Genomic DNA, 109,759 nt, shown 5'->3' with positions numbered 1-109,759 from the left:
TTGTGTATAAGAGACAGCCCATGTGGGAGGCTTTCAATTTGACACTTACTTAAGAGTAACTTTACGTCTTAACTAAGTACTTCCCTTACTGTGGAAGTTTTACATCAGATAGGTCTTCGCCTGCACCAATAGCTTTCATTTCGCCAGCTACGATTTCAGCTAGTGGGCCTAGGATAACCTGTAGGTTGTTTTCACCTAGTTTAACCACACCTTTAGCACCAAGTTTCTTAAGAACAACTTCATCTGCAACAGAGCGGTCTTTAAGAGTTAGACGTAGACGAGTGATACAAGCGTCGATTGAAGTTAGGTTGTCGTGACCACCTAGAGCTTTCAGGTATTGACGTGCAAGGTCGCCCTTTGGTGCGTCGCCAGCAGGAGCTGCAACAGCTTCGTCATCATCTTCACGACCTGGCGATTTCAAGTTGAAAGCGCGGATTGCGAAAGAGAAAGTGAAGAAGTATAGAGCACCGAAGCCAAGACCGATTAGTAGTAGTACGAATGGTTTAGTTGCTAGACCCCAGTTCAATACGAAGTCGATAAGACCAGCAGAGAAACCGAAACCGTGCAGAGTACCAAACATGTTAGCAACTACTAGAGACAAACCTGTAAATACAGCGTGCATTGCGTATAGAGCAGGAGCTAGGAATACGAACATGAATTCTAGCGGCTCTGTGATACCTGTTAGGAATGAACAGAATGCAACTGAGAATAGTGCGCCACCAACTTGGCTACGTTTTTCAGCAGGAGCAGCTAGGTACATTGCAAGTGCAGCACCTGGTAGACCGAACATCATTACTGGGAAGAAACCGTTCATGAATACGCCAGCGCCTTTATCGCCGCCGAAGAAACGGTGTAGGTCGCCAGATTTAACTGTTTCAGTTACTTCTTTAACAGTTGCAACAATTTCTGGGTTAACTGAGTTAGCAAATTCAAATGTGTACTCTTGACCAACAACTAAAGTTTTAGCTAGAGCAGGGTCAACACAAAGTTGAGAGAAGCCTTCTGCAGCAACTACGATCTCTTGACAAGAGCCCATACCGAACCAGAAGTACGAGTTCAGTACATGGTGTAGACCTACTGGGATAAGTGCACGGTTAAGAGTACCGTAAACAAATTGACCGATAGCGCCAGACGTTGAAACTGCGTGAGCAAGTGCATCTAGACCAGATTGAACAGCAGGCCATACAACACCAAAGATTGCGCCAGCAACTAGAGCAAATAGACCAGCCATAATAGGAACTAGACGTTTGCCAGAGAAGAATGCTAGCCACTCTGGAAGACGAGTCGCGTGGAATGCATTGTAAGAGTGACCTGCGATGATACCTGCAAAGATACCGCCGAAGAATGACATATTTACACTAGCATCGATGTTTGTTGCGGTTGCTGTCAGAACAAAGTAAGCAACTGCACCAGCAAGACCTGCTGCGCCGTTACCGTCTTTAGAAAGACCAATAGCTATACCCAAACCAAACAATAATGGTAGTTGACTGAAGATTGCGTTACCAGCAGATGCCATGAATGCGATATCGAGTAAGTCTGGTTGACCCAGACGTAGCAGCAATGCCGCAATCGGAAGCGTTGCGATTGGTAGCATTAACGCCTTACCAAGCTTCTGCGCATATCCTAGAATATTCACCAGTTGTTTCCCCCTATAGGATTTTTTAGAATTCGTTTGAGAAACTTATTTTAGTCGCTCAATTTAGTCCTATTCAGTGTATTCAATTAATTTTGCTCCGCAAATTAAAACCTTACCATTTGTGATCCTAATCACCAGTTTTTACCAAATCCAGAGGTTTTTGCTAGCGAGATCATAAAACTTATTTTATCATTCAAAAAAATGAACATTTATGGATAAAATCCAAATCTAATCATTAGGCAAAAAGATGGTAACTCCGGGCTTATAGAGCACCGTGAATAATCATTATTGATGGACCTAAATGTATAATAAAAATCAATTGTTCATATGTTTTTCAACAACTTAAATCGCTTCTCATTTTGAAGCCGTTTGCCCATAAAAGATAAATCGTTACGTAAATGATGCTCGCAAACTAAGTCCGCATTTAGGTAACGAACGAATTTAAAAGATCTCACGAAATAAGGATTAGCTGACTATGTACGCGCTAAGTAACTGTAAAATTTACACTGGTAGTGATGTTCTAACCGATCATGCTGTTGTAATCGAAAACGAACTGATCAAAAAAGTCTGTCCTATCTCTGAATTGCCAGAAGGAATCGAGCTTCGCGACCTAGACGGAGCAAACCTAAGCCCAGGTTTCATTGACCTACAACTGAATGGTTGTGGCGGTGTAATGCTTAACGATGAGATCACTGCAGAAACCATGCAGATCATGCACAAAGCAAACCTGAAATCTGGCTGTACTAGCTTCCTACCAACGCTTATCACCTCTTCAGACGAAGATATGCGTGCGGTTATTACGGCAGCTCGTGAATACCATAACCAGTACCAAAACCAATCTTTAGGTCTGCACCTTGAAGGCCCTTACCTAAACGTTGTGAAAAAAGGCATCCATAGCGTCGATCACATTCGTAAATCTGACAACGAAATGATTGAGCTTATCTGTGAGAACCGTGACCTTGTTGCAAAAGTAACATTGGCTCCAGAGCTTAACGACCCTGAACACATCGAACGCCTGCACAAAGCTGGCGTTGTCGTTTCTATCGGCCACACCAACGCAACTTACGCAGAAGCGCGTCAAGGTTTCGAATCTGGTATCACGTTCGCCACTCACCTGTTCAATGCAATGACGCCGATGGTTGGTCGTGAGCCTGGCGTTGTTGGCGCGATTTACGATACTCCTGAGGTTTACGCTGGCATTATTGCCGACGGCTTCCACGTTGATTACGCAAACATCAGAATTGCGCATAAAATCAAGGGAGAAAAGTTGGTATTAGTGACGGATGCCACAGCTCCTGCAGGTGCTGACATGGAATACTTTATTTTTGTCGGTAAGAAAGTATATTACCGTGATGGTAAGTGTGTTGATGAAAACGGCACACTGGGCGGCTCAGCTCTGACTATGATTGAAGCAGTTCAGAATACAGTTGAGCACGCTGGTATCGCTTTAGACGAAGCTCTTCGCATGGCTACGCTATACCCAGCTACGGCTATCGGTGTAGAAAGCAAGCTAGGTCGAATCAAAAAAGGCATGGTTGCAAACCTAGCTGTATTTGACCGAGACTTTAACGTTAAAGCGACTGTTGTTAACGGACAATACGAGCACAATTAAGTATGAATGGCGGACAAATAGGTAACGTAGACTTAGTTAAACAACTAAACAGTGCGGCGGTATACCGACTTATAGACCAACAGGGGCCTATCAGTCGTATACAAGTGGCTGATGTAAGCCAACTCGCACCGGCAAGTGTTACAAAAATTACCCGCCAACTTTTAGAGCGCGGCCTAATTAAAGAGGTTGCGCAGCAAGCGTCTACTGGCGGTAGACGCGCTATCTCCCTAACCACAGAAGTAGAGCCTTTTCATTCTGTTGCTGTGCGTTTGGGTCGAGACTACATTCAAATAAGCCTGCATGACCTTGGTGGTCGTGAATTGGCTTTCCAACAGCAAGACCTGAATTATTCAGACCAATCAGACCTTACCCAAGGCTTGGTCAATAACCTCAAAGCTTTCATTGCTGAGCATCAACCAAAGATCGATCAACTGATTGCTATTGGTGTCACGCTTCCAGGCTTGGTTAACCCAACGACCGGTGTTGTTGAGTACATGCCGAATACCGACATCGATAACCTCGCATTAAGCGACATTATTCGCGATACATTCCATGTTGCTTGTTTTGTTGGTAACGATGTTCGTGGAATGGCGCTTGCTGAGCACTACTTCGGTGCAAGTAAAGATAGCCAAGATTCTATTTTGGTCAGTGTTCACCGTGGTACAGGTGCAGGTATTATCGTTAATGGTCAGGTTTTCCTAGGTCATAACCGTAATGTGGGTGAAATTGGTCATATCCAAATTGATCCGCTAGGCGAGCAATGCCAATGTGGTAACTTCGGCTGTCTTGAAACAGTAGCGGCAAACCCAGCTATCGTTGAACGCGTGCAGAAGCTGATTAAACAAGGCTATGAGTCTTCTTTAACAGAGCTTGAGCATATTACGATTCAAGACGTTTGTGACCACGCGATTAATGGTGATGAGCTAGCCAAGCAAAGCTTAGTTCGAGTAGGAAACCAGTTAGGTAAGGCTATCGCGATGACGATTAACTTATTTAACCCTCAAAAAGTTATCATTGCTGGTGATATTACCAAGGCACAAGAGATTGTTTTTCCTGCAATTAAGCGCAATGTAGAGAATCAGTCGTTAACGACTTTCCATAGCGGCCTGCCTATTGTAGCATCACAGATCGATAAACATCCTACGATGGGAGCTTTTGCTATGATTAAGCGCGCCATGCTTAACGGCGTGTTACTGCAGAAGCTTCTCGAAGACTAGAGAAAACAATTCTGATTTTCCGCGGGCCGTGTTTGTATAAACACGGCCCGTTTTTTTAAGCTAGGGAACTACAACAACAAGTTATGGAACTTATATTAATATCCACTGCGTTTATCGCAGGATTTATTGCTTTAAAGTGTCACCTTCCCCCATTAGTTGGTTTTTTGGTTGCAGGCTTTGGGCTTTTTGCCTTTGGCTTTGAAACCAATGACACCATCATTACTTTAGCTGACCTTGGTGTCACGCTGCTTCTATTTACTATCGGCTTAAAGCTCGATATCAAAACCCTACTCTCTAAAGAGATCTGGGCTGGCGCGACAATCCACAACCTTTTGTCCACTCTGTTTTTCGCCGTCGCCCTGTTTGGCTTTAAGTTCTTAGGTATTTCATCGCTAGCTGCCATGTCGGTAGAACAGATCGTTCTGCTCGGTTTTGCTCTTTCATTCTCTAGTACTGTATTTGCGGTTAAGACTCTGCAAGAGAAAGGCGAAATGAATGCGACCTACGGAACGTTAGCGATTGGTATATTGGTCATGCAGGATATCTTCGCCGTAGTATTCTTAACGGCTTCTACGGGCAAAATACCTGAGTGGTATGCAATTGCTCTGTTTGCCCTACCCTTATTACGCCCACTGTTCTACAAAGTGCTCGATTGGGTTGGTCACGGTGAGATGCTGGTTCTTTCCGGCATCTTCTTCGCATTAGTCGTCGGTGCTGGTTTATTCCATTTGGTTGGTGTGAAACCAGATTTGGGGGCTCTTGTTCTAGGTATGTTACTTGCTGGTCACCCAAAAGCCTCAGAATTATCAAAGTCGCTGTTTAACCTTAAAGAACTTTTCCTTGTCTGTTTCTTCTTGAATATTGGTCTGTCAGAGCAACCAACCATTCAAGGCTTTATGCTCGCAATCTTGTTCTTGCTGATGCTGCCAGTGAAAGGTGTTCTCTACTTCTTGGTACTCAACCGCTTCAAGTTCCGTGTTCGAACGTCTCTACTTGCCTCGCTATCACTGTTTAACTATAGCGAGTTTGGCCTCATCGTTGGTGGTCTCGCCTTCAAGATGGGTTGGATGTCGGGTGATATCTTAGTTGCCGTTGCCATTGCAGTTTCACTGTCTTTTCTAATCGCTGCTCCTTTAAACCGAGCTGGTCATAAGCTTTATCAGCAGTCAGGTAAATGGCTAAAAGAGCATGCGTCAGAAAAGCTTCACCGACGTGATAAGCGAATTGACCCTGGTCGTGCCCAAGTGCTTATTCTAGGTATGGGCCGAATTGGTACCGGTGCTTATGACGAATTACGTACTCGCTATGGCAAGGTCAGCCTAGGTGTAGAAGTGCGTGAAGAAGCCGCGCACAACCACAGAAGCCAAGGCAGAAACGTGATTTCTGGCGACGCGACTGACCCAGATTTTTGGGAGCGAATTCTAGATACAGCAAACGTAAAGCTGGTGATTTTGGCAATGCCTCACCACCAAGGTAATCAAACCGCTTTAGAACAATTAAAGTCACGTAACTTTAAAGGCCAAATTGCGGCTATTGCTGAATATCCCGATCAACTCGAAACACTGAAAGAGAATGGCGTTGATGCGGCATTTAACATTTACAGCGAGGCTGGTAGTGGTTTTGCTCGCCACGTTTGCGAACAGTTAAATCCAAATATCAATAAAATCTAGTATTAGACAGTGTTCAACTAAACCTCTCAAAACTGCCTATTTATCGCACTTTTGAGAGGTTTTTGTTTAAAAAACCAACCGCAATTAAACATCACACACCAAAAGCACATAAAAATTAGATAATTTCTAACAGAACACCCTTTATATTATTTTTTTGCTCACATCCGGTTGCTTTTTTTAGCCAGAATGGCAAATTGAATGCAGTTGATTTGGAAATTATTTAAAAGGAAGTTCTATGTGTTCAGTATTTGGCATTCTCGACATTAAAAGTGATGCCGCAGCACTTCGCCCTATTGCTTTAGAAATGTCTAAGAAGCTTCGTCACCGTGGTCCAGACTGGTCTGGTATCTATGCTGGTGAAAAAGCAATCCTTGCTCATGAACGTCTTGCTATTGTTGGCTTGAACAGTGGTGCTCAACCACTATACAGTCAAGACAAAAAGCACATTCTTGCAGTAAACGGTGAAATTTATAACCACAAAGAACTTCGTGCACGCTATGAAGATAAGTACCAGTTCCAGACTGATTCTGACTGTGAAGTTATCCTAGCGCTATACCAAGAGATGGGTGCAGACCTTCTAGAAGAGCTTAACGGTATTTTCGCATTCGTTTTATACGACGAAGAGAAAGACGAGTACCTAGTGGGCCGCGACCATATTGGTATCATCCCGCTTTACCAAGGTTACGATGAGCACGGCAACTACTACGTGGCTTCAGAGATGAAAGCATTGGTTGAAGTATGTAAGACGATCAGTGAATTCCCTCCAGGTAGCTTCTACTCTTCGAAAGATGCTGAACCTCAACGCTACTACATCCGCGATTGGAACGAGTACGCTGCGGTACAAGGCAACAGCACAAGCAAAGAAGAACTGACTGAAGCGCTAGAAGCAGCCGTTAAACGTCAACTAATGACTGACGTTCCTTACGGTGTACTTCTATCTGGTGGCCTGGATTCATCAATTACTTCAGCAGTTGCAAAACGCTTTGCGGCAATGCGTATCGAAGATGATGAGCAATCTGAAGCTTGGTGGCCACAACTGCACTCGTTCGCTGTTGGTCTTGAAGGCGCACCAGACCTTATCGCTGCTCGTGAAGTTGCGGACAAGATCGGAACTGTGCACCATGAGATGACTTACACTATTCAGGAAGGCCTAGACGCAATCCGTGACGTTATCTACCATATCGAAACTTACGATGTAACGACGATTCGTGCATCAACGCCAATGTACTTGCTGGCTCGTAAGATCAAAGCGATGGGCATCAAGATGGTACTTTCAGGTGAAGGTGCTGATGAAATCTTTGGTGGTTACCTGTACTTCCATAAAGCGCCAAACGCGAAAGAGTTCCACGAAGAGACAGTACGTAAACTGCTTGCTCTAAGCATGTTCGACTGTGCTCGTGCAAACAAATCGCTAGCGGCATGGGGTGTTGAAGGCCGTGTACCATTCTTGGATAAAGAGTTCATCGATGTCGCAATGCGTCTGAACCCTGAAGATAAGATGTGCGGTAACGGTAAGATGGAGAAACACATCCTGCGTGAGTGTTTTGAAGACTACCTACCAGATTCAATCGCATGGCGTCAAAAAGAGCAGTTCTCTGATGGTGTTGGCTACGATTGGATTGATACATTGAAAGCAACGGCTGAAGCAAAAGTAACGGATCAACAAATGGAAGCTGCTAAGTTCCGTTTCCCTTACAACACGCCAACAACCAAAGAAGGTTATGCTTACCGTGAAATCTTTGAGGAGCTATTCCCTCTAGAATCTGCGGCAGAGTGTGTACCTGGTGGTCCTTCAGTTGCTTGTTCATCAGCGAAAGCGATTGAGTGGGATGAGTCATTCAAAAACTGTGTCGACCCATCAGGCCGTGCAGTACAAGCCGTTCACAACGATGCTTACAACGCTTAGAGCGTTTTGAACAAATCCTAAAGACTAAAAAAGGCGCATTATGCGCCTTTTGTTTTAAGCCTATTTTTATTACTGCAGTTATGCGCGAGCTTGTAGTGCTTCGTTCTCAATACTGATTGGAACGACTTGGCTGATCATTTTCACCAGCATAATCGATCGAGCCTCACCGTCTTTCTGATCGAAAATAGCTTCAACCCCAGCAAATTGGCCACTCTGAATCTTAACTACCTGTCCAGATTCAAACTCAACACAACAATCTTCCACTTCGTTACTGCAGCACTTCTCAAACTCTTTAAGTTCAAACACCAAGTCTCCTTGGACCTCGTGCGGCAGTGAACCGAACTTAATAAAGTCCACAACGCCACGTGTTGAACGAACGGTCGTGAAGCTAGGACCTTGCTCATAGTCGAAGCGAACAAAGATGTAAGACGGAAACAGCGGTTCTTTGACCTGCTTTTCTTTCCCTCTCACCACCTTTTCGACTTCTATTTGAGGGTAAAAGCACTCTACCCCCTGATTCTCTAAGTGCTGCTGAGCGCGTTTTTGATCACCACGCTTACAGTAAAGCAAATACCAACGTTTCATTTGACTAGCCATTTTATATTTTTAGATATTTTACCACATGCCTAAAACGGTTAAATCACCATTAATAAAATGAATCGTTGCTAACGAAAAATAATGCGTAGCAGACCAATTTATCAACAAAAAGTTATAGGTGTCGGAGTGGTTAAGCATTGTACAGAGATCATTTAGAGATCAAAAGACTCATTGTTGTAAGCATATGTATGCCCCACCTAATGCGCATGCCACTCCCTTAAAACTCAAAATGATACACCAGAGCAATATATCTAAAGATTTTAATTCAACACAACTTTAATGAAGGTTATTAACCAACCAACTCAAATCTGGAAAATTAGTTTGCAGCACATCTAAAATGGGCAACATTAAAAATAAAGATATTTAATATCAACATCTTAGTTAAACCAAGTTGTCGTGACCATAAAATAAGTCTATTGCAGACTTTTATCCCACTGTGTATACATGAATGACTATAAAATCTTTTAATACCTAAAATTAGTAAAACTTATGCCAAGCAACCACAACATCTTTGGCCACCCTAGAGGCCTATTTCTACTTTTTAGCACAGAGCTATGGGAACGTTTCTCTTACTATGCGATGCGTGCCATCCTTGTCTTATTTTTGACTGACACTACCCTCAACGGTGGACTGGGTTGGTCAACGAAAGACGCACTCGATCTCTACGGTATTTACACCGGCTTAGTCTACATCACACCATTAATTGGTGGCTGGATTGCCGATAACTACCTAGGTCAGCGTAAATCAATTATGATTGGCGGTGTATTGATGGCACTTGGCCAATTTACAATGGCTCTACCTAACGGCTTCATCGGTTTAGACCAAGTGAACGCGCTGTACCTTGGTTTAGCACTGCTAATCAGTGGTAACGGTATGTTTAAGCCGAACATCTCAACCATGGTTGGCGATCTGTACCAAGAAGGCGATAACCGCCGTGACGGTGCTTTCACCATTTTCTACATGGGCATCAACTTAGGTGCGCTGCTTGGTGGCTTAATTTCAGGTGCTGCTGTCGATTCATTCGGTTGGAAAGCAGGTTTCCTAGCCGCTGGTATTGGTATGGTTATTAGCTTGATCATGCAAGTGACAATGGCTCAGTCTTGGTTGGGCAACATCGGTTCTGTACCTGCTGCTGCAAGAGCGAAAGCACTAAACAAATCTAAAGAAAAAGCGCCACTGACCAAAGAAGAGTTCGACAGACTAAAAGTGATTCTTATCATGGGTCTGTTCGTGATTGTTTTCTGGGCGGGCTTTGAACAAGCTGGCGGCCTAATGAACATCTACACTCAACAATATACTGACCGTATGATTGGTGGCTTTGAAGTTCCTGCTGCGTGGTTCCAATCTTTGAACCCATTCTTCATCATTACACTTGCTCCAATCATTGCTGCGTTCTGGGTGAAACTGGGTAAGCGTGAACCCAACTCTCCTGTTAAGTTTGCAATGGCATTGTTCTTCTTAGCACTGGGCTTTGTGTGCATGATGGGCGCGGTAATGGAGCAAGGCGGTGACCTAACCGTGAAAACATCAATGCTATGGCTAGTCGGTGCTTTCTTCTTCCATACCCTTGGTGAGCTTTGTCTATCGCCTATTGGCCTGTCGTTGGTCACTAAGTTAGCTCCGCTTCGCCTAGCATCATTGATGATGGGTGCATGGTTTGGCTTCAATGCGGTGGCAAACTACGTGGCAGGCCTGGTCGGTTCTCACGTTGGTGAGCTTGGTGCTATGTCAATCTTCAGTGGTATTGCTATCACAGCAACGGTGAGTGCCATATTACTGCTGCTTTGTGCTGGTAAGCTTGTATCATGGATGCATGGTGTAGAAACCAACATGACGCTTGAAGCAGAACCAAAAGCAGAAACTTCGGTCGCTTAATAGCTAGATCGATTTCAAGAAGAAACATCAAGATCAAAAAGGGCTGCTCAATGAGCAGCCCTTTTGTTATCTATTCAATCGCCATATCAGTTAGCGATGAAGCGCCACTAGTTCAGCCATCATGTCGATGTGTGAGTCTCTGTCGTTCAGACACATAATGTAGCTAAAGTCCGAACCACCAGCGTCAATGAACGTCTCTTTACACTGGTCTGAAATCTCTTCCAACGTTTCCAAACAGTCAACCGAAAAGGCAGGTGCCATGATGTCGATCTTCTTGATGCCTTTACTCGGCAGTGACTCAAGTGTCTCGTCAGTGTATGGCTTCAACCACTCTTCTCGACCAAATCGCGATTGGTATGTCATGGTGATATCGTCCGCTAACAAACCTAACTCTGCCGCAAGCAGCTTTGTTGTCGCTTCACAATGCTGAGGGTAGATATCGCCTTCATCAGCCAGTCGCTTCGGAATACCGTGGAAAGAACACACTAAATGATCGGCTCTGCCATTTTTATCCCAATGACTGCGGACGCTTTCAGCCAATGCTTTTGCATAGCTTGGGTGCGCGTAGTAGTCGCGAATAAAGCGATAGCTCGGGATAACTGGCATCTGCTTAAAGGCTTTGGTCAAACCATCAGAAACCGCTGCTGTGGTTGTGCCAGAGTACTGCGGATACAGAGGCAGTACGATGATGTCCTCAACGCCCTGCTCCATCAGTTGCTCAACACCAGTCTTTAGGCTTGGGTTGCCATAGGTCATACCCAGTGCAACAGGCATCTCTAGTTTTTTCTGGAGCTTTTCAGCTTGTCTTTGAGAGTACACAAGCAGTGGTGAGCCCTCATCCATCCAGACAGACTGATACAGCTTAGCAACTTTAGGCGAGCGAATCGGTAAAATCACGCCATGTAATATAGGACACCAAAGCCAACGCGTTAGGTTTACAACTCGCTTGTCGTGTAAGAATTCACTCAAAAATCGACGAACGCCAGCGGGGGTCGCCGCATCTGGCGTTCCTAAGTTCACCAGTAAAACGCCCTGCTTTTTATTATTTTCCATAGATACCTGAGACCAATATGTGATTTTCTGGAAAGTAATATACTAATCTGCATAAGTTTAAGATCATTGCGCCTCAATGAAAGTCTGAATAATCATTCTTCATATGAGATACACAACATCCACTCTCAATTGCTAGCCACTGCCGTCGGGTCTGAACCGTTCTGAATCATGTGCAATCAAGTTATATAGATTGGTATCGTACTAAAAATTGAAACAAAAAAAGCGACCCTTAAGGTCGCTTCCAATATATCAAATTCTAAAACTGGCTGTTAGCCAATTATGCTAGTGCTTTCTCAAGTTCTGCACTAACTTCAGCAACTTGCTTAGTACCGTCAAACTTAAGGTACTGAGTGTTACCTGCTTCAGCTTCTTTACCGTAGTAAGAGATTAGCGGAGCTGTTTGATCGTGGTATACACCTAGACGTGCACGAACTGTTTCTTCTTTGTCGTCATCACGTACCACTAGGTCTTCACCCGTTACGTCATCTTTACCTTCTTCTTTAGGCGGATTGTACACAGTGTGGTATGTACGACCAGAAGGAAGGTGAGCACGACGACCAGCCATACGCTCAACAATCACATCGTCAGCTACGTCAAATTCAACAACGTAATCAACAGCGATGCCCATTTCTTTTAGGCCATCAGCTTGTGGGATTGTGCGTGGGAAACCGTCTAGTAGGAAACCTTTCTCACAGTCATCTTGAGCGATACGCTCTTTGATAAGACCAAGGATAATTTCATCAGAAACTAGCTGACCAGCGTCGATTACTGATTTTGCTTGCTTACCAAGCTCAGTACCCGCTTTGATAGCAGCACGTAGCATGTCACCAGTTGAAATTTGAGGGATACCAAATTTGTTCATGATGAAGTTAGCTTGAGTACCTTTACCCGCGCCAGGAGCACCTAGAAGAATGATGCGCATGTTTAATCCTCTTATAAAATTATGATTTATACCGAAGCTCACTATCCCTCCATTCTTGCTCATTTTTAGGATGAACAGAAAGCGTTAAGTAACCATTGAGGCTAAGCAAAACTGTGAACAGAAGCAAAACGGTAAGTTTCGGTATAACGTTTAAAAATCATACAACTGGAGATAGTCGCTTCTTAGCCCCAGCTGATTAGGTCGAGCATTCTATCACATTAATATTCAATTTGGCTGAATTTACGACTAAAGAATGCATCGACAACATTTGTTATGACGATAACGGTGACGTTGACCACGTTAGGTCAATTTTCAACGACGTTCATAAAAAAAAGCCCGCATTTGCGAGCTTTTTATTGTAATTGTTGGCTTAACCTAAAGTCGAAAGACTAACGCTTTGTTAGTAGCTCGTTGATTGCACCCAAGAATTGTGACGGATCTTCCATTGAGCCCTTTTCAGCCAGCATCGCTTGACCAAGTAGCAACTCAACCCAACGACCAAACGCTTGCTCGTCTGCTTCGTCAGCCATCTGTTTAACCAGTGCGTGCTCAGGGTTAATCTCGAAGATGTACTTCACTTCCGGTGCCGCTTGACCCGCAGCTTCAAGAAGCTTCGCCATTTGCGTGCCCATTTCGAAGTCGTCAGTCACAACAACCGCAGGTGTTGTTGCTAGCTTGAAGGTCGTACGAACTTCTTTAACACGACCACCTAGGTAAGATTGAGTGCGCTCTACAACAGATTTGAACTCTTCTTCTGTCTCTTTTTGCTTCTCTTTCTCTTCTTCACCTTCAAACTTGCTTAGGTCTAAGCCTGCTTTAGTGATCGATTGGAACTGTTTACCGTCGAAGTCAGTCAGGTAGTTCATTACGTACTCATCAATACGATCGTACATTAGAACCACTTCAATACCTTTAGCTTTGAACTGCTCCAAGTGTGGGCTGTTCTTAGCGGCAGCGTAGCTATCTGCTGTCAGGTAGTAAATCTTATCTTGGCCTTCTTTCATGCGCTCAACGTAAGATTCTAGGCTGATGGTTTGTTCAGCAGAATCCACTTCCGTTGACGAGAAACGAAGTAGACCAGCGATCTTCTCTTTGTTCGCCATATCTTCAGCCGGGCCTTCTTTCAATACTAGGCCGAACTCTTTCCAAAACTCTAGGTACTTATCATTGTCATTCTTCGCCATGCGCTCAAGCATAGTCAGTACACGCTTGGTACATGCGCCACGAAGAGACTGAGTTACCTTGTTGTCTTGCAGGATTTCACGAGACACGTTCAATGGCAGATCGTTTGAGTCAATCAAGCCACGAACGAAACGCATGTAAGATGGCATGAACTGCTCTGCGTCATCCATGATGAATACACGCTGCACGTAAAGTTTCAAGCCACTCTTGTGGTCACGGTTCATCATGTCCCAAGGTGCTTTCGCTGGGATGTAAAGCAGGCTTGTGTAATCGTTCTTACCTTCAACCTTGTTGTGGCTCCAGGTTAGTGGATCAGCAAAGTCGTGAGATACGTGTTTGTAAAACTCTTGGTACTCTTCTTTCTCGATATCAGACTTGTTACGAGTCCAAAGTGCTTGCGCCTTGTTGATCTGTTCCCAATGTTTCTCTTCGGTGTCTTTACCTTCGTCATCTTTCACTGCTGTGAAGATAGAAACAGGAATGCCGATGTGGTCAGAATATTTACCAATCACTTCACGCAGACGCCACTCATTTAAGAACTCTTTACCGTCTTCACGCATGTGCAGAACGATGTCAGTACCACGAGACTCTTTAGTGATGTCTTCGATTGTGTAATCGCCTTCACCTGCAGAGTGCCACTGAACAGCTTCATTGTTCGGCAGGCCAGCTGCACGTGTGCGAACCGTTACCGCGTCTGCGACGATGAATGCAGAATAGAAACCCACACCAAATTGACCAATCAGTTGAGAGTCTTTGCTTTGGTCTTCAGACAGCTTTGAGAAAAAATCTGCAGTGCCTGACTTAGCAATCGTACCTAAATGCTCAATAACGTTGTCGCGGCTCATACCGATACCGTTATCAGAAATGGTTAACGTGTTTGCTTCCGCGTTGAAAGAAAGTTTTACACCTAGATCTGCATCACCTTGGTAAAGGTCACCGTTCGATAGAGCTTGAAAACGAAGCTTATCAGCCGCGTCAGATGCGTTAGAGATCAGCTCACGTAGAAAGATTTCTTTATTTGAATACAGTGAGTGAATCATTAGATGAAGTAGTTGTTTTACTTCAGATTGAAAGCCACGAGTCTCTTTATTTTGCGTTGCCGTTTCGCTCATTTTTACTCCAAAACATCTATACTTTATGTTGAATAATCATAGGGGCGTAACACTTGATGCCACTCTTCTGTTCATTAACATGAGGATGACAAATGTAAATTCAAGGTCAAAAATCATAAAAACACTGTTTTTTTTATCTGTTTTTATTATCCTTGAGCCTGATAAATATAAAAGAACATAAAATAAGCCATGATTTGGTGAAGAATTAACGGAACTTCACCTGAGATTTGTCTATTTCGCCCCCCAAAACAATCCAAAATAGAAGAATTCAATGAGTAATATCGGCACAAAGTTTATTCTCGCACAACGGTTCGTATTCGACCCAAACAGCAATTCACTTGTCGATCAAATGAGCGACGGTGAAGTCGTACGTCTTGGTAGCAATGAAAGCCGCATTCTCTTGATGCTGTCAGAAAGGCCTAATGAAGTTATCACTCGTAATGAATTGCATGAGTATGTTTGGCGAGACCAAGGCTTTGAGGTGGATGACTCAAGCTTAACGCAAGCCGTATCGACTCTGAGAAAGATGCTCAAAGACTCGACTAAATCTCCTGAATTCGTAAAGACAGTACCGAAGCGCGGTTACCAATTTATTGCGACCGTTGAGCGCTCTGCGCCACTGTCATCAAATGATCAGCCAGTAGCCGCTGAAATTGCAGAAAATGACGTTGAACCTATCCTAACGTTTGCAACGCCTGCAGCGACTGAACAAACAATCACTGACACATTTGAACCTGAGCCAATTACAAAAGTTCAACAAACTAAAGTGGCAGTAGAACCAGCAACCGCTCCTGTTGTAGCTCCGGCTAAAAGCACCAATAAATGGTTAACATTTTGGTTACTGCTTGCCGCTTTCATCATGCCGATTCTCGTTTTAACGTTTACTACCCCGGTGGAGTCCGAGTTCACGGTTTTGACTGAAGTGGATGGTGTAAAGGTTCAATCACCGGTTAACCACCCAGACCTCAGCAGTTGGCTGCCAGCAATAGAAAAGTGTGTATTAAGTTACAACACGAGTCACACTGGTGTGTTAAAGCCGGCTGAAGTGATCGCTACAGGAGGACAAACCAATAACCTTGCCCTCAATTACATTCACCCGCAAGATTACTCGAGCGAAAATGTAACCCTAAGAATTTACGCAAACCAGTCGGATGTAAACGACATTTGTAACGGTGGTAAGTAACATGAAATTAAAAGTATCGATTATCTTACTGGTTCTATCGGCATTTTTGAGTGGTTGGCTATATTGGAGCAGCAATGCAAAAGTAGAGCGCTTGCTCACTCAGCATGAATGGCAGTCGAGAATGGTGACGCTGATTAGCGATAACAAGCAAGCTGACTCAATAGGCCCACTTCGTAGAGTTGAACTATCATCGAATGCGAAATACCTACCAAATGGTACATATTTAAGAATGTCAGTGGTTAGACTTTACGGTAATCAAACTGAGCCTGCGAATGTCATCAACATCTCTGAAACGGGTCAGTGGGATATTAACGATAACTACTTACTGATTTCGCCAACGGAGTTTAAAGATGTGACCTCGGCTCAGCGCCAAGACTTTTCAGAAGAACAGCTAGAGCTGATCACTCAAGTCATTAAGATGGACGCAGAGCAAAGCCGCCGCATAGATATTGTTAACCCGAAGGCACTGCTACTGACTAGCTTAAATCATGGTTCTACCGTATTGTTTTCAAACTAAGATTGGATCGCTATTTACTGTTTATGAATAGCTGAATACCATGAAACGGTAAACCAATAGAAAAAAGGGGCATGAAGCCCCTTTTTTGTTAGCCGCTGGTATCAAATTACGGATGTAGCATTTTAAGGATTAACCATGAAAACGGAACAACCTAATCTGGCGCCAGCGAAAGAGACAGCAACAAAAGCCACAATCGCGATACACTATTGCCGTCAATGCAATTGGATGCTTCGCTCTAGTTGGTTATGCCAAGAGCTACTGCATACCTTCAGCGAAGAAATTGAACAAGTGAGCTTACACCCAGACACAGGAGGCAGGTTCGAAATCTTTTGTAATGGTGTGCAGATTTGGGAAAGAAAAGCAGATGACGGTTTTCCAGAGGCGAAAGTTCTGAAGCAAAGAGTACGAAACATCATTGCTCCAGACAGAGATCTCGGCCACGTGGACTCAAAATAAGCCTTTCACAGCCGATCCAATGAGTTAAAGCTGACCACTCACGAGAACATCACCTTCAAGGCTAATGACTTTGAAGGTATTGTTTTCATAGATGCCATAGCTTGCCGCGTGTCCCTCTCGTGGGAATGTCACCGAGCTAGGGTTAAAGATAAAGATGTCATCTTGGTATTCGGCGACAGGAATATGGGTATGACCGTGTGCAATGATATCGCCCGCCTTCAACGCAGGGCGTTTATTGGTGTTGTACAAATGGCCATGCGTTAGGAAGATACGCTGGCCTGATTCTAATAGCACCCACGAGTAATCCATCATCATTGGAAAAGACAACAACATCTGATCCACTTCGCTATCGCAGTTACCACGAACAGCAATGATCTCTTGAGAAAACGCATTCAACTTATCTGCAACCGCCGGCGGGTTATACCCTTCTGGGATCGGGTTTCTTGGTCCATGATTCAGAATGTCACCCAATAGAACTAAATATTGCGCACCAGACGCTTGGTAGAGTTCTAATACCTTTTCTGTTGCTGGCAGCGAACCGTGTAGGTCTGAAGCAAAAAATAATTTCACACGTACTTCTCCATAAAATTTATGAGCCTATTGTACGTATCTAAATGCTACACGTCATCTCTCGCCATACCGTTGATCACGATATTATTGTAACTAACCATACCGACTATCTTGTTATCACGAACTACTGGCGCACGACTGATACCAAAGCGTTCAAACAGGCGAGCGCAATACTTTACGTTCATCTCAGCAGACACGCTTAGCGCTGGCTTGGTCATGATCTCATAAACATTGGTTCGCTTTGGAGATCGGTTCTTAGCCAGTACTTTCTTGGCAATGTCATTCATCAATACGATGCCGTATTCGTCATCTTCGTGGCGTTTATCGACAATGATTGCCTTCACTTTGTGCTTTTTAGCCATCTCTATCGCTTCTAACACCGTGGTTAGCCCATCGATAATCACATACGTATTGGCCATGACATCGCCTACTCGGATCTTTTCACTGGTACTCATAGCTCATCCTCCACAACCTTTGTTAACGTCTCGACTTGATGCGCAACCCCGACTGCGTCTTCGATATCGATCTGCACCGCTATACCTTGTCCTGACTCCTGGTCAAACTCACCGACTTCGCCAATAGTTTCAAGAATATGCCTCGCTAAGTGTTCCTCAACCACAAACAGCAACACATCTTTTTGTACCTCTAGCGTTAGGCCAAAGAAGGTGGTTTTTTGGTTTAAGCCTTGCCCTCTGGCGTTGTTAATCACCGTTGCTCCAGTCGCGCCCGCATCACGCGCGGCATCGAGCACAGTGTCGGTCTTGCTCTCTTCTACAAACGCTAAGATAAGTTTAAAGCGCATCTTTGCTCTCCTTAGAGATGTGTAAACGGTTTAACCATTGTGTTATTTGGGCATAGCCCATCACTGAAATGATGGGAAATAAGCTGGCAAAGGCGATCAACCCAAAGCCATCAATAACAGGGTTTCTTCCTGGTACGGTTGAAGCGAGTCCAAGCCCGAGCGCCGTCACTAAAGGGACTGTCACCGTTGATGTAGTGACGCCACCCGAATCGTAGGCCAATGGAATAATGAGTTTTGGGGCGTAAAAGGTTTGAATGACCACGACGACATAACCAAAAATGATGTAGTAGTGGATCGGGTCACCCGCAACGATACGGTAGCTGCCCAGTGAGATACCGATAGCAACGCCCAATGCCACGGCGATCCTCAGCCCATTGACGCTGATACTGCCACCGGAAACTTGGTTCGCCTTAATCGCTACAGCAATCAAAGAGGGCTCGGCTATCGTGGTGCTGAAACCAATACAAAACGCGAAAAGATAGACCCAGTAATAATCAAACCAAGCCAAAGCAAGACCAGAACTGATCTTAAACTCAGTCAAAAAACTTGGCTCGGTGAGTTGCATTGCCATCGTCTCCCCTAGAGGGAATAACGCGAGTTCCAATCCCATCAAAAAGAGTGATAAGCCAAGAATGACGTAGAAGAAACCGATCAGCACTTTGGCTAGGTTATTGACTGGCTTTCGTAATACCGCCAACTGAAAACCGAAGATGATGATCGCAATCGGGATCACATCCATCACAGTGCCGAGAAAGGTGTCGATAAATTGTTGAACACTGATCATGTCACCACCATCCCGTACACCATGACAAACATCATCGGCAGCAACGAAGCAAACGCGATCAACCCAAAACCATCTATCATCGGATTACGCCCTTTAATTGCCGAGGCTAAACCCACCCCTAACGCAGTTACTAATGGGACGGTGATCGTCGATGTCGTTACTCCACCAGAGTCATACGCAATTCCAATGATGTTTTCCGGAGCAAATGCAGTGAGCACGACCACTCCAATATATCCACCGATGATCATGTACTGGATTGGCCAACCTTTTAAGATTCTCAGCACACCGAGTAAAATAGCGATACCGACTGACAGTGCCACAGTAAAGCGCAGGCCATTGGCATACTGCTCCATTTCATCTAACGTATTGGGGATTACACCTCCCTCAGCTGCCACTTCTGCGGCTTCGGCAGCGACTGCGGTTAACGCTGGCTCGGCTATGGTAGTACCAAAACCCAAACAAAAAGCGAAGATCAATAACCAGAACACACTCCCCTTTCTGGCAAATGCTTGAGCCATCGATTCGCCAATTGGAAACAACCCCATTTCAAGGCCAAAGATAAAGAAAGTGAGTCCAAAAACGACGAGCACTAAGCCAGTCAGAATAGATAAAAGATGAGGAAGTGGCTCTTGTAAGACAGCAAGCTGGAAGAAAGCGATTACCGCCACGATTGGCAATAGATCCCTCAGGCTACCTAACATGGATCGAAACAAAGCAAGCACCGCCGTCATCGCAATTCCTTGTCGCTGATTATGAATTAATAATAATCATGGCAAATCCTTATCATTGCTTATGTGACAAATATTACGCAGTTGGTAACATATCCGAGTAAAGTGCATAAGTGTGATGACGGTACACATCCTGACTTGATGAATTTAATTTCACTCCTTTGTAAATTGAAAAAGGCGTAATTTGGGCATCACACGATTGAAACCTTATGATCGTTATAGTGATTTTTTCGTATTGATTGGCGACTAAAAACAAGCCATGTCTATAATTATGTTTAATAGGGAGATTAGTATGAAGATATTGTTAACGGGTGGTACTGGATTTATTGGCTCTGAATTGGTCAAGAGTTGGAACACTGACGACGTGACATTGCTGACGCGGAGTCCTGAAAATGCGAAGCAAAACCTAAATCACCTCAACCAGAACAACCTTCATTACATTCAATCCCTTGATGAGCTCAGTGATCTCAATGACTTTGATGTGGTGGTCAACCTCGCGGGTGAACCGATTGCCGATAAGCGTTGGAGTACAGAGCAAAAAGAGAGGATCTGTAACAGCCGCTGGCACATCACTGAAAAGCTGGTCGAATTAATTCATGCCAGTAACAACCCGCCACACGCTTTTATTAGCGGTTCAGCCGTCGGCTACTATGGCGATCAACAGCAGCACCCATTTGACGAGTCACTGCAAGTAGAAGATGAAAGCTTTCCTCATAAAGTCTGTGCCCACTGGGAAGAGATAGCCAAGAGAGCACAATCAGAAAGCACACGCGTGATACTACTGCGAACAGGGGTTGTACTTGGCGAGAATGGCGGCGCACTCAAGAAGATGCTATTGCCTTATAAGCTCGGCGTCGGTGGTCCACTAGGTTCAGGTGACCAGTACATGCCATGGATTCACATTCTCGATATGGTGAGAGCCATCAATCACTTGTTGTCTATCCCTCACGCTCAAGGGGAATTCAATATGTGTGCCCCTCACCCTGTGACCAACAAACTGTTCAGCAGCACGTTAGCGAAACAATTAGGCCGACCGCATTTCTTATTCACGCCGAAATGGGCAATGTCGATTCTCATGGGGGAATCATCTTGTTTGCTATTTGACAGCATTCGCTCCAAGCCGAAGAAACTCACTGAGATGGGATTCATCTTTAGTTACTCAAGAATCGAGCCAGCACTAAAAAACTTGTTACAACATCAAGACTAATTCTTTACCCTAGAGCGATAGAGACTCTAATAAAGGATTAAGTGTGAACAAGTCGATTCTGATTACCGGTTGCTCAACAGGTATTGGCTATACATGTGCTCATGCACTTCAAAAGCGTGGTTTTCATGTCATTGCATCTTGTCGTGATCCACAAGATGTTCAACGCCTTCAAGATGAAGGCCTCACCTGTATTCAATTAGATCTTTCCAACCAAGAAAGTATTGAGCATGGCGCCAAGCTTGCTATTGATCTCGCACCTAATGGATTGTATGGATTATTCAATAACGGTGCTTACGGTCAAGCAGGGGCACTAGAAGACTTACCGACCCAAGGACTCAGAGAACAATTCGAAACCAACTTCTTTGGTTGGCATCATCTCGTCTGTCAGATCCTTCCGCACATGCGCGAGCGTGGCGAAGGTCGAATCGTACAAAACAGTTCCGTATTAGGTTTTGCAGCCATGAAGTATCGTGGTGCTTATAATGCTTCTAAATTCGCGATTGAGGGTTGGACAGATACCTTACGATTAGAACTGCATGGCAGCGGTATACAGATCTCATTACTGCAACCAGGGCCAATTGAGACTCAATTTAGAACCAATGCCTTGAAAGCGTTCAATAAATGGATCAACATTTCTGGCAGCGCCCACCAAGACGCTTACCAACAACAAAAAGATCGACTCGAAAAAGAATCATCGAATAACGCTTTTGTCCTGCCTCCAGAAAGTTGTATTGAGCCGGTATTCCATGCTCTCACCGCCGACAAACCCAAGCTAAGATACCGAGTTACGACCCCGACTAAAGTGTTCGCGGTATTGAAAAGGATTCTACCGAGTCGCTTGCTAGACCCTATTTTGAGAAAAGCTGCATAAATTACTAACTTTGAATGCAGAGTCGCAAACTTTAATGTAACGATGTAATTTTTCCGTAACAATAAGATGTCATGATTATCCTATCCCATCAGTTATTCCCAATTGATGGTTCTACTCTGGAAATCTCATGACTTTAAACCGCCTTAATTGGGTAGGTGTGGGTCTGGCGATTACGTTGTTTATTCTGTTTTGAGTATCTCACGCAACGCCTCACTGACTACCTCGATGATAACGCTATGCCTTCCATGTTGAGATAACAATTATATCAACATCGAAGCATAGCGTTTTTCTATTTTTGGTTCTTTTTATCCGAGATAACCGAGTTAGATCTTGAAGTTACCGACTAATCCCCCCATATTTGCAACGTATCCACAAAACAAACCTCAAGGAACGTAAATGCAATCTCCGCATATTGTTGAACTTAATGAGCAGAACTTTCGTCAAGTATTAGAAGGTTCGATGCAGACCCCTGTACTCATCCATTTTTGGGCACCAATGAGCCAAGAGAGCGCCCAAGTCATTCCTGAACTGCAAACTTTAACTCAGCAATACAACGGTGCCTTCACCTTAGCCCTGCTCAATTGCGAACAAGAGCAAGCTATTGCTAGCCAGTTTGGTGTTCAAGCACTGCCCACTATTGCACTGTTTGTTAATGGTCAGCCAGTCGATGGGCTCGGTGGCCCTCAAAGCACAGAAGCTATTGTCGATATGCTCAGCAAACACCTTCCTAGCCAAGATGAACTTGCTTTACGTCAGGCTCTTGAGCAAATGCAAGCTGGCGAGCACACACAGGCACTAGCAGCAATGCAGCAACTTCCAGCAGAGCTGACGAATAAAGGTGAAGTAAAACTGGCGATCGCAGAGTGTTTGTTAGAAACGCAACAATTTGACCTTGCTGAAACTCAGCTAGCAACTATCCCTCTTGAGTACCAAGACAACTACTACAAAGGCTTAGTTGCAAAGCTTGAACTTCATAAACAAGCAGCAGACAGCCCTGAAATACAAGCATTAGAAGCAGCTCTTCAGCAAAATCCGAGCGACGCTAAAACAGCATCTGAATTAGCATTGCAATATCACCAAGTGAACCGCAGTGAAGAAGCTATGGATCTATTATGGTCTTTCCTAGCCAAAGATCTTAATGCTCTCGATGGTGATATGAAGAAAGAGTTCATGGACATCTTGAGTGCGCTTGGACAAGGTAACCCAGTTGCCAGTAAGTACCGTCGACAACTGTACTCTCTGCTTTACTAGTTAAACCTAAAAAGCCGTAGATTAAACATCGAAAATTGACAATTCAATCAATTAGTTTATCGCATAATAGAATGTAAAATGGGCCATAAAATCAATATTTTATGGCCCATTTCTCGTTTATAAATTTGCTCAGAATTTAAATATGAGCCAGTATCAATACTGAACTATCAAAAACTCAAACTTGCAAAGGATTTTGTATGCCTATTGATACCTTGATTACTATCGGCGTCTTTACTGCCGTCGCACTGTTATTTATCTTCGCTGGCGTAAAAACCGTTCCACAAGGCAACAACTGGACCGTTGAACGCTTCGGGCGATACACACACACCCTTAAACCGGGTCTTAACTTAATCATTCCATTTATTGATAAAGTTGGACAGCGCATCAGCATGATGGAGCGTGTTCTCGACATCCCAGCACAAGAAGTCATCTCCAAAGATAATGCAAATGTGGTTATCGATGCGGTTTGCTTTGTTCAAGTTATCGACGCGCCTAAGGCAGCTTATGAAGTGAATGACCTTGAACATGCGATCCGTAACTTAACCCTCACCAATATCCGTACTGTGCTTGGCTCGATGGAACTGGATGAGATGCTGAGTCAGCGTGACATGATCAATACCAAGCTACTGAACATCGTTGATGAAGCGACAAACCCTTGGGGTGTAAAAGTCACCCGTATCGAAATTAAAGACGTACAGCCACCAGCAGACCTTACTGCTGCGATGAATGCCCAGATGAAAGCCGAGCGTAATAAACGTGCTGATATCTTAGAAGCAGAAGGTGTACGACAAGCTGAGATCTTGAAAGCAGAAGGCCACAAGCAATCAGAGATCCTGAAAGCAGAAGGTGAGAAGCAAGCGGCAATATTGCAAGCAGAAGCCCGTGAGCGTGCCGCAGAAGCAGAAGCTAAAGCGACAGAAATGGTATCAACGGCAATTGCTCAAGGTGACATGCAAGCGGTCAATTACTTCATTGCACAAGGTTACACCGACGCATTGAAATCTATAGGCCAAGCTGAAAACGGCAAGATCATCATGCTACCACTCGAAGCAACTGGCCTTATGGGTTCTGTAGCGGGTATCGCGGAGATGTTTGCACATAAGAATGACAAAGGTAGTAAGGACTAACTTATGGTCGAATTACTAGAACAAGTAAACCACTGGCATTGGTTAGCGTTTGGTCTAGCATTGTTAGCGCTTGAGCTAATTGGAACCGCTGGTTACTTTTTATGGATAGGCATATCTGCCATGCTGGTCGGTGCCCTATTAGGAGCATTACCAATTGGTTGGCAGATGCAATGGCTGTCCTTTGCTAGCTTCTCTCTTATTACCACTTGGTTGTGGTGGAGAAGACAACTCTCGAATGACAAGCAATCGGATGCAGGGCGAGAGTTAAACCAAAGAGAAAAGCAATTGGTAGGTCAAACCGTTATTTTAAGTGAAGACGTAAAGAAAGGTAGCTGTCGAATTAAGTTCGGTGACTCTTCTTGGTCAGCAAAGGCCAGTCAAGATATTCCATCTGGAACCGAAATTAAGATTGTCGCTTTAGACGGAATCGTTCTAATAATAGAACCTTTATAAACAAGAGCTATATGAAGCCTGCATTTTCAATAAATGCAGGCTTTTTCTATTTTTGAACCTTAATAATATTCGAATTATCATTGTGATAGATTGAATTGAAAAAAAAATAAGTTCTTATTTCGTAAAGCTAAAAAGTTTGATTGAGCTAAAAAGGTATAAGAAAGCCAGATTTCTTACCCAATATATATATGAATAGTTAACCTTACTCTCGCTTATTTATAATTATTAAAAATGTTAAGTCCGTCCAATTTTTGAAATTTTCTTTTCCTTGTCCATACTTTCAATTATCTCAATTAGAGATAAACCTAATGGAGTTTGTATGAGACATTTTTTAATAATTCTAACGGCTATTTTCAGCTTGTCATTTGGAAGCGCTCTAGCGAGCAGTCAGTCTCCTGGTAACGGAAACATGGGGCCTATCGTTAAGTGTTCAGATGGTAACGCAGTCACTCATGTACCACTGTTGATCTGTAAACATTACGGCGGAAAGGTGCTGTGATAGGTGCTGTGATAGGTGATTAAAGTCAGGCTAGTAATGAAATTGCTGCCTGACGATTATTTAGAACTGGAATAACCTAACTGCGGCCAGATAGATTATTCAAGATAGGACATTCCGTTGAAGTATCTCCAGGGCAGTCATGTACCCAAGATTGTAGCTGCACCTTCATCTTGTTTAACTCCGCAAGCTTCAACTCTATTTCATCTAACTTCTGAGTAGCCTTCTTCTTTACTTCGTAGCTTTGTCTGTTGGGATTCATTGCCAACTCAACCAGTGACTTACACTCATCGAGAGTGAAACCAACCATTTTAGCTCTCAAAACGAACTCTAACTGTTCGATATGAATCTCGCCATATTGCCTGTAACCATTTTCTGATCGGTGCGGTGGGCTCATCATGCCTTTACTTTCGTAAAAACGAATGGATTTCGCTGTTGTACCAACACGCTTCGCTACTTCACCAATATTCACAATCTTACCTGTAAGCCTAAAATGAAAAACCGCAGTACTGCTGTTATACAATACTGCGGTTGAAAAACATAGCTAGAGACTTACGTTAGAAGCCTACTCTTGCTCTAATAGCCAAATCATAGTTTGAGATTTTTCTTCGCTGTTTAGCTTATTGAACCAATATGAAACCATTTCGATTTCTTTTGAGCCTTCTAGTGATGTTGGGGTAGCGTTTTTACGGTTCTTGAATGCCCAATCAGTCACAGCAGCTTGCTCTTCTTTTGTCGCTTGACCATACCAGTAATTAACCATCTCTTGAGCTTGAGACGCTTTTGGTTCTTCAGCAACTACAGCCGCAACAGGTACCGCAACCGGAGCAACAGCGATAGCCGTATGATTATTTGCACCGTTATAAATTGTGTCGATATACGCTTTCGGCACAATGAAAGTTGTACTCATCACTGAGTTTTGTCCATCAAGTGTAAATTCTAAATTCTTTTTTCTTGCTTGCTGGATGTCAGCTTCGCTCAATGGAAATTTAATATACTGAGTCTTTGTGCAGTGTTCGCTGCAGCTCTCTCTTGGAAGTTGTCTCTCTTCAAGGTCTATCGTCTTACCAAAAAAGCTAACGGTTTCGTATTCTTTATAGCTCTGGAAATAGCTTACATCCATGGTAATGGAAGATTCTGGAGCCGAATTCTGCGTTATTTCTTTGTTGTATGTAAAGTAGAGTGACGATTTCAGGATGTCTGCCCCGACATTCGCTTTACTTTCCGCTACATAAGATTGCCCAGTCACTTGAATGTAGCCACCTTTTGGCTGTACATCTGCAACTGAGTCTACAAAATTACTTTGTGAATCGAGTGAACTACAAGCTCCCAAAAATAATGATAATACGACTACACTAACTTTATTCATTATGACTAATTCCTTATGTTCACTATGGAAAAACGCTGGCAAACAAAATTTACCAGCGTTTTGATTTTTATCTAACTGTTTAAGCTAAAGATTCTAGCTTAGAAACCGTATTCAAGACCAACGCGAGTTACGATATCTGTATCAGCGTCACCAACAGTACGACCCGCTACACGTAGGTAAGGTACGAAACCGTTATGAACAGCCATTAACTGACCAGAAATAGTGTTGCTGTCTGAGTTAGCTTCTTTCTTACCGTTAAGTTCAGATTCTAAGTTCGCTGCGTAACCCAGTTTAAAGCCGATTGGACCGTTCCAGTATTGACCAATAATTGAGTAAGAATCTTGTGTTTGCTTACGGATGCCGTTATCTAGCTCTTCGCCTTTAAACGCAGCTGCAATACCAAAACCTGCAGGTAGGCTAGCTTCAAAACCAACGATGTACGCAAATGTATCGTCTTTAATTTCCGCAGCAGCAGCTACAGGGTCAATACCCGTCTCTGGGTTAAACTCAAAACCAGCATCAACAGCTGGAGTTACACGTGTACCAGATTCAACCGCACCCATTAATGTTACTTTCTCGAAGCTGTACTTAGCACTTGCGCCAACAAAGTTTGCGTCACGAGTTGCTGCACCACCACCGTTGTCGTTATCGTCACGACCAACAGAAGCTGCAAAAGAGAAACCGCCAAATTTAGCTGAATCGTAACGAACTTGGTTAGATTGACGATCGTAGTGACCGTTGATGCCGCCCCAATCGAATACAGAACCTAGACCAGGGTTAGAGAATGGCCAGTCGACGATTTCGTATAGTGGAGTAAGAACACGACCCACACGCAGGTTACCCCAAGAGCCAGAAGCACCAACGAACGTATCACGGAAACCAAGCACACCGCCTGAAACGCCGCCATGACCCCAGTCTGTGCTATCTACGTAGCCAGATTCAATCTGCATTGTGATTAATACGTCATCAAACATCTCTTTATGAGCACGGAAGCCGATACGAGATTCGTTCTCTACTGCGTAACCAGAGCTAGAGTCATTGTTATCAGTCGTGTTGTAGTTAACTAGAGAGATAGCTGCAACACCGTATACGTCAACGTTGAAATCAGAGTTGATACCAACTTCTTTCGCCATTACGCCTGTCGATAAAAGTGCAACGGATGCACCTAGTAGAGTACGTTTGAAAATTTTGTTTTCCATGGAATAAAACTCCTAAAAATGGATATAGCTGTTTGAATATTCCCCGCCTAAAGTTGGCCGCCGTAGAGAGAAATACCTTTTCTTGTTTGAGAACCCTAAACTCTGAATTCTCTATTTCCTTTCTGGTTATACACATCATGTGCATCCATGGCATTAAGACTAACTTCGCCCTCAAAAAGATCAATGAGAACTTAATTTTCATCTAAAAAAATATGAGTTGGTGCAAATTTAATAGGTACTTAGTGATCCAGATCGATAAATAGAAAAATCCTCACCAAAACAAAATCAACACCAATAAATTCAATAACTTGAGGTAATCATCACTTTGTAAAAATAGATATGACTCGCATTTTTTATACAACTACAATGGTATTTCATTAATATTGAGCAGCGTCACTGTCCTGATTTTAGAGTTCGTATAGGAACAAAATTCTCAACAATTAAAAAGCCCACATTTTTATATCAGAAACAAAAAAGGCACTCCCTTGAAATGAGTGCCTTTGAGCTTTTTTTATCTGTATTTACTTACGAAATAAGGGCTATTAGATCTTCTTCTGTTCTTATTTCGATACCTAAATCTTGTGCTTTAGTTAATTTAGAACCCGCAGCTTCACCGGCAAACAAGATGTCCGTTTTCTTCGATACGCTACCCGTCACTTTCGCACCTAATGCTTGTAACGCAGCTTTAGCTTCACTTCGACCTAATTGCGACAATGAGCCTGTTAACACAACGACTTTACCTTCTAATGGTAGCTCTTGGTCATCGGCAGCTTCTTCGATGATTGGCCAATTCACACCTAGCTCTATCAGCTGATCGACGACCGCTCTGTTTTTCTCTTGTGAGAAGAAGCTGGTGATATGGCTAGCAACGATGTCACCAATATCTGACACTTCAACTAATTGTTCATGAGTAGCTGCTTGAACCAGTTCCAACGTCTTAAAGTGTTGCGCTAAGTTCATCGCAGTCGCCTCACCGACTTCACGAATACCGAGTGAATAGAGGAAACGCGCTAACGTCGTGTCTTTAGCTTTATTCAACGCACTCACGACGTTCTGTGCCGATTTAGGCCCCATTCGGTCAAGAACAGTAATCACGCCAGCACTTAGCTTAAATAAATCAGCAGGTGTTTCGACCATTTCACGGTCCACAAGCTGCTCAATAACTTTCACGCCCAGTCCATCAACGTCTAGCGCCTTTCTAGAAACAAAGTGTTTAAGTGCTTCTTTACGCTGCGCCTGACAGACTAAACCGCCAGTACAACGCGCTACAGCTTCACCTTCTACACGCTCAACCGCAGAACTACATACTGGGCAAGCATCAGGGAAAACAATGTCTCTAGCCGTTTCAGGGCGACGATCTAGTACAACAGCCACTATTTGTGGAATAACGTCACCTGCACGGCGAATAATAACGCTGTCGCCTACCTTCACGCCTAAACGCGCAATCTCATCGGCATTGTGTAAAGTGGCATTGCTGACCGTCACGCCACCAACGAAGATAGGTTCAAGTTTAGCAACCGGCGTAATAGCGCCAGTACGGCCCACCTGAAATTCAACGTCATTGAGCAGTGTAATCTCTTCTTGAGCTGGGAACTTATAAGCAATTGCCCAACGTGGCGCTCGTGCAACAAAACCAAGCACTTCTTGAGCCGCGATATCGTCGACTTTGATAACAACGCCATCAATCTCGTAAGCCAGAGCATCACGACGAGTCATAATATCTTGGTAATAGGCTTTCACGTCTTCGAGAGAGCTCAGTTGCTTAGTCTCGGGGCACATAGGTAAGCCCCAACCTTTAAGCTGTAAAAAGCGTTGGTAGTGACTATTTGATAGCTCAGCGCCTTGTACAACACCGACACTGTATGCGTAGAAAGCTAGCGGACGTTTCGCAGTAATACGGGAATCAAGCTGACGCAGGCTACCTGCGGCGGCATTACGTGGGTTAACAAATACTTTCTCGCCTTTCTTCAACGCCATCTCATTCAACTTATCGAAACCCGCTTTTGGCATAAACACTTCGCCACGAACTTCAATACGCTGCGGCCAGCCTTCACCTTGTAACTTAAGTGGGATAGAGCTGATCGTACGCACGTTTTCAGTGATGTTTTCACCCGTCGCACCGTCACCACGTGTCGCAGCCTGAACTAAAATACCATTCACATAGAGTAGGCTAACTGCAAGGCCATCAAGCTTAGGTTCACAACAGAAAGTCTTGAGGTTAGCGGTTGGCGCTCTATCAGACATTCGCTTATTGAACGCATCCAAATCTTCATCAGAGAAAGCATTGTCCAGAGAAAGCATTGGGATCTCATGAGTCACTTGAGTGAAACCATCGAGAGGCTGACCACCAACACGTTGGCTCGGAGAATCTACCGTCACTAGTTCCGGGTTCTCTTCTTCGATCTTTAGCAATTGCTGCATTAATCGATCGTACTCGACATCAGGGATCTCAGGGCTATCTTCTACGTAATAACGAACGGCGTGATAATGCAGAGTTTCTCTTAACTGCTCTAAGGTAACTTGAATCGATTCTTTCATATCATTCTCTATCGTGATTGAAATATCAAAAAGGGCTCCCTTAGGAGCCCTTTTCTATAAATATAGATTATTTACAAGGCTAAACAATACGGCTAGGTATTCGATGCCGTCATAAAGTCTCTGATTTGCTTGCGGTAGTCAGATAAACGGTTTGGTGTCATTAAGTTGCGTGACTCATCCAACACGTTTCCGCCCATATCGTCGGCAATTTTCTGCGCCGTACTCAGCATCACATTGAAGTTTTGATCAGCTTGACCATAACAAGGCAACGTCATAAAGAACGAAATACCTTTAGTCGTGAAGTCAGCAGGATCATCATGTTCTAGCGTTCCTGGCTGCATCATGTTTGCAACGCTGAAAATAACCTTTGGTGCATCTGTAGATTGTGCAAAGCAGTGGTAGATAGACATCTCACCATAAGTTAAACCGTTGTTCTCCATGCTGCGGAAAAGTTCAGTACCAACGAATGGGATCTCTCCAGCACAGTGAACATTAAGAACGATCACTTCTAAACCAAGTTCTTCATCTGGTTTTGCTTCTTCAACAGTCGCACTTTGCGGAGTCACGACTTCTTTCGCTACAACTGGCTCTCTTTGAGTAAGCGTTTCGTTTGGAACGACTGGCTCATCAACTGTTTCAGAAGGCTCTTCAAACGAACCGTACTGCTCTTTAAAGCCGGCATGGTTTTCTTTTTGCTCGTCAGTCAACTCAAAGCTTGGAACTTCAGGCTCAACGTCCTTCTCTTCCTCAATCACTTCAGGTTCACTTTCAACCTTAATTGGGTCTTCTACGCTGAAAGAAGGAAGATCATTTAATTCGATATCATCTTCGTAAGCTTCTTTCGCTTGTGGCGCTGTTAGCGGATCTGAGTCGATCAGCGGATCAGTATCAGAGGGTGAAACAGCAAAATCCGGCTCTTTACGTTCTTTTCGGATTATCTCAAAATCATCTTCTGGGGCGAATGAACGGTTTGGAATAGTTTCTGCTTCATCTAAGCTGTCGTTATCAAGCTTACCGAGCGGCTTATCTCCAAACTTTGCTTTCCCTTCTTTTTTACTCGTCCATAGACCATGGAACAATAATGCGGCGATAGCTAATGCGCCAACAATAATGAGTACAAATCGCAATTCCTGCATTTTTCGCTCTCAGCTTTCTTAGTCAACTAGCTATAAACACGCTGTCACTAAGTTGGGTTAATTTGGCTAATCTCACTACTCTATCAAAAGTAGCCACTGTTTTAGAACAACTTAATACAATTAGTTCCTTACATGGTGTGATTTTCACCACGCTTTTTTTCTTAATTTCGGTCGAGTACACTAGACATGTTTGCTATTTAACCAAATTCACATGTGACCTAATTTAAATATGACTATTGAATCTGTTCCCCGCTCCGGCTTTGGCTATTTTATTTTCGGAATAAAAATCGCTTTATCACCGAGCATTCGTAAGTTTGTACTAATGCCACTTATCGCGAACGTGTTACTCGTTGGTGGTGCCTTGTTTTATATCTTCTCCAACCTAAACACTTGGATTGAAGGTTGGATTGGTGCATTGCCAAGTTTCTTGTCGTGGTTGTCATACATTTTATGGCCATTACTTGTGTTAACCGTCTTGGCCACATTCTCGTATTTCTTTAGCACGCTCGCTAACTTCATTGCCGCACCGTTCAACGGTTTACTCGCGGAAAAAGTTGAAGAGTTGTTGAGCGGTAAAAAAGTTAATGACGATGGTTTACTTGATGTCCTCAAAGATACCCCACGTATATTAGCGAGAGAATGGCGCAAGCTTGTCTACATTCTGCCAAAAGCGATCGGTTTATTCCTACTTTTGTTAATTCCAGCACTAGGGCAAACCGTTGCTCCGTTTTTATGGTTCATTTTCACAGCATGGATGTTAGCGATTCAATACGCCGACTACCCGTTCGATAACCATAAAATCAAATTTGATGACATGAGAAACAATTTGAAACAAAAACAAGGTAAGAGCTACAGCTTTGGCGCGCTTGTTTCTGTGTTCACTACTATTCCAATTTTAAACCTGATTGTGATGCCCGTTGCCGTTTGTGGCGCGACAGCAATGTGGGTTGCTGAGTTTAAAGACCAAGCTCTACGTTCTCGTCTATAGTTCTCGTCTCTAACCCTTTCTACACTTCCTAGTTTCGCCTATCTTTTTGAAGTTCTGATTTCAATAAAGATAGGCGTCAATTCTGCTACATATCTATATGATATAACTTTTTAATCCTTTTACCTTTTTTTCAACTTGTTTAATCTAAATTCAAGCTGAACAAACATCGAAAGACACTAGACGGTAAAGTGATTGATATACTACGTTTAGTTCTGTCATTAAATGAAGGAATATCGCATGAGCAAGATCTACGAAGACAACACCCTAACGATTGGTAACACACCTCTAGTCCGCCTTAACAAAGTAAGCAAAGGTAACGTCCTAGCTAAGATCGAAGCTCGTAACCCAAGCTTCAGTGTTAAGTGCCGTATCGGTTCTAATATGATCTGGGAAGCAGAAAAAGCAGGTACGCTTAAGCCAGGTATCGAGCTTGTTGAACCTACCAGTGGTAACACAGGTGTTGCACTTGCATTCGTAGCAGCAGCACGCGGTTACAAACTAACGCTAACTATGCCTGAATCAATGAGCCTAGAACGTCGTAAGCTGCTTAAAGCGCTTGGCGCAAACCTTGTGCTAACTGAAGCACCAAAAGGCATGAACGGCGCGATTGCTAAAGCAGAAGAGATTGTTGCTTCAGACCCAGACAAATACCTACTACTTCAACAGTTCAACAACCCTGCTAACCCACAGATTCACGAGCAGACGACTGGTCCTGAAATTTGGGAAGCAACAGACGGCGAAATCGACGTGTTTGTAGCGGGTGTTGGTACGGGCGGTACTATCACTGGTACGAGTCGTTACATTAAAGGTGAAAAAGGCAAAGCGATTACTTCAGTCGCGGTTGAGCCGGCTGAGTCTCCAGTGATTGCACAGGCACTTGCAGGTGAAGAAATCAAACCAGCTCCACACAAAATTCAAGGTATCGGTGCAGGTTTCATCCCTGGAAACCTAGATTTAGAGATTATTGACCGTGTTGAATCGGTAACTTCTGAAGAAGCGATTGAGATGGCTCAACGCCTAATGAAAGAAGAAGGTATTCTTGCAGGCATCTCATCTGGCGCGGCAGTTGTAGCAGCAAACAGAATCGCCGAACTACCTGAATTTGCAGGAAAAACTATCGTTACTGTACTACCAAGCTCTGGTGAGCGTTACCTAAGCACAGCCCTATTTGCTGGCATCTTTACGGAAAAAGAGAACCAACAATAATATGTGGTCAAATCAATTTTTCGTCCAAAAAAGCCCCGTTTAGGGGCTTTTTTGTTGATCCCTGCCCCACCTTTGGTAATATCAGGTCTGTTTTATTTTTCGCTTCAAAATAAAAGAAGCAATAAACAAATTCTGAAAGTCATGAGTACTCAGCAAAAGACGACCATGGCTGGATAAAAATTTATAACCAGTCTAAGTTCTAACACGAACATGGCGTACTAGCCTCTAGCGCATTTGGGCTAAAGCAGTTAAGCTAATCTGGTTACAAACTTACAAAAAATAAATTAATTGGGGTATATAAAATGTACGAGAAGCAAGTAGAAATCACAGCAGAAAACGGTCTTCACACTCGTCCAGCTGCACAGTTCGTTAAAGAAGCAAAATCTTTCGACGCTGACATCACAGTGACTTCTAACGGCAAAAGCGCTAGCGCGAAAAGCCTGTTCAAACTACAAACTTTAGGCCTAGTAAAAGGTACTAACGTTACTATTTCAGCTGAAGGTCCTCAAGCTCAGCAAGCAGTAGACCACCTAGTTGCTCTTATGGATCAACTACACTAATACGGTCTCCTTCTTTCAAAGCCATTTTGCATAGCAAAGTGGCTTTGTTCGAAATAGATAGGAATAAGCGCGACATTAGTCGACGACTTAAAGTCACACACTCTCCCGTTTACAGTTGAACAACTAAGGTAAGGCTATGATTTCAGGCATCCTAGCATCTCCCGGTATTGCTTTCGGTAAAGCACTACTACTTCAAGAAGATGAAATTGTCCTAAACACTCAATCTATCTCTGACGACCAAGTTGAAGCAGAAGTACAGCGTTTCTTTGACGCTCGTAACAAATCTTCTCAACAGCTTGAAGTTGTTAAGCAAAAAGCACTTGAAACTTTTGGCGAAGAAAAAGAAGCAATCTTTGAAGGCCACATCATGCTGCTTGAAGATGAAGAGCTAGAAGAAGAGATTTTAGCACTCATCAAGAAAGAAAAAATGCACGCAGACAACGCGATCCACACTGTGATCGAAGAGCAAGCTTGTGCGCTTGAATCTCTTGATGATGAGTACCTAAAAGAACGTGCAACTGATATCCGCGATATCGGTACTCGTTTCGTTAAAAATGCTCTAGGCATCAACATTGTGTCTCTATCAGACATCAGTGAAGAAGTTATCCTAGTAGCTTACGACCTAACGCCATCTGAAACTGCACAAATCAACCTAGACTACGTTCTTGGTTTCGCTTGTGACATCGGCGGTCGTACATCTCATACTTCAATCATGGCACGTTCTCTTGAGCTTCCAGCTATCGTTGGTACTAACGATATCACTAAGCAAGTTAAGAACGGCGACATGCTTGTGCTAGACGCGATGAACAACAAAATCATCATCAACCCTTCTGAAGCTGAATTAGCAGAAGCTAAGAAAATCAAAGCAGATTTTGAAGCAGAAGCGGCTGAACTAGCAAAACTAAAAGATTTGCATGCTGAAACTCTAGACGGTCACCGTGTAGAAGTTTGCGGCAACATCGGTACAGTAAAAGACTGTGACGGTATCCTGCGTAACGGCGGTGAAGGCGTTGGTCTGTACCGTACTGAATTCCTATTTATGGACCGTGACGCGCTTCCTACTGAAGAAGAGCAATACGTTGCTTACAAAGAAGTAGCAGAAGCAATGGAAGGCGAGTCAGTGATTATCCGTACTATGGATATCGGTGGCGACAAAGACCTACCATACATGGACCTTCCACAAGAGATGAACCCTTTCCTAGGCTGGCGTGCAGTACGTATCAGCTTGGATCGTCGTGAAATCCTACGTGACCAACTACGTGGCATCCTACGTGCGTCTGCACACGGTAAACTACGTATCATGTTCCCAATGATCATTTCTGTTGAAGAGATCCGTGAACTGAAAAAAGCAATCGAAGAGTACAAAGTTGAACTTCGCGCTGAAGGCCTAGCTTTCGATGAAGAAATCGAAATCGGCGTAATGGTTGAGACTCCAGCAGCTGCTGCAATCGCACACCACCTAGCGAAAGAAGTATCTTTCTTCTCTATCGGTACTAACGACCTAACGCAATACACTCTTGCGGTAGACCGTGGTAACGAAATGATTTCTCACCTATACAACCCACTATCTCCTGCTGTTCTTACAGTAATCAAGCAAGTGATCGACGCATCACACGCTGAAGGTAAGTGGACTGGTATGTGTGGTGAGCTTGCTGGTGATGAGCGTGCAACGCTACTTCTTCTTGGTATGGGTCTAGATGAGTTCTCTATGAGCGGTATCTCTATCCCTAAAGTTAAGAAAGTAATCCGTAACTCTAACTTCGCTGAAGTTAAAGCTATGGCTGACGAAGCACTATCTCTACCAACAGCTGCTGAAATTGAAGCTTGCGTAGAAAAGTTCATCGCTGAGAAAACTCAGTAATCGCCAATCGCTTAATAACGTTAGACGGCTAAAAATAGTCGTCTAATTTGTTAGATTGGTATAGTATATTCTACAGAATAAAACTAAACGTTAGGAGCATGACACAATGGGTCTGTTTGACAAACTGAAAAAGCTTGTATCTGATGACAGCGCTGATGCTGGTGCAATCGAAATCATCGCACCTCTTTCTGGTGAAATCGTAAACATCGAAGATGTGCCAGATGTAGTTTTCGCTGAAAAAATCGTTGGTGACGGCATCGCGATCAAACCAGCTGGCGACAAAATGGTAGCTCCAGTTAACGGTACTATCGGTAAGATCTTCGAAACTAACCACGCATTCTCTATCGAGTCTGACGACGGTGTTGAGCTTTTCGTTCACTTCGGTATCGATACTGTTGAACTTAAAGGCGAAGGCTTCACTCGTGTAGCTGAAGAAGGTCAATCTGTTAAAGCTGGTGACACTATCATCACTTTCGACCTAGCGCTTCTAGAAGAGAAAGCAAAATCTACGCTTACTCCAGTTGTTATCTCTAACATGGACGAAATCAAAGAGCTGAACAAGCTTTCTGGTTCTGTAACTGTTGGCGAAACTCCAGTTCTTAAAGTAACTAAGTAATCTCGATTACTTATCTGCTTTAATTAAAACGCTACCTAAGGGTGGCGTTTTTTGTGCCTGTTATATTGCTCGAGTTCCTTAAACAACAGTTCTGATTACTACTCCCACCTTGCTGTAAACAATCCCTCAATAAGCCACAGTAATCCCAATCCTTAATTACCGACTAACACCTACTTTGTATTAAACCAAGTTAAACGCCATTCTAGGCGCTGCTACCGCACGTTAAATCACGGGGGATGACTTCAGGCAGACAACAATTCTCTGATATCTCGCTCGACTCGATTCTGAGATGACGACTAAAGACTTCGATTCAGGTAAACAATGGATCAATACCACCCAATCGTCGTCCTTCGCTCACCAAATAACAGGCAATAAAAAACCCAGCCGAAGCTGGGTCTGTTTAGCGCTCATCTCTCACCACGAGCTAATTTGTGGAAGCCTAACGTCAACACTATCGGTCAACGTGGCTTTTCAATCGATTAACCTAGTAGGCTAAGTGCCGAGTTCGGTGCTTGCTTCGCTTGAGCAAGAATCGAGCTTGAAGCTTGAGAAAGGATCTGAGACTTAGTCATCTGAGTCGTTTCTTTCGCGAAGTCGGTATCTTTAATACGGCTCTTAGATGCGTTAACGTTCTCGTTAATGTTGTCTAAGTTGCTGATAGCGTGATCGAAACGGTTTTGGAAAGCACCTAGCTCAGCACGGTGACTGTCTACATACTTAAGGGCCGCATCGATTACTGCTACAGACTCTTGTGCGCCGCCAACAGATGTTACGTCGATAGTATCAACCGTTACGTCTTTAGCTGCTTGAATACCTAGCTCGCCCGCAAGACCGCCAGAGAAAGACACATCGCCGCTCACTTTGTTGTTGCCTGTGAACATTTGTAGCTTGCCGTCTTCAGTAACAGACGCTTTAACAGAATCTTGTTGACCGTTGATGTAAGTCGCTAGCTCTTCGATGTCATCACCCGCTTTTGCGCTGATGTCGATTTCTTGTGCTTGGCCGAAGTTGTCAGTGAACGACAGTTTTAGGTCGTTAGAGCCCGCTTGAACGTTCCAGTCTTTGTCTTTCGCGTTCTCAGTTTGGTAGCTCTTACCACCCATCTGAGCGTTATCAGAGCGCATGTCTTTCAGTTGAAGCATTACCGCTTCACCGTTGTCCGCACCGATTTGGAATGACTGAGTTCCGTAAGTGCCATTAATGAGTTTGTTACCACCGAAAGATGTGGTTTCTGCGATACGGTTAAGTTCATTGTTAAGCGCAGTTACTTCTTCTTGAATCGCTACACGCTCAGATTTTGAGTTTGAGCCGTTTGAAGACTGTAGAGACAAATCACGCATACGTTGCAGGATGTTCGTTGTCTCGTTCATTGCACCTTCAGCAGTTTGTGCAATAGAGATACCGTCGTTCGCGTTACGTACAGCAACATCAAGACCACGGCTCTGAACGTTCAAACGGTTCGAGATTTGTAGGCCCGCAGCGTCATCTTTTGCGCTGTTGATTTTTGAGCCAGAAGCTAGACGCTCCATTGATGTTTGTTGTGCGCTGTTTGCGTTGTTTAGGTAACGTTGCGCTGTCATCGCTGAAACGTTTGTATTTACATTCACTGCCATGGTGATTTCTCCAATTGATTTTCCGGTATAGCGGTTTCCGACGTCTCGGAAAACCAAGTAGTTCTCTCAAAGTTACTTTTAATAACGGCGTGATTGGCGAAACCTTTAGGAAAAAAACAACAAATTTAAAGAAATAGCGGTAAAACAGAAGAAAGCGTGACTGGTCGTAAAATTATCGAAAAAAGATGAGAAAATCGCTAAAGTTGCCGGGAAGTCAGTCGAGTGAGAAATTGTATTTTTATTCGCCAAAAAGCACCGACCAAGCTGAAATGCTTTTATAAGATTGTAGGTAATTCATTAACCTAATAACGTTAAAGCTAGATTCGGCGCTTGCTTGGCTTGAGCGAGTATCGTTGTGCTCACTTGCTGCAGTATTTGTTGCTTGAGCATTTGAGTGGTTTCTTTGGCGTAGTCGGTATCTTTGATTCGACTGTTTGATGTCGCCAAATTCTCATGAACGTTTTCAAGATTGTTAATGGCATGATCAAAGCGGTTTTGCATTGCCCCTAATTCAGAGCGATGGCTATCCACGTACTTCATCGCGGTATCTAAAATAGAAACAGCACGCTGCGCACCACCCACATCCGTCACATTGATGTCATTAACTGACTCGTAATAGCCCGCTGACATCGAAAGCTCACTGGCTAATGAACCTGAAAAAGAGATGGTACCCGCGGTATCTTCACCTGACATATAAATCTGAAGTTGTCCGTCATCATTAACAGAAGCCGATAAGAGATCCGTTTGACCATTAATGTAAGTCGCCAACTCTTCGATATCATCGCCCGCTTTCGCATTAATGGTGATCTCTTGAGGCTGACCAAAACGATCCGTAAACGACATCGTCATATCATTCTGGTTTGATTTCACTTCCCATGAATCACTGGCCATGCCATTAGCAACGTAGCTAAAGCCGCCCATGTTGATGTCATCAGTACGCATGCTTTTCAAACCAATCTGCACAGCTTCGCCCGAACTGCCGCCGATTTGAAACGAGGTGTGCCCAAAACTGCCGTTAAGGAGTTTTTTACCACCGAATGAAGTGGTTTCGGCAATTCGATTCAGCTCGTCATTTAACGCGGTGACTTCTTCTTGAATAGCGATTCGTTCCGATGAACTATTCGAGCCGTTACTCGCTTGTAGGGATAAGTCTCGCATGCGCTGCATGATATTAGTGGTTTCATTCATCGCCCCTTCTGCAGTCTGCATAATGGAGATACCGTCGTTAGCATTTCGAACAGCAACATCAATGCCACTCATCTGTGCTTCTAATCGATTTGAGATCTGTAAGCCAGCCGCATCGTCTTTTGCACTATTAATACGGCTCCCTGAAGCTAAGCGCTCCAAAGATTGGTTCAGCATGTTGTTAGCATTAGAGAGGTTTCTCTGGGCCACCAGCGCTGAGACATTTGTATTAACAGTTATAGCCATAGACCTTCGCTTACAAAAAGATGAATAAAACTCACGATTGCTCTTATATCGACCAGTTCATATAAAGCTTTAATAAAAAAGGAGCCCTGAGGCTCCCTTTCTTTGCTGCAGATGAGGTGATTTACTTAATCGTTAATACACTCAACATGTCAGTTGAAGGTGCAAAGTAGTAAGCGCCAGTCACTGCTTTGGTAAAGCGAAGCAGTTGGTCTGTTTTGCCATCTGTTGTGCCGTACATGCTCTCTAACATCGCATCGAAGTTATGACGAACGTTACAGTAAGCAATGAACAATAAGCCGTGGTCGCCCGTAGCAGTACCGTAAGGTAGACTGTGGCGAACAATCTTAAGCCCCTTGCCTTCTTCTTTGATATCCACACGGCCAACGTGAGACGCCGCAGGAACATCATCTAACTCAATTGAATCAGGTTTAGTTCGGCCAATCACTTTCTCTTGTGCCGACACATTCAAGCGATTCCAAGCTGGCAGATTGTGCACAAAACGCTGCACCATTACATAACTACCACCAGCGAATTCACCCTCAGGCACAATAGCAACTTCAGCACGTTGTGCGTCTTTCGGGTTTTCAGTGCCATCAACAAAGTCTGTCATGTCACGAGAGTCTAGGAAGCGATAACCATAAGTTTCATCAACCACTTCAACATCAGCTGCTACTTCAGATAGCAATTTACGCAAGATAAAGAAGTGCAGATCATGTCGGTTTGAATGACAGTGAATCAGAACGTCAGACAGTGTGCTCGGTGCTGTGATATCACCTTCACCCAGCACAGGGAAGTCGATCAAATCAGCGGGCGCTGCTTGCTCGAACCTATCCCAAAAAGCTTTTGAGAACGCAACCGATGCCGTTAAGTTCGCATCAGGCTGAGTTTGGTTTAGTTCGTCGATTAGAGTCGGAAGCTTTTGAATTTCTGCTAGTACATTAGCAGTATTAGCGTTCACTTTAAGTTGAACGTAAAGCGCGAAAGGCCCAGCTTCAGGCAAAATAGCACTTTGAACGTTAGGCTGCTCATTTGAAACATTAAGCATAGATTATTCCTTCCAGTTTTAGCTTCTAAGTATAATTGTGAATGGGACAAATGTTTTGATGAGAATCAGTCTTCGAGCTCAACCACTTTAAAGCAATCCCTTGCAGCATGGCTATTGGTTAGATAAAGCGCTAACCACAGCAGCAACAATAGGGTGATGCCATTTGACCAACGGAACCATCCGTTATCCAAATAGATTAAATAAATCGTATGGGAGCCCTGTGCCAAGATAGCCATCATGGTAACCCAACGTCCCCATGACACGACTTTGTTAAGGCGCTTTCTATCTGGCGATCTTAGCCCAAATAACCACATCAGCAGCAAACTAGGCACACTCAACGCGATCCCGACATAAAACATCTGATGGTCTGGGTAGATTATCTCAAGAATATCGGTTCCCGATTCTCGGCTTGCGCCTGCAACAATGAAAACGACCAAGGCTTTCGCAAGAAACAACCAACCTAGCCAGAGCAAGATTGGAGCTTTCAAAAAGCCGTGCTTGTCGTATTGTTCTATGGAGTACCGCACAAATCTCACTTTCACTTATTTTCAAACCAACACTTTAACGCAAATCATTCATACTTAACTAGCTTTGCGTTATCTTAGTAGCCAATCCGTTTTAATTGTCGAACTCAGTATGAAAAACAAAACTAATACGCCCTCTGTTGAATCTCAACAGGAAGCACTGAAGATAGCCAAAGCGACTCAAAAGCCAGCTCAAACCAAAGAACAAACTAAACTGATTGCTCAGGGTATCGAGAAAGGCATCGCACTGTACAAGAAACAGCAAAAAGAACGCAGCCGCCAAGCCGATAAAGCGAAGAAGCGCGTACAGAAAGAAAAACAGACTCAACAAGCTAATCAACACCAAGAAGACACGATCGAAACAAGTGTTGAAACACCATCAAATCACGCCACTAAACTGCCGTGGTTACTACTGTTCGCAAGCTGGGTAGGCTTCGCGATTTATTTGATGCAATAGCAGGGTAAACGTATGAAAAAGGAATTAGTCGCTTTGGCTATGAGTGGCATGTTACTCGGGTGTACCAAACCCACATCAACGCCTCATAGTAAAGCGGACAAGGTACAAATGGATTACCACGGCCTGATTAACATCGAGCAGTGTGAGTATAAAGGGGAAATCACTGGCAGCGAAGGTCATTGGTACAGCTACTTGTTCTTTCCCAATGACACCCTGATTCAAGGTGCGATGAATGAGCTTAAATCGAATGCCATTGAGCTAGGCGCAGACACCGTCATCTTTACCCTACCCCAAGATTTCAGCACTTCCGTGACTATGCTTGGTACCGCCTACCTGTGCGAGTAAGCAACTAAAGCGGCATATCGATATGCTTTGATTTTATGACACCCAAAAGAAAGCCAGCTTTCGCTGGCTTATGCACTAAATCCAAGGCTTGTTGCTATATCGCCTTTACGCTGGATAACCCATTGACTGTCAAATGGCCCCCAGTCGGATAACTGGTAATAGCCATCATTATGACGTCGCCCATCTTGAACAAACATAAGTTCGATACCGATCCCCGGTAACGCCTTGAGTACATCTTGAATAGTACGACGAGGCCACCCCGTTTTTTCGATGAGTTTAGGCACATTTGGCCTATCAAGGCTTTCCACTAACAATGCTAAATATAGCCGCCTTGCAAAAACAGGACTCAACTCCATTGACACCTCCTATATATGTGCAGCTCAATTATTTCTTTTTTCGCTGACAACATGTTGAGGCTGATCAATAAGTCTCCAATAGTGACATTTTCTTACGCTTTTTTTTCACTCTATGAAATATTCATCACTCTATTTTGTCTGAGTTGCTGCTTCCTGATAGGATTCAACTCATAACAATGAAATAAAATCACTCAAAGGAAGAATAATGACTATCACCATGTTTGGTATCCCAAATTGCGACACCATTAAAAAAGCAAAGAAATGGCTCGAAGCTGAAGGTATCGAGTTCGAATTTCACGATTATCGCAAACAAGGCATCACAGAAGAGCTAGTAACAAGCTTCTGCTCTGAGCTAGGTTGGGAGCTTGTGCTAAACAAACGTGGTACGACTTATCGCCAACTTTCTCAAGAACAGAAAGACACCCTAACAGAAGAAAAAGCGGTGACTTTGCTTGTTGAACAACCTGCAATGATCAAGCGCCCAATCTTAAAAGTTGAGGGTAAGCTTCACATCGGATTTAAAGCCGACCAATACGCGGCTATTTTTGCTTAGATCGTTGTATTTACATAGACAGACAACAGGACGTTGATCAGTGAATCAGCGCCTAAAAATTAATGACTAGACGTTTTATTTAAACAAGGAATTCAAGGATGACAGATAGCCCAACTTTGGCTCTGGCAAAAGACCTAATCAGCCGTCAATCGGTAACACCAGAAGATGCAGGCTGCCAAGACCTGATGATTGAACGCTTAAAAGCACTCGGTTTTGAAATCGAAGTGATGGTATTTGAAGATACGACCAACTTCTGGGCTCGTCGTGGTACTGAAGCGCCTCTGTTTGCTTTTGCTGGTCACACTGATGTGGTACCTGCAGGCCCAATCGAACAGTGGAACACTAAGCCATTCGAACCGACTATCGTAGACGGTTTCCTACATGGCCGTGGCGCTGCTGATATGAAAGGCTCTCTGGCTTCAATGATTGTTGCCGTCGAGCAGTTCATTGCCAAACACCCAGACCACACAGGCTCAATTGGTTTCCTGATCACTTCAGATGAGGAAGGTCCTTTCATCAACGGTACTGTACGTGTTGTTGAAGCATTAATGGCGCGCGGTGAAAACATCGATATGTGTATCGTTGGTGAACCATCGAGCACTGAGTTCGTGGGTGATGTCGTGAAGAACGGCCGTCGTGGCTCTATCACTGGCGACCTAACGATTAAAGGCACACAAGGTCATGTTGCCTACCCTCACCTAGCAAACAACCCAGTACACAGCTCTCTGCTTGCTATTAATGAGCTAGCAACAACTGAGTGGGATAAAGGTAATGATTACTTCCCGCCAACCAGTTTCCAAATTCCAAATGTGAGTGCGGGTACTGGTGCTTCAAACGTGATCCCTGGTGAGTTTAATGTTCAGTTTAACCTACGCTTTAGTACAGAGTTAAGCAACGACATCATCGTTGAGCGCATCACAACGACACTCGACAAGTATGATTTCGAATACGACCTAAGATGGACATTCAATGGCGACCCGTTCTTAACAGACGCAGGTTCACTGCTTGATGCTATTGTTGATGCAGTGGGTCACGTCAATGATGTGAAACCAGCACTGCTAACGACTGGCGGTACATCTGATGGTCGCTTTATTGCACGTATGGGCGGACAAGTGGTTGAACTAGGCCCTGTGAATGCAACGATTCACAAGGTTAACGAATGCGTGAAGGTAGCCGATTTAGAAAAGCTAACTGACATGTACGAAAGAACATTAGTGAACCTATTCGCTAAATAGTCTTTCATCAGCGATTCATAGCATCCAATTATTGAGAGACTCGTTATGACACCAGAGCAGCTTACCGGACAATCAGATTCTCATCTAGAGCCTAGCCTGATCGGCACCAAGACCTTCTTGGTCCACAGTGAGGTTAAGAATGACCTGAATAATTTGATTGAAGCTGCTCAGCTCGCTGGTTTTAAAATGGAGATTGCCAGTGGCTTTCGCGACTATGAAAGGCAATCTCTGATTTGGAACCGTAAGTTTTCTGGCGAAGCTCCGATATTAGATTCAGAAAGCCAACCTCTTGATGCTTCAAAACTGACCGAACAACAAAAGCTATCGGCTATCCTGAGATGGTCTGCGCTTCCCGGCGCGAGTCGTCATCATTGGGGTTGTGACTTCGATGTCTTTGCTCGTAACCACTTACCTGAAGGCATACATCTGCAATTAGAACCATGGGAATACCTTACTGGCCACCAGCAATCGTTTTACCAATGGCTATCAGTTCATGCTGCACAATTTGGTTTCTTCTTTCCTTACAGCCAAGATTTGGGTGGTGTGGCGATCGAACCATGGCATATCAGCCATCGCAAAGTATCGGAGTCGTGTTTATCACAGTTATCTCCGACTTTACTTGGCAAGCAACTCCAATCTAAGCCAGTATTAGGGTATGAGATTATTATGGAGCAGCTAGACGAGATCTATGCACGCTTCGTAGCGAATATCAGTCATTAGGAGCGCTTATGTTGGAGTGGCTTACAAACCCTTGGGTTATCATCATCATCGTAGTTAGCGTTGTTGTGGGTAACATCGCAGCGCTCAAACAGACAGCCAATATGGATCTGACGGGGCGTGGTAAAACTGAGCGAGATTTAGATAAGCTCAATCGCTCGGATAAACTTAACCAAGAGAAAGCTGAAAAAGAAGAATCCAAAGACAATAAAGACGCATAGCCTTTTGCTTTGGCTAATCAGCTTGATTGACCAATTTTGATTGACCAATGTAGCCTGATGACAACGAATACAATAAAAAAGAGGACACAGTGTGTCCTCTTTTTTATTTGCTTTTGCTAATCACAAGGCTGATTTAACTCAGCTTGTGACGGCTTGAATGACTACTCAGCTTTCGCTTCTTTGTCATCTTTGGTTTGGTCAGCAATATGCGCTAATACCGGAACCATAGACTTAAGCAGCTCTTCTTCTACTGGCTTACCTGATGCATCCGTTACGTTGATTGACGTACGGTTGCCAAGGTCACCAAATAGGAAGTTGTAAGTGCCTGGCGCTAAGTCGATAGGCTGTAGGCCAATTTCTTCCCAGAACTCATCATCTGGTGCTGCGTACTTCGCCTTCACCGTACCCTGAGATTGATTGCGTTCTTCAAGCTCAAAGCCCATTTCAGGCAACAAGTTAGGCAGACGCTGCCAGAATACATTGTATGGCGTACGAGCAATAATCACAGGGAAACCACTACGGTCAGCACCCATTGAAATTGGAATACGCTTCACCAACTCTTGCGCTTTCAGCGCCGCTTCAGCACGAAGGTTTTCATCGTACTTAGCCATAACTAGGTTGGTCAGGAACGCGTTGTAACGCTCTTTATTGGTTGCCGTTACTGTTTTCTCTTCAGTACCTTCACGCCAATCAATCAGATTAATCTTGAAGCCATGACGGTTGTTTGCTTGGAAGCGAGAGATAGAGTAACGACTACCAATCTCTACGTCTTCATCTTCAGAAACCCAAGTTACCCAATCGGTCTCAATCTCATTCTCTGATTGCTCACGAATACCAATACCACGTTGAGCCAGCATATCTACAGCCGTTTGCCACACGCGGTCTGCCTCTTCTGCGCGAAGAAGCCATAGTGTCACTTCACCGTTTTGACGCTCAGCACGAGCACCCGGGATCAGTTCAAGAACCTGTTGCGGTGGACGAATATCCACTTCACGACCAGTACCACCACTGAATTCACCGCTTGGGATGTCAAAATTTGGGTAGAACTGAGGCTGAGCATCTACAGGCAATTGCCATTGTGAAAACTCAGGTGTTTCTAAGTATTCGAAATCATCTTTGGCTTGGCGACGTTGAGTCGGGTTGCCAGAACATGCTGTAAGAACGAAAACAGCCAGTGACCCAATCACTAGCTGGTGAGAATACTTCATTTATACTCCTAAATGCCGAAGGTTCGCTTCGGCATCACTTCATACGTTTTAGTAAATGCACGCTTCAGTCATTGCTTGAGCAACAACAGGTTGAGCTGGCTCTGACAGTTCAGTCAGCGGTAGACGTAAGCCACCTTCAGCAATCAGACCCATTTTATGAACCGCCCATTTTACGGGAATAGGGTTAGACTCAACGAACAAATTCTTATGTAGAGGCATCAAACGCTCATTGATCGCTTCCGCTTCTTCAAACTTACCTTCTTTTGCTAGCTTGAACATGGTTGCCATATCAGCGGCTGCAACATTGTTCGTTACAGAGATCACGCCATCGCCACCACGCTTAACAAATTCTAGGCCTGTTAAGTCATCACCACTTAGTAAGATAAAGTCTTCGCCACAAAGTTCACGGTGAATTGCAATTCTGTCGAGATCACCCGTCGCATCTTTCAGTGCAACGATGTTTTCGATCTCAGCAAGACGAGCAACCGTTTCTGGCAACAAGTCTACCGCAGTACGACCTGGAACATTGTATAGAATTTGTGGAACGTCACTGACTTCAGCAATCGCTTTGTAGTGTTGGTACAAACCTTCTTGAGTCGGTTTGTTGTAGTAAGGCGTTACGCTCAGGCAACCAGCAATACCAGAACCATTCAACAAACGGCTGAATAGAACAGATTCATGAGTTGCATTTGCACCTGTACCAGCGATAACGGGAATACGACCATCAGCAAATTCAACGATCTTGTTGACGACTTTGACATGCTCTTCAATAGTGAGTGTTGAAGACTCACCTGTTGTGCCAACCGCAACCAGACCATCACTACCTGCAGCAATATGGTGCTCAACTAACTTTTTAAGGCTGTCGAAATCCACTTCACCATCTGTATTAAATGGCGTAACTAGCGCAACGATACTTCCTGAAAACATGTCTATCTCCCTTAATTTATTCTTTTTGCATGTTACTGTAAGCCAATCAATAAACACAAGACATTAAAGTGGCTTACCGGCAACATCTGCATTAAATATTGTCGTATGTTTGAGGTAAAACGACTTCTAACGGCGTTCTACCTAGAATTTGGGTAACCTGCACTCAATCTAGCGGATAGCACATCACTGGATGTCAGTAACAAGTAAGCTGTGCTCTCATCGCTCTATCTCATTTTTTAACGCGCTCGATATTCTTATCATTGGTTGCATGTTCGAAGCAAGGTCGCACATAAAAAGCCCCGCACGCACGCTTATTCCACGAGCTAACTGTGCTAACATGCATGAATCAATGGAATATAAAGAGACGTGATTTTATGACTCAACATCTAGTAATCACAGCTGTGGGCACTGATCGCCCAGGTGTATGCAACCAAGTGGTTCATTTAGTCACCCAATCAGGCTGTAACATTATTGATAGCCGTATCGCCCTGTTTGGCGAAGAATTTACGCTTATCATGCTGCTGTCTGGAAAGGCAAACAACATTACCCGCGTTGAAACCACCTTGCCCTTGCTTGGACAAGAGCACGACTTGATTACGATTATGAAGCGAACCTCAACTCATGATGTTATTGAGAACTCTTACACAGTAGAGGTGTTCGTTGAGTCAGACGATAAAATCGGACTTACTGAGCAGTTTACCCAGTTCTTCGCAGACCGAAACATCGGCCTCGATTCGTTAAGTGCACGAACCATCAATAAATCTAAGGTTCAACTCGACAACGACCAATTCCATATCTCTATTACCGCTTCTGTGCAATCAGAATGTAACTTGATGCAGCTACAAGAAGAATTCGATTCGCTGTGTCAGAGCCTATCAGTCCAAGGCTCGCTCAACTTTATCAAAAACAGTCTTTAAAAAGGAAATGTCATGAATACGCTAACGGCTGGTGTTCCAGCACCTGCTTTTTCTCTTCCAGATCAAGATGGCAATATCGTATCTCTTGGTGACTTCAAAGGTAAAAAAGTACTTTTCTATTTTTACCCTAAAGCAATGACTCCAGGTTGTATTGTGCAAGCGGAAGGCCTGCGTGATATCAAAACACAGCTTGATGACCTAAACGTGGTTGTTCTAGGTGTGAGTGTTGACCCAGTAAAACGCCTACCAAACTTCGTTGAAAAGAAATCTCTAAACTTCACACTGCTATCTGATGAAGACCATAGCGTTGCTGAACAGTTTGGCGTTTGGGGCGAGAAAAAATTCATGGGTAAAATCTACGACGGTCTGCACCGTATTAGCTTCCTAATTGATGAAGAAGGTCAGATTGAACATGTCTTCAACAAGTTCAAGACTAAGACTCACCACGAAGTGGTTCTAGATTACTTCAATCAAGAAGCTTAAGGGCGATTTGAGTGAGTTAATGACTTAGATTCATCACTCTCTAAGGCAATAGCAACACTCATTAAGCTAATTATTAAGCTAATTATTAAGCTAATTATTAAGCTAAGAGCAAAAAGGCCGAACATCATGGATGTTCGGCCTTTTTCTATAACAAGATCAATTACTTTTGATGTTCGGGGTCATCGTCTAATGCGTGACTCGGTAAGGCATTCCAAACCGCCTTAACTAACGTTGCCAACGGGATAGCAAAGAACACGCCCCAGAATCCCCACAGTCCACCAAACACTAACACGGCAACAATAATGGCCACTGGGTGCAGGTTCACCGCTTCAGAGAAAAGAACAGGAACGAGCACGTTACCATCTAGCGCTTGGATAATACCGTAAGCGAGAAGCAACCAGTAAAACTGAGGCTCTAATCCCCACTGGAACAGGCCTACAATCGCCACAGGAACAGTCACAGCTGCCGCGCCGATATAAGGGATCAGTACCGAGAAGCCAACCGCGACAGCCAACAAGACTGAATAACGCAGATCCAGAATCGCAAAGGTTACGTAGCTGACACCACCAACAATTAAAATCTCTAAGACTTTACCGCGAATGTAGTTCGAGATTTGCTGGTTCATCTCTTCCCATACTTTGGTCGCTAAACGACGATTTCGAGGAAGTACACCGCTCGCCATTCTGATCATCTCTTCTTTGTCTTTTAACAAGAAGAAAATAAGCAGTGGTACAAGAATCAAGTAAACCGCTAAGGTCGCTAAGCTCACAAGAGAAGCAAGAGAACCTTTGACAACACTTTCACCAAAACCTAACGCTTTGTTCTTGGCGTTAGACATAATGGACTCAACGATCTGCAGGTTAGCTAATTCTGGATAGCGTTCAGGAATCGTCGCAATGAAGTTTTGCAAGCTGCCATACATGCTTGGGATATCATTAATTAGATTGCCCACTTGTTGCCAAATGGTTGGTACCAAGCCAAAGATCGCAAGTAGCATCACGCTAAAGAACATCATGATCACCAACATCACCGAAGGCGTTCTTGGAACACCGAGTCTTTGAAGTTGGGTAACAGGCCACTCGAGCAAATAAGCCAACACAATCGCAACCAAGAGTGGTGCAATTAGGTGACCAAAGAAGTAGATCGTAATAAAGCCGAAGAGAATGATGGCAACCAAACTGACAGCATGGGGATCAGAGAAACGTCGTTTATACCAACGATTGACCATTTCAAGCATCTGACTGCAATTCCTTTTTAGTGACGAGGAGATGATGGTAATTAGAGCAAACCTCAGTGATGACGTCATAGGCTTGCTTAGACAAATAAGTAACAATATCTTTCATCGAACTGTTATCAGACACATAAATTGACAATGACTGCCCTACTTCTAACTTTACACTGTGACGCTTGGCTAATAATAGCGCCATTGGACAGCGCTCTTGGCGTAAATCTAGAATATTAGGTGTCATTCTTGAGCTCGATGCTTATTATAAGGGTCGTATTGTAATCTGTTTTTGAAAACGCGCCATCATTCATTCATCCTCCTTCATGATAGCGCACGCACTTGGCAAAGGTTAAATCAGATAAAGAACCAATTTCCATTGCACTTGTCTTACTGTCAGAAGAAACGGAGTATTACTGACTAATATGTTTAAACGCGCTCGCTCAATTGCTTGCTTATGCATCGCAGCTACATTAAGCACCCCAACTATGGCGAATACCAATAGTTTGGAGCTACCAGATATCGGTACCGCTGCTGGCGGCACACTCACTATCGACCAAGAGCTTATCTATGGTGATGCCTACATGCGCATCATCAGAAGTAGCCAGCCTATCGTAAACGACCCAGTTCTAAATCTATATATTGATACTCTTGGCCATCGTCTGGTCGCGAACGCAAATGATGTAAAGACACCTTTCCAGTTCTTTATGATCCGTGACCGCAACATCAACGCCTTTGCTTTCTTTGGTGGTTATGTTGCTTTGCACTCAGGTCTATTCCTGCATGCACAATCTGAAAGTGAATTAGCTTCTGTATTAGCGCACGAAATCGCGCACGTAACCCAACGTCACTTAGCGCGTAGTATGGAAGACCAAGCGCGCCGCTCTCCAGCAACCATTGCAGCGCTAGCAGCCTCTGTACTACTGGCAATTGCAGCTCCTGAAGCCGGCATTGCAGCCCTAACGGCAACGACTGCGGGTAATATGCAAAGCCAAATCAACTACACCCGTAGTAATGAAAAAGAAGCCGACCGCTTTGGTATCAACACGCTAGCAAAAGCTGGGTTTGATGTGAATGCGATGCCACGTTTCTTTGGCCGTTTAGCTGATGAATATCGCTATGCGAGCACACCACCGCCAATGCTACTGACTCACCCATTACCAGAAGACCGAATTACCGATTCACGTGCTCGTGCTCGTAGTTACCCGCCACTGAAACTGGCTCCCTCTCTGGACTACCACCTAGCAAGAGCCCGCATTGTTGCGCGCTATGCTGGCATTAATAATGATGCTGCTCTTGATTGGTTTGAGCGTCAGCTAAAGAAAGCCCCTAAAGCTTTGGTTTCGTCATTAGAATATGGCCAAGCACTGGTTTACCTAGACTCTAAAAAATTAGACAAAGCAGAGCCCATCCTGAACAAGCTGATTAACAGCGATCCAACCAACCTGTTTTATCTAGATGCTATTTCGGATCTGCACATCGAGAAGAAGCAGCCTGAGATTGCGATTAAAGAACTTAAATCGGCACTGGTTCGTCAACCAAACAACCCGGTTCTGACCATTAACTACGCCAACGCACTGATTGAAAATGAAGATCTTCAAGAAGCGGTTCGCGTATTGCAGCGTTACACGCACGATAACCCGAATGACACCAATGGCTGGCACTTACTTTCAAAAGTAAATACGAGCCTTGGTAATAGCGACGAAGAACTGGCTGCTCGTGCAGAAATTTTGGCACTGCAAGCCAACTGGAACAAAGCGATTCAGTACTACACGCAAGCAAGCCAAATCGCAGAATTAGGAAGCCTAAAACAAGCACGCTATGACGCTCGAATTGATCAGCTAATGATTCAACGAGAGCGCTTCTTGTCGCTACAATAGAGTGTTTACTGGTAACGCTCGTTGCCAGTATAAAAAGAAAGCTCAACGTTACACAAAAAAAAGAAGTCACCTATGGTGGCTTCAGCTAAACAATTAAATCAAAAATAATAATGAGGAAGAACCATGTCTGTCGTGATTTATCATAACCCACGCTGCTCAAAGAGCCGTCAAACTCTAGAAGTGCTTCAGGAAAACGGCGTACAGCCAGAGGTAATCAAATACCTAGAGACTCCGTTAACAGTTGAACAGCTGAAAGTACTGTTCACTCAGCTTGGTTTTGACAGTGTTCGCGACATGATGCGCACCAAAGAAGCGGACTACAAAGAAGCAAACCTTGGTGATGCTTCAGTCACTGATGAAGATCTTTTCGCCGCGATGGCAACCAATCCAAAACTGTTTGAGCGCCCAGTCGTTGTCGCGAACAACAAAGCAAAAATTGGTCGTCCACCAGAGCAAGTGCTAGAGATTCTGTAATCCAATATGAGCATTAACATTCTTGTTCTTTACTACAGCCGCCACGGCAACACACAAGCTCTAGCAAGGCAGATTGCACGAGGGGTTGAGTCTATCCCAAACTGTGAAGCCATGTTAAGAACGGTGAACGACGTGTACACAGTAGAAGAGCAGCCTGATTCACGCTATCAACCAACCGATCCTATTGCCTCGTTACAAGAGCTTCGATCTTGTGATGGTTTGGCGCTAGGCAGTCCGGTTTGGTTTGGTAACATGGCCGGGCCAATGAAGCACTTTTGGGATAGCACGACATCAATGTGGATCAATGGTGATCTCATCGATAAGCCAGGTTGTGTATTTACCTCTTCTTCATCATTGCATGGTGGTCAAGAGACAACACAACAAAGCATGATGTTGCCCCTGCTTCATCACGGCATGTTAGTCGTGGGCATCCCCTACTCAGAACCGGCGCTGCACACCACTCAAACTGGTGGTACGCCTTATGGTGCAAGCAGTACTGGAGAGAGCGCTTCACTTAGCAAAGAAGAGATTGAGTTGGCGCAAAACCTAGGTAAACGCCTAGCGCGCATCGCAATAAATCAGAAGGGAATTTCTCAATGATGTATATGCCAGAGAAGGCTATGTCTCCCAAAACCAAGCTATTTCGCTACCTTGCTTTAGCGGGCAACTTGTCGCTTTTATTCTGGGTGGTGGCTTGGCAGATGACGCTTTCACCGCACCCTCATCTCAGTAATGTCACACTGGCGATTGCTTGGGCTATCCCGCTGTTATTGCCATTACCGGGCATTTTAGCAGGAAAACCTTATACGCACGCATGGGCAAATTTCGTCTTGATGCTCTATTTCCTACACGCATTAACTATCTTGTATGTAGACGATGGTGAACGTTTATTAGCGGCTGTAGAACTGCTTCTGACGACTCTAGGTTTCGCGGGCAATATCTTATTTACTCGCTTTAGAGCCAAAGAGTTAGGCATCAAGTTGAAGCGTCTTTCTGAAGTAGAAAAGAGAGAAAAAGCTAAGTTCGAGCAATAATATTAAGCCCATGCTTTTAAACTGACCGCTTACAAACAAAAAGCCCTGCGAGATTGCTCTTGCAGGGCTTTTTTCAAGTTTTCATTTCAATCAGTCATGTCAGCTGACAATTATGAGCGAACCCACTCGTATACCAAGCTTGGCTTAGCATGTACTGGCGCAGTGATGGTTAGATCTTCTGTACTAGAATCCTCTAACGTTGCGTCAGGCGTATTCGTTAGCTCAGCATCCTCAGATACCTCGTTGCCCTTAATCACTTGTACGCCTGAGTCAGTTTCGTCACCAACGACTTCAGCAGCGTCTGTTGAATCATCACCTACAGACATTGTGTTGTCTTGAGTTTCAAATTCAGGGCTCACTTCAGGCTCAATGTAAGATTCTTCAACCTTCGCGACTTGTCGAATACTTGCTACTTCTTGCTCAAACTCTTGTTGAGTCGACAATAAGTGAATTCGGAAAGTGACTTCGTTGTTCTGAATCTTCAGAATATCTAGGCTTGCCACCGAGTTTAGACGCTTAAGTGCGTTCTCTAACTGGAAGAAGTCTTGAGCATTATTCAGGCTAATAAACTGCGTTAAAATCGATTCTGATGACTCACTCGCTACCGTCACAGCACTTTTGCCTGCGTAGTAGTTACTGATTTGGTCAACTAACTTCTTAGAAGTCGTGTCGCTGTTACCCGATAGTGAACCACTTACAGGCGATGTTGGTGCACTCGTCAATTGACTTGGCTTTTGATCGTATAGAGCCCAACGTAGGCCTGAAGATTGAGCCTTTATCACCAACACAGCATCAACAGGATAACGCTGACTCGCTTTACTGATTGGCGTAACAAAGCTACCCCACAAATCAGAAGTCGCAATACCCGTAATATCGTCAAAGTCACCCACAGGCAGCGTTAGAGGCAAGCCACGCTCTTTTGCGTTCGCTTGTAAGCTAGCTGCTAACTGTGAGTTAGAGTGTTCCCATACGATGTTCTTGTCGTAGTTGTCCTCTTCCACAAGCCAAACAAGGATGTTTGAACGCGTGTCAGGCCAGTAAGGTAACTGTGCTTGAGTCAACAGAGAACGGATTTGAGCACCGTTAAAACGCATACGCAATGTTGATTGGTCATTGCTTTCGCCAAAACTCATTTGAGACATGTACTGCGAACTCTTGCGCATCGCCTTTTGAATCGTCTCATTCGAAGCGACATCAGTTTGGCCACTCGCACGTATCAATACCTGCTCCATACCTGTATTTCTTGCCACTTGTTCTGGCTGTTTGTCTTCAGCGTTAATCGCAACTTCAGCACTAAAGATATCTACTTGAGTTAAGGCATAACTCGGAGAGGCTAATAGTCCCATCAACAACAATGCTATGTAGCGCATACTGATCCTAATATTCAAATCTTGTGCCTAGATGATAAGCAACTATGGATTGAGGGGCAAGGTCGATAGCGCCCACTGTGTTTAATAACCACAAAATATCACCTGGCCATGATAAATCGCTCACTTATAAACTGAATTTCTAGGGCTTAGATGGATATAAAACATCACTAAGATAAATAAATTTGATCTATTTGGTGTAGCAATCGATTGCCAAGTGATAGAATCCCGCGAATTTTATTTTTCGCTTTTCATATAACGACCATTTTTAAGGACATAACATGAAAAATGCTCTGCAAGGTGCGCAAATGCTGTTTGTAGCATTTGGTGCGCTTGTATTAGTGCCGCTACTGACTGGACTCGATCCCAACGTTGCACTGTTTGGCGCAGGTATCGGTACCCTTTTATTCCAACTTATTACACGCCGTTCAGTGCCAATCTTCTTAGCATCTTCTTTTGCTTTCATCGCGCCTATCATGTTTGGTATTCAAACATGGGGCGTTGGCGCAACCATGGGTGGCCTAATGGCGGCAGGTGTTGTGTATGTATTGATGGGCGCGTTAATTAAAGTTCGTGGCGTTGGCTTCATCCATAAACTGCTTCCACCTGTAGTGGTTGGCCCTGTGATCATGGTTATCGGTTTAGGCCTTGCGCCTGTTGCGGTTAACATGGCGCTAGGTAAGACAGGCGATGGTGCGGTTCAGCTTGTTGATGCAGACGCTGCCCTGTGGATCTCTTCAATTTCACTGTTAGTGACGATTGTCATCAGTGTGTTTTCAAAAGGCTTCCTTAAGCTACTGCCAATCTTCGGTGGTATTGTTGCGGGTTACATCACCAGCTTGGTATACAGCGCGGTAGACTTCACTCCAGTAGCGCAAGCATCGTGGTTAGCACTACCAAACTTCACCATGCCGGAGTTCAACATCAACGCTATCTTCTTCATGGTGTTTGTCGCGATTGCCCCAGCCGTTGAGCATGTAGGTGACATGCTGGCGATTTCTAACGTGACGGGTAAAGACTACCTTAAGAAACCTGGCCTGCACCGCACAATCACAGGTGACGGCGTGGCAACAATAGCTGCTTCTATGCTGGGCGCTCCACCAAACACAACTTACAGTGAAGTAACAGGCGCAGTAATGCTTACCAAAGCATTTAACCCTGTAATCATGACTTGGGCTGCAGTAACCGCTATCGTTCTTGCATTGGTTGGTAAGCTAGGCGCATTACTGCAAACCATTCCGGTTCCAGTGATGGGCGGTATCATGATTCTTCTGTTTGGCTCTATCGCAACAGTGGGTCTTAACACGCTAATCAAAAACAATGTTGACCTACACAAATCACGTAACCTTGTGATTGTGGGCATTACTTTAGTCTTTGGTATTGGCGGCATGGCCTTTGGTATCGGTGACTTTAGCCTACAGGGCGTAAGCTTGTGCGGTATCGTTGCGATTCTACTTAACCTAGTACTTCCAGAAGAGCTAGGTGACAACACTGTGGTAGATAAAGCTCAAATCGATTAATGAGTCGGTAAGGCTAGATTCCAAAGAATCACAACCTAACAAGATCAAAAAAGGGAGAGCATCGAATGCTCTCCCTTTTTATTAATACGGTTAATTCAGCGAGTTAAGAAACTGTTTAGAGTCACTTAAGCTGAAACCGAATTACTTAGTACCGAAGATCTTATCGCCAGCATCGCCAAGACCAGGAACAATGTAGCCCTTGTCGTTTAGCTTCTCATCGATTGCAGCCGTGTAAAGCTCAACATCTGGGTGCGCTTTTTCTAGAGCAGCGATACCTTCAGGAGCAGCAACAAGCACAAGAATCTTAAAGTGCTTACAACCTTTCTCTTTCATTAGGTCGATAGTCGCGATCATAGAACCACCTGTCGCAAGCATTGGGTCTACCACTAGAGCAATACGCTCGTCGATGTTAGATGCAAGCTTGTTGAAGTATGGTACTGGCTCAAGTGTTTCTTCATCACGGTAAATACCAACAACGCTGATACGTGCACTTGGGATGTGCTCAAGAACGCCGTCCATCATGCCTAGACCAGCACGTAGGATTGGCACTACCGTTACTTTTTTACCTTTAATTTGGTCAACTTCTACTGGACCGTTCCAACCGTTAATCGTCACACGCTCAGTTTCAAAGTCTGATGTCGCTTCGTATGTTAGAAGGCTACCCACTTCTGTCGCTAGCTCACGAAAACGCTTAGTGCTAATCTCACCTTCACGCATCAGGCCAATTTTATGTTTTACTAGCGGGTGTTTCACTTCAACAACTTTCATTTCCAACTCCGGCAATATTTAAACAAACCTGTAGATTATACACGAACTCTAAGGTTATTTCAGAATCTTTATTCTAATAAAAAAAACCGCGCAAACGTTTGCTCTTGGTAATCAAGCCCTGTTAGAATAGCGCCGTTTTCACATCCAACTTAAGTTCGAGGACTATCCCGTGAGTGGTAATACTTCTTCTCTAAGCTACAAAGACGCTGGTGTTGATATCGACGCAGGTAATGCACTAGTAGACCGTATTAAAGGTGCTGTTAAACGCACTCGTCGCCCTGAAGTAATGGGCGGTATTGGTGGCTTTGGCGCCCTATGTGAACTTCCAACGAAATACAAAGAGCCGGTACTTGTTTCAGGTACTGATGGTGTTGGTACTAAACTTCGCCTTGCTTTGGATCTGAAAAAACACGACACCATTGGTATCGACCTAGTGGCAATGTGTGTGAACGACCTAATCGTTCAAGGTGGTGAGCCGCTATTCTTCCTAGACTACTACGCAACAGGTAAGCTAGATGTAGATACAGCAGCAGACGTTGTTTCTGGTATCGCTGAAGGTTGTGTTCAAGCTGGTTGTGCACTAATCGGTGGTGAAACGGCTGAAATGCCAGGCATGTACGAAGGCGACGACTACGACGTAGCTGGTTTCTGTGTTGGTGTTGTAGAAAAAGCGGACATCATTGACGGCACTAAAGTAGCAGCAGGCGACGCACTTATCGCTGTTGGTTCAAGTGGTCCACACTCAAACGGTTACTCTTTAATTCGTAAAGTTCTAGAAGTTTCTGGTGCTGATAAGAGTGAAGAACTAGAAGGTCGCACTATCGGTGAGCACCTACTAGAACCTACTAAGATTTACATCAAATCGGCACTTAAGATGATTGCTGAGCATGACATTCATGCTATCTCGCACATCACAGGTGGTGGTTTCTGGGAAAATATCCCACGCGTACTTCCTGAAGGCACTAAAGCAGTCATTGATGGCAAGAGCTGGGAATGGCCTGCTATCTTCAACTGGCTACAAGAGAAAGGTAACGTGGAAACATTTGAAATGTACCGCACTTTCAACTGTGGTGTAGGCCTAGTTGTTGCTCTACCTAAAGATCAAGCAGACGCTGCTGTTGAACTACTGAAAGCTGAAGGCGAAAACGCTTGGGTTATCGGTGAGATCGCAAACGCTGAAGCTGGCGAAGAGCAAGTTGAAATTAAATAAGTGATACGCTCACTTACTTAGTTAATCAATGAGGACCTAATGGTCCTCATTTTGCTATTTAGCCCGCAGAAAACCTTAGTTTATGTAGGTACATTGTAAACAATTCAGTTAATCAATCGTATGACCCACTCTATGAAAAACAATCACTCAAATAAAACCAGTCACTCTCAGAAAAACATCGTTGTGTTAGTTTCAGGAAGCGGAAGTAACTTACAGGCTATTTTAGATGCCTGCGATAGCGATATGATTGATGCATCGGTTAAAGCTGTCTTCTCAAACAAAGCAGAGGCTTTTGGATTAGAACGAGCGAAAACCGCAGGTGTTGACGCTCATTCAGTGAATCCAAAAGACTTTGGTTCACGTGAAGAGTTTGACCATGAATTGATGGTTCAGATCGATGCTTACCAGCCAGATTTAATCGTACTCGCTGGCTACATGCGAATCCTGAGTTCAGAGTTTGTTCGTCACTATGCAGGGAAAATGGTCAACATCCACCCTTCTCTGTTGCCGAAATACCCAGGCCTACACACCCACCAGCGTGCCATTGATGCGCAAGACAAAGAACACGGTACTAGCGTCCACTTTGTTACCGAGGAGCTCGATGGCGGCCCTGTGATCTTGCAAGCTAAGGTGCCGGTATTTGAAGATGATGATGCTGATATGTTGGCAAGCCGAGTGCTGACTCAAGAACACTGCATTTACCCTATGGTCTGCAAGTGGTTCGCGGAAGACCGTTTATCAATGGTCAATGGACAGGCTGTGTTAGACGGTAAAGCATTAGGTAAACACGGTTACGCAGAAGAGTAATTCGTCAAACGACTCTCAGACAACAAATTGCTGAAAAACAAAAAGGCCGCTTACTGACTGGTTAGTGCAGTAAGCGGCCTTCGTTTGTTCGGGTTCAAGCAATACGATCTACAGCATTAGCTTAATGGCTCTGTCGGTGCTTGGCTCGCTACCTTTTTCGGCGCATAAGCAACATCTTCTAACGCTTGATGGTTGTTGCCAATCAGCTCACCAAAATGAAACAGTGCGTATTCGCCCGGCTTCATTCTAAACCACTGTTCATTGTCCGTAAGAGGTTGAGTTGCTACCACCGTCACCACATCATTTGGCGTAGTCTCTTCTTGGAAGTTTATCTCAACATCTTCATCAATCAGGCTCGCATTACCAAAAGGTGCGCGTCTGGTTATCCAGTACAAATGGTTAGTACAGTAAGTCATCACATACTCACCATCACTCAATAACATGTTAAATACGCCTTTCTCGCGTAGCTTGTCACAACACTCAGCCACGAAACGAAACATGCCTTCCATGTCTTGAGGTGGTTCAGGAAAACGTTCTTCTAGTTGTTTCAGTAGCCAACAAAAAGAGAGCTCACTGTCCGTTTCGCCGACAGGTCTAAAACGCCCACTCACCAGATCATCGTAATCTGATAATTGACCATTGTGAGCAAAGGTCCAATATCGCCCCCAAAGCTCACGGGTAAAAGGGTGTGTATTTTCTAGATTAACGCCACCACGGTTGGCTTGACGGATATGACTGACAACAGCTTGGCTTTTAATTGGGTAGTTTTGAACCAACTCAGCGATCTTAGATTCACAGCTCGGATTCGGATCTTTGAAGGTACGAAAACCCTTTCCCTCATAAAAGGTAATACCCCAGCCATCACGATGCGGGCCAGTGTTGCCTCCACGCTGCATAAGACCAGTAAAGCTAAAACAAATATCAGTTGGCACATTCGCGCTCATACCGAGCAATTCACACATGGTTTAATCTACTCCCTATTAAAACCAATGGAGCCAAAAAGCTGGGCTCCAAATGTCTGTAAAACTATTATTCCATCTCTTTTTCGACAAGCTGAATCACAATGTGGATGATCTTAATGTGAATCTCTTGGATGCGATCTGCGTAGCCAAAGTGTGGTACTCGGATTTCGATATCCGCACAACCCGCCATTTTACCGCCATCTTTACCCGTCAATGCAATCGTCTTCATGCCTTTCGCTTGAGCCGCTTCAATCGCTTTTAGAATATTGGCAGAGTTACCTGAAGTCGACAGACCGAACAACACATCACCTTTACGACCTACCGCTTCTACATAACGAGAAAATACGTGGTCGTAGCCAAAATCATTACTCACACAAGATAAGTGGCTAGGGTCTGAAATCGCAATGCCAGCGTAACCTGGACGGTTTTCACGGTATCGGCCTGTAAGCTCTTCCGCGAAGTGCATTGCATCACAGTGTGAACCACCGTTGCCACAAGAAAGCACTTTGCCCTCTTGCTTGAATGAGTCAGCAATCAGTTTTGCCGCCGCTTCAATTTGAGCGATGTTATGGTCATCACTCAGGAACTTATTCAGAACGTCAGCAGCTTCGTTTAATTCACTTTTGATTAGGTCTTGGTACATAAGACTTATCTCTTATTTTTTTTGACGCAGCTTAAAGTGCGTGAAATGAGAACTGAGGGTTTTCCCCTCTTTATAGCTGAGTTTACCCACAAACATGAAATAGTGTCGACACTTAAGCCCAAAGATTGCCACCTTAATTAACTTGTCGTTGTAAATCCGTCCAAATATTCGCCACCAACCTCTCACAATTAGAACTTTAACTCTATTGAGATCACTTTTTACTCACCTTGGAGTTTTACAAATATTTAATATTTTGTTTACACTTGACTGGTTAGACCTCTTACCTAAAACTTAATAACAATAAGTGATCTCTGAAAAGGAAATCGATCATGAACATATTGCTCTCCCTACTCGGCATGACCGCCATCTTAGGCGTCTGTCTTTACCATAGAGTTAGTCTGGTACGTGCATTAGTTGTATTAACCGGCGCAATGGTAGCATTAACACTGCTTGGCGGCGTGGCTGTTACCGGCTGGCTTTGCTATCTATTAGCCGTTGCGATCTTTGCTGTACCGACCATTCGTCAGACACTGATCAGCCAAAAAGCACTCTCTTTATTTAAGAAAGTTCTACCGGCGATGTCTCAGACAGAAAAAGAAGCACTAGAAGCCGGCACAGTATGGTGGGAAGCAGAGCTGTTCAAAGGCAAACCTGAATGGAAGAAACTTCAGAACATTGCTGACCCGAAACTCTCTGAAGCTGAGCAAGCGTTTTTAGATGGTCCAGTAAATATCGTGTGTGAAATGGTCAATGATTACCAAGTCACTCATGAGCTTGCTGATTTGCCACCAGAAGTATGGCAATACCTGAAAGACCATAAATTCTTCGCCATGATCATCAAGAAAAAATACGGCGGCTTAGAGTTCTCAGCTTACGCTCAATCTTTGGTTCTACAGAAGCTAACAGGCGTTTCTAGTGTATTGTCATCGACGGTTGGCGTACCTAACTCATTAGGCCCTGGTGAGCTTTTACAACACTACGGTACAGAAGAACAAAGAAACCACTACCTGCCTCGCCTAGCGGAAGGTAAAGAGATCCCTTGTTTCGCACTAACTAGCCCAGAAGCTGGCTCAGACGCTGGCTCTATTCCAGATTACGGTGTGGTTTGTAAAGGCGACTGGCAAGGCGAAGAAGTACTCGGCATGCGCCTAACTTGGAACAAGCGTTACATCACTCTCGCGCCTGTCGCGACGGTATTAGGCTTAGCTTTTAAACTTCGTGACCCGGATGGCCTGCTTGGTGACCAAAAAGATCTTGGTATCACTTGTGCGCTTATCCCAACGGATTTAAAAGGCGTAGAGATTGGCAACCGCCACTTCCCACTAAACGTACCTTTCCAAAATGGCCCGACGCAAGGCGACGATATCTTCGTGCCTATCGATTTCATCATTGGTGGCCAGAAAATGGCCGGTCAAGGCTGGCGTATGCTGGTTGAGTGTCTGTCGGTTGGTCGTGGTATCACACTACCTTCAAACTCAACCGGTGGCATTAAGTCTGCCGCGCTTGCAACTGGCGCTTACGCTCGTATCCGCCGTCAGTTCAAACAGCCTATTGGCCGCATGGAAGGGGTTGAAGAGCCACTTGCACGCCTTGCAGGTAACGCTTATGTAATGGACGCTGCAAGTAACCTAACCGTTGCGGGCATCGACCTTGGTGAAAAGCCTTCGGTTATCTCTGCAATCGTTAAGTACCACTGTACTCACCGTGGCCAGCGCAGCATCATTGATGCGATGGATATCGTCGGTGGTAAAGGCATTTGTTTAGGCCCATCGAACTTCCTAGCTCGTGGCTACCAAGGCTCGCCTATCGCGATTACGGTTGAAGGCGCAAACATCCTGACTCGTTCAATGATCATCTATGGTCAAGGTGCGATTCGCTGTCACCCTTACGTACTGAACGAAATGGAAGCGGCTTATTCTGAAAGCAGCGATGCGCTTGATAAGTTTGATTCAGCGTTAGCAGGGCACGTTAGCTTTACGATGAGCAACCTAGTCCGCAGCTTGTGGTTTGGTTTAACCGATGGTCGTGGTTCTGATGCGCCAACACCTTCAAATAAAACAGATAAACAGACACAGCGTTACTACCAACAGCTAAACCGCTACAGTGCAAACCTAGCGCTACTGTCTGATATTTCAATGGCAGTTCTAGGCGGATCACTGAAGCGTAGAGAACGTTTATCAGCAAGACTGGGTGATATCTTAAGTCAACTTTACCTCGGTTCAGCAACGTTGAAGCGCTTTGAAAGTGAAGGCAGCCACGCTGAAGATCTACCGTTAGTACATTGGGGGATGCAAGATAGCTTACGTCAGACTGAAGTGGCGATTGATGAATTCTTAGCGAACTTCCCTAACCCTGTGATTGGTCGTCTGCTTCGTGTTGTGCTAATGCCATTTGGTCGTATCCGTCGTGCCCCAAACGACAAGCTCGATAGCAAAGTTGCGCACATTCTACAAACACCAAGCGAAACACGCTCTCGTATAGGTCGCGGCCAATACCTAGAAGCGACGGAATACAACCCAGTAGGTAAGATTGAAAAAGCGCTAGAAGTGATTCTTCAAGCTGAACCTCTGTTCGACAAAGTCTGCAAAGAGACACATCAAAAACGTGCCTTCTTACGACTTGATCTTGTTGCTCAGTTGGGACTTGAGAAAGGTATCTTAACGCAAGACGAAGCAAATCTTCTGATTAGCGCTGAGGAACATAGACTGTACACGATTAACGTGGATGACTTCTCACCAGAGGAGCTTGCAGCAAAATCTCAGTACCCAGACCAATCGATTGATAACGTCGCTTAAGGCCAGAAAAAGAAACAAAAACGGGACTACTATGAGTCCCGTTTTTTTGTTCATGATTTCGTTGCCACAAATTCCAATGCTTTATCTAGCAGCTTATTCTCTCTAGACAATCTAATCATCTAAGCGAGTTACTTGGGCGCCTTGAGCTGCATCTCAGGTAACGCTTTTTTCTTCGCCTTGACCTTACGAACCACAAACCAAATCAATAAGCCCAATAGAATAGCGACCACATTACCCACCGCAATAATGATCATACTGCGCTGTCTGTCATCTTCACGTTTTTGAAGGATCATCAACTCTGTTGCGATACGCTTCTGTTCAGCAAGAGCTTCTTCTTGAAGACGTCGTGACTCTGCTAAGTCGATATCTTCAACAACGCTGTACGACTGCTCGGTAATTGGAAAAATCAGCGGGCGCTGACTTGAAGCATCAGTGGCATAAACCATCCCTGACCAATTATAAATTCCTAAATCGCCATTATAAGGCACCTCTAAAGCGACTTTCATTGCGTCGACTTCAGCTTGCCCCTGCTTGTACATCACATATTCATCAGGAGCCTTGTGCTCAACATGAACCGCTAACGAGCTCGGTGCGATCATCCCCTGTTCACCAGACACCACAATAGTATGAGGTAAACCCTCTTTTCGTGATTGAATGAAGGTGCTAGTGATCGGTGTTGGGTAAACCAAGACTTCTTGCTCTTGCGCTCGCAGGAACACGCCATTACCAGAGGTAATACGCGCTCGGTATTTACCGGGCTCGATATCAATTGGCAAAGAGACAGTGAACACACCATCTCCGGCCTTTTCATCAAGATCAGCGCCATCATCGGCAAACTCGCCCATCACAACCGGCACCGGGCGCGCTTCTCTCACCAAAGACTCTTCGTTTTCAACAAACTTAGTAAAGGTAACCTTAAGCTTCACGCGATCGAGAAAATCGCGCAGCACCAGCGGCTTGCCATCAGAAGTCAGTCGAGCGGTAAATTTGATGCGCTCTGTTTGATACAACTTATCTGGGAACTCATTAGCATCCAAAACAAGATGAGACAGCAGCTTGATATTGTTCTTAGGGGAAACTTTACCTATCGCTTGCCAAGGGCCGGGCATCGGATTGTCGATAGAGATAATGTCCATGGACGATTCTTCGTACCAACGGACATTATCAGCATTGCGCCAAGAGTAGTATTTCTTGCCATCAGGGCGAACCAAAACGACAGGTTTAGAGTTATCGGCTCGATAAATCACAAAGGTGACTTGTTCAATACTGGGATCAACTCTAAAACGGTTGTCCAATAAACTCATAACGGATTCTGTTGCTGCATGTAAGCCAAAACTTAACAGCAATAAGCAACCGGTAGCCAATACCCTTAACATACTTTCTCCCTACTGACGCCAGAGGCAGCTTCCGCTTTTCTCGACGAGATCTAAACGACTTTGATGCGCTTCTACTTCATCGGCCGTAGCTCGTAAAACCTTTAGGGATTTTCGACCACTTTCTACTCTTCGTATGCTTTCGGCTTCACCTTCCTGTTGACCAGCGTTAAATTGCAGCGAAGTTTGACCACCCGTCATCAATAAGTAGACGTCGGCTAGGATCTCCGCATCGAGCAATGCGCCGTGGAGAGTACGGTGCGAGTTATCGATACCGTAACGGTCACATAAGATATCTAGGTTGTTTCTTTTACCTGGGAATATCTTCTTCGCCATTGCCAAGGTATCGGTAACTTTACAGTAGTCATCCGTTTTACCTATCGCTGGGTTGAGCTTCTCAAACTCATAGTCCATGAAGCCCGTATCGAAGGGCGCGTTATGAGCCACCAGCTCCGCACCTTTGATAAAGTCGAGAAACTCTTTATGAATGTCTTGGTATTCAGGCTTATCAATCAAGAATTCATCGGTAATACCGTGAACGCCAATCGCCTCTTCTTGAATCGCACGATCGGGCTTGATGTAGACGTGGAAATGACGCCCGGTCAGCCTACGGTTGATGATCTCTACTGCACCAATTTCAACGATGCGGTGACCCATATAGTGAGGGCCACCTTCTGTATTCATACCGGTGGTTTCGGTATCGAGTACAACAATGCGCTTATTTTCGTTCGAACTGTTTTTTTCGTTCGTGCTTTGTTCTGGAGTGCTACTGGTATTCATAAGGATAACTGTGTCAGACTATGCCGATAATGTGCTTGAGGTAATAGTATCAAATCATGACGAAACAAGTTGAAATTTTCACTGATGGTTCTTGTTTAGGCAACCCTGGTCCCGGCGGCTATGGCATCGTACTTCGCTACAAAAAAGTCGAGAAGACGCTAGCAGAAGGTTTCACGCTAACAACCAATAACCGTATGGAAATGCTCGCCGCTGTCGTGGCTCTGCAAACCCTCAAAGAACCTTGCTCTGTGATTCTGACCACAGATAGCCAATACGTGCGTCAAGGCATCACACAGTGGATTCATAACTGGAAAAAGCGTGACTGGAAAACAGCCGACAAGAAACCGGTTAAAAATGCCGATCTGTGGCAAAGGCTCGATAAAGAAACCGCTCGCCATAACGTTGATTGGCGCTGGGTAAAAGGACACGCCGGACACAGAGAAAACGAAATGTGTGATGATTTAGCGCGAAATGCAGCGGAGAATCCGACTCTAGAAGATACGGGCTATCAACCAAGCTAATCGTCTTTTTAATTAGACGCACATTTCAGAAAGCGATTTATAATTTCTTAAACTAATTGACAATTTCTCAATCGAATTGATAGATGAAAAGCCGACAACTAATCGGCTTTTTCTGTTTTTAGCGGATATGACGCTTTGGCTGAATCCATTGTACGGCGCGTATTGGTTCTAAAACTTGCCCCAACAGGCGAGAAACGTCGCTTAAGGTGCCAATGTGGTTTGATGGGTTTTAGCGGGTAAGTACGCTTACGAGCAACAATAAAGTATTGGCTTCCGGCGAAGGATGCACAACCACCTAAGCTGTTCTCCAACCACGTCCACATCGCTTGATACTTACTCATCGGAAACAGCACGTAGGTGTCACAATGAATTACTTCATAGTTAAGTACACCTAACCAGTCTTTAATTCGACTTGGCGTGTACATACGCCCACTCCAAGGCAAGCTGTTCTTTCGCCAAGGCATCAAACTGGCAAGCCCAGTGACACTGATTGGGTTGAAGCCCGTGATAATGATATAGCCATCGTCCATCATCACTCGATCGACTTCTCTCAATAAGCGATGCGGGTCATTGCTATAATCTAGCTGATGACTCAGTACTACAACATCAAAGCTTTTCTCCAAAAAGGGTAAATTATAGCCATCCGCTATCACATTATGTAATGGGTTCTGGATATCTAGGTTTACTTGATGTTGAATGTTGCATGTGCAGCTAGAAATCTCACTACTGAGGCCACCGAGCTTGAGCATATGGTAACCAAATAGCTTTGGGCACCACTCATCGAGTCGAGTTTGAATAGATTCTCTCAACCAGTCCCCATTGTGCAATTGCGCCCAAGTGTAAGGACGTTCAAACTTCTTTCTGCTACGTGCTGGCTTCATCAATAATCTGTCTCACTTATTCTGTCGCACTAATAGTGACTGGAGAACCAATAATGTTACATATCAAAAGCATACCTGCATTTAACGACAATTACATCTGGCTGATTCAAAATAGCGATCGCCGTTGTGCTGTCGTCGACCCTGGTGATGCGGCTCCAGTATTAGAGTACTTGGCACACCATGAGCTAACTTTAGATGCAATCTTGATTACACACCACCACCACGATCACATTGGTGGTGTTCCAGAACTCGTTAGACAATTTCCCGGCGTGGATGTTGTCGGTCCAAGGAATGAACCTATCCCTACCTTAACTCATCCGGTCGATGATGGTGATCAATTAGAACTGTTTGGCGAAGTATTCCTCGTCCTAGGGCTCAGTGGCCATACTGCGGGTCATATTGGTTATGTGGGCGATGCCAAACTGTTTTGTGGTGATGTGTTGTTCTCTGCGGGCTGTGGCCGAATCATGGAAGGCACACCACAACAGATGTTCGATGCACTGAATAAGATCACGGCTCTGCCTCAAGAAACCGAAGTTTATTGTGCACATGAGTACACTGCAGCCAATATCGCTTTCGCATTAGCCGTAGAGCCTGATAACCAACATTTGCAGCAATATCGCGACCAAGTGAACCGACTTCGCGCTCAAAATAAGTCGACCATCCCCACAAATTTGAGACAAGAGAAGTTTGTGAACCCCTTCCTGCGCTATACCGAGCCAAGTGTAGTGAAATCAGTGTCTAATCGCACCGAGCAGACCGATCCTTTATCGGTATTCACCGCTTTACGTGCGTGGAAGAACGAATTTTAACAAATACAGACTTGTCACTCATAGGGGGTGGCAAGTATTATCATCGGCCGTTAATTAAAAAGGCTGTAACATGCGAGTTAAGTACAGCTGGGCTTTGGTATTACTACTTTCTGGTTGCCAATTAACTCAGTCAGAGAATCCAGACCAAGCTTCCGAGCAAACCAACACATCTCCTACTAAAGAAGTTTCTCAAGCGAACGTTTCATCAGAAGCAACAGCCAAAGAAGATCTAAAAGTTGAAGCACCTGTCGTTACTCCACAAACACAAGAAGATGTTTGGAAACGCATTGCGATGCAACTTGAAATGGAAGTGCCAGACCAAAAGAAGGTCGACTACTACCGAACTTGGTATCTCAAGCACCCGAGTCATCTAAAAACAGTATCAAAGCGTGCTGAACCTTTCTTGTATCTGATCACGACTAAGATTGAAGAAAAAGGCTTACCACTAGAATTGGCACTACTACCCGTTGTAGAAAGCTCTTTCGATGCGTTTGCCTACTCTCATGGCAGTGCTGCTGGTCTATGGCAATTCATTTCAGGCACTGGCAAAGACTACGGGCTTGAACAGAACTTTTGGTATGACGGCCGCCGCGATGTTGCCGCCTCTACCGACGCCGCATTGGACTTCCTCTCAGATCTTAACCGACGTTTCGATGGCGACTGGAATCATGCGATTGCTGCCTATAACAGTGGTGGTGGTCGAGTAAACAGCGCAATCCGCAAGAACAAGAAGCTTGGCAAGCCAATCGACTTTTTCTCTTTGGACTTACCAAAAGAGACCAGCAGCTATGTACCTAAACTGCTTGCTCTAGCAGATGTCATTGCCAACCAAGAAAAGTATGGCATCGATATTCCGGCGATCCCGAATAAGCCAGTGCTGACTCTGGTTAACCCTGAAGAACAGCTTGATTTAGCCATTGCTGCGAACTACGCAGGCATTCCTGTCAAAGAACTTCAAGGTTACAACCCGGCTTACAACCAATGGGCAACGGCACCAGAGAAACACCAACAACTATTACTTCCTTTAGATTCAGTTGAGAAATTCAACAAAGAAGTCGCTGCCAATAAAGGCAAAGGCATGAAGTTGGTGCGTTACAAGGTTCAATCTGGTGACAGCATTAGCGTACTGGCAAGCAAATATAACACCACCAGCAAAGTGATCCGCTCTGCAAACGGTTTGAGCAACAACAATATTCGTATTGGCCAGCACTTACTTATCCCAACATCCACCAAAGACGACAAGACATACGCCCTAAGCGCCTCAAACCGCCTAGCAAGCACACAGTCGAAGAGTCGTGGTCAATATAAGCTCAGCCATACTGTAAGAAGTGGTGACAGCCTATGGACGATTGCACGCGCAAATAAGGTCTCTCATCAATCACTGGCTAAGTGGAATGGCATGGGACCACGCGACACGCTTAGAGTTGGTCAAGAACTGGTCATTTGGAAGAACGGCTCAGACGGCGCCATCATCCGTACGATCTTTTATAACGTAAGATCAGGTGACACAGTCAGCGGTATTGCATCAAAGTTCAAAGTAAAAAGTACAGATGTTGTAAAATGGAACACTTTGCAGAACAAAAAATACCTACAGCCAGGACAAAAACTGAAGCTGTATGTTGATGTAACTAAGGTAAGTGTATGAACCCGTCAAGTAACCCACTCGTCATGCTGTTGGATATATTCCGTTCGCCAACAGCTTGTTTCTTAGCGCTTTATCAACGAAGTGCTTGGGGATGGCAACCCTACGTCGTATTAATGCTCAGCCCATTTTTGTTTTGGGGTGCTTATTTTTCGAATGTAGATTTTGCATGGTTAAGTGCAGAGCTCTCGCAGCAACTGGCTCAAACGAACCCTGACCAATTGGCGTTACTTGACAGCAATACCTTACTCGCAAGTGAAATCATCAGCGACGTATTTGGCCGAACATTAACCATCGTTCTATTGGCATTCTGGTTTAACCTAGCAACCAAGCCAAGCCAACATCAGCACAGCTTTTGGCGATGGTTTGCAGCGGCATCGGTTGTTATATTCCCAGCTGTTTTAGGTGATGTAGCAAGCTACGCAAGCCTGATACTCAAGCATGGACATGTGATGAACTACGCTGCCGACTTGAACAGCTTAAATGGCTTGATCAAGTTACCGCTAACTAATGATTGGTCACAGTTTGCTAGCTCATTACCACTGCTTCTGCCATGGTACATCGTGCTAGGTTATGCTGCGGTATTAACGTGGACTGAGTTTGAACGCGGGCAAGCGCTTGTGATTTCAGGCTTACCATGGGTTGGCTACTACCTAATCTGGGCGCTCTACATTTTAATCTTTTAAGTATAAGAGATAAGGCTAGCGAAGACTCTCTAGCCTATTGTTCCGTTAGATTTCCCAAGGTAACCACCGTGCGAATGGTTAAGTTCCAATGACTAATAGCTAATCACTATTTAGCCTTAAAGGTCACTCGCATAGGGTTATGATCAGAAGCGTCCGTAATGGGCGCTTTTGCTTTTTCTACCTCTAGCCCTCGATAGAACACATGGTCGAGCACCAGTCCTGTAATGAACTGAGTTCTGTTATCTGGCTCAAAGGCAACTTCCGTCAAACCAACCTTCTCCAACGCATCTTTCAATACAGCAACGCGAGCTTCACTCCAGCTATTAAAGTCCCCAGCAAAAATAACCGGCCCACGATACTTTTGCAGATTGTCAGTTAAGCTCTTGAGCTGAGCCTCGTAATCTTCCGTACCAAAGGTAAAGTTCACAGCGTGGATATTAATCACAGCCAGCTCTTCGCCATTGTTTAGTTGGTAACGCGACCAAAGCGCCGATTTAGGCAGTTGAAGCCAAGGTTCTTCATGAGTATAAGCACACGCTTCAATCGGTAAATGGGTTGCTAGGTTGAGTACCCCAGCACTTTGCTCAAAGGCCTCAAACGCATTAACACGTGTGCTTCCCCACTGTCCGCTCATTACCCATTGGCGAAGTCCTTCTGTCATACTAGCTTCTTGCAGCAAGACTAAATCGCTACCTGCCGACAGCTTATTTAACTCACTCTGCCAATTATTTCGGTTTTGCTTGTAGATATTCCACACCGTAATGTCTAAGCCATCAGACACATCAATCGCTTTCGGTGCAGAGTTTTGGTAGCAACTGTAGATGTCGTTACTGGTACTTTGAGAGGAAATGATCAGGTTGGGTTTATTCGGGATCACGAAGATAAAATGAAAACTAACGACAGCAAGCGTTATCAATAACGTGATAACAATGATGGTTTTCTTAAACATACAGCACCCTACCAGAGATGAAAAAGGAGCGATAAACGCTCCTTTTAGGGTAATAGTTTTTTTATACGGCGTCTTCGTCTTCTTCGCCAGTACGAATACGTACCACACGTTCAACTTCAGTAATGAAGATCTTACCGTCACCAATTTTACCTGTTTGAGCCGTCTCAATGATGGTATCAACACATTGGTCAGCCACTTCGTCGGTCACAACGATTTCTAGTTTCACTTTAGGTAAAAAGTCGACCATGTACTCTGCGCCGCGGTATAGCTCAGTATGACCTTTTTGACGTCCAAAGCCTTTAACTTCAGATACTGTCATACCCGTAATACCCACTTCTGCAAGTGCTTCACGTACATCATCAAGTTTGAATGGCTTGATAATGGCTTCAATCTTTTTCATGTTCATCCCTTAAACTGTGCGAATGGCTCATTATCGGTTAGCTATAGTAAACATTCAATGAAAAAAGCCAGAGCTTTAAAGCTCTGGCTCGAAATTTATCATCTTGTTTAATCAGCGCTTTGAGAAGGTTTTACTTAAGGCTTGCGTAGTAAGCGGCTAGATTCGCGATGTCTTCATCACTCAGCATTGAAGCTTGAGCCTGCATTACAGCGGCCAAACCGCCGGTGCGCTGGCCATTCTTATAGGCCTTAATTGATGAAGCGATGTATTGCTCGTTTTGACCTTTAAGGTTTGGATAGCCAGGGATCACTGCGATACCGTCTGCACCATGACATGCCGCACAGATTGCTGCTTTAGCTTGACCCGCAGCAACATCAGCCGCCAGAGCGTTACCACTCAATAGTCCAAATCCAAGAACTAATCCTAGTGTAATTTTCTTCATTGCATATTCCATTAATTATTTTTATTAAAGTGACGGTGAATTGTGACATAAACTTTTTCTACTTGCTCCAAAGCGCTTCACAATCTTGACCTTCGTAGTTTTTATCTACGAATAAGCCTAAAACAGCGATCACTCGATCGCCATCCATTAATATCGGCGTTCTGCGTCTTAACCAACTGGGTACTTGGTACTCTTGAAACAACTTCTTAAGCTTCCTGCTATGACCGCGCCCAACAGGGTGTGCTGACAATCCCTCAGGGTTAAATATCACTCGCAGTGTTCCTCTCGTTGTGTTGAGACTAAAATGTTGCGCATCACAGTGGTTAGATACACCATCACTCGCCGCTGAAGTTAAGTGTAGTTCCCCTAAACCGTCAGGCAAAACTAAGCTCTCTTCCATCGAGATATCACTTTGCCAGTTCGACAAGTCTTTGGTCTCTTTGACGACATAGAGCTGATGATTAAAACGTCTAACCTCAACCTCATTCAACACCAGCTTAGGGTTGGCGTCTGCCTGAGCACATGCCACCTCATCCCATATAAGTTTGAGCTGCTTTTGGCTCGGCATCGGTTGATTACAGCGGCTCAGCCACATTCTTAATAAGCGTGCACGCAGTAAATCAGAGTGCTGAGATAATACCTCAATACTTAAGCTGTGCTTCTCAGTCAAAGCTTGTTGTAAGTGAGATTCTAACAACTCATCCAACAGTAACTCTTGCTCTGCACATAGCTGAGCACTACGACTGACCGATTCTCGAAAACTAGGCCAACGCTCGGTCAGTGTCGGAGTGACTTGATGACGAATAAAATTACGGTCAAAGCGAACGTCTTGATTACTCTCATCTTCTACCCAAGTTAAAGCCATATCGCGCGCCGCCACTTCAATATCCGTTCTCGTCACCGACAGCAGTGGGCGAACGATATGAGCACCTGAAAATGGCATCACTTTCGCCATTGAAGAGAGCCCTTTCGGACCACTGCCACGCTTAAGAGCTAACAAGAAGGTCTCGACTTGGTCATCGATGTGCTGGCCTGTCACTAACACATCACCTTGTCTAATATGCTTTTTAAGGGCTTGGTATCGCGCGTCTCGAGCCAGCTTTTCAACGCTTTCTCCACGGCTAATATCTAGCGAGACTCGTTCAATGAACAAGGATACCGACAAAGCATCACACCATGTTTTGCACTGCTCTGCCCAATAATCAGCATTGTTGCTTAAGCCGTGGTGAACATGTACCGCACAGCAATCGATGTGATGGGACTTAGCGAATTGGGCAGCCAACTCCAACAACACTCGTGAATCGACACCACCACTGAAAGCGACGATCAACCGACAAGGCTTAAGCGCGCTTTGATCAAGTACAGATGTGAAGGTATCAATTAAGTGTGTCATGAGGCTAATAAACCAAGAGCTCGTGTGTTAAGGGATAATGTTTTAATAATAAAAAAGGGTTGGCACTGAGTCCAACCCTTTCATCATTTGTTCGTATAGCTAGCCTTATCGCTAAGGCAAGTTATCAGCAGTAGCCGTAGCTCATTAGACGCTGGTAACGACGCTCAAGCAGCGTTTCGTTATCAAACTGCTCTAGCTCTTCTAGCTGTTTAACTAACATGTCTTTCATGTTTTGAGCGGTTTGTGCAGGGTCGCGGTGCGCGCCACCTAGAGGCTCAGGAATGATTTCGTCGATAAGCTCAAGCTCTTTAAGACGAGGAGCAATCAGGCCCATCGCTTCAGCTGCTTGTGGTGCTTTATCTGAATCGCGCCATAAGATTGAAGCACAACCTTCTGGAGAGATTACTGAGTACGTAGAGTACTGAAGCATGTTCACGTAGTCACCAACACCAATCGCTAGTGCACCACCAGAACCGCCTTCACCCACAACGTTACAGATAACAGGAACTGAAAGGCCAGCCATCACTTTTAGGTTTTTAGCGATAGCTTCAGATTGACCACGCTCTTCAGCACCAACACCTGGGTATGCGCCCGCTGTGTCGATGAAAGTAATAATAGGCATGTTGAAACGCTCAGCAGTTTCCATTAGACGTAGCGCCTTACGGTAACCTTCTGGCTTTGGCATACCAAAGTTACGGATCACTTTCTCTTTAGTCTCACGACCTTTCTGGTGACCAATAACCATAACAGGACGGCCATTTAGACGAGCCATACCACCCACAATAGCTTTGTCGTCAGCGTAAGCGCGATCGCCCGCCATCTCTTCAAACTCTGTGAATGCATGCTCCAGGTAATCTTTGGTGTAAGGACGTTGAGGGTGACGAGCAAGTTGAGCTACCTGCCATGCACCTAAGTCACTAAAGATTTTCTGTTTAAGCTCTAAGCTTTTTTTCTCTAGTTGTTCGATTTCTTTGTCTAGATCTACCGCTGTGTCACCACCGTGACGCGAAACGTCACGTAGCGCTTCGATTTTTGCTTCAAGTTCAGCGATAGGCTTTTCAAATTCTAGAAAGTTCAGGCTCATCTATGAATCCTTGTTGATTCAGCTCCGCATTCGCGAAGCTAAATTTTAGTTAAATTCGAGTTCTACTTGGCTATTTCCAAGCAGCTGTTTTAATTCGTCTAGTAATGTATCACTTGGCGTCACGCGCCATTCTGTGCCCAATGTTAACCGCGCTCTAGCGTCGGCACGCTGGTAGTATACATTGACTGGGACCGTTCCGGCTCTATAAGGTTCTAAGATTTGACTAAAGCGTTCAAAAAATTGACCGTTAATTTGGGATTGGTCGATAGATATCGACACCCCACGAGCATATTTCTCACGGGCGCTTCCTAAGTCCATGACCTCGCGCGCGGACATTTTAAGCCCGCCATTGAAATCATCAAAGCTGACCTGTCCGGAAACGACCACAATTTTGTCTTTTTCGAGCAATTCTGCGTAGCGATCGAGCGCATCCGAGAACAACATCACTTCCATTCGGCCCGAACGGTCATCAAGTGTCATCAAACCAATTCGCGTGCCGCGCTTCGTCGTCATCACTCTCGCAGCAATCACCAAGCCTGCAATTGTTAGTGATTGGTCACGACGCGTTGGCGTGGCATCTTTCAAACGACAGCTAGTGTATTTCGCTAACTCTTTGATGTAAGCGTTAACCGGGTGACCCGTTAAATACAAACCAAGCGTTTCACGTTCACCTTCAAGCCAAACCTTCTCAGGCCATTTAGGCACTTGGGTATACTTGTGTTCAACCTCTTCCGGAGCGTCGGTCAACACGCCAAACATATCAGATTGACCAAAAGACTCGGCATGGTGATGTTGACTCGCCGCCTTCACCGCATCTTTCAAAGATGCCATCATTGCCGCTCGGTGAGGACCTAATCTATCTAAGGCTCCGGATAGAATCAACTTTTCGATAACACGTTTGTTGACCTTCTTCAGATCAAGGCGTGCACAGAAGTCGAATAAGTCTTTAAAGTAACCGCCTTTATTTCGCGCTTCAATGATCGCTTCAATAGGGCCTTCACCGACCCCTTTGATCGCACCGATGCCATAAACAATCGCGCCATCTTCATCCACATTGAAACGGTATAAACCTGAGTTGATATCTGGTGGTAAAAGCTTGAGCTTCATACGGAAACATTCATCAACAAGGCCGATAACCTTCTCGGTGTTATCCATATCCGCTGTCATTACCGCAGCCATAAATTCCGCTGGGTAGTGCGTTTTCAGCCATAGCGTTTGATAAGAAACCAGTGCGTATGCGGCCGAGTGAGATTTGTTAAAGCCGTAGCCCGCAAATTTCTCTACCAAGTCAAAGATCTTCATGGCCAGTTCGCCATCAACACCATTGGCTTCAGCGCCCTCTTTAAAGGTACCACGCTGCTTTGCCATCTCTTCTGGCTTTTTCTTACCCATCGCACGACGCAACATATCCGCTCCGCCAAGCGTATAACCAGCGAGGATCTGTGCGATTTGCATTACCTGTTCTTGGTACAGGATGATGCCGTACGTAGGTTCTAGTGTCTCTTTAAGCGATTCGTGCTGCCACGTTTCATCTGGGTATGAAACCGCTTCTCGGCCGTGCTTACGGTCGATAAAGTTATCTACCATGCCTGATTGCAGAGGACCCGGACGGAACAAGGCTACCAATGCGATAATATCTTCAAAACAGTCCGGTTGTAGACGTTTGATCAGGTCTTTCATACCACGCGATTCCAGCTGGAATACCGCGGTGGTTTCAGAATTTTGTAATAGGTTAAATGACGCTTGGTCATCAAGAGGAATCGACTCGATACGAACCGGTTCTTTCCCCTCTTTCTTCAAACGTGGATTCACTAGGCCTAACGCCCAGTCGATGATGGTCAGGGTACGCAGCCCCAAGAAGTCGAACTTAACCAAGCCAGCCGTTTCAACGTCATTCTTATCGAACTGCGTTACTGGGAAGTTACCTTCTGCGTCGGCATAGATTGGCGCAAAATCGGTGATCGTGGTGGGTGAGATAACAACACCACCTGCGTGCTTACCGGCATTTCGCGTACAACCTTCAAGGATGCGACACTTATCAATCAGCTCACGAACTTCTTCATCGCCATCGTAAAGCTCTGGCAATGCAGGTTCAGCAAGGAATGCTTTCTCTAGCGTCATACCCGGGTCTGGCGGTACAAGCTTTGAAATTCGATCGACGAAACCAAACGGGTGGCCCAATACACGGCCTACATCGCGGATTACCGCTTTTGCCGCCATGGTACCAAAGGTGATGATCTGAGAAACGGCATCACGACCGTACATTTCAGCCACGTGATCAATAACTTGGTCACGCTTATCCATACAGAAGTCGATATCGAAATCGGGCATGGATACACGTTCTGGGTTCAAGAAACGTTCGAAAAGTAGATCGTATTCAAGTGGATCGAGATCGGTGATATCCAAGGCGTAAGCGACTAGAGAGCCGGCACCAGAACCACGGCCAGGACCTACTGGCACATCGTTGTCTTTTGACCACTGGATGAACTCCATTACGATCAAGAAGTAACCTGGGAAACCCATGTTGTTAACAACTTCGAGCTCAATCTTGAGTCGCTCATCGTATTCAGGTCTGCGTTCAGCTCGAATTTTCTCATCAGGGAATAGAAACGCTAAACGACGCTCAAGGCCTTCTTCTGATTTTTTAATCAAGAAGTCTTCAATCGCCAAACCTTCCGTTGGGAAGTTAGGTAAGAAGTATTCGCCCAGTCGAACTGTTACGTTACAACGCTTAGCAATTTCGACACTGTTTTCCAGTGCTTCAGGGATGTCTGAGAACAACTCACACATCTCTTCTTCACTACGCAAGTATTGTTGTGAGCTATAGTTTTTCGGTCGACGTGGATCAACCATTGTAAAACCGTCGTGAATCGCCACACGAATTTCATGGGCATCAAACAAGTCTTCAGAAATGAAAACCACTTCGTTGGTCGCGACAACAGGCAGGTCTTCTTGTTCAGCAAGCTCTAGCGCAAAGTGCAGATAAGACTCTTCATCCGGGCGCCCAGTACGAATGAGCTCCAAATAAAAACGGTCTGCGAAATGTGTTTTGTAAAACTCAACGCTGCTTGCAACCAACTCTCGATTGCCTTTCAGCAGCGCCTTACCAATCTCACCCTCTTTTGCTCCCGATAGAAGAATCAGGCCTTCGGCATGTTCAATCAGCCACTCTTTATCAATAACAGGCTGATGTTGAACATGACCACGAAGGTAAGCTTTTGAAATCAATAATGTTAGGTTGTTATAACCTTTATTATTCGTTGCAATAACAGTGAGCTTGGTTAATTCATCGCCAAAATCCGGAGACTGCATCAAGAAGTCAGCACCAATAATTGGCTTAACCCCACACCCATGGGCAGTACCGTAAAATTTCACCAAGCCACATAGGTTAGTAAAGTCGGTCAATGCTAGAGCAGGCATACCCATTTCAGCGACTTTTTTAACTAATGGTGGCACCTTAGATAGGCCATCCACCATCGAAAAATCACTGTGTACGCGTAGGTGAACAAATTTTGGATCTGACATTATTTTTCCTGAGTTCTAGGTTTAGGCCTAGGATTACAACTGTGTGTATTCTATTTTTTTCTAATACAAGTTAGCAACTTTATTAGATGCCAAGCTCTAGTTAACGTAAAGCTCTAATCTATACCAAGAATACGTTTTACTGGCTTAAAGCTCTTGCGGTAATGCTCGGTTACACCATGTTTTTCAATCGCTTCGAAATGCGCTTTGGTCGGGTAACCTTTATGCTTAGCAAAACCAAACTCTGGATGAAGTTTATCAAGATCTTCCATCTCTTGGTCACGAACGACTTTTGCGATAATAGACGCCGCACTGATCTCTGCTACTCGTAAATCGCCCTTTACAATAGCCAGACCGTCCATTGGAAGTTGAGGAACACGGTTACCATCGATCAGTGCCATGTCAGGCTGAACGCTCAACCCAGCGATAGCGCGCTGCATGGCGACCATGGTTGCCTGCAGGATGTTCAACTCATCAATTTCTTGTGGTGAACAACGACCAACCGACCACGCCAATGCTTTCTCTTTAATTTCAGGAAGCAGAGCAAGGCGCTTTTTCTCAGACAGTTTTTTTGAATCGTTTAAGCCTTCGATTGGGTTGTTTGGATCGAGGATAACCGCAGCAGTCACCACGTCGCCAACCAAAGGGCCACGTCCTACTTCATCCACGCCAGCAAACAGCTGGTAGCCTTGCGGGTATTCAAATGGAGGAAGCTCTTTTTTCTCTTTTACTGCCATAACTAATCTCTTAATATTCTGTAAGTAAGCGCTTTATGCTTCAACAAAAGGTCGGTCAATCAATTTCAATACTGCGTTAGCGGCTTGTTTGTCTGCGTCTTTACGGATCCAGTGATGCATCTCGGTAAAGCGTTCGATCAAGGCACTGTTATCGGCTGATAGCATTTTATCGACAGACGGGAACAAAAAGTCTGGGTGGCACTCTTCAAGAATATGCTCTTTCACGATCTCTTCACCAGCCAAAATATTCGGCAGTGACACAAACTCAGTGATCGCCAATTTCTTAACAATGTAACCCGTCAGCTTATTTACTTTGTAACCAACCACCATAGGGCGTTTAAGCAACATACATTCAAGAGCCACGGTACCTGAAGCCAAGAGCACAGAATCAGCGGCGGTAATCACGTTGGTTGCCGTATCTTCGACTAACGTGAATTCAAGCTCAGGTGCGGTCGATTGCCAGATTTCAGTAAACTGCTTTTTACGCTGTTCGTTAACGAGCGCAACAACAAAATTGATATCCGGATACTTCTGCTTGATACGTTGGCAAGTTTCGATAAATGGTTGAGCAATCAAACCCATCTCACCACCACGACTACCCGGCAATACAGCTAACCATTGCTTGTCTTGATCTAAGCCTAACAGCTCACGTGCATCTTGTTTGCTTGGTTCTAAAGGAATAGCATCAGCTAACGTGTGACCAACAAATTCACAGGCAACGTTGTATTTATCATAAAACGCTTTCTCAAATGGCAGGAAGGCCAAAACCAAGTCGGTTGCTTTGTCGATTTTAAAGATACGTTTAGGACGCCAAGCCCACACGGAAGGGCTCACGTAATGAACCGTTTTAATGCCGGCGTTCTTAAGATCGAGTTCAAGTCTTAGGTTGAAGTCAGGCGCATCGATACCGACAAAGACATCGGGTGGGTTTTGAGTGAAATACTTTACCAGCTCTGCTTTCACTTTTAATAAGCGAGGTAAACGGCCAAGTACTTCAACTAAGCCCATGACAGCCAGCTCTTCCATCTCGAAAAGAGACTCACAACCAAGCGCCTTCATTTTTGGTCCGCCAATACCCACGAATTCAGCGTTCGGGTACTGCGATTTGATTGCTTTGATAAAACCTTCGCCAAGCGTGTCACCAGAGAGTTCTCCGACAACGATACCTACGCGCAGTGGTTCAATCGAAACAAAGTCCGTGCTGTTGGTTGCTGTTTCTTGCTGTGCCATAGTTTTCCAATTCCCTTCTTGCCTAAAACAAAAAAGATCGCCTAATGATTAGCGATCTTTTTGTTATACCAATCTGATTAAGTAATTATTGTCATACTTACGCGGATTGGTACATAACCACATCGAGTATTAACGAATAATACCGCGCTCAGAGTTCTCTAGCATTTCAAGCATAGGAACTACCGAAGTAAACTCTTTTGCCATTTCCACTAAAGCCGCTTTCGCTTCTTCAAGTGTTTTACCTGAACGGTATAGCTCTTTGTACGCTTTCTGTAGTGCACGAATTTCAGGTTTCTCAAATCCGTTACGCTTCAAGCCTACTAGGTTAAGGCCGAATGGAGCCGCGTGGTTACCCTGTGCAAGCACGTACGGCAGTACATCTTGAACAACTGCAGAACAGCCACCGATGTATGCGTAAGCACCAATTGAGCAGAATGGGTGAATCGCAGAAAGTGCCATAACACCAGCGTAGTCGCCAACCGTTACATGACCGCCAAGAATAGCGTTGTTACCAATGTGAGTGTGGTTACCAACAATAACATCGTGCGCTACGTGAGCATTAACACAAAGTAAGTTGTCATCACCAATCACTGTGGTTGCTTTGTCTTGAACCGTACCACGATGGATTTGAACCGCTTCACGAATTACGTTGCGATCACCGATCACAACTGTTGTGTCTTCGCCGCCGTATTTCTTATCTTGGTTTTCTTCACCGATAACAGCGTGTGGGAAGATACGGTTTTCTTTACCAATGGTTGTGTGACCTTTGATCACAACGTGCGACATCACTTCAGTGTCGTCACCAATTGTCACGTTACCAGCAATGTAAGTGAAAGGCCCAACCGTCACGTTAGCACCGATAGTTACATCACCTTCGATTACTGCTGCCGGGTGAATTTTCGCTGTTTCATGAATCATATTAAAACTCTCTACGAGCACATTTAAGTTCAGCTGAACATACAACTACGCCGTCAACCTTAGCAACACCATTAAACGATGCGATGCCACGACGTTCTTTTAAGAATTCAACTTCGATAACCAGTTGGTCACCAGGTACTACTGGCTTACGGAATTTTGCTTTATCAACACTTGCAAAGTAGTAAAGCTCGTTGCCAGAAGGCGCACCAAAAGATTTAAATGCTAGAAGGCCTGTTGCTTGTGCCATTGCTTCTAAGATCAACACGCCTGGGAATACAGGAAGTTGTGGGAAGTGGCCTGTGAACTGAGGTTCGTTAACAGAGACATTCTTAATCGCAGTCAGTGTTTTTTCTTTTTCAAAGCTAGTCACACGATCAACCATTAAGAATGGGTAGCGATGAGGTAATAGTTCCTGAATTTCAGTAATGTTCATCGTTGTCTGTTCAGTAGTCAAAGTCGTATTCCTATATATATTCTTTATTTAATTAGAAGGATTATAAACGAAAAAGACTCGCTGTACGCGAGCCTTTTATTAGAAATGCTGGAATTATGATTCCGCGCTCTTCTCGATAAGTTTTTCAACAGTTTTCAAACGCTTGTTCATTTCATCAATTCGATGAACACGCGTTGCTGTTTTACGCCAATCTTTATTTGGCTGTAAAGGAATACCTGAAGAGTACATGCCTTTCTCAGTGATGCTGCGCATTACCATCCCCATACCGGTGATTGTAACGCCATCAACGATTTCAATGTGACCATTAATCACACTGCCGCCACCAATAATACAGTACTTACCTATCGTCGTGCTGCCTGCGATGATAGTACCACCCGCAAGAGCAGAACCATATCCGATGTGAACATTGTGAGCAATTTGAAGTTGGTTATCTAAGATAACGTTATCTTCAATGATTGTGTCATCTAATGCACCACGGTCAATGGTAGTACACGCGCCGATTTCTACGCGGTTACCAATGCGAACAGAACCCACTTGCGGGATCTTAACCCACTCACCTTTCTCGTTCGCATAGCCAAAGCCATCAGAGCCAATAACAGTACTTGATTGGATCAGACATCCTTCACCAATCACAACTTCATGGTAAACACTTACGTTAGCCCACAGCTTAGTGCCTGCGCCAATTTTTGCATTTTTACCAATAAAGCAACCAGCACCGATGATCACATCATCACTAAGTACTACACCAGACTCAATCACAGCGTTCGCGCCAATAGACACATTTTGTCCAATGGTTGCTTCGCTAGAGATTGAAGCAGAATCAGCAATAGCCGCTGCGGGAGCAGGAGTAGTATCAAGCGCTTGAGCAACTTTAGCAAAAGCAACATAAGGGTCATTAACCACAATCACGTTAGTCTTGCACAGTTGACGCTCACTCTCTTTAACCATAATAGCGGACGCTTTACAGTCACCTAGGTGCTTGCTGTACTTCACGTTAGAAAGGAACGTAATGTTACCTTCTTGCGCTTTATCCATCGGAGCGACTGCTGAAACGGTAATTGTACCATCTCCGTGTAGCTCTCCCCCGGTAATCGTTGCCAATTCGGCTAAAGTCAGATTCTTCATAAAACTTATTTCAGTGCTTTAATTACTTTCTCAGAGATGTTGTATTCTGGCTTGCCGTATTGCAGAGCTTGAATATCAACGATCATGTCGTAGCCTTCTTTCTCTGCAACTTTCGTTACAGCATCTTGAATCACTTTGAATAGCTTCTGCTTCTCTTGTGCTTCACGACGTTGGCTTGCTTTTTCTAGTGCTTGAGCTTTGATTTTGTACTTGCTGTCTAGTTGGCCTACTTCGATACGTAGCTTCTCAACTTCGTCAGGACCTAGTAGCTCGCCATCACGCTTAAGCTTTTCAATCTTCGTTTTAGCTTCAGCTTGAATGCTCTGTAGCTCAGCTGCTTTGTCTTTGAACTCTTCCTGCATTTTTTGAAGAACAACTTCACGCTGAGGTAGAGCCTGGAATACTTGTGCAGTGTTTACATAACCCACTTTTTGCGCAGCTTCAGCAGCTGTTGCAAAGAAAGAAGAGCTAAGAACTACAAGGCCTAAACCTGCTGCTTTAATCATATTTTTCAAAATATTGTCCTTTAAATATTAGAAAGTTCTACCAATGGTGAATGTGAAGAATTCCTCATCATCACCTTCGTAAACTTTAATTGGTTTCGCTAGAGAGAAAACCAGTGGGCCCATCGGTGACATCCATTGAAGGGCTGCACCATAAGATGAACGGTAATTTGTTGGATCAGAGTAATCGTAGTAGTACTGGCCGCCACTGTTAGGTGCGCCACGGTCTACGAACTCGGTATCCCATACACTTGCCATGTCGAAGAAGACACTGGTACGAATTTGGCTGCGCGCTTCATCAGAAGCAAACGGCGTTGGTACAATTAACTCTAAGCTTGCTAAGGCAACCGCGTTACCACCCACTGAATCATCAGTAGCGGTATCATAGGTTGGGTTATTACCTGTGCTGCTGCCGTAAACGGCTTTCGGGCCAGCTGAGTTAGAGCCAAAACCACGTAGGGTTGTAAAACCACCTGCGTAGTAGTTCTCGTAGAATGGGAACAAGTTATCGTTACCATCTGTTTGACCATAACCATTACCATAGCCTAATCGGCCGCGCATCAATAGTGTGAACTCATGCTTTTTGGTCAGCGGGATGTAATGTTTTACATCGTACTGCATTTTGAAGTACTGAGCATCAGAGCCTGGTACCGTCATTTTAGCGAAAGCACGTTGGTGGTTACCCTCAGTTGGGAAGAAACCACGGTTCAAATTGTTACGCGTCCATGAAATATTGATATCGAAGTCATCAGTTAAGATGTGCTCATCACCGTATTGGTCGATACTTCTCGCAAACTGTTCAACCTGGATATAAGTCGGTACGTTACCGATCTTGTTGTGCGTATAGCCAACACCGAACTCAATGCGGTTCAGCTCATCCATAGGGAAACCCCAGGTTAAGCTCGTACCATAACTTTGGTTGGTATAGTCGACGATGCCCGCTTCAGAGGCTTCAAATTCGTTGTAGAAGATCTTACCGCCTAAGCTCACACCATCCAGGTTCCAGTATGGGTCACGGTAGTCTAAGCTCACGTTTTTTTGGTAATCGTTCATCATGGCACTTACGCCAACACGGTTACCAGAGCCCGCAAAGTTGTCTTGTTGCAGGCCAACTTGGAAACTCACACCAGATTCAGTACCGTAGCCGACACCAAAGTTGATACTGCCTGAGTTCGCTTCCTTAACGTTGTAAACCAAATCAACTTGGTCTTCACTGCCAGGAACACGCACTGTTTGTACATCAACCGTTTCAAAGAAACCTAAACGGTTAAGACGGCTCTTACCGGTATCAATGGACTTAGAGTTAAGCCAGCTGCCTTCCATTTGACGCATTTCACGACGCAGTACTTCGTCTTTCGTTGAGTTGTTACCCGTGAATCGAATATCACGAACATAGATACGGCTGCCCGCTTCTACATTGATAACCAACGACACTTCTTTGGTCTCATCGTCAAATTCAGGAATCGTGCGAACTTGTGGGTACGCGTAGCCAGATTCACCAAGAATTCGTTTTACGTTCTCTTCCAAAGACGTTACCGAAGAACCGTTGTACGTATCGCCGTCTTCGAATGGCACTAACGCTTCGAAGTCAGCCTCACGACCGATTAATTCACCACGGAAAGAGACATCTTTAACGGTGTAGGCTTCGCCTTCATCGAGGCCAAGCGTGATGTAAACACCTTTTTTGTCTGGAGAGATCGCCACCTGCGTAGAGTCAACCTTAAACTTAAGGTAACCACGGTCAAGGTAGTAAGATTTCAGCGCTTCGATATCACCGGCTAATACTTGCTTTTGGTATTTTTCATCCGCAAGGAAATTCCACCATGCAACATCAACATTCAGATTGAAACGACTAAGCAGTTCAGAGTCAGAGAAGACTTCATTACCGATAAAGTTGATTTGCTGAATCTTAGCGGATACGCCCTCAGTAAACACAAACTTAAGGTCAGAACGGTTACGTGGCAGAGGTGTCACAACCGCTTTTACTGTCGCGTTGTACTTACCAACACTGTAGTAAAAATCTTCAAGGCCTTTTTCAATGTTACTCAGCGTAGTACGGTCAAGGGCTTCACCTTCACGAACACCAGACGCATCTAGGTTCTGCTGAAGCTGTTCTTCTTTAATCGCTTTATTACCAGAGAATGAGATGCTTGCGATGGTCGGTCGTTCTTGAACTTGAACAATCAATACACCTTCATCACGAAGTACTTTAACGTCCTCAAAGTTGCCCGAAGCATACAATGCACGAATGATCTCAGACACATCGCTTTCATCCACTTCATCGCCAATACGTACTGGCATTTTCAGTAGAGCTGCACCAAGTGCAACACGCTGTAAACCTTCGATCTTGATATCTTGAACTACAAAGTTTTGTGCTCCGTTCGCAGCCACACTAGTGGCCAATAGACTTGCGAACAGAATTTGCTTAATCGCCATACTTATTCTAATTATTCCTTGCTACTACCAATGCCTGTGAGAAACCATTCACAGACGAGTAAAATCGTTAAATATTGCCAGAGCCATCAATGAGAAGAGGATTGCCCCTCCCACTCTGTATCCCATTTCCTGAACTTTCTCAGGTACCGGTTTACGAGTAACGGCCTCAATAGCGAAAAACAGCAAATGTCCGCCATCAAGCATAGGCAGCGGAACCAAGTTAATAATCCCTAAGTTAACACTAATCAGAGCCAAAAAGCCCAAGAAGTAAACCAGACCATAATCGGCGGTTGTACCTGCACCTTTAGCGATTGAAATAGGGCCACTCAAGTTGTTTAAGCCAACATCACCAACGATGAGCTTCTTAAGCATTGTCAGTGTCAATCCAATGATTTGACCTGTTTTATCAAATGCTTTTCCTACAGACTCAATTACACCAAATTGTAACTCAAAGCGATAATCTTCTGGCCATTCTGCGACTTCCGGAGCAATACCTGCATAGCCGATTGTCGAACCATCAGAAAGCTCTCGACTTTTTGGTGTCATAACCAATGACTGCTCGGCACCATTTCGCAATACGACCAAGTCCAATGATGTCATTGGATTAGCACGAATTAACTCAACAACCGACTGCCACTGTTCAATAGGCTGCCCATTAATCTCAACAATTTTGTCGCCAGCTTCTACCCCTGCATCGTATGCCGCACCGTCATCAATGATTTGAGCCAGTACGGTCGATATCTCTGGAGAATACGGTCTAAAGCCCAGCGTTGTCATTGCAGATTCAGTTTCTGGGTTGAACGACCAGTCTGAAATATCCAATGTCATTTGTTGCTCAAAGCCGATGTCGTCTTGAGAAGCAACCGTCACTGTCATGGATTGATCACCAATGTGCGATATCAACCCCATATTGACTGATTCCCAATCTGCGGTTTTGATTCCTGAAATAGATTTAAGTTCCATTCCAGTTTCAATTCCGGCTTGTGCAGCAATAGATTGTGGAGTGACTTCACCAATCACGGGCTTAACCGCGGGTACGCCAATCAAAAATACTAACCAATACGCGAACACCGCAAAGATAAAGTTGAATGCAGGGCCTGCACCCACAATCGCCGTTCGTTTCCAAAGCGGCTTCTTGTCGAAAGCGTATTGCTGTTGATCTTCAGAAAGATCGTCAACACGACCATCGAGCATCTTAACGTAGCCGCCCAGTGGAATCACTGACAAGCTGTATTCAGTACCATCACGGCCCACTTTACTCCAGATTGATTTACCAAAACCAATCGAGAATTTTTCAACTTTCACACCACAACGACGAGCGACCCAGAAGTGTCCAAACTCATGAACAGCAACCAGAATGCCAAGCGCTACGATAAAAGATGCGAAGTTCCACAGAATTCCACTCATGCTAGCTGCTCTTTAATAAATTGAATGGCTATTTGACGAGACATATTATCGAGCTCGAGAAGGCTTTCCAAGCTATCTAAACCCTCAGAGTTATGTTGTTCACATACTTTGCTCATAACGTGTTCGTTAATGACAGCAATATCGGTAAACTTCACCTGATTGTTCAAGAAAGCATCGACCGCGATCTCGTTTGCTGCATTAATGGCTGTTGTCGCATGCTGACCTAAGTAGCACGCTTCAATCGCTAACCTCAAACACGGGTAACGACTGAAATCTGGTTCTAAGAAGGTAAGCTCACCCACTTTAGTAAAGTCTAAAGGCTTAACACCCGCCTCGGTACGATTAGGGTAAGACATCGTCAAAGCGATTGGCGTTGCCATATCTGGTTCGCCCATTTGAGCAAGTACAGAGCCATCCTTGTACTGAACCATCGAGTGAATCACAGACTGTGGATGAATGATGACCTTTAACTGTTCCTGAGAAGCATTAAATAGCCATTTCGCTTCAATGTACTCTAGCCCTTTATTCATCATAGTCGCAGAATCGACCGAGATCTTAGGACCCATAGACCAGTTAGGGTGTGCAATTGCGCGTTCAGGAGTCACTGATTCGAGTTCAGCCACATCGGTATAACGGAAAGGACCACCAGAACCAGTCAGAAGAATATGGTTAATGCCGTTTTCTTCAAGGTCACAGCGGCCTAGGTTAGTTTGTACGTTCTGCGGAAGGCATTGGAAAATAGCATTATGCTCGCTATCGACAGGAAGCAGCTCTGCACCGTATTTTTCCACGGCGTCGATAAACAACTGCCCAGACATCACCAAAGCTTCTTTGTTTGCAAGCAAGATACGCTTGCCCTCTTTAACCGCCGACATAGTAGGAAGTAAACCAGCGGCACCAACAATCGCAGCCATTACCGTGTCCACTTCCTCTAGAGAAGCAACCTGACACATGCCTTCAGTGCCTGAAAGCACTTTTACGTTAGGGTAACTCGCGGACAACACTTCAGTCAGTTGAGACGCTGCATCAGGGCAAGCCATAGCAACATAGCTTGGTTGCCACTTTTCAACTAGCGCCAGCATCTTTTCAACATTCGAGCCTGCAGCTAGTGCAACCACTGAATAGAGATCTGGGTTTTGCTCAACGACTTTTAGTGTACTTGCACCAATTGAGCCGGTGGCGCCAAGGATAGTTAGATTTCGCATCACATATGACCGTAGAAATGTAATAAAGGGCAGAATCACTGCCCTTTTTTATTAGAATGCTAAATAAAGCAGAGCAAAGACAGGGAATGCAGCCGTTAAGCTATCTATTCTATCTAGTATACCACCATGACCAGGAATCAGATTACTGCTGTCTTTCACCCCAGAAACACGCTTAAACATGCTTTCAACAAGGTCACCTAGAACAGAAATAACAACGGTCACAAGGGTAATAACAATCATGTGAAGTGGGCTTGTGAATTGGATGTCAAACAAGTCAGCAAAGATCCAAGCCACGATCACCGCAGTAATAATGCCACCAATAAGACCTTCAATCGTCTTATTCGGGCTTACCGCTGGTGCCATTTTACGCTTACCAAAACTCTTTCCTGAAAAATAAGCACCGCTGTCCGCCGCCCAAACAAGCAAGCAAACAAACATCACCAGTTTCGCACCATGGTAAGGATCAGCATCGATACCGTTAGCACGCAGGATAACCACACTCCAAAAGAATGGCAGCAGAGTCAGCACACCAAAGGCGTGACGAAGAAGAGAAGAGTCTTTCCATGCAGGCATAGACTTAGGATAAGTCACCGCCATGCCACTCGCGATTACCCACCAAATCGAGCCAATCGTTAGAATGGCGTAGTGAGCAGTAGACAAGTTATTAAGGCTAAATGCATCAAAAGGGATAAAAGCAAAACTTGCAGCACTAACCACAACCGTTGGAATCAACGCTAAATAACGCGATTTGCTTTCAACAAACTGAGTCCACTCCCAAAAACCCAATAGCGAGATTACCGCTAGTGAAAGAATAAATGTAGGAAGTGATAACTCGAAAATACCTAGAATAACTAGGGGAGCTAAAATCAACGCCGTAATAATTCGTTGTTTCAAACCAAAAAATCCTTATTAACTGTCCATCAGAGCTTTAATTTGCTCACCGGTGCATCCAAAACGACGCTCACGGTTAACAAACCAAGTCACAGCTTCTACTAAGCTGTCTTCATTAAAGTCTGGCCAGAATTGTTCAGTGAAATACATTTCGGCGTAAGCCAACTGCCAAAGCATAAAATTACTAATGCGGCATTCGCCACTGGTACGAATAAGTAGATCGACTTCAGGAATATCTGCCATTGTCAGGTGCTGTGTAATCATAGCTTCATCAATGTCATCTACATTAATATCGCCAGACTTTACCTGTTGAGCAATAGAGGTCATTGCTTGCTGGATATCCCACTTACCGCCGTAGTTAGCTGCAATATTAATAACCATACCAGTATTGGTGCTAGTCAAAGCTTCCGCTTCTTCTATCTTCTTTTGTAGTCGATCATTGAAACGACTTTTATCACCAATAACACGAAGTTGTAGATTATTTTTATGAAGCTTTTTTACTTCACTCGACAGCACTGAAATAAACAGTTCCATCAAGATACCGACTTCTTCTTCAGGACGACGCCAGTTTTCGCTACTAAATGCAAAAAGAGTAACGGCTTTAATGCCAAGTCTGGCTGCAGAAGAGATAGTTTTACGAACGGCTTGAACACCGTTTTTATGGCCAAAGACGCGAGGCTTGCCCTGAGCTTTTGCCCAGCGACCATTACCATCCATAATGATAGCAATGTGTTTAGGAAGAGAGTCTGTGAACGCTTGAGAATTATGCATAAAAGAGTGAATCAAATTCTAATAGTCGAACAGAGTAGCATAAAAAAACGCTGCACCGTGAGTACAGCGTTTTTCCGGAAAGAAAAGAATATGGAAAATTAAACTTCCATCAACTCTTTTTCTTTAACAGCTAGGACTTCGTCTACGTTCTTAACCGCAGCGTCAGTTAGCTTTTGAATTTCGTCTTGTGCTTTACGATCTTCATCTTCAGAGATTTCTTTATCTTTAAGAAGTGCTTTTAGATCGCCATTCGCGTCACGACGGATGTTACGGATAGCAACACGGCCACCTTCAGCTTCGCCACGAACGATTTTAACTAGGTCTTTACGACGCTCTTCCGTTAGCGGTGGAAGTGGAACACGGATAACTGTACCCGCAGACATAGGGTTTAGGCCTAGGTCAGATGTCAGGATTGCTTTTTCAACTAGAGGAGTCAGCGTTTTATCAAACACTGTAATAGCTAGTGTACGTGCATCTTCAGCGATAACGTTAGCTACTTGAGTCAAAGGCGTTGGAGCACCGTAGTACTCAACAGTAAGACCAGAAAGTAGGCTCGGGTGCGCACGGCCTGTACGAATCTTTTGCAGGCTGTTTTTTAGTGCATCAACACTTTTTACCATGCGCTCTTGAGCGTCTTTTTTGATTTCGTTAATCACAATTTCACCTTGATTATGTTCTTTCTTCAAGAAAGCTTTTTATTTGGAGTGATAAGGATAAGCTTACCAAGGTACTACACTTCAGTAAGCCCGAAAAATTAGTCAGCGTCGCTGATTAATGTACCTTCAGTTTCACCCATAACCACGCGACGTAGTGCGCCTGGTTTATTCATGTTAAATACACGGATTGGCATTTTGTGATCACGTGCTAGCGTAAATGCAGCCAAGTCCATTACTTTAAGTTCTTTATCAAGAACCGTGTTGTAAGACAACGTATCATACAACTCTGCGTCTGGGTTTGCTACAGGGTCAGAAGTAAATACACCATCTACTTTTGTCGCTTTTAGAACTACGTCAGCTTCGATTTCGATACCACGTAGACATGCAGCAGAATCCGTAGTGAAGAATGGGTTACCCGTACCAGCAGAGAAGATCACAACGCGACCTTGACGTAGTTGGCTGATTGCGTCTGCCCAGTTGTAATCGTCACACACGCCTTTTAGAGGAATTGCAGACATTACACGTGCGTTTACGTAAGCACGGTGCAGCGCGTCACGCATAGCAAGGCCGTTCATTACTGTTGCAAGCATACCCATGTGGTCACCAACAACGCGGTTCATGCCAGCTTCAGCAAGACCAGCACCACGGAACAAGTTACCGCCACCGATAACAACACCAACTTGAACGCCTAGTTCAACCAATTCTTTTACTTCTTGAGCCATACGATCAAGGATCGTTGGGTCAATACCAAAACCTTCTTCGCCTTGTAGCGCTTCACCGCTAAGTTTTAACAGAATACGTTGATACACTGGTTTAGGGTTCGTAGTCATGGAGTTTACCTTCCAAAGAGTTGATGATTAACAGTCATGGATAAAAACTGAGTAAGTCAGTTTGCATTCATAACCACTAACGTTGCCTTCAAAAATAGTTCACTATTCATAAAAAGACCGCAGCATTTGCCACGGTCTTTTTTCAAACAATACGCTAAGGATTAACCTTTTTGTACCGCTGCAACTTCGTCAGCGAAGCTCATTTCAGCAGCTTTCTCGATACCTTCACCAACTTCTAGACGTACGAAGTTAGATACTGCAGCGCCTTTTTCTTTAAGGATTTCGCCAACAGTTTTCTTAGGTTCCATGATGAAAGCTTGACCAGTTAGAGAGATTTCGCCCGTGAATTTCTTCATACGGCCGATAACCATTTTCTCAGCGATCTCTTGAGGCTTGCCTTCGTTCATAGCGATTTCAACTTGAACTTCTTTCTCTTTAGCAACTACGTCTGCTGGTACGTCTTCTGGGTTAACAAACTCAGGACGAGAAGCAGCAACGTGCATAGCAACGTGCTTAAGAGTTTCAGCTTCGCCTTCACCAGCTACAACAACACCGATTTTCTCACCGTGACGGTAAGAAGCTAGTGCAGCACCTTCAACGTAAGCTACGCGACGGATGTTGATGTTTTCGCCGATTTTAGCAACTAGAGCAACGCGAGTTTCTTCGAACTGTGCTTGTAGCTCTTCTACAGAAGCTTTAGAAGCTACTGCTGCAGCTGCAACTTCTTCTGCAAACGCAGTGAAGCTAGCATCTTTTGCTACGAAGTCAGTTTGGCAGTTAACTTCAAGAAGAACAGCTACACCGTTCTCTTCTTTGATGATGATTGCGCCTTCAGCAGCAACGTTACCAGCTTTCTTAGCTGCTTTCGCTGCGCCAGATTTACGCATGTTTTCAATTGCTAGTTCGATGTCAGCGTTTGCTTCTACAAGCGCTTTCTTACATTCCATCATGCCAGCGCCAGTGCGCTCGCGAAGTTCTTTAACTAGAGCAGCAGTTACAGTTGCCATTCTCTATTCCTCGGTTGATTCGAAAATAAGGTAAAAATCAGGGGCCAAAATGAGGCCCCCGATCTAACTATAACTTAGCTTACATTTAATAAAGATTTCAAAATCTATATTAGCTAAGCCAAGCGTGATTCAGAGCCGCTATTATTCAGCTTCTACAAAACCATCTTTTTCAGCAGCTACAGCAGCAACGTCTTTGTTACGACCTTCTTTAACCGCGTCTGCAGCAGCGTTTAGGTAAAGCTGTACTGCACGGATTGCATCGTCGTTACCTGGGATAACGAAGTCAACGCCGTCTGGGTTAGAGTTAGTATCAACTACAGCGTAAACTGGGATACCTAGGTTGTTTGCTTCTTTAACTGCGATGTGTTCGTGATCAGCATCGATTACGAATAGAGCGTCTGGTAGGCCGCCCATGTTCTTGATACCACCAAGAGACTTCTCTAGCTTCTCCATTTCACGAGTGCGCATTAGAGCTTCTTTCTTAGTTAGCTTGTCGAAAGTACCGTCTTGAGCTTGCGCTTCAAGTTCTTTCAGACGCTTGATAGACTGACGAACAGTTTTGTAGTTCGTTAGCATACCGCCTAACCAGCGGTTGTTAACGTAGAACTGGTTGCTGTTTACAGCAGCTTCTTTAACAGCTTCAGATGCAGCGCGCTTAGTACCAACGAAAAGAACTTTACCTTTCTTCTCACCAACTTTAGCGATTTCTGCTAGAGCTTCGTTGAACATTGGTACAGTTTTTTCTAGGTTGATGATATGTACTTTGTTACGAGCACCAAAGATGAATGGCTTCATTTTTGGGTTCCAGTAACGAGTTTGGTGACCGAAGTGAACACCAGCTTTAAGCATATCGCGCATTGATACAGTTGCCATTTTAAAATCCTCTATGGGGTTAGGCCTCCACATCCCCCATGAATCCGACCCCTAACAACTAACCACTTTTCAGCCGTTATCTGTGTTGTTGAGGCACCCCGGAACATGTGTCGGAATGTGTGTGATTTAAAGAAATAAGTTAGTGGACATAAAGCTTGTTTCGCCAATTGGAGAAAACAGTCCTGATGTCCGGCGCGCTTTATACCATATTTTGTCTATCTATGGCTAGAAAAAATTCTAAAAATGGCGACTGCTATACTGATCTCTAAAGGTAAATTTTCTCTATAAAATAGTGTCTATATCAAGCAGGTTCTGCATCTGTTAACCGAACATTATTTAATCACGTTAACAGTATCCTCCAGTATTGTACGGACATGGTAATGTTGCGCTAAATTGCTGCACTGATAGAATAGCCCCAATATGCACACTTAGGTGCTACCAAATTAAGAGATATGCAATGGCTGTAAAAATTAAAACTGCTGAAGAAATTGAAAAAATGCGCGTCGCCGGCAAGCTGGCCGCTGACATTATTGAGATGATCGAACCTCACATCCAAGTGGGTACCACGACGGAAGAGCTCAATACGCTTTGTCATGAGTACGCTCTAGAAAGAGGTGCATACTCTGCGCCACTCGATTACCACGGTTTCCCTAAGTCTATCTGTACGTCTATCAATCATATTGTGTGTCACGGCATTCCCGCGTCACAAGACGAGACGGGTAGCACAGGTCAATTCAAACCTGCGGTACTCAAAGATGGCGACATTCTGAACGTTGATATCACAGTTATCATCCCTGATGACGCAAATGCCGATCTTAGTACTCGCCCTCAAGGCTACCACGGTGACACCTCTAAGATGTTCCTAGTGGGTGAGGTTTCACCTGCAAACAAGCGTCTGTGCATGGTTGCTCAAGAAGCACTTTACGAAGGCATGCGCCAAGTTAAGCCAGGTGTTCAACTTGGTCAAATCGGTACTGCTATCGAGAAGTACATCAAAACAAACAACAAGAACAACCCACGCGCTAAGTTCTCTATTGTTAAAGATTACTGTGGTCACGGCATTGGTTCTGAATTCCACGAAGATCCACAAGTAGTTCACTACAAGAACAGCGATCGCACCGTGCTAAAAGCAGGCATGTGCTTCACTATCGAGCCAATGATCAACGCGGGTAAGTTTGGCTGTCGTCTTGATGACGAAGATAGCTGGACAGTATACACAGCAGACAGCAAGAACTCGGCTCAATGGGAGCACACTCTGGTTGTAACTGATACTGGTTGTGAAGTACTAACACTGCGCAGCGATGATACAATCCCACGTATCATGAAGAACGCTTAGTTCACCGAACTGAGCGCATCAGCCTTTTAAAAATATCCTCGCATTGTCGAGGATATTTTTTATCCACTCAATTTCGATTTTCCATCAGCTTCTGTTAAATTGTTTACTATTCTCATTTGCTTGCACGGATAGCTGACTATGCCTTATCAATGCCCTCTTACGTTCAATGACGAACAAATTGAAATCTGCGAATTAAAAAATCAGCTCGAGATCTTCACGCAGTATCAAAAAAATGAATTTCTGAACCACCATCCCGTCACCGATTTGGTTCTACTGCGCTCCGAATACATGGATTTACTTCTCAATCGTTTGTGGGAAAATTTCGGATTCAACAAACTGCCTCATATTTCACTTGTCGCAGTGGGTGGTTATGGTCGTGGCGAACTGCATCCTTTGTCTGACATTGATATTCTCATTGTCTCGCAAAAAACACTACCACCAGCTCTTGGTGAAAAGGTCAGTCAATTCATTACTCTACTTTGGGATTTAAAGCTCGAAGTTGGCCATGCTGTGCGAACTATTACTGAGTGTCTCGATATCGGCACCGATGATTTAACCGTCGCGACCAACCTACAAGAGTCGCGATTGTTATGTGGTAGTGAAGACACTTTCCAAGAACTAAAACTGAAGATTCATTCCGATTCATTTTGGCCAAGTGAGACGTTTTACAAAGCCAAGATTCAAGAACAGAGAGAGCGTCATGCTCGCTACCACGACACCACCTATAATTTAGAACCGGACATCAAATCGACTCCGGGAGGGCTCAGAGACATCCATACCCTGAGCTGGGTTGCGCGTCGCCACTTCGGCGCGACCTCTTTGTTAGAGATGAGCAAATACGGCTTTCTGACCGATGCTGAATATCGTGAGCTCGTTGAGTGCCAAGATTTTTTATGGCGTGTTCGCTTTGCATTGCATATTGAACTGCGCCGTTACGACAACCGTTTAACGTTCGCGCATCAAGCTCAAGTCGCTGAACATCTGGGTTATACGGGTGAAGGAAACCGTGGTGTTGAGATGATGATGAAAGAGTTCTACCGAACCCTTCGTCGTGTTGCTGAACTGAATAAGATGCTGCTTAAGCTGTTCGATCAAGCGATCATCAATGGCGGTCAAACCCAAGACGCTGAAATTCTCGATAGTGATTTCCAACGTCGAGGTTCGTTGATCGAAGCGCGCAAGCCTGCCCTATTCCAAGCAAGACCAGAAACCATTCTCGATATGTTCATCCATATCGCCAATGACTCGACTATCGAAGGGGTAAGTCCACCAACATTGCGACAACTGCGTACGGCACGCCGTCGATTGAACCGATTCCTGCATACCATTCCTGAAGCTCGTGACAAGTTCATGGATCTAGTTCGCCACCCTAATGCCCTGCACAAAGCCTTTAGCTTAATGCACAAATTGGGCGTGCTCTCTGCGTACTTACCGCAGTGGAGCCAGATCGTTGGTCAGATGCAGTTTGACCTATTCCATGTTTACACCGTGGATGAGCACAGTATCCGCCTGCTCAAGCACATCAACCGCTTTGGTCAAATCGAAAACCACGATAAGCACCCTATCTGCTGTGAAGTCTATCCTCGAGTACAGAAGAAAGAGTTGCTGATCCTTGCCGCTATCTTCCATGACATCGGCAAAGGCCGCGGCGGAGACCACTCTGAGATAGGTGCGGTTGAGGCTTACTCTTTCTGTATTGAACACGGGCTATCGAAGCCTGAAGCCAAACAAGTCGCGTGGTTGGTACAAAATCACCTATTGATGTCAGTAACGGCTCAACGTCGTGATATCTACGACCCAGATGTGATCACCGAATTCGCCAAAAAAGTGCGTGATGAAGAATCACTCGAGCTACTGGTTTGTTTAACCGTTGCCGATATCTGTGCGACTAACCCTGAGCTATGGAACAGTTGGAAACGAACCCTGTTAGCTGAGCTGTTCCACTCAACGCAGCGAGCACTGCGCCGCGGCTTGGAAAACCCTGTCGATGTCAGAGACCGTATTCGTCACAACCAACAAATGGCATCAGCACTGCTGCGTAAAGAAGGCTTCACCGCTCGTGAGATTGAAGTGTTGTGGCAACGCTTTAAGGCCGATTATTTCTTGCGTCACACACATAAACAAATCGCTTGGCACTGTGAGCACTTACTTCGCCTAGAAGACCCAAGCCAACCGTTAGTGCTGATCAGTAAGAAAGCGACGCGCGGTGGCACAGAAGTGTTCGTTTATTGTAAAGACCAAGCAGCACTGTTTGCGACCGTGGTTGCCGAACTCGACAGACGTAACTTTAACGTTCATGACGCGCAGGTCATGGTTAGCAAAGATGGTCATGTTTTGGATACCTTTATCGTACTAGACCAGCACGGCGAAGCGATTGATGAAGCAAGACACAAAGCCGTTGCTAAACATCTGACTCATGTATTGACTGATGGCCGCCCGACTAAGATTAAGACGCGTCGCACGCCACGTAACTTGCAACACTTTAAGGTCAAAACCTTAGTTGAGTTCCTACCAACCAAGAGCAAGAAACGTACCTTGATGGAGTTAAGAGCTCTTGATACGCCGGGGTTATTGGCTCAAGTCGGTGCAACCTTTGCGGAGCTAGACATCAACTTGCACGGTGCCAAAATCACCACCATAGGTGAGCGAGCAGAGGATCTGTTTATTCTGACCAGTGAAGCGGGAGGAAGGCTGTCTGAAGAACAAGAACAGGCACTAAGAGAACGATTAACCGAGCACGTTTCTGAACTCGCACCTTAGAAAGCGAATTCAGTCTAAAAACAGGTTTAATAACCAAATAAGTGTGGGCAAAGATAGAGAGCGATCTTGCCCACAACTTACAATCAATTCACAGATATCAACTATCTAGCTCGTCGTTAGGCTGCTACATTGATCAAGTCAATTACATAAAAGTATTACATTCATAACCTAGAGGTCGCTTATGTATCCAAACCTCACTGGCTTAGGTATCCACGAACCTAAACAGATTGAACGTTACTCCCTTCGCCAAGAAGCGCACAAAGATATCCTGAAGATTTACTTTCGTAAGCAGAAAGGGGAACTATTCGCGAAAAGCGTTAAATTTAAGTACCCACGACAAGTAAAAAGTGTGCTTGTTAGCGGTGGCAATAATCAATACAAAGAAGTGACAGAGATTAACCGCAACCTCACTCTTGTGATTGATGAACTCAACAAAATCACCAAACCGACGCCAACGGCTGAGGTGGATGTCAAGCAGAAGATCCTTACCGACTTACGCCATCTAGAGAAAGTGGTATCAAGCAAGATCGCTGAGATCGAAGCTGATCTAGAAAAGCTAAAGTGATCCCGCGACTAACTATTACTGTTAACTAACCAACATTAGTTATGCCGTTAAGGTTATACAGATACAAAAAGGGCTGATATCACTATCAGCCCTTTGTTTTTTATTCTATTTTCTCTATTCACTTAGACTGGAGATTGCCTAAACACGCGAGACTTACTTAGACAAGCAAGTTTGAGCATCGATTAAGTTAGTATCCCACTCAAAGGTTTCAAACAACCTTAGCCAAGTTTCATCAAGGTTGGCCTTCATCACCAACTCTTCTTTTGTGAAAGGATGGATAAAGCGAAGCTCAGAAGCGTGCAACAACAAACGATGCGAATCTAAATCATCACGGAACAGTCGATTGTGCTTACCATCACCATGTGAAGTATCACCGACAATCGGATGTCTTAGATGAGCCATGTGACGACGCAGCTGATGTTTGCGACCTGTCTTTGGCATCATCTCAACCAAGCAGTAGCGGCTCGTAGGAAAGCGTCCTGTTGAATATGGCACTTCTACTTTTGCTAGCGGTTCATAGACTGTCACTGCCTCTTGCGCTTCTTTGTCTTCTTTCGCGAACTTATCTGCGATCTTATCCAGCTCAACCTTAAGTGCATAATCGAGCGTATCGCCCTCTTCTATCCAACCACGGACAATCGCATGATAGGTTTTTTGCATCTCATGATTAGCGAACATTGGCATCACCTGTGAAGCAACCTCACTCGACAACGCAAACACCAACACACCCGATGTCGGTCTGTCTAAGCGGTGTAATGGAAATACATGCTGACCAATTTGATCGCGCAATGTCTGCATAACAAATTGCGTTTCGTGTTTATCCAACCATGAACGATGCACTAGCATGCCGGCTGGCTTATTCACCGCGACAAAGTACTCATCTTGATAAATGATCTCTAACATTACGCACACACCTCATCAATACTCTGAATCGTCACTAGCAGTTCAGCTTTATCTGCCTCATTTTTCCATACTTCACCAAAATAAGGATGAATCGCAAAGCCTCTCGGTAGGCTCATTTGGGCATCCATCATTGCGTTGATCTTAACGATAAAGATCCACTGCAACCACTCTTCCGGTTGTAACGAATCAATCCCGAAAGGTTCAACGCTCGCCAGAGCTTCATCCGAAGGCGGAAGCGTGCTCCATAGCGAACATTGGCGCATTTGTTCTTCTAGTTGTTGAAGTAAAAGAGGTAACTTTGTGGCTGCTGTCATTTTTCACCAAGTTATTTATCTAGTGACCTTGAAATTGGGGCATAGAGTACCATCTATTTAGGAAAGAAAGTTAGGAGCTTTATTACTATGGAAACGATTCACACGCTCACTCAGTTACTAAAGAATAGCGGTTGCCAGTACGATATCTACGACCTAGGTCGCCGTATTCAGAAGATCGACAACACCTTATTCTCTGATGTTGAGCAAGGGAAACAGCCGTACCCATTTCCACTTCAGAAACAAGCTCACTTAGCGATTAGTTACTGGAACAAACACAAGCAACCTTGGATCTGGTTCCTAAAATTCAAACTGGACGAAAGAGGCCTATTACATCAAGGTGATGTCGGCAATTTCCTTAAGTTTGTTATCGAAGCGATGGGCACACGTTTGAACGGTGAGATCAGCGAAGAGCAACAACAAAAGCTGTCAAACAACCCATATACCTTCAAGCCTTCAGAAGACAAAATGGCCGTGTTCCATAGCCAAGTAAGAGCAGGTTTAGACCTTGCAACGAGCCAATACTACGAACACGCTCAACACTACTTCACAGGCGATCTAGGCTGGGACAACTGGAAAACCGTTGGCCTACAAGGCATCACTGATATGTGTGCTCGTTTAGGCAGCCAACAAAATGGTGTCGCGATTCGCAAAGCATTTAATAAGCTGCCTTCAGAACCTCTATACGCGACTCTCGGGGCGCTTGAGCATACGCAAATCAATGACAAGCTCGCTCAACGCTTACAAGAAATGGCAGAGAATGAGATTAACAGTCAAGAGCCAGATCTGTTCTTACTGTCAGCACTGGTACGTGCCCTTTCTGGCGCAGAGCAAAGCACAACCAACGCCGTAATTAACCAAGTTCTGGCTAGCCCGCGCTTAAGCCACCAAGAAGTATTGATTGGTTTGGCTGGTCGCAGCTGGCACGCACTGCAAGATCCTGCGATTGCTGAGCAGTTCTTGCTGCGTCTCGCACAAACGGGCAACCAAAACTTGTTCAATCAGTTATTTGCAGATTTAGTGATGATTCCGACACTGAGAATGGTATTTTTACCATTGTTGAACTCGAACCCATCACCAGAACTCGCCAATGCACTTGTAGAATTACAACAAGCGGCTAAGTCGCAATAGATACCAGACAGAACAGCTCAGTAGCTCATAACAAAAAGCTCAAATCACGAACGGAATAGAGAGATAAAAGGAAGTATGGATTAAATGATAGATAACTTATTGGCTATTTTGATGCTGTGCTTCTTTTGCTTTCTGTTTTGGCAACAGCGTAGGCAATCCGAGCTTGCGAAAGCTGCCATTGCGAGAAAATGTAAAGAGCTCGACTTACAGCTATTAAGTGTTGCCTTTAGTGGTCATAAACTTAAGATGCGCCATGAGCTCACCACCATTTGGCGCTGGCACACCGTGTATCAATTTGAGTTTTCAGCGTTAGGTGATGACCTGTACCAAGGGAAACTGACCATGGTGGGCTTCCGTTCTATGCGGTTTGAGCTACAGCCTCATAGAATGTAACGTCGCAATACGCGGTATAACTATATTCATGATAAGGGCCAAACTGATCTTGTTTGGTCTCTTTAAATGCAAAGCCTAACTTTTCAAGTAACTTAATTGATGGGTTATGACCAACATTAACGGTCGCGACAACATTCGTTAGGTGTTCTTCAAAACAAACCAAACTAAAGAAAGGTTTTAGCACTTCACTAGCAAGGCCTTGATTCCAAAACTCCTTGTCCAGAATAAATCCCAGTTCATGCTTCCCTTCTTCAGACGAAACAAACAAATGCCCGAGGTATTCGCGGGTTTGGTTGTGGATAATGGCTCGGCAAAAACCAACGTTGTCGTTCAGTATTTCTTGAAATAGGTGTTTTGCAGAGGCAATAGAATGCGGCCCGTTCATTTCAGCACGATTGATGGGGCAGCAATTCAACTTGATAAAGTCATGTTCTAACTGCTCGGTATAAGGTACCAACAGCGTTCTTGAGGTTGCTATCGTCATAAAACACTCCTTGTGTTGACCATTAGCAGAAAAGCAGATGTCGCGTGCTTAGATAAAAGCTCCTGAATTAAAGAGAGCCCCTAGATAGAGAAAAAGCCTTAGGAAAAGAAAAGCCCCGACACCGAAGTGTCAGGGCTAGGGTCTTACTCGCAGCAGTCCGGCTACTAATTAATGCTCCATGCATCATCCATAATAGTGGCTGTAATCCTTCAGCTCTTTCCTTTACTTCGCCGTCCTAGCGGTGTCCAATCATCCTGAAAGCTAACAATCCTAGTTAGCGCACATCACTTGTTCCGTGAGCGGTGTCCTTTACATCGTCCTGATGCTAATCCAACCCTTTAATCCTAAAGGTGTCCATTGTCATTCCGTTGCAGCTAACTTCCTGTTAACTGACTGTATCCCTACAATGTCCTTACGCTCCATGCTTGATCACTCAATCCTAAGTAACCAAATCTTCATCCTGAAGATAACCAAATCCTTGGTGCTTTCCTGTTCCGTGTCAGAATCCTTCCGACAAGGTTTAATTTACGCGATTTAGGATTTCGGACAATAGATTTGCATCACATTTTGAATTCAAGAAAGTTGTTAATTATATAAAACAATTAAAATTCAACACCTTAACAATGTGCACATCAATCTCTCTAGCGATGTATTCGTGTTATCTCACAACCTTTGTAAGAGATCTCTCACAAGCCATGGGCGGTTTTATGATTCGCTATCATTCACCAGAGCGAGTAAAATGACTAAAGATTAAAAATGGAGATCAACATGCTGACAAAAGATGTTTCTGAAGAGTTGAAATCAGTGCTTGAAGGACTGCAAGCGCAAGGGAAAGAGCCGACAGTTGCTTTAGTTAAGGCTCGTATGAGCACATCCGTTCCGATGCCCGCTTTAATCACGACCATCAAGAGCTGGAAAAGCGCAAATCGTGTTCCTAAAGTTGAAGTCGCGACACAAGAAGAGCCAGCACTTGATCGTGTTAGCCAACTGGAAAAGCAAATCCTTGAACTCACTGCTCGCGTTGCCATGCTTGAAGCTAAACTAACTGATCAATAAGGCAACTGAGCAATAAGTTGACCGATAAATAAGCTAACAGAGAAATAGAACACTATGAAGATATGGGTTGATGCGGACGCTTGTCCAAAGGTTATCCGAGAAACAATCGTACGCGCAGCTGAGCGCACAGGGGTTGAATGTACCTTTGTGGCAAACCATCTGGTTCCCGTTCCTAAACGCAATAACATTCACTCAATTCAAGTGCCAAGCGGGTTTGATATTGCTGATGATGAAATCGTAAAGCGCACTGAACCCGGCGATCTTGTGATTACATCCGATATCCCTCTGGCTGACGAAGTGATCACTAAAGATGGGCAAGCACTCAGCTCTCGCGGTGAGCTTTACACCAAAGAGACCATTAAAGCGCGTCTGAACATTCGTGACTTTATGGATACCATGCGCTCAAGTGGCATCCAAACGGGTGGACCAAGTGCCCTTTCTCAAACCGACCGTCGTGAGTTTGCCAACCACTTAGATAGAATTCTAGCCAAACGCTAGCTGGCTCATCCGAGCTTAACCTAGTTCTATCTCTCCATAAAAAATCAAAAAACCTGCAAACAATGCAGGTTTTTTTAATATCAATTAGAAGAAGGTTTCCCCTACTCTACAACTAAGGCGTGTAGTACGTTGCAGCACCTGGACCTACTGGTAGGCCAAATACGAATACCCAAACGTAGAACATTAAGCTCCAACCAACCAAGAATACGATTGAGTATGGAAGCATAGTTGCAATCAGAGTACCGATACCTAGGTTCTTCATGTAACGCGTCGCTACAGCTAGGATAAGACCAAAGTAGCTCATCATTGGCGTAATGATGTTGGTTGTTGAATCACCGATACGGTAAGCCGCTTGAATCGTTTCAGGTGCGTAACCTACTAACATTAGCATTGGAACGAAGATTGGCGCTGTTACTGCCCACTGAGCAGAAGCCGAACCGATCATCAGGTTAATGAAGCCACACATTAGGATGAATGCGAAGAACAACATTGGACCCGTTAGGCCGATATCCTGTAGGAAAGTAGCACCTGCAACTGCGAATACTTGACCGAAGTTAGTCCACTTGAAGAAAGCAACAAACTGAGCAGCGAAGAACACAAGTACGATGTACATGCCCATTGAAGACATAGACTTAGACATTGCATTGATTACATCACGGTCTGTTTTCATTGTGCCGGTAACTTTACCGTAAACAAAACCAGGAACTGCGAAGAATACGAAGATGAACGCTACGATACTTTTCAGGAATGGAGAACCTGAAACCGTACCTGCTGCTGAACGTAGAACACCATCAGCTGGAACAATCGTCCAAGCAAGAAGCGCTGAAACCGCTAGCACTGCGATACCCGCAAACTTAAGGCCTTTCTTCTCAACGTCTGTTAGCTTGCCCATTGAATCATTTGATAAATCTTCAGACGCTTCTTCGTCGTTGTATTTACCCAGTTTTGGTTCAACAATCTTCTCAGTTACAAATGCACCTGTAATCGCGATGAAGAAAGTAGAAACAAACATGAAGTACCAGTTTGATTCAGGACCAACGTTGTAAGTCGGGTCAATCATTTGTGCTGCTGTTGTAGTAATACCAGAAAGCAGCGGGTCAACCGTACCGATTAGAAGGTTTGCAGAGTAACCACCAGATACACCAGCAAATGCTGCCGCTAGACCTGCTAATGGGTGACGACCCAAAGAGTGGAAAAGCATTGCTGCAAGCGGGATAAGTACTACATAGCCAAGCTCTGAAGCCGTGTTAGAGATAATACCTGCGAAAACTACGGTTACCGTAACCATGCGCTTAGATGCGCCCATTACCATGCCACGCATCGCCGCAGATAATAGACCTGAGTGCTCAGCAATCGCTACACCTAGCATTGCAACAAGCACGGTACCTAATGGCGCAAAGCCAACAAAGTTTGTCACTAGATTAGTAACAATGAGCTGTAAGCCTTCAGCATTAAGTAAGCTTACAACGTGGATCATACCATCAGCAGCACGACCTGGAGCACCTTCTGGACGAGGGTCCATAACAGACACATCAAAATATCCAGCTATACCTGAAGTAACTAGAATAGCGACACAGAAGATTGCGAAAAGAGTGATCGGGTGGGGTAATAGGTTCCCCAAATATTCAACACCATCGAGAAAACGGGTAAAAATAGGTTTTTTTGGTGCGTTGTTTTTTATTGAAGCAGATGAACTCATCTGTTCCCTCCTTGTGTAGTGATTCCTGTGCAATTGTGACAAAGATGTTCAAATTGCCAGCGAAGGGTACGCGACAAAAATATCAATTAGAAATTCAAAATGTTACAAAGTGTGTAACAAACGACAACTTTCAACTCTATTTGAACAATTAATTAGCAAATAAATCTATATTAAACACAAAAACTAGATTTATAATTTACAACAACGCATTCACTAGAAATATAACTCACAATATAACCCATTGATTCACTTGAAAATAAAATACATCGTACGTTAAATGCACACTCGATATCCGGTTAAGTTCCTCTCGAAGGAAAAGAAAAACAGACAAATGAATGAAGTTTGACTTTCCCCTCGTTTTTACACACATGTCACATCATATTGACGGTTATTTTTGAACCGCTTTAAATCTTGGATTGGATTTACAGATCACATAGTGACGCCCTCTACGCTTAACTATCTGGCAATCAGGGTGACGGCTTTTCGCACTTTTAAGTGATTTAACAACTTTCATTATTTAGCTCCCTTACCTAATTGACCAAAGCGACGAGTAAAATTAGCAACACGTCCCTCTTTATGTAGCACTCTCTGTTTACCCGTATAGAAAGGATGTGATTTTGAAGATACTTCAATAGTGAAATAAGGGTAAGTATTACCATCTTCCCATTCGATAGTACGCTCTGTTTTCAAGGTGGAGCCAATCAAGAAGTCCTCATCAACATTGGTGTCGTGGAACACCACTGTGCGGTAGCCCGGGTGGATATTCGGTTTCATTGTATTTCCCTAAATAATTAAATTGATACGTTATAACATATCAAATGTTAATTATTATCAAAAGAAAAACAAGCGATTTTATGATATTTTTCCGTCTTAACTGAAACCAGAGAACACCTTGCTATGTACACCATTAAACCTGTTGGCTTTATTGAGTCTCCTTATAAAGAGAAGTTCGCTGTGCCAAGACAGCCTAGGTTAGTACCAACATCCACCTCAAGAGTCAGGTTGGTTGACGCAGCAAACTGCCTTGAGTCTGTTCGAGATATTGAGCAATTTAGCCATGTGTGGTTGTTGTTTTTGTTCGATAAGAACCTTGAAGCAGGCTGGAGACCAACCGTGAGGCCACCTCGCCTTGGCGGCAATGAACGTATTGGTGTCTTCGCGTCTCGTGCCACATTCAGACCCAATGGAATTGGCATGTCTGCGGTTGAACTCAAAGGTGTATCTCAAGAGAAAGGGCAGACTTGGTTGGATCTTGGCAGCGTCGACTTAGTAGACGGCACACCGATCATCGACATCAAGCCTTATATCCCCTACTCAGATTCGATCCCGGATGCATTGGGAGGGTTTGCCGCCGATGAACCAGAAGTGCTCGACGTTAACTTTTCGCAGCAAGCGCAAAGTAAGCTCGCAAGCCATCCACAAGCGCGCCATATCATTCAGGTGATCAAAGAAGTATTAGGCCAAGATCCTCGCCCTGCCTATAAGAAAGGTAAGCCTGACAACAAGGAATATGCGGTAAATTTGTTCAATCTTAACGTGAAATTCGTGGTTGAAACGCTTTTCATCAATGTAACTGACATTGAACGCTTTTGAGATCCCAAATAGGCTGATATTATATGCGGCTATATCAGATTTGCTGTGGTTACGAACGACAGCAAGTTTTCTTTTATCAATGATGAAACGGATACCATAGAATGCGTACCAGTAACTACCTTCTTTCTACTCTGAAAGAGACTCCAAACGACGCAGAAGTTATCAGCCACCAGCTGATGCTACGTGCAGGTATGATCCGTAAGCTAGCTTCAGGTTTATATACTTGGCTACCTACTGGTCTACGTGTACTGCGTAAAGTCGAAAATATCGTTCGCCAAGAGATCGATAATGCAGGTGCCGTTGAAATCTTGATGCCCGTAGTTCAACCGTTTGAGCTTTGGGAAGAGACTGGCCGTTCTGAAAAGATGGGGCCTGAGCTACTTCGTTTCACAGACCGTCACTCTCGTCCATTTGTTCTTAGCCCAACAGCTGAAGAAGTGGTAACGAGTCTAGTACGTAACGAGATCAGCTCTTACAAACAGCTACCTCTAAATCTGTACCAAATCCAGACTAAATTCCGTGATGAGCGCCGCCCTCGTTTTGGCGTAATGCGTGCACGTGAATTCTCTATGATGGATGCGTACAGCTTTGATATCGACAAAGAAGGCTTAGAAAAGTCTTACCAAGCGATGCACGATGCTTACTGTAAAGCATTCGACCGTATGGGCCTTGAATACCGTCCAGTATTGGCAGACTCTGGCGCAATCGGCGGCAGCGGCTCTCAAGAGTTCCACGTTCTTGCTGAAAGCGGCGAAGACCTAATCGCATTCTCAACTGAGTCAGATTACGCAGCAAACATCGAAAAAGCAGAAGCACTTGCTCCTACTGAAGATGCAGCAGCACCAACTCAAGAGATGGAACTGGTTGATACACCAAATGCGAAAACTATCGCAGAATTGGTAGAGCAACACGGTCTAGCAATCGAGAAGACAGTTAAGACTCTATTCGTTAAAGCTTCTGATGAAGTAGACGCTGATATCATCGCGCTAATCATCCGTGGTGACCACGAACTGAACGAAGTGAAAGCAGAGAACCTTCCACAAATTGCTTCTCCACTCGAGATGGCTTCTGAAGAAGAAATCCGTGCACTTGTTGGTGCCGGCCCTGGTTCACTTGGCCCTGTTGGCCTAGAGCTACCATTCATCGTTGACCGCTCAGTTGCTGTAATGAGTGACTTCGGCGCTGGTGCAAACGTAGACGGTAAGCACTACTTCGGCATCAACTGGGGTCGTGACGTTGAGCTTGCTCAAGTTGAAGACCTACGTAACGTAGTTGAAGGTGACCTTAGCCCATGTGGTAAAGGTACTATCCAGCTTAAGCGTGGTATCGAAGTGGGTCACATCTTCCAACTGGGTAATACTTACTCTAAAGCAATGAACTGTAACGTGCTTGGTCCTGATGGTAAGAGCGTAATCCTAGAGATGGGTTGTTACGGTATCGGTGTTTCACGTGTTGTTGCATCTGCTATCGAGCAAAACCACGATAAATTCGGTATCACTTGGCCAGACGCACTAGCGCCGTTCCAAGTTGCTATCGTACCAATGAACATGCACAAATCTGAGCGCGTTAAAGAAGCAGCTGAGAAGCTATACGCTGAATTAACAGCTATGGGTATCGAAGTTTTATTCGATGACCGTAAAGAGCGCCCTGGTGTTATGTTTAAAGATATCGAGCTTGTGGGTATCCCTCACACTATCGTTATCGGCGATCGCAGCATGGACGAAGGTAACTTCGAATACAAAAACCGTCGTACTGGTGATAAAGAAGCTATCGCAATGGACACGGTTATCGAGCACCTTAAGGCTCAACTAGCTTAGTAATCCGATTACTGACTAGATAAACATTGAAAGGCTGCCGTTAGGTGGCCTTTTTTGTGCCTGTCATTTCGCTTCAAACTCCCTTCTATTTATCAGTAGAGTAAATAACGTAAGTTAATCCCCTGTTCATCTTTAAATCCGTATATTGGTGTCATCAACTTTTTGGACATGCTCACCATTGGAGGTATCGATGGATATCAAAAGCTTACTGAACCAAGCACTTAAATCAGATCTCGTAAAACAAGGTACTCAGAAACTTTCACAAGGGTCTTCAAGTTTAAGTGGCCTTTCTCAAGGCAGCAATAGCAAGAGTAGCAGTAAAAGTACACTCGGAGCCTTCGGTGCAGGCGCAGTTGGCGGAGGACTGTTAGGTGCGTTAATGGGCTCTAAGAAGACTAAGAAAATGGGTAAGAAAGCGGCTGGGATTGGCGGCGCAGCAGCACTGGGCGCTTTGGCTTATAAAGTCTACAACGACTACCAGTCCAAACAAGGCCAGACACCTAACGCCGAACAGGCTCAGTTTGATGAAAATGATGCAAACCACAGCGTGCTGATTCTACGATCGATGATTGCCGCGTCTAAAGCTGATGGCCATGTTGATGAAGAAGAGATGGCTAAGATAGAGCAAGCCGTCGAGAATATGGGCGCTGATTATCAACTGACTAAATTGGTCTCTGAAGAACTGCATAAGCCACTCGACCCAAGCGAAATCGCTCAACTGGCAACGTCACCTCAACAGGCGAGTGAGATCTACTTAGCCTCTTTGATTGTGGCCGACGAACAGAATTTCATGGAGAAGGCGTACCTGAAAGAGCTCGCGAAACAGCTCAATCTTGCTGATGAAGTCACCTATCAACTTGAACAACAAGTCTCTGGCTAATCGGCAAGTACCAAACGAAGCCGTAAAGAACGGCCTAAGCAGCGAGCTAACCAAGTGAGATATTGAGCAAGGACAAACTAACTCTGAACTTGATCAGATCCACTTTGTTTTTGCTTATCTCTATGTGTATATTGAGATCAGTTATCATTTGGTTAGGTATAAAAATGAAAGTATACGATTGTTGTGATTTGGTTCGTGAACTGTATTCTCAAATTGGCAGTGGCGACCAAGGCTATATCCCTAAAGCGATCACCTGCGCAGTAAAAACATTGAATGACCTTGCTGCCGATGAGTCTCTTCCTAAAGAAGCTCGTGAACGTGCAGCCTTTGCCGCTGCTAACTTACTGATTTCAGATTTCGAGGACTAATATGAACCTCGCTAACTTTGAAAAAATGGATCCAGTGATGTTGATGAGCATCGTCAACATGAAGCTTCGTGACGACTTCGGCGGTGATTTAGATCGAGTGGTCAACTTCTACGAAATCGACAAAGCAGCCTTAATCGCTAAGCTCGCGTCTGCTGGTTTTGAGTATCTTCCAGAAGCTAAACAGTTTCGATAGTCGTTTAAAAAATCTTCCTATTTAAAGACCAACCTCTGTGTTGGTCTTTTTTTTGGTGATACGTAACAAGCAAACATGCAACAAACACGTTATAAATTATCTGTCTGCACCTATACTTTTATATCTTAGAGTCAACGAACGCGCCTTGAACCAAAGCGTATTGTTGTATAGGCTACCTAAACTAGCATATAAAACTCATCACTCAACTTGATGATAGTGAAGGATTAACAATGAAAAGACTCGGACTTTTAGCCGTTATCGCAGCCGCACTCACCGCAGGTTGCGCTTCAAATACTCAGCAAGACAACTTTCGCGAAGCCTCTTTTGAGCTGTGTAATACTGAAGTCGATATTTACTCTGTAAGCCATGATGAACGAGTTCGCATCGTCTGCTCTGATGGCTCTAAATTCGCTTTGAACAGCGAAGATACACTAGAAGTAATGCGTGATATCAACATCGACTACTGCGATGGCGAAGGCTTAGGCAAATTCAACGAGAGCCGCCACTATTACTCATTCAAGTGTAAGTCAGGCACCCTACTTAGCATCAAAAAGTAGAATCGACACTACCAAATACCAAAGGGTTAATGTGAAAGCATTAACCCTTTTTAATACCCGCTTTTCTTTACTCTTAATCCCAAATCCACCAGCCACCAGATACAAAAAATAGCTCCTTTAAAGAAGCCTCTAGTATCATTGCTTTTCAAAGTAGTTGTTTGAAATTCTAAGAGAGCACGCAGAGATTACGGGTGTAAGTGAGCATGCTCGACAACAATTTTAAAACTTCCAAGTACAAAAAAGGCCCCTATTAAGGCTGTCTCTTATACACAA

Annotated in this window: 110 protein-coding genes; 52 read left to right on the top strand and 58 right to left on the bottom strand. The window is 44.5% G+C overall.

What is annotated here, in order from left to right:
- Positions 1 to 85 precede the first annotated feature (85 nt).
- The gene (gene nagE, locus AB4384_RS17640) at positions 86 to 1,636 is read right to left on the bottom strand and encodes an N-acetylglucosamine-specific PTS transporter subunit IIBC (protein ID WP_032546287.1); all 1,551 of its coding nucleotides are present in this window, start codon (positions 1,634 to 1,636) and stop codon (positions 86 to 88) included.
- Positions 1,637 to 2,111: 475 nt separating this feature from the next.
- Between nagE and nagA the strand changes: the two genes are divergently transcribed.
- The 4 genes from nagA to asnB all read left to right on the top strand — a co-directional run bounded on the left by nagA (position 2,112) and on the right by asnB (position 8,041).
- On the top strand, positions 2,112 to 3,248 hold the full coding sequence (gene nagA / locus AB4384_RS17635; protein ID WP_137001203.1) for an N-acetylglucosamine-6-phosphate deacetylase: 1,137 nt from the start codon (positions 2,112 to 2,114) through the stop codon (positions 3,246 to 3,248).
- 2 nt (positions 3,249 to 3,250) lie between these two features.
- Positions 3,251 to 4,465 (top strand): ROK family protein, encoded by a 1,215-nt coding sequence (locus AB4384_RS17630; protein WP_017062194.1) that lies wholly within the window; start codon positions 3,251 to 3,253, stop codon positions 4,463 to 4,465.
- 83 nt (positions 4,466 to 4,548) lie between these two features.
- Positions 4,549 to 6,135 (top strand): cation:proton antiporter family protein, encoded by a 1,587-nt coding sequence (locus AB4384_RS17625; RefSeq protein ID WP_017062195.1) that lies wholly within the window; start codon positions 4,549 to 4,551, stop codon positions 6,133 to 6,135.
- 235 nt (positions 6,136 to 6,370) lie between these two features.
- Entirely contained in the window at positions 6,371 to 8,041 is a 1,671-nt protein-coding gene (asnB, locus tag AB4384_RS17620) for an asparagine synthase B (RefSeq protein ID WP_017062196.1), read from the top strand.
- Between the two features lie 78 nt (positions 8,042 to 8,119).
- On the opposite strand, the gene rfaH is transcribed toward asnB, so the two are convergent.
- Positions 8,120 to 8,626, bottom strand: coding sequence for a transcription/translation regulatory transformer protein RfaH (gene rfaH, locus AB4384_RS17615; protein ID WP_017068990.1), 507 nt, complete (start codon positions 8,624 to 8,626; stop codon positions 8,120 to 8,122).
- A gap of 501 nt (positions 8,627 to 9,127) precedes the next feature.
- Between rfaH and AB4384_RS17610 the strand changes: the two genes are divergently transcribed.
- Positions 9,128 to 10,513 carry a peptide MFS transporter gene (locus AB4384_RS17610; RefSeq protein ID WP_102393253.1) on the top strand — a complete coding sequence of 462 codons (1,386 nt, stop codon included), beginning with the start codon at positions 9,128 to 9,130 and terminating at the stop codon, positions 10,511 to 10,513.
- A 90-nt stretch (positions 10,514 to 10,603) separates the two neighbouring features.
- On the opposite strand, the gene hemH is transcribed toward AB4384_RS17610, so the two are convergent.
- The 3 genes from hemH to htpG form a co-directional block, all read right to left on the bottom strand.
- Positions 10,604 to 11,566: a ferrochelatase gene (hemH, locus tag AB4384_RS17605; protein WP_017068992.1), complete on the bottom strand. Its 963-nt coding sequence runs from the start codon at positions 11,564 to 11,566 to the stop codon at positions 10,604 to 10,606.
- Positions 11,567 to 11,843: 277 nt separating this feature from the next.
- Positions 11,844 to 12,488 carry an adenylate kinase gene (adk, locus tag AB4384_RS17600; protein ID WP_017062200.1) on the bottom strand — a complete coding sequence of 215 codons (645 nt, stop codon included), beginning with the start codon at positions 12,486 to 12,488 and terminating at the stop codon, positions 11,844 to 11,846.
- A 389-nt stretch (positions 12,489 to 12,877) separates the two neighbouring features.
- Complete coding sequence (gene htpG / locus AB4384_RS17595; RefSeq protein WP_017062201.1) at positions 12,878 to 14,782, bottom strand: molecular chaperone HtpG; 1,905 nt, start codon at positions 14,780 to 14,782, stop codon at positions 12,878 to 12,880.
- Positions 14,783 to 15,053: 271 nt separating this feature from the next.
- Here htpG and AB4384_RS17590 point away from each other — a divergent pair, with 271 nt between their 5' ends.
- From AB4384_RS17590 to AB4384_RS17580, 3 genes are all read left to right on the top strand, one after another.
- Positions 15,054 to 15,965 carry a transcriptional regulator gene (locus tag AB4384_RS17590; RefSeq protein WP_372129881.1) on the top strand — a complete coding sequence of 304 codons (912 nt, stop codon included), beginning with the start codon at positions 15,054 to 15,056 and terminating at the stop codon, positions 15,963 to 15,965.
- A gap of 1 nt (position 15,966) precedes the next feature.
- Positions 15,967 to 16,482 (top strand): regulatory protein ToxS, encoded by a 516-nt coding sequence (locus AB4384_RS17585; RefSeq protein ID WP_102393250.1) that lies wholly within the window; start codon positions 15,967 to 15,969, stop codon positions 16,480 to 16,482.
- A 135-nt stretch (positions 16,483 to 16,617) separates the two neighbouring features.
- A complete protein-coding gene (locus tag AB4384_RS17580; protein WP_017062204.1) occupies positions 16,618 to 16,938 on the top strand; it encodes a SelT/SelW/SelH family protein in 321 nt (106 codons plus the stop codon).
- Positions 16,939 to 16,962: 24 nt separating this feature from the next.
- Here AB4384_RS17580 and yfcE read toward each other — a convergent pair whose 3' ends face one another.
- Genes yfcE through AB4384_RS17555 form a run of 5 tightly spaced genes read right to left on the bottom strand, consistent with a single transcriptional unit; the run spans position 16,963 to position 19,825 of the window.
- Complete coding sequence (gene yfcE, locus AB4384_RS17575) at positions 16,963 to 17,508, bottom strand: phosphodiesterase (protein WP_017068995.1); 546 nt, start codon at positions 17,506 to 17,508, stop codon at positions 16,963 to 16,965.
- A 47-nt stretch (positions 17,509 to 17,555) separates the two neighbouring features.
- The gene (locus AB4384_RS17570; protein ID WP_017062206.1) at positions 17,556 to 17,963 is read right to left on the bottom strand and encodes a CBS domain-containing protein; all 408 of its coding nucleotides are present in this window, start codon (positions 17,961 to 17,963) and stop codon (positions 17,556 to 17,558) included.
- Positions 17,960 to 18,310, bottom strand: coding sequence for a P-II family nitrogen regulator (locus AB4384_RS17565; protein WP_017062207.1), 351 nt, complete (start codon positions 18,308 to 18,310; stop codon positions 17,960 to 17,962). The genes AB4384_RS17570 and AB4384_RS17565 overlap by 4 nt, the downstream gene beginning before the upstream one ends.
- Entirely contained in the window at positions 18,300 to 19,094 is a 795-nt protein-coding gene (locus tag AB4384_RS17560; RefSeq protein ID WP_372129880.1) for a DUF1538 domain-containing protein, read from the bottom strand. Before AB4384_RS17560 ends, AB4384_RS17565 begins: the two co-directional genes overlap by 11 nt.
- Complete coding sequence (locus AB4384_RS17555) at positions 19,091 to 19,825, bottom strand: DUF1538 domain-containing protein (RefSeq protein ID WP_017072437.1); 735 nt, start codon at positions 19,823 to 19,825, stop codon at positions 19,091 to 19,093. Before AB4384_RS17555 ends, AB4384_RS17560 begins: the two co-directional genes overlap by 4 nt.
- Positions 19,826 to 20,114: 289 nt before the next feature.
- On the opposite strand from AB4384_RS17555, the gene AB4384_RS17550 reads away from it, so the two are divergent.
- The 6 genes from AB4384_RS17550 to AB4384_RS17525 all read left to right on the top strand — a co-directional run bounded on the left by AB4384_RS17550 (position 20,115) and on the right by AB4384_RS17525 (position 25,230).
- Entirely contained in the window at positions 20,115 to 21,029 is a 915-nt protein-coding gene (locus tag AB4384_RS17550; RefSeq protein WP_017061922.1) for a TIGR01777 family oxidoreductase, read from the top strand.
- Between the two features lie 43 nt (positions 21,030 to 21,072).
- On the top strand, positions 21,073 to 21,900 hold the full coding sequence (locus AB4384_RS17545; protein WP_017061923.1) for an SDR family oxidoreductase: 828 nt from the start codon (positions 21,073 to 21,075) through the stop codon (positions 21,898 to 21,900).
- 396 nt (positions 21,901 to 22,296) lie between these two features.
- The gene (locus AB4384_RS17540; RefSeq protein WP_372129879.1) at positions 22,297 to 23,151 is read left to right on the top strand and encodes a co-chaperone YbbN; all 855 of its coding nucleotides are present in this window, start codon (positions 22,297 to 22,299) and stop codon (positions 23,149 to 23,151) included.
- A 197-nt stretch (positions 23,152 to 23,348) separates the two neighbouring features.
- Entirely contained in the window at positions 23,349 to 24,278 is a 930-nt protein-coding gene (locus tag AB4384_RS17535; protein WP_017063395.1) for an SPFH domain-containing protein, read from the top strand.
- A gap of 3 nt (positions 24,279 to 24,281) precedes the next feature.
- Positions 24,282 to 24,731, top strand: coding sequence for an NfeD family protein (locus AB4384_RS17530; protein WP_017061926.1), 450 nt, complete (start codon positions 24,282 to 24,284; stop codon positions 24,729 to 24,731).
- Positions 24,732 to 25,050: 319 nt separating this feature from the next.
- Positions 25,051 to 25,230 (top strand): hypothetical protein, encoded by a 180-nt coding sequence (locus AB4384_RS17525; protein WP_017061927.1) that lies wholly within the window; start codon positions 25,051 to 25,053, stop codon positions 25,228 to 25,230.
- A 76-nt stretch (positions 25,231 to 25,306) separates the two neighbouring features.
- Here AB4384_RS17525 and cueR read toward each other — a convergent pair whose 3' ends face one another.
- From cueR to zipA, 5 genes are all read right to left on the bottom strand, one after another.
- On the bottom strand, positions 25,307 to 25,699 hold the full coding sequence (gene cueR / locus AB4384_RS17520; protein WP_017061928.1) for a Cu(I)-responsive transcriptional regulator: 393 nt from the start codon (positions 25,697 to 25,699) through the stop codon (positions 25,307 to 25,309).
- 93 nt (positions 25,700 to 25,792) lie between these two features.
- Positions 25,793 to 26,596 (bottom strand): DUF2057 family protein, encoded by an 804-nt coding sequence (locus AB4384_RS17515; protein ID WP_065583820.1) that lies wholly within the window; start codon positions 26,594 to 26,596, stop codon positions 25,793 to 25,795.
- A gap of 98 nt (positions 26,597 to 26,694) precedes the next feature.
- Entirely contained in the window at positions 26,695 to 27,795 is a 1,101-nt protein-coding gene (locus AB4384_RS17510; RefSeq protein WP_372129878.1) for a porin, read from the bottom strand.
- Positions 27,796 to 28,320: 525 nt separating this feature from the next.
- Positions 28,321 to 30,333 (bottom strand): NAD-dependent DNA ligase LigA, encoded by a 2,013-nt coding sequence (gene ligA / locus AB4384_RS17505; protein ID WP_372100960.1) that lies wholly within the window; start codon positions 30,331 to 30,333, stop codon positions 28,321 to 28,323.
- A 92-nt stretch (positions 30,334 to 30,425) separates the two neighbouring features.
- Complete coding sequence (gene zipA, locus AB4384_RS17500) at positions 30,426 to 31,469, bottom strand: cell division protein ZipA (RefSeq protein WP_372129877.1); 1,044 nt, start codon at positions 31,467 to 31,469, stop codon at positions 30,426 to 30,428.
- Positions 31,470 to 31,698: 229 nt separating this feature from the next.
- Between zipA and cysZ the strand changes: the two genes are divergently transcribed.
- The 5 genes from cysZ to crr all read left to right on the top strand — a co-directional run bounded on the left by cysZ (position 31,699) and on the right by crr (position 36,700).
- Complete coding sequence (cysZ, locus tag AB4384_RS17495) at positions 31,699 to 32,457, top strand: sulfate transporter CysZ (RefSeq protein ID WP_029235129.1); 759 nt, start codon at positions 31,699 to 31,701, stop codon at positions 32,455 to 32,457.
- Between the two features lie 237 nt (positions 32,458 to 32,694).
- A complete protein-coding gene (gene cysK, locus AB4384_RS17490; protein WP_017061934.1) occupies positions 32,695 to 33,663 on the top strand; it encodes a cysteine synthase A in 969 nt (322 codons plus the stop codon).
- Positions 33,664 to 33,965: 302 nt separating this feature from the next.
- The gene (locus AB4384_RS17485) at positions 33,966 to 34,223 is read left to right on the top strand and encodes an HPr family phosphocarrier protein (protein ID WP_004734263.1); all 258 of its coding nucleotides are present in this window, start codon (positions 33,966 to 33,968) and stop codon (positions 34,221 to 34,223) included.
- Between the two features lie 136 nt (positions 34,224 to 34,359).
- Positions 34,360 to 36,084, top strand: coding sequence for a phosphoenolpyruvate-protein phosphotransferase PtsI (gene ptsI, locus AB4384_RS17480; RefSeq protein ID WP_017063391.1), 1,725 nt, complete (start codon positions 34,360 to 34,362; stop codon positions 36,082 to 36,084).
- 106 nt (positions 36,085 to 36,190) lie between these two features.
- Entirely contained in the window at positions 36,191 to 36,700 is a 510-nt protein-coding gene (gene crr / locus AB4384_RS17475; protein WP_004737851.1) for a PTS glucose transporter subunit IIA, read from the top strand.
- A gap of 479 nt (positions 36,701 to 37,179) precedes the next feature.
- Here the strand turns inward: crr and AB4384_RS17470 are convergent, their stop codons facing one another.
- From AB4384_RS17470 to AB4384_RS17455, 4 genes are all read right to left on the bottom strand, one after another.
- The gene (locus AB4384_RS17470; protein ID WP_372129876.1) at positions 37,180 to 38,313 is read right to left on the bottom strand and encodes a flagellin; all 1,134 of its coding nucleotides are present in this window, start codon (positions 38,311 to 38,313) and stop codon (positions 37,180 to 37,182) included.
- Between the two features lie 297 nt (positions 38,314 to 38,610).
- Complete coding sequence (locus tag AB4384_RS17465; protein WP_017063389.1) at positions 38,611 to 39,744, bottom strand: flagellin; 1,134 nt, start codon at positions 39,742 to 39,744, stop codon at positions 38,611 to 38,613.
- A 121-nt stretch (positions 39,745 to 39,865) separates the two neighbouring features.
- Positions 39,866 to 40,789, bottom strand: a complete 924-nt coding sequence (locus tag AB4384_RS17460; protein WP_017060695.1) for a Dyp-type peroxidase — start codon at positions 40,787 to 40,789, stop codon at positions 39,866 to 39,868.
- A 65-nt stretch (positions 40,790 to 40,854) separates the two neighbouring features.
- Positions 40,855 to 41,316, bottom strand: a complete 462-nt coding sequence (locus AB4384_RS17455) for a DUF2919 domain-containing protein (protein ID WP_017060696.1) — start codon at positions 41,314 to 41,316, stop codon at positions 40,855 to 40,857.
- A 109-nt stretch (positions 41,317 to 41,425) separates the two neighbouring features.
- On the opposite strand from AB4384_RS17455, the gene AB4384_RS17450 reads away from it, so the two are divergent.
- Together AB4384_RS17450 and AB4384_RS17445 are read left to right on the top strand one after the other, a co-directional pair.
- A complete protein-coding gene (locus AB4384_RS17450) occupies positions 41,426 to 41,770 on the top strand; it encodes a DUF2956 domain-containing protein (RefSeq protein ID WP_017060697.1) in 345 nt (114 codons plus the stop codon).
- Between the two features lie 12 nt (positions 41,771 to 41,782).
- The gene (locus AB4384_RS17445) at positions 41,783 to 42,115 is read left to right on the top strand and encodes a DUF4156 domain-containing protein (protein ID WP_017071060.1); all 333 of its coding nucleotides are present in this window, start codon (positions 41,783 to 41,785) and stop codon (positions 42,113 to 42,115) included.
- A gap of 68 nt (positions 42,116 to 42,183) precedes the next feature.
- On the opposite strand, the gene AB4384_RS17440 is transcribed toward AB4384_RS17445, so the two are convergent.
- On the bottom strand, positions 42,184 to 42,471 hold the full coding sequence (locus tag AB4384_RS17440) for a helix-turn-helix domain-containing protein (RefSeq protein ID WP_004734273.1): 288 nt from the start codon (positions 42,469 to 42,471) through the stop codon (positions 42,184 to 42,186).
- Positions 42,472 to 42,676: 205 nt separating this feature from the next.
- On the opposite strand from AB4384_RS17440, the gene AB4384_RS17435 reads away from it, so the two are divergent.
- From AB4384_RS17435 to AB4384_RS17420, 4 genes are all read left to right on the top strand, one after another.
- On the top strand, positions 42,677 to 43,024 hold the full coding sequence (locus AB4384_RS17435; RefSeq protein WP_017060699.1) for an ArsC family reductase: 348 nt from the start codon (positions 42,677 to 42,679) through the stop codon (positions 43,022 to 43,024).
- A 98-nt stretch (positions 43,025 to 43,122) separates the two neighbouring features.
- Complete coding sequence (dapE, locus tag AB4384_RS17430; RefSeq protein WP_017060700.1) at positions 43,123 to 44,259, top strand: succinyl-diaminopimelate desuccinylase; 1,137 nt, start codon at positions 43,123 to 43,125, stop codon at positions 44,257 to 44,259.
- A 45-nt stretch (positions 44,260 to 44,304) separates the two neighbouring features.
- Positions 44,305 to 44,979, top strand: a complete 675-nt coding sequence (locus AB4384_RS17425) for a M15 family metallopeptidase (protein ID WP_017063385.1) — start codon at positions 44,305 to 44,307, stop codon at positions 44,977 to 44,979.
- Between the two features lie 8 nt (positions 44,980 to 44,987).
- Complete coding sequence (locus AB4384_RS17420) at positions 44,988 to 45,197, top strand: DUF2897 family protein (protein ID WP_017060702.1); 210 nt, start codon at positions 44,988 to 44,990, stop codon at positions 45,195 to 45,197.
- Between the two features lie 161 nt (positions 45,198 to 45,358).
- On the opposite strand, the gene bamC is transcribed toward AB4384_RS17420, so the two are convergent.
- Both bamC and dapA read right to left on the bottom strand, forming a co-directional pair.
- A complete protein-coding gene (bamC, locus tag AB4384_RS17415) occupies positions 45,359 to 46,405 on the bottom strand; it encodes an outer membrane protein assembly factor BamC (protein WP_017060703.1) in 1,047 nt (348 codons plus the stop codon).
- A 48-nt stretch (positions 46,406 to 46,453) separates the two neighbouring features.
- Positions 46,454 to 47,332, bottom strand: a complete 879-nt coding sequence (dapA, locus tag AB4384_RS17410; protein ID WP_017060704.1) for a 4-hydroxy-tetrahydrodipicolinate synthase — start codon at positions 47,330 to 47,332, stop codon at positions 46,454 to 46,456.
- A gap of 374 nt (positions 47,333 to 47,706) precedes the next feature.
- On the opposite strand from dapA, the gene AB4384_RS17405 reads away from it, so the two are divergent.
- Both AB4384_RS17405 and bcp read left to right on the top strand, forming a co-directional pair.
- Positions 47,707 to 48,249 carry a glycine cleavage system protein R gene (locus tag AB4384_RS17405; RefSeq protein WP_017060705.1) on the top strand — a complete coding sequence of 181 codons (543 nt, stop codon included), beginning with the start codon at positions 47,707 to 47,709 and terminating at the stop codon, positions 48,247 to 48,249.
- A 12-nt stretch (positions 48,250 to 48,261) separates the two neighbouring features.
- A complete protein-coding gene (gene bcp / locus AB4384_RS17400; protein ID WP_017060706.1) occupies positions 48,262 to 48,732 on the top strand; it encodes a thioredoxin-dependent thiol peroxidase in 471 nt (156 codons plus the stop codon).
- Between the two features lie 160 nt (positions 48,733 to 48,892).
- On the opposite strand, the gene AB4384_RS17395 is transcribed toward bcp, so the two are convergent.
- Both AB4384_RS17395 and AB4384_RS17390 read right to left on the bottom strand, forming a co-directional pair.
- The gene (locus AB4384_RS17395) at positions 48,893 to 49,969 is read right to left on the bottom strand and encodes an AI-2E family transporter (RefSeq protein ID WP_017063383.1); all 1,077 of its coding nucleotides are present in this window, start codon (positions 49,967 to 49,969) and stop codon (positions 48,893 to 48,895) included.
- Complete coding sequence (locus AB4384_RS17390; RefSeq protein ID WP_017060709.1) at positions 49,962 to 50,201, bottom strand: sulfurtransferase TusA family protein; 240 nt, start codon at positions 50,199 to 50,201, stop codon at positions 49,962 to 49,964. Before AB4384_RS17390 ends, AB4384_RS17395 begins: the two co-directional genes overlap by 8 nt.
- Before the next feature lie 178 nt (positions 50,202 to 50,379).
- Here AB4384_RS17390 and AB4384_RS17385 point away from each other — a divergent pair, with 178 nt between their 5' ends.
- From AB4384_RS17385 to AB4384_RS17370, 4 genes are all read left to right on the top strand, one after another.
- Positions 50,380 to 51,834, top strand: coding sequence for a M48 family metalloprotease (locus AB4384_RS17385; RefSeq protein ID WP_372129875.1), 1,455 nt, complete (start codon positions 50,380 to 50,382; stop codon positions 51,832 to 51,834).
- Between the two features lie 123 nt (positions 51,835 to 51,957).
- Complete coding sequence (gene arsC / locus AB4384_RS17380) at positions 51,958 to 52,308, top strand: arsenate reductase (glutaredoxin) (protein WP_017060711.1); 351 nt, start codon at positions 51,958 to 51,960, stop codon at positions 52,306 to 52,308.
- Positions 52,309 to 52,314: 6 nt separating this feature from the next.
- Entirely contained in the window at positions 52,315 to 52,908 is a 594-nt protein-coding gene (gene wrbA, locus AB4384_RS17375; RefSeq protein WP_017060712.1) for an NAD(P)H:quinone oxidoreductase, read from the top strand.
- The gene (locus tag AB4384_RS17370) at positions 52,905 to 53,342 is read left to right on the top strand and encodes a DUF2069 domain-containing protein (protein ID WP_017060713.1); all 438 of its coding nucleotides are present in this window, start codon (positions 52,905 to 52,907) and stop codon (positions 53,340 to 53,342) included. Before wrbA ends, AB4384_RS17370 begins: the two co-directional genes overlap by 4 nt.
- Positions 53,343 to 53,452: 110 nt before the next feature.
- Here AB4384_RS17370 and AB4384_RS17365 read toward each other — a convergent pair whose 3' ends face one another.
- Positions 53,453 to 54,712, bottom strand: a complete 1,260-nt coding sequence (locus AB4384_RS17365) for a DUF2066 domain-containing protein (RefSeq protein ID WP_372129874.1) — start codon at positions 54,710 to 54,712, stop codon at positions 53,453 to 53,455.
- A 278-nt stretch (positions 54,713 to 54,990) separates the two neighbouring features.
- On the opposite strand from AB4384_RS17365, the gene AB4384_RS17360 reads away from it, so the two are divergent.
- Positions 54,991 to 56,229 carry a uracil-xanthine permease family protein gene (locus AB4384_RS17360; RefSeq protein ID WP_372129873.1) on the top strand — a complete coding sequence of 413 codons (1,239 nt, stop codon included), beginning with the start codon at positions 54,991 to 54,993 and terminating at the stop codon, positions 56,227 to 56,229.
- Between the two features lie 141 nt (positions 56,230 to 56,370).
- Here the strand turns inward: AB4384_RS17360 and upp are convergent, their stop codons facing one another.
- On the bottom strand, positions 56,371 to 56,997 hold the full coding sequence (upp, locus tag AB4384_RS17355; RefSeq protein ID WP_017060716.1) for a uracil phosphoribosyltransferase: 627 nt from the start codon (positions 56,995 to 56,997) through the stop codon (positions 56,371 to 56,373).
- 169 nt (positions 56,998 to 57,166) lie between these two features.
- Here upp and purM point away from each other — a divergent pair, with 169 nt between their 5' ends.
- Entirely contained in the window at positions 57,167 to 58,207 is a 1,041-nt protein-coding gene (gene purM, locus AB4384_RS17350; RefSeq protein ID WP_008222945.1) for a phosphoribosylformylglycinamidine cyclo-ligase, read from the top strand.
- A gap of 132 nt (positions 58,208 to 58,339) precedes the next feature.
- Positions 58,340 to 59,014, top strand: a complete 675-nt coding sequence (purN, locus tag AB4384_RS17345) for a phosphoribosylglycinamide formyltransferase (protein ID WP_017060717.1) — start codon at positions 58,340 to 58,342, stop codon at positions 59,012 to 59,014.
- Between the two features lie 116 nt (positions 59,015 to 59,130).
- On the opposite strand, the gene AB4384_RS17340 is transcribed toward purN, so the two are convergent.
- Together AB4384_RS17340 and lpcA are read right to left on the bottom strand one after the other, a co-directional pair.
- Complete coding sequence (locus AB4384_RS17340) at positions 59,131 to 59,976, bottom strand: class II glutamine amidotransferase (protein ID WP_017063380.1); 846 nt, start codon at positions 59,974 to 59,976, stop codon at positions 59,131 to 59,133.
- A gap of 67 nt (positions 59,977 to 60,043) precedes the next feature.
- Positions 60,044 to 60,619, bottom strand: coding sequence for a D-sedoheptulose 7-phosphate isomerase (lpcA, locus tag AB4384_RS17335; protein ID WP_017063379.1), 576 nt, complete (start codon positions 60,617 to 60,619; stop codon positions 60,044 to 60,046).
- Between the two features lie 329 nt (positions 60,620 to 60,948).
- Here lpcA and fadE point away from each other — a divergent pair, with 329 nt between their 5' ends.
- On the top strand, positions 60,949 to 63,414 hold the full coding sequence (gene fadE, locus AB4384_RS17330) for an acyl-CoA dehydrogenase FadE (protein ID WP_029235127.1): 2,466 nt from the start codon (positions 60,949 to 60,951) through the stop codon (positions 63,412 to 63,414).
- A 128-nt stretch (positions 63,415 to 63,542) separates the two neighbouring features.
- Here fadE and AB4384_RS17325 read toward each other — a convergent pair whose 3' ends face one another.
- Positions 63,543 to 64,790: a TIGR03503 family protein gene (locus AB4384_RS17325; RefSeq protein ID WP_017069371.1), complete on the bottom strand. Its 1,248-nt coding sequence runs from the start codon at positions 64,788 to 64,790 to the stop codon at positions 63,543 to 63,545.
- A 9-nt stretch (positions 64,791 to 64,799) separates the two neighbouring features.
- Positions 64,800 to 65,567, bottom strand: a complete 768-nt coding sequence (gene dnaQ / locus AB4384_RS17320) for a DNA polymerase III subunit epsilon (protein WP_017060722.1) — start codon at positions 65,565 to 65,567, stop codon at positions 64,800 to 64,802.
- Between the two features lie 56 nt (positions 65,568 to 65,623).
- Between dnaQ and rnhA the strand changes: the two genes are divergently transcribed.
- On the top strand, positions 65,624 to 66,088 hold the full coding sequence (gene rnhA / locus AB4384_RS17315; RefSeq protein WP_017063376.1) for a ribonuclease HI: 465 nt from the start codon (positions 65,624 to 65,626) through the stop codon (positions 66,086 to 66,088).
- A 98-nt stretch (positions 66,089 to 66,186) separates the two neighbouring features.
- Here rnhA and AB4384_RS17310 read toward each other — a convergent pair whose 3' ends face one another.
- Positions 66,187 to 66,969 (bottom strand): class I SAM-dependent methyltransferase, encoded by a 783-nt coding sequence (locus tag AB4384_RS17310; protein WP_372129872.1) that lies wholly within the window; start codon positions 66,967 to 66,969, stop codon positions 66,187 to 66,189.
- Positions 66,970 to 67,022: 53 nt separating this feature from the next.
- Between AB4384_RS17310 and gloB the strand changes: the two genes are divergently transcribed.
- The 3 genes from gloB to AB4384_RS17295 all read left to right on the top strand — a co-directional run bounded on the left by gloB (position 67,023) and on the right by AB4384_RS17295 (position 70,109).
- A complete protein-coding gene (gloB, locus tag AB4384_RS17305) occupies positions 67,023 to 67,781 on the top strand; it encodes a hydroxyacylglutathione hydrolase (protein ID WP_017060725.1) in 759 nt (252 codons plus the stop codon).
- A 70-nt stretch (positions 67,782 to 67,851) separates the two neighbouring features.
- Positions 67,852 to 69,426, top strand: coding sequence for a LysM peptidoglycan-binding domain-containing protein (locus tag AB4384_RS17300; RefSeq protein WP_372129871.1), 1,575 nt, complete (start codon positions 67,852 to 67,854; stop codon positions 69,424 to 69,426).
- Positions 69,423 to 70,109 carry a YIP1 family protein gene (locus AB4384_RS17295; protein WP_017060727.1) on the top strand — a complete coding sequence of 229 codons (687 nt, stop codon included), beginning with the start codon at positions 69,423 to 69,425 and terminating at the stop codon, positions 70,107 to 70,109. Before AB4384_RS17300 ends, AB4384_RS17295 begins: the two co-directional genes overlap by 4 nt.
- A 106-nt stretch (positions 70,110 to 70,215) precedes the next feature.
- Here the strand turns inward: AB4384_RS17295 and AB4384_RS17290 are convergent, their stop codons facing one another.
- The 21 genes from AB4384_RS17290 to rpsB form a co-directional block, all read right to left on the bottom strand.
- A complete protein-coding gene (locus AB4384_RS17290; RefSeq protein ID WP_065583992.1) occupies positions 70,216 to 71,058 on the bottom strand; it encodes an endonuclease/exonuclease/phosphatase family protein in 843 nt (280 codons plus the stop codon).
- 61 nt (positions 71,059 to 71,119) lie between these two features.
- Entirely contained in the window at positions 71,120 to 71,458 is a 339-nt protein-coding gene (gene glnB / locus AB4384_RS17285; protein WP_017063373.1) for a nitrogen regulatory protein P-II, read from the bottom strand.
- Positions 71,459 to 71,588: 130 nt separating this feature from the next.
- A complete protein-coding gene (locus AB4384_RS17280; protein WP_170791809.1) occupies positions 71,589 to 71,912 on the bottom strand; it encodes a cytochrome c in 324 nt (107 codons plus the stop codon).
- A 46-nt stretch (positions 71,913 to 71,958) separates the two neighbouring features.
- Complete coding sequence (gene tilS, locus AB4384_RS17275) at positions 71,959 to 73,293, bottom strand: tRNA lysidine(34) synthetase TilS (RefSeq protein ID WP_102320147.1); 1,335 nt, start codon at positions 73,291 to 73,293, stop codon at positions 71,959 to 71,961.
- Between the two features lie 124 nt (positions 73,294 to 73,417).
- Complete coding sequence (gene accA, locus AB4384_RS17270) at positions 73,418 to 74,377, bottom strand: acetyl-CoA carboxylase carboxyl transferase subunit alpha (RefSeq protein WP_017060731.1); 960 nt, start codon at positions 74,375 to 74,377, stop codon at positions 73,418 to 73,420.
- Positions 74,378 to 74,422: 45 nt separating this feature from the next.
- On the bottom strand, positions 74,423 to 77,902 hold the full coding sequence (gene dnaE / locus AB4384_RS17265) for a DNA polymerase III subunit alpha (RefSeq protein ID WP_017060732.1): 3,480 nt from the start codon (positions 77,900 to 77,902) through the stop codon (positions 74,423 to 74,425).
- Between the two features lie 113 nt (positions 77,903 to 78,015).
- Positions 78,016 to 78,636, bottom strand: coding sequence for a ribonuclease HII (gene rnhB / locus AB4384_RS17260; RefSeq protein ID WP_102320146.1), 621 nt, complete (start codon positions 78,634 to 78,636; stop codon positions 78,016 to 78,018).
- 33 nt (positions 78,637 to 78,669) lie between these two features.
- Positions 78,670 to 79,866, bottom strand: coding sequence for a lipid-A-disaccharide synthase (gene lpxB / locus AB4384_RS17255; RefSeq protein WP_102320145.1), 1,197 nt, complete (start codon positions 79,864 to 79,866; stop codon positions 78,670 to 78,672).
- Between the two features lie 129 nt (positions 79,867 to 79,995).
- Positions 79,996 to 80,784 (bottom strand): acyl-ACP--UDP-N-acetylglucosamine O-acyltransferase, encoded by a 789-nt coding sequence (lpxA, locus tag AB4384_RS17250; protein WP_017069381.1) that lies wholly within the window; start codon positions 80,782 to 80,784, stop codon positions 79,996 to 79,998.
- Position 80,785: 1 nt separating this feature from the next.
- Positions 80,786 to 81,238: a 3-hydroxyacyl-ACP dehydratase FabZ gene (gene fabZ, locus AB4384_RS17245; RefSeq protein ID WP_009847408.1), complete on the bottom strand. Its 453-nt coding sequence runs from the start codon at positions 81,236 to 81,238 to the stop codon at positions 80,786 to 80,788.
- 93 nt (positions 81,239 to 81,331) lie between these two features.
- Positions 81,332 to 82,363: a UDP-3-O-(3-hydroxymyristoyl)glucosamine N-acyltransferase gene (gene lpxD / locus AB4384_RS17240; protein ID WP_017063368.1), complete on the bottom strand. Its 1,032-nt coding sequence runs from the start codon at positions 82,361 to 82,363 to the stop codon at positions 81,332 to 81,334.
- 5 nt (positions 82,364 to 82,368) lie between these two features.
- Complete coding sequence (locus AB4384_RS17235; protein ID WP_017056311.1) at positions 82,369 to 82,869, bottom strand: OmpH family outer membrane protein; 501 nt, start codon at positions 82,867 to 82,869, stop codon at positions 82,369 to 82,371.
- 27 nt (positions 82,870 to 82,896) lie between these two features.
- A complete protein-coding gene (bamA, locus tag AB4384_RS17230) occupies positions 82,897 to 85,302 on the bottom strand; it encodes an outer membrane protein assembly factor BamA (RefSeq protein WP_017069384.1) in 2,406 nt (801 codons plus the stop codon).
- A 48-nt stretch (positions 85,303 to 85,350) separates the two neighbouring features.
- Positions 85,351 to 86,709 carry a sigma E protease regulator RseP gene (rseP, locus tag AB4384_RS17225; RefSeq protein ID WP_102320144.1) on the bottom strand — a complete coding sequence of 453 codons (1,359 nt, stop codon included), beginning with the start codon at positions 86,707 to 86,709 and terminating at the stop codon, positions 85,351 to 85,353.
- The gene (gene ispC / locus AB4384_RS17220; RefSeq protein WP_102320143.1) at positions 86,706 to 87,914 is read right to left on the bottom strand and encodes a 1-deoxy-D-xylulose-5-phosphate reductoisomerase; all 1,209 of its coding nucleotides are present in this window, start codon (positions 87,912 to 87,914) and stop codon (positions 86,706 to 86,708) included. The genes rseP and ispC overlap by 4 nt, the downstream gene beginning before the upstream one ends.
- A gap of 51 nt (positions 87,915 to 87,965) precedes the next feature.
- Positions 87,966 to 88,808: a phosphatidate cytidylyltransferase gene (locus tag AB4384_RS17215; protein ID WP_048612218.1), complete on the bottom strand. Its 843-nt coding sequence runs from the start codon at positions 88,806 to 88,808 to the stop codon at positions 87,966 to 87,968.
- A gap of 15 nt (positions 88,809 to 88,823) precedes the next feature.
- Complete coding sequence (locus AB4384_RS17210) at positions 88,824 to 89,576, bottom strand: isoprenyl transferase (protein WP_017063364.1); 753 nt, start codon at positions 89,574 to 89,576, stop codon at positions 88,824 to 88,826.
- A gap of 98 nt (positions 89,577 to 89,674) precedes the next feature.
- A complete protein-coding gene (frr, locus tag AB4384_RS17205; RefSeq protein WP_017060741.1) occupies positions 89,675 to 90,232 on the bottom strand; it encodes a ribosome recycling factor in 558 nt (185 codons plus the stop codon).
- A 98-nt stretch (positions 90,233 to 90,330) separates the two neighbouring features.
- Positions 90,331 to 91,062: a UMP kinase gene (gene pyrH / locus AB4384_RS17200; RefSeq protein WP_017060742.1), complete on the bottom strand. Its 732-nt coding sequence runs from the start codon at positions 91,060 to 91,062 to the stop codon at positions 90,331 to 90,333.
- Positions 91,063 to 91,223: 161 nt separating this feature from the next.
- On the bottom strand, positions 91,224 to 92,069 hold the full coding sequence (gene tsf, locus AB4384_RS17195; protein WP_017063361.1) for a translation elongation factor Ts: 846 nt from the start codon (positions 92,067 to 92,069) through the stop codon (positions 91,224 to 91,226).
- A gap of 141 nt (positions 92,070 to 92,210) precedes the next feature.
- On the bottom strand, positions 92,211 to 92,942 hold the full coding sequence (gene rpsB / locus AB4384_RS17190; RefSeq protein ID WP_032546326.1) for a 30S ribosomal protein S2: 732 nt from the start codon (positions 92,940 to 92,942) through the stop codon (positions 92,211 to 92,213).
- A 457-nt stretch (positions 92,943 to 93,399) separates the two neighbouring features.
- Here rpsB and map point away from each other — a divergent pair, with 457 nt between their 5' ends.
- From map to AB4384_RS17175, 3 genes are all read left to right on the top strand, one after another.
- Positions 93,400 to 94,278 carry a type I methionyl aminopeptidase gene (map, locus tag AB4384_RS17185; protein WP_017060743.1) on the top strand — a complete coding sequence of 293 codons (879 nt, stop codon included), beginning with the start codon at positions 93,400 to 93,402 and terminating at the stop codon, positions 94,276 to 94,278.
- Positions 94,279 to 94,416: 138 nt separating this feature from the next.
- A complete protein-coding gene (glnD, locus tag AB4384_RS17180) occupies positions 94,417 to 97,038 on the top strand; it encodes a bifunctional uridylyltransferase/uridylyl-removing protein GlnD (protein ID WP_017060744.1) in 2,622 nt (873 codons plus the stop codon).
- A 181-nt stretch (positions 97,039 to 97,219) separates the two neighbouring features.
- Entirely contained in the window at positions 97,220 to 97,603 is a 384-nt protein-coding gene (locus AB4384_RS17175; RefSeq protein WP_004734354.1) for a DUF3461 family protein, read from the top strand.
- A gap of 153 nt (positions 97,604 to 97,756) precedes the next feature.
- Here AB4384_RS17175 and truC read toward each other — a convergent pair whose 3' ends face one another.
- On the bottom strand, positions 97,757 to 98,506 hold the full coding sequence (gene truC / locus AB4384_RS17170; protein ID WP_017060745.1) for a tRNA pseudouridine(65) synthase TruC: 750 nt from the start codon (positions 98,504 to 98,506) through the stop codon (positions 97,757 to 97,759).
- On the bottom strand, positions 98,506 to 98,820 hold the full coding sequence (locus AB4384_RS17165) for a YqcC family protein (protein WP_102320142.1): 315 nt from the start codon (positions 98,818 to 98,820) through the stop codon (positions 98,506 to 98,508). The genes truC and AB4384_RS17165 overlap by 1 nt, the downstream gene beginning before the upstream one ends.
- An 87-nt stretch (positions 98,821 to 98,907) precedes the next feature.
- On the opposite strand from AB4384_RS17165, the gene AB4384_RS17160 reads away from it, so the two are divergent.
- Together AB4384_RS17160 and AB4384_RS17155 are read left to right on the top strand one after the other, a co-directional pair.
- A complete protein-coding gene (locus AB4384_RS17160; protein ID WP_372129870.1) occupies positions 98,908 to 99,948 on the top strand; it encodes a DUF3549 family protein in 1,041 nt (346 codons plus the stop codon).
- A gap of 84 nt (positions 99,949 to 100,032) precedes the next feature.
- Positions 100,033 to 100,341 (top strand): DUF3301 domain-containing protein, encoded by a 309-nt coding sequence (locus tag AB4384_RS17155; protein WP_017060748.1) that lies wholly within the window; start codon positions 100,033 to 100,035, stop codon positions 100,339 to 100,341.
- On the opposite strand, the gene AB4384_RS17150 is transcribed toward AB4384_RS17155, so the two are convergent.
- Positions 100,307 to 100,825 (bottom strand): GNAT family N-acetyltransferase, encoded by a 519-nt coding sequence (locus tag AB4384_RS17150; protein ID WP_017060749.1) that lies wholly within the window; start codon positions 100,823 to 100,825, stop codon positions 100,307 to 100,309. The two genes, AB4384_RS17155 and AB4384_RS17150, sit on opposite strands and share 35 nt — an antisense overlap.
- Positions 100,826 to 101,593: 768 nt before the next feature.
- Here AB4384_RS17150 and AB4384_RS17145 point away from each other — a divergent pair.
- Together AB4384_RS17145 and AB4384_RS17140 are read left to right on the top strand one after the other, a co-directional pair.
- Positions 101,594 to 101,881, top strand: a complete 288-nt coding sequence (locus AB4384_RS17145; protein WP_017069390.1) for a hypothetical protein — start codon at positions 101,594 to 101,596, stop codon at positions 101,879 to 101,881.
- Between the two features lie 54 nt (positions 101,882 to 101,935).
- Positions 101,936 to 102,379 (top strand): YaiI/YqxD family protein, encoded by a 444-nt coding sequence (locus tag AB4384_RS17140; protein WP_372129869.1) that lies wholly within the window; start codon positions 101,936 to 101,938, stop codon positions 102,377 to 102,379.
- Between the two features lie 112 nt (positions 102,380 to 102,491).
- Here AB4384_RS17140 and AB4384_RS17135 read toward each other — a convergent pair whose 3' ends face one another.
- From AB4384_RS17135 to AB4384_RS17125, 3 genes are all read right to left on the bottom strand, one after another.
- Positions 102,492 to 104,078, bottom strand: coding sequence for an AbgT family transporter (locus tag AB4384_RS17135; RefSeq protein WP_372129868.1), 1,587 nt, complete (start codon positions 104,076 to 104,078; stop codon positions 102,492 to 102,494).
- A gap of 388 nt (positions 104,079 to 104,466) precedes the next feature.
- The gene (ykgO, locus tag AB4384_RS17130; RefSeq protein ID WP_010436457.1) at positions 104,467 to 104,592 is read right to left on the bottom strand and encodes a type B 50S ribosomal protein L36; all 126 of its coding nucleotides are present in this window, start codon (positions 104,590 to 104,592) and stop codon (positions 104,467 to 104,469) included.
- The gene (locus AB4384_RS17125) at positions 104,592 to 104,852 is read right to left on the bottom strand and encodes a type B 50S ribosomal protein L31 (protein WP_017060751.1); all 261 of its coding nucleotides are present in this window, start codon (positions 104,850 to 104,852) and stop codon (positions 104,592 to 104,594) included. Before AB4384_RS17125 ends, ykgO begins: the two co-directional genes overlap by 1 nt.
- Positions 104,853 to 104,975: 123 nt before the next feature.
- Between AB4384_RS17125 and tsaA the strand changes: the two genes are divergently transcribed.
- The 6 genes from tsaA (at position 104,976) to AB4384_RS17095 (ending at position 109,486) form a co-directional block, all read left to right on the top strand.
- Positions 104,976 to 105,671, top strand: coding sequence for a tRNA (N6-threonylcarbamoyladenosine(37)-N6)-methyltransferase TrmO (tsaA, locus tag AB4384_RS17120; RefSeq protein ID WP_372117507.1), 696 nt, complete (start codon positions 104,976 to 104,978; stop codon positions 105,669 to 105,671).
- Between the two features lie 101 nt (positions 105,672 to 105,772).
- Positions 105,773 to 107,488 (top strand): proline--tRNA ligase, encoded by a 1,716-nt coding sequence (locus AB4384_RS17115; RefSeq protein WP_372129867.1) that lies wholly within the window; start codon positions 105,773 to 105,775, stop codon positions 107,486 to 107,488.
- A gap of 190 nt (positions 107,489 to 107,678) precedes the next feature.
- Positions 107,679 to 108,368 carry a tellurite resistance TerB family protein gene (locus AB4384_RS17110; protein WP_017060754.1) on the top strand — a complete coding sequence of 230 codons (690 nt, stop codon included), beginning with the start codon at positions 107,679 to 107,681 and terminating at the stop codon, positions 108,366 to 108,368.
- 164 nt (positions 108,369 to 108,532) lie between these two features.
- Positions 108,533 to 108,736 carry a YaeP family protein gene (locus AB4384_RS17105; RefSeq protein WP_008222923.1) on the top strand — a complete coding sequence of 68 codons (204 nt, stop codon included), beginning with the start codon at positions 108,533 to 108,535 and terminating at the stop codon, positions 108,734 to 108,736.
- Position 108,737: 1 nt separating this feature from the next.
- Complete coding sequence (locus AB4384_RS17100; RefSeq protein WP_004738555.1) at positions 108,738 to 108,929, top strand: DUF4250 domain-containing protein; 192 nt, start codon at positions 108,738 to 108,740, stop codon at positions 108,927 to 108,929.
- A gap of 230 nt (positions 108,930 to 109,159) precedes the next feature.
- On the top strand, positions 109,160 to 109,486 hold the full coding sequence (locus AB4384_RS17095) for a hypothetical protein (protein WP_102320137.1): 327 nt from the start codon (positions 109,160 to 109,162) through the stop codon (positions 109,484 to 109,486).
- Positions 109,487 to 109,759: the final 273 nt, after the last annotated feature.

Source organism: Vibrio sp. 10N.261.51.A4 (genome assembly GCF_041471945.1).
Lineage (GTDB): Bacteria > Pseudomonadota > Gammaproteobacteria > Enterobacterales > Vibrionaceae > Vibrio > Vibrio crassostreae_C.
This window is presented reverse-complemented; position numbering and strand designations above follow the sequence as displayed.

Coding starts and splice junctions, on each gene's coding strand:
- nagA (WP_137001203.1), top strand. CDS start 2,112: ATGTACGCGCTAAGTAACTGTAAAATTTACACTGGTAGTGATGTTCTA.
- AB4384_RS17630 (WP_017062194.1), top strand. CDS start 3,251: ATGAATGGCGGACAAATAGGTAACGTAGACTTAGTTAAACAACTAAAC.
- AB4384_RS17625 (WP_017062195.1), top strand. CDS start 4,549: ATGGAACTTATATTAATATCCACTGCGTTTATCGCAGGATTTATTGCT.
- asnB (WP_017062196.1), top strand. CDS start 6,371: ATGTGTTCAGTATTTGGCATTCTCGACATTAAAAGTGATGCCGCAGCA.
- rfaH (WP_017068990.1), bottom strand. CDS start 8,626: ATGAAACGTTGGTATTTGCTTTACTGTAAGCGTGGTGATCAAAAACGC.
- AB4384_RS17610 (WP_102393253.1), top strand. CDS start 9,128: ATGCCAAGCAACCACAACATCTTTGGCCACCCTAGAGGCCTATTTCTA.
- hemH (WP_017068992.1), bottom strand. CDS start 11,566: ATGGAAAATAATAAAAAGCAGGGCGTTTTACTGGTGAACTTAGGAACG.
- adk (WP_017062200.1), bottom strand. CDS start 12,488: ATGCGCATCATTCTTCTAGGTGCTCCTGGCGCGGGTAAAGGTACTCAA.
- htpG (WP_017062201.1), bottom strand. CDS start 14,782: ATGAGCGAAACGGCAACGCAAAATAAAGAGACTCGTGGCTTTCAATCT.
- AB4384_RS17590 (WP_372129881.1), top strand. CDS start 15,054: ATGAGTAATATCGGCACAAAGTTTATTCTCGCACAACGGTTCGTATTC.
- AB4384_RS17585 (WP_102393250.1), top strand. CDS start 15,967: ATGAAATTAAAAGTATCGATTATCTTACTGGTTCTATCGGCATTTTTG.
- AB4384_RS17580 (WP_017062204.1), top strand. CDS start 16,618: ATGAAAACGGAACAACCTAATCTGGCGCCAGCGAAAGAGACAGCAACA.
- AB4384_RS17570 (WP_017062206.1), bottom strand. CDS start 17,963: ATGAGTACCAGTGAAAAGATCCGAGTAGGCGATGTCATGGCCAATACG.
- AB4384_RS17565 (WP_017062207.1), bottom strand. CDS start 18,310: ATGCGCTTTAAACTTATCTTAGCGTTTGTAGAAGAGAGCAAGACCGAC.
- AB4384_RS17560 (WP_372129880.1), bottom strand. CDS start 19,094: ATGATCAGTGTTCAACAATTTATCGACACCTTTCTCGGCACTGTGATG.
- AB4384_RS17555 (WP_017072437.1), bottom strand. CDS start 19,825: ATGACGGCGGTGCTTGCTTTGTTTCGATCCATGTTAGGTAGCCTGAGG.
- AB4384_RS17550 (WP_017061922.1), top strand. CDS start 20,115: ATGAAGATATTGTTAACGGGTGGTACTGGATTTATTGGCTCTGAATTG.
- AB4384_RS17540 (WP_372129879.1), top strand. CDS start 22,297: ATGCAATCTCCGCATATTGTTGAACTTAATGAGCAGAACTTTCGTCAA.
- AB4384_RS17535 (WP_017063395.1), top strand. CDS start 23,349: ATGCCTATTGATACCTTGATTACTATCGGCGTCTTTACTGCCGTCGCA.
- AB4384_RS17530 (WP_017061926.1), top strand. CDS start 24,282: ATGGTCGAATTACTAGAACAAGTAAACCACTGGCATTGGTTAGCGTTT.
- AB4384_RS17525 (WP_017061927.1), top strand. CDS start 25,051: ATGAGACATTTTTTAATAATTCTAACGGCTATTTTCAGCTTGTCATTT.
- AB4384_RS17515 (WP_065583820.1), bottom strand. CDS start 26,596: ATGAATAAAGTTAGTGTAGTCGTATTATCATTATTTTTGGGAGCTTGT.
- AB4384_RS17510 (WP_372129878.1), bottom strand. CDS start 27,795: ATGGAAAACAAAATTTTCAAACGTACTCTACTAGGTGCATCCGTTGCA.
- ligA (WP_372100960.1), bottom strand. CDS start 30,333: ATGAAAGAATCGATTCAAGTTACCTTAGAGCAGTTAAGAGAAACTCTG.
- zipA (WP_372129877.1), bottom strand. CDS start 31,469: ATGCAGGAATTGCGATTTGTACTCATTATTGTTGGCGCATTAGCTATC.
- cysZ (WP_029235129.1), top strand. CDS start 31,699: ATGACTATTGAATCTGTTCCCCGCTCCGGCTTTGGCTATTTTATTTTC.
- cysK (WP_017061934.1), top strand. CDS start 32,695: ATGAGCAAGATCTACGAAGACAACACCCTAACGATTGGTAACACACCT.
- AB4384_RS17485 (WP_004734263.1), top strand. CDS start 33,966: ATGTACGAGAAGCAAGTAGAAATCACAGCAGAAAACGGTCTTCACACT.
- ptsI (WP_017063391.1), top strand. CDS start 34,360: ATGATTTCAGGCATCCTAGCATCTCCCGGTATTGCTTTCGGTAAAGCA.
- crr (WP_004737851.1), top strand. CDS start 36,191: ATGGGTCTGTTTGACAAACTGAAAAAGCTTGTATCTGATGACAGCGCT.
- AB4384_RS17470 (WP_372129876.1), bottom strand. CDS start 38,313: ATGGCAGTGAATGTAAATACAAACGTTTCAGCGATGACAGCGCAACGT.
- AB4384_RS17465 (WP_017063389.1), bottom strand. CDS start 39,744: ATGGCTATAACTGTTAATACAAATGTCTCAGCGCTGGTGGCCCAGAGA.
- AB4384_RS17460 (WP_017060695.1), bottom strand. CDS start 40,789: ATGCTTAATGTTTCAAATGAGCAGCCTAACGTTCAAAGTGCTATTTTG.
- AB4384_RS17450 (WP_017060697.1), top strand. CDS start 41,426: ATGAAAAACAAAACTAATACGCCCTCTGTTGAATCTCAACAGGAAGCA.
- AB4384_RS17445 (WP_017071060.1), top strand. CDS start 41,783: ATGAAAAAGGAATTAGTCGCTTTGGCTATGAGTGGCATGTTACTCGGG.
- AB4384_RS17440 (WP_004734273.1), bottom strand. CDS start 42,471: ATGGAGTTGAGTCCTGTTTTTGCAAGGCGGCTATATTTAGCATTGTTA.
- AB4384_RS17435 (WP_017060699.1), top strand. CDS start 42,677: ATGACTATCACCATGTTTGGTATCCCAAATTGCGACACCATTAAAAAA.
- dapE (WP_017060700.1), top strand. CDS start 43,123: ATGACAGATAGCCCAACTTTGGCTCTGGCAAAAGACCTAATCAGCCGT.
- AB4384_RS17425 (WP_017063385.1), top strand. CDS start 44,305: ATGACACCAGAGCAGCTTACCGGACAATCAGATTCTCATCTAGAGCCT.
- AB4384_RS17420 (WP_017060702.1), top strand. CDS start 44,988: ATGTTGGAGTGGCTTACAAACCCTTGGGTTATCATCATCATCGTAGTT.
- bamC (WP_017060703.1), bottom strand. CDS start 46,405: ATGAAGTATTCTCACCAGCTAGTGATTGGGTCACTGGCTGTTTTCGTT.
- dapA (WP_017060704.1), bottom strand. CDS start 47,332: ATGTTTTCAGGAAGTATCGTTGCGCTAGTTACGCCATTTAATACAGAT.
- AB4384_RS17405 (WP_017060705.1), top strand. CDS start 47,707: ATGACTCAACATCTAGTAATCACAGCTGTGGGCACTGATCGCCCAGGT.
- bcp (WP_017060706.1), top strand. CDS start 48,262: ATGAATACGCTAACGGCTGGTGTTCCAGCACCTGCTTTTTCTCTTCCA.
- AB4384_RS17395 (WP_017063383.1), bottom strand. CDS start 49,969: ATGCTTGAAATGGTCAATCGTTGGTATAAACGACGTTTCTCTGATCCC.
- AB4384_RS17390 (WP_017060709.1), bottom strand. CDS start 50,201: ATGACACCTAATATTCTAGATTTACGCCAAGAGCGCTGTCCAATGGCG.
- AB4384_RS17385 (WP_372129875.1), top strand. CDS start 50,380: ATGTTTAAACGCGCTCGCTCAATTGCTTGCTTATGCATCGCAGCTACA.
- arsC (WP_017060711.1), top strand. CDS start 51,958: ATGTCTGTCGTGATTTATCATAACCCACGCTGCTCAAAGAGCCGTCAA.
- wrbA (WP_017060712.1), top strand. CDS start 52,315: ATGAGCATTAACATTCTTGTTCTTTACTACAGCCGCCACGGCAACACA.
- AB4384_RS17370 (WP_017060713.1), top strand. CDS start 52,905: ATGATGTATATGCCAGAGAAGGCTATGTCTCCCAAAACCAAGCTATTT.
- AB4384_RS17365 (WP_372129874.1), bottom strand. CDS start 54,712: ATGCGCTACATAGCATTGTTGTTGATGGGACTATTAGCCTCTCCGAGT.
- AB4384_RS17360 (WP_372129873.1), top strand. CDS start 54,991: ATGAAAAATGCTCTGCAAGGTGCGCAAATGCTGTTTGTAGCATTTGGT.
- upp (WP_017060716.1), bottom strand. CDS start 56,997: ATGAAAGTTGTTGAAGTGAAACACCCGCTAGTAAAACATAAAATTGGC.
- purN (WP_017060717.1), top strand. CDS start 58,340: ATGAAAAACAATCACTCAAATAAAACCAGTCACTCTCAGAAAAACATC.
- AB4384_RS17340 (WP_017063380.1), bottom strand. CDS start 59,976: ATGTGTGAATTGCTCGGTATGAGCGCGAATGTGCCAACTGATATTTGT.
- lpcA (WP_017063379.1), bottom strand. CDS start 60,619: ATGTACCAAGACCTAATCAAAAGTGAATTAAACGAAGCTGCTGACGTT.
- fadE (WP_029235127.1), top strand. CDS start 60,949: ATGAACATATTGCTCTCCCTACTCGGCATGACCGCCATCTTAGGCGTC.
- AB4384_RS17325 (WP_017069371.1), bottom strand. CDS start 64,790: ATGTTAAGGGTATTGGCTACCGGTTGCTTATTGCTGTTAAGTTTTGGC.
- dnaQ (WP_017060722.1), bottom strand. CDS start 65,567: ATGAATACCAGTAGCACTCCAGAACAAAGCACGAACGAAAAAAACAGT.
- rnhA (WP_017063376.1), top strand. CDS start 65,624: ATGACGAAACAAGTTGAAATTTTCACTGATGGTTCTTGTTTAGGCAAC.
- AB4384_RS17310 (WP_372129872.1), bottom strand. CDS start 66,969: ATGAAGCCAGCACGTAGCAGAAAGAAGTTTGAACGTCCTTACACTTGG.
- gloB (WP_017060725.1), top strand. CDS start 67,023: ATGTTACATATCAAAAGCATACCTGCATTTAACGACAATTACATCTGG.
- AB4384_RS17300 (WP_372129871.1), top strand. CDS start 67,852: ATGCGAGTTAAGTACAGCTGGGCTTTGGTATTACTACTTTCTGGTTGC.
- AB4384_RS17295 (WP_017060727.1), top strand. CDS start 69,423: ATGAACCCGTCAAGTAACCCACTCGTCATGCTGTTGGATATATTCCGT.
- AB4384_RS17290 (WP_065583992.1), bottom strand. CDS start 71,058: ATGTTTAAGAAAACCATCATTGTTATCACGTTATTGATAACGCTTGCT.
- glnB (WP_017063373.1), bottom strand. CDS start 71,458: ATGAAAAAGATTGAAGCCATTATCAAGCCATTCAAACTTGATGATGTA.
- AB4384_RS17280 (WP_170791809.1), bottom strand. CDS start 71,912: ATGGAATATGCAATGAAGAAAATTACACTAGGATTAGTTCTTGGATTT.
- tilS (WP_102320147.1), bottom strand. CDS start 73,293: ATGACACACTTAATTGATACCTTCACATCTGTACTTGATCAAAGCGCG.
- accA (WP_017060731.1), bottom strand. CDS start 74,377: ATGAGCCTGAACTTTCTAGAATTTGAAAAGCCTATCGCTGAACTTGAA.
- dnaE (WP_017060732.1), bottom strand. CDS start 77,902: ATGTCAGATCCAAAATTTGTTCACCTACGCGTACACAGTGATTTTTCG.
- rnhB (WP_102320146.1), bottom strand. CDS start 78,636: ATGGCAGTAAAAGAGAAAAAAGAGCTTCCTCCATTTGAATACCCGCAA.
- lpxB (WP_102320145.1), bottom strand. CDS start 79,866: ATGGCACAGCAAGAAACAGCAACCAACAGCACGGACTTTGTTTCGATT.
- lpxA (WP_017069381.1), bottom strand. CDS start 80,784: ATGATTCATGAAACAGCGAAAATTCACCCGGCAGCAGTAATCGAAGGT.
- lpxD (WP_017063368.1), bottom strand. CDS start 82,363: ATGAAGAATCTGACTTTAGCCGAATTGGCAACGATTACCGGGGGAGAG.
- AB4384_RS17235 (WP_017056311.1), bottom strand. CDS start 82,869: ATGATTAAAGCAGCAGGTTTAGGCCTTGTAGTTCTTAGCTCTTCTTTC.
- bamA (WP_017069384.1), bottom strand. CDS start 85,302: ATGGCGATTAAGCAAATTCTGTTCGCAAGTCTATTGGCCACTAGTGTG.
- rseP (WP_102320144.1), bottom strand. CDS start 86,709: ATGAGTGGAATTCTGTGGAACTTCGCATCTTTTATCGTAGCGCTTGGC.
- ispC (WP_102320143.1), bottom strand. CDS start 87,914: ATGCGAAATCTAACTATCCTTGGCGCCACCGGCTCAATTGGTGCAAGT.
- AB4384_RS17210 (WP_017063364.1), bottom strand. CDS start 89,576: ATGCATAATTCTCAAGCGTTCACAGACTCTCTTCCTAAACACATTGCT.
- pyrH (WP_017060742.1), bottom strand. CDS start 91,062: ATGACTACGAACCCTAAACCAGTGTATCAACGTATTCTGTTAAAACTT.
- tsf (WP_017063361.1), bottom strand. CDS start 92,069: ATGGCAACTGTAACTGCTGCTCTAGTTAAAGAACTTCGCGAGCGCACT.
- rpsB (WP_032546326.1), bottom strand. CDS start 92,942: ATGGCAACTGTATCAATGCGCGATATGCTTAAAGCTGGTGTTCACTTC.
- map (WP_017060743.1), top strand. CDS start 93,400: ATGGCTGTAAAAATTAAAACTGCTGAAGAAATTGAAAAAATGCGCGTC.
- glnD (WP_017060744.1), top strand. CDS start 94,417: ATGCCTTATCAATGCCCTCTTACGTTCAATGACGAACAAATTGAAATC.
- AB4384_RS17175 (WP_004734354.1), top strand. CDS start 97,220: ATGTATCCAAACCTCACTGGCTTAGGTATCCACGAACCTAAACAGATT.
- truC (WP_017060745.1), bottom strand. CDS start 98,506: ATGTTAGAGATCATTTATCAAGATGAGTACTTTGTCGCGGTGAATAAG.
- AB4384_RS17165 (WP_102320142.1), bottom strand. CDS start 98,820: ATGACAGCAGCCACAAAGTTACCTCTTTTACTTCAACAACTAGAAGAA.
- AB4384_RS17160 (WP_372129870.1), top strand. CDS start 98,908: ATGGAAACGATTCACACGCTCACTCAGTTACTAAAGAATAGCGGTTGC.
- AB4384_RS17155 (WP_017060748.1), top strand. CDS start 100,033: ATGATAGATAACTTATTGGCTATTTTGATGCTGTGCTTCTTTTGCTTT.
- AB4384_RS17150 (WP_017060749.1), bottom strand. CDS start 100,825: ATGACGATAGCAACCTCAAGAACGCTGTTGGTACCTTATACCGAGCAG.
- AB4384_RS17145 (WP_017069390.1), top strand. CDS start 101,594: ATGCTGACAAAAGATGTTTCTGAAGAGTTGAAATCAGTGCTTGAAGGA.
- AB4384_RS17140 (WP_372129869.1), top strand. CDS start 101,936: ATGAAGATATGGGTTGATGCGGACGCTTGTCCAAAGGTTATCCGAGAA.
- AB4384_RS17135 (WP_372129868.1), bottom strand. CDS start 104,078: ATGAGTTCATCTGCTTCAATAAAAAACAACGCACCAAAAAAACCTATT.
- ykgO (WP_010436457.1), bottom strand. CDS start 104,592: ATGAAAGTTGTTAAATCACTTAAAAGTGCGAAAAGCCGTCACCCTGAT.
- AB4384_RS17125 (WP_017060751.1), bottom strand. CDS start 104,852: ATGAAACCGAATATCCACCCGGGCTACCGCACAGTGGTGTTCCACGAC.
- tsaA (WP_372117507.1), top strand. CDS start 104,976: ATGTACACCATTAAACCTGTTGGCTTTATTGAGTCTCCTTATAAAGAG.
- AB4384_RS17115 (WP_372129867.1), top strand. CDS start 105,773: ATGCGTACCAGTAACTACCTTCTTTCTACTCTGAAAGAGACTCCAAAC.
- AB4384_RS17110 (WP_017060754.1), top strand. CDS start 107,679: ATGGATATCAAAAGCTTACTGAACCAAGCACTTAAATCAGATCTCGTA.
- AB4384_RS17105 (WP_008222923.1), top strand. CDS start 108,533: ATGAAAGTATACGATTGTTGTGATTTGGTTCGTGAACTGTATTCTCAA.
- AB4384_RS17100 (WP_004738555.1), top strand. CDS start 108,738: ATGAACCTCGCTAACTTTGAAAAAATGGATCCAGTGATGTTGATGAGC.
- AB4384_RS17095 (WP_102320137.1), top strand. CDS start 109,160: ATGAAAAGACTCGGACTTTTAGCCGTTATCGCAGCCGCACTCACCGCA.